The organism is Marinobacterium nitratireducens (assembly GCF_014645375.1).
GTDB classification, from domain to species: domain Bacteria; phylum Pseudomonadota; class Gammaproteobacteria; order Pseudomonadales; family Balneatricaceae; genus Marinobacterium_A; species Marinobacterium_A nitratireducens.
Genome location: NZ_BMLT01000005.1, coordinates 1 through 115,343, shown reverse-complemented (window position 1 = coordinate 115,343; position 115,343 = coordinate 1). Strand labels below are relative to the sequence as shown.

Annotated in this window: 90 protein-coding genes (1 of these 90 running past the window's edge); 49 read left to right on the top strand and 41 right to left on the bottom strand. The window is 60.9% G+C overall.

The window, feature by feature from the left end; all coding sequences use genetic code 11:
- Positions 1-485, bottom strand: the 5' portion of a protein-coding gene (locus IEX85_RS10895; RefSeq protein WP_188860627.1) for a Bug family tripartite tricarboxylate transporter substrate binding protein. 634 nt of this gene lie to the left of the window's left edge; only the first 485 of its 1,119 coding nucleotides appear in the window; its start codon is at positions 483-485; its stop codon lies off the left edge, out of view.
- A gap of 123 nt (positions 486-608) precedes the next feature.
- A complete protein-coding gene (locus IEX85_RS10890) occupies positions 609-1,709 on the bottom strand; it encodes a 4-oxalomesaconate tautomerase (protein WP_188860626.1) in 1,101 nt (366 codons plus the stop codon).
- 524 nt (positions 1,710-2,233) lie between these two features.
- Between IEX85_RS10890 and gcvA the strand changes: the two genes are divergently transcribed.
- From gcvA to IEX85_RS10865, 5 genes are all read left to right on the top strand, one after another.
- Positions 2,234-3,163, top strand: coding sequence for a transcriptional regulator GcvA (gene gcvA / locus IEX85_RS10885; protein WP_188860625.1), 930 nt, complete (start codon positions 2,234-2,236; stop codon positions 3,161-3,163).
- Positions 3,138-3,809, top strand: coding sequence for a response regulator transcription factor (locus IEX85_RS10880; protein ID WP_188860624.1), 672 nt, complete (start codon positions 3,138-3,140; stop codon positions 3,807-3,809). Before gcvA ends, IEX85_RS10880 begins: the two co-directional genes overlap by 26 nt.
- Positions 3,784-5,205 carry a sensor histidine kinase gene (locus IEX85_RS10875; protein ID WP_188860623.1) on the top strand — a complete coding sequence of 474 codons (1,422 nt, stop codon included), beginning with the start codon at positions 3,784-3,786 and terminating at the stop codon, positions 5,203-5,205. The genes IEX85_RS10880 and IEX85_RS10875 overlap by 26 nt, the downstream gene beginning before the upstream one ends.
- Positions 5,202-6,275: an ABC transporter substrate-binding protein gene (locus IEX85_RS10870; RefSeq protein ID WP_188860622.1), complete on the top strand. Its 1,074-nt coding sequence runs from the start codon at positions 5,202-5,204 to the stop codon at positions 6,273-6,275. The genes IEX85_RS10875 and IEX85_RS10870 overlap by 4 nt, the downstream gene beginning before the upstream one ends.
- 121 nt (positions 6,276-6,396) lie before the next feature.
- Positions 6,397-6,588: a hypothetical protein gene (locus tag IEX85_RS10865; protein WP_188860621.1), complete on the top strand. Its 192-nt coding sequence runs from the start codon at positions 6,397-6,399 to the stop codon at positions 6,586-6,588.
- A 53-nt stretch (positions 6,589-6,641) separates the two neighbouring features.
- On the opposite strand, the gene IEX85_RS10860 is transcribed toward IEX85_RS10865, so the two are convergent.
- From IEX85_RS10860 to IEX85_RS10845, 4 genes are all read right to left on the bottom strand, one after another.
- A complete protein-coding gene (locus IEX85_RS10860; RefSeq protein WP_268238079.1) occupies positions 6,642-7,559 on the bottom strand; it encodes a porin in 918 nt (305 codons plus the stop codon).
- 732 nt (positions 7,560-8,291) lie between these two features.
- On the bottom strand, positions 8,292-9,320 hold the full coding sequence (locus tag IEX85_RS10855; protein ID WP_188860619.1) for a TAXI family TRAP transporter solute-binding subunit: 1,029 nt from the start codon (positions 9,318-9,320) through the stop codon (positions 8,292-8,294).
- Positions 9,321-9,372: 52 nt separating this feature from the next.
- Complete coding sequence (locus IEX85_RS10850; RefSeq protein WP_188860618.1) at positions 9,373-11,265, bottom strand: TRAP transporter permease; 1,893 nt, start codon at positions 11,263-11,265, stop codon at positions 9,373-9,375.
- A 135-nt stretch (positions 11,266-11,400) separates the two neighbouring features.
- Entirely contained in the window at positions 11,401-12,195 is a 795-nt protein-coding gene (locus IEX85_RS10845) for a helix-turn-helix domain-containing protein (RefSeq protein ID WP_188860617.1), read from the bottom strand.
- Positions 12,196-12,302: 107 nt separating this feature from the next.
- On the opposite strand from IEX85_RS10845, the gene IEX85_RS10840 reads away from it, so the two are divergent.
- The gene (locus tag IEX85_RS10840) at positions 12,303-13,877 is read left to right on the top strand and encodes an alkaline phosphatase family protein (RefSeq protein ID WP_188860616.1); all 1,575 of its coding nucleotides are present in this window, start codon (positions 12,303-12,305) and stop codon (positions 13,875-13,877) included.
- 237 nt (positions 13,878-14,114) lie between these two features.
- On the opposite strand, the gene ptsP is transcribed toward IEX85_RS10840, so the two are convergent.
- Together ptsP and IEX85_RS10830 are read right to left on the bottom strand one after the other, a co-directional pair.
- Positions 14,115-16,409 (bottom strand): phosphoenolpyruvate--protein phosphotransferase, encoded by a 2,295-nt coding sequence (ptsP, locus tag IEX85_RS10835; RefSeq protein ID WP_188860615.1) that lies wholly within the window; start codon positions 16,407-16,409, stop codon positions 14,115-14,117.
- 499 nt (positions 16,410-16,908) lie between these two features.
- Entirely contained in the window at positions 16,909-17,073 is a 165-nt protein-coding gene (locus IEX85_RS10830; RefSeq protein ID WP_188860614.1) for a DUF1328 domain-containing protein, read from the bottom strand.
- 644 nt (positions 17,074-17,717) lie between these two features.
- Here IEX85_RS10830 and IEX85_RS10825 point away from each other — a divergent pair.
- From IEX85_RS10825 to IEX85_RS10785, 9 genes are all read left to right on the top strand, one after another.
- On the top strand, positions 17,718-18,506 hold the full coding sequence (locus tag IEX85_RS10825; RefSeq protein WP_188860613.1) for a transglutaminase domain-containing protein: 789 nt from the start codon (positions 17,718-17,720) through the stop codon (positions 18,504-18,506).
- Between the two features lie 52 nt (positions 18,507-18,558).
- The gene (locus IEX85_RS10820) at positions 18,559-19,404 is read left to right on the top strand and encodes a transglutaminase family protein (protein ID WP_188860612.1); all 846 of its coding nucleotides are present in this window, start codon (positions 18,559-18,561) and stop codon (positions 19,402-19,404) included.
- Between the two features lie 374 nt (positions 19,405-19,778).
- Positions 19,779-23,171: an AAA family ATPase gene (locus IEX85_RS10815; protein WP_188860611.1), complete on the top strand. Its 3,393-nt coding sequence runs from the start codon at positions 19,779-19,781 to the stop codon at positions 23,169-23,171.
- A 337-nt stretch (positions 23,172-23,508) separates the two neighbouring features.
- Positions 23,509-24,657: a glycine cleavage T C-terminal barrel domain-containing protein gene (locus IEX85_RS10810; protein ID WP_188860610.1), complete on the top strand. Its 1,149-nt coding sequence runs from the start codon at positions 23,509-23,511 to the stop codon at positions 24,655-24,657.
- A gap of 137 nt (positions 24,658-24,794) precedes the next feature.
- Entirely contained in the window at positions 24,795-25,667 is an 873-nt protein-coding gene (purU, locus tag IEX85_RS10805; protein WP_188860609.1) for a formyltetrahydrofolate deformylase, read from the top strand.
- A gap of 679 nt (positions 25,668-26,346) precedes the next feature.
- Positions 26,347-27,495: a glycine cleavage T C-terminal barrel domain-containing protein gene (locus IEX85_RS10800; RefSeq protein WP_188860608.1), complete on the top strand. Its 1,149-nt coding sequence runs from the start codon at positions 26,347-26,349 to the stop codon at positions 27,493-27,495.
- 196 nt (positions 27,496-27,691) lie between these two features.
- On the top strand, positions 27,692-28,621 hold the full coding sequence (locus IEX85_RS10795) for a methylenetetrahydrofolate reductase (protein ID WP_229721878.1): 930 nt from the start codon (positions 27,692-27,694) through the stop codon (positions 28,619-28,621).
- Positions 28,622-28,923: 302 nt separating this feature from the next.
- Entirely contained in the window at positions 28,924-29,817 is an 894-nt protein-coding gene (folD, locus tag IEX85_RS10790) for a bifunctional methylenetetrahydrofolate dehydrogenase/methenyltetrahydrofolate cyclohydrolase FolD (RefSeq protein WP_188860607.1), read from the top strand.
- A gap of 828 nt (positions 29,818-30,645) precedes the next feature.
- Entirely contained in the window at positions 30,646-31,146 is a 501-nt protein-coding gene (locus IEX85_RS10785; RefSeq protein WP_188860606.1) for an Lrp/AsnC family transcriptional regulator, read from the top strand.
- 202 nt (positions 31,147-31,348) lie between these two features.
- Here the strand turns inward: IEX85_RS10785 and IEX85_RS10780 are convergent, their stop codons facing one another.
- Together IEX85_RS10780 and IEX85_RS10775 are read right to left on the bottom strand one after the other, a co-directional pair.
- The gene (locus IEX85_RS10780) at positions 31,349-32,839 is read right to left on the bottom strand and encodes a BCCT family transporter (protein WP_229721877.1); all 1,491 of its coding nucleotides are present in this window, start codon (positions 32,837-32,839) and stop codon (positions 31,349-31,351) included.
- A gap of 560 nt (positions 32,840-33,399) precedes the next feature.
- Positions 33,400-34,776, bottom strand: coding sequence for a dihydrolipoyl dehydrogenase (locus IEX85_RS10775; RefSeq protein WP_188860604.1), 1,377 nt, complete (start codon positions 34,774-34,776; stop codon positions 33,400-33,402).
- A gap of 649 nt (positions 34,777-35,425) precedes the next feature.
- Between IEX85_RS10775 and IEX85_RS10770 the strand changes: the two genes are divergently transcribed.
- The 8 genes from IEX85_RS10770 to arsJ all read left to right on the top strand — a co-directional run bounded on the left by IEX85_RS10770 (position 35,426) and on the right by arsJ (position 44,483).
- Positions 35,426-35,875, top strand: coding sequence for an OsmC family protein (locus IEX85_RS10770; protein ID WP_188860603.1), 450 nt, complete (start codon positions 35,426-35,428; stop codon positions 35,873-35,875).
- A 25-nt stretch (positions 35,876-35,900) separates the two neighbouring features.
- Entirely contained in the window at positions 35,901-36,701 is an 801-nt protein-coding gene (locus IEX85_RS10765; protein WP_188860602.1) for an enoyl-CoA hydratase, read from the top strand.
- Between the two features lie 94 nt (positions 36,702-36,795).
- Positions 36,796-38,436: an acyl-CoA synthetase gene (locus IEX85_RS10760; protein WP_188860601.1), complete on the top strand. Its 1,641-nt coding sequence runs from the start codon at positions 36,796-36,798 to the stop codon at positions 38,434-38,436.
- Positions 38,437-38,701: 265 nt separating this feature from the next.
- Positions 38,702-39,637, top strand: coding sequence for a LysR family transcriptional regulator (locus IEX85_RS10755; RefSeq protein WP_188860600.1), 936 nt, complete (start codon positions 38,702-38,704; stop codon positions 39,635-39,637).
- 397 nt (positions 39,638-40,034) lie between these two features.
- Positions 40,035-40,784, top strand: a complete 750-nt coding sequence (locus tag IEX85_RS10750) for a metalloregulator ArsR/SmtB family transcription factor (RefSeq protein WP_188860599.1) — start codon at positions 40,035-40,037, stop codon at positions 40,782-40,784.
- A 23-nt stretch (positions 40,785-40,807) separates the two neighbouring features.
- Positions 40,808-41,824, top strand: a complete 1,017-nt coding sequence (gene arsB / locus IEX85_RS10745) for an ACR3 family arsenite efflux transporter (RefSeq protein ID WP_188860598.1) — start codon at positions 40,808-40,810, stop codon at positions 41,822-41,824.
- Between the two features lie 50 nt (positions 41,825-41,874).
- Positions 41,875-42,876 (top strand): ArsJ-associated glyceraldehyde-3-phosphate dehydrogenase, encoded by a 1,002-nt coding sequence (locus IEX85_RS10740; protein WP_188860597.1) that lies wholly within the window; start codon positions 41,875-41,877, stop codon positions 42,874-42,876.
- Positions 42,877-43,241: 365 nt separating this feature from the next.
- The gene (gene arsJ / locus IEX85_RS10735) at positions 43,242-44,483 is read left to right on the top strand and encodes an organoarsenical effux MFS transporter ArsJ (RefSeq protein ID WP_188860596.1); all 1,242 of its coding nucleotides are present in this window, start codon (positions 43,242-43,244) and stop codon (positions 44,481-44,483) included.
- Between the two features lie 1,126 nt (positions 44,484-45,609).
- Here the strand turns inward: arsJ and IEX85_RS10730 are convergent.
- Together IEX85_RS10730 and IEX85_RS10725 are read right to left on the bottom strand one after the other, a co-directional pair.
- Entirely contained in the window at positions 45,610-46,479 is an 870-nt protein-coding gene (locus tag IEX85_RS10730; protein WP_188860595.1) for an SMP-30/gluconolactonase/LRE family protein, read from the bottom strand.
- 496 nt (positions 46,480-46,975) lie between these two features.
- Positions 46,976-47,944 (bottom strand): porin, encoded by a 969-nt coding sequence (locus IEX85_RS10725; protein WP_188860594.1) that lies wholly within the window; start codon positions 47,942-47,944, stop codon positions 46,976-46,978.
- A 688-nt stretch (positions 47,945-48,632) separates the two neighbouring features.
- Here IEX85_RS10725 and IEX85_RS10720 point away from each other — a divergent pair.
- On the top strand, positions 48,633-49,406 hold the full coding sequence (locus IEX85_RS10720; RefSeq protein ID WP_188860593.1) for an IclR family transcriptional regulator: 774 nt from the start codon (positions 48,633-48,635) through the stop codon (positions 49,404-49,406).
- Between the two features lie 4 nt (positions 49,407-49,410).
- On the opposite strand, the gene IEX85_RS10715 is transcribed toward IEX85_RS10720, so the two are convergent.
- The 3 genes from IEX85_RS10715 to IEX85_RS10705 form a co-directional block, all read right to left on the bottom strand.
- On the bottom strand, positions 49,411-50,103 hold the full coding sequence (locus IEX85_RS10715; protein WP_188860592.1) for an AroM family protein: 693 nt from the start codon (positions 50,101-50,103) through the stop codon (positions 49,411-49,413).
- 121 nt (positions 50,104-50,224) lie between these two features.
- Positions 50,225-51,334 carry an S-methyl thiohydantoin desulfurase domain-containing protein gene (locus tag IEX85_RS10710; RefSeq protein WP_188860591.1) on the bottom strand — a complete coding sequence of 370 codons (1,110 nt, stop codon included), beginning with the start codon at positions 51,332-51,334 and terminating at the stop codon, positions 50,225-50,227.
- A 106-nt stretch (positions 51,335-51,440) separates the two neighbouring features.
- Positions 51,441-53,057: an OPT/YSL family transporter gene (locus tag IEX85_RS10705; protein ID WP_188860590.1), complete on the bottom strand. Its 1,617-nt coding sequence runs from the start codon at positions 53,055-53,057 to the stop codon at positions 51,441-51,443.
- A 222-nt stretch (positions 53,058-53,279) separates the two neighbouring features.
- Between IEX85_RS10705 and IEX85_RS10700 the strand changes: the two genes are divergently transcribed.
- Both IEX85_RS10700 and IEX85_RS10695 read left to right on the top strand, forming a co-directional pair.
- Complete coding sequence (locus IEX85_RS10700) at positions 53,280-54,815, top strand: leucyl aminopeptidase (protein WP_188860589.1); 1,536 nt, start codon at positions 53,280-53,282, stop codon at positions 54,813-54,815.
- Positions 54,816-54,840: 25 nt separating this feature from the next.
- Complete coding sequence (locus IEX85_RS10695) at positions 54,841-56,082, top strand: MFS transporter (RefSeq protein ID WP_188860588.1); 1,242 nt, start codon at positions 54,841-54,843, stop codon at positions 56,080-56,082.
- Positions 56,083-56,407: 325 nt separating this feature from the next.
- Here IEX85_RS10695 and IEX85_RS10690 read toward each other — a convergent pair whose 3' ends face one another.
- From IEX85_RS10690 to aldA, 4 genes are all read right to left on the bottom strand, one after another.
- The gene (locus IEX85_RS10690; RefSeq protein ID WP_188860587.1) at positions 56,408-58,024 is read right to left on the bottom strand and encodes a GMC family oxidoreductase; all 1,617 of its coding nucleotides are present in this window, start codon (positions 58,022-58,024) and stop codon (positions 56,408-56,410) included.
- A 2-nt stretch (positions 58,025-58,026) separates the two neighbouring features.
- On the bottom strand, positions 58,027-59,262 hold the full coding sequence (locus IEX85_RS10685; RefSeq protein ID WP_188860586.1) for a mandelate racemase/muconate lactonizing enzyme family protein: 1,236 nt from the start codon (positions 59,260-59,262) through the stop codon (positions 58,027-58,029).
- The gene (locus IEX85_RS10680) at positions 59,259-60,551 is read right to left on the bottom strand and encodes an MFS transporter (protein ID WP_188860585.1); all 1,293 of its coding nucleotides are present in this window, start codon (positions 60,549-60,551) and stop codon (positions 59,259-59,261) included. The genes IEX85_RS10685 and IEX85_RS10680 overlap by 4 nt, the downstream gene beginning before the upstream one ends.
- Positions 60,552-60,673: 122 nt before the next feature.
- Positions 60,674-62,098, bottom strand: a complete 1,425-nt coding sequence (aldA, locus tag IEX85_RS10675) for an aldehyde dehydrogenase (protein WP_188860584.1) — start codon at positions 62,096-62,098, stop codon at positions 60,674-60,676.
- Between the two features lie 384 nt (positions 62,099-62,482).
- Here aldA and IEX85_RS10670 point away from each other — a divergent pair, with 384 nt between their 5' ends.
- Complete coding sequence (locus IEX85_RS10670) at positions 62,483-63,244, top strand: IclR family transcriptional regulator (RefSeq protein ID WP_188860583.1); 762 nt, start codon at positions 62,483-62,485, stop codon at positions 63,242-63,244.
- Positions 63,245-63,329: 85 nt separating this feature from the next.
- Here IEX85_RS10670 and IEX85_RS10665 read toward each other — a convergent pair whose 3' ends face one another.
- On the bottom strand, positions 63,330-64,043 hold the full coding sequence (locus IEX85_RS10665) for a TraX family protein (RefSeq protein WP_268238073.1): 714 nt from the start codon (positions 64,041-64,043) through the stop codon (positions 63,330-63,332).
- Positions 64,040-64,963: a LysR family transcriptional regulator gene (locus IEX85_RS10660; protein ID WP_188860582.1), complete on the bottom strand. Its 924-nt coding sequence runs from the start codon at positions 64,961-64,963 to the stop codon at positions 64,040-64,042. Before IEX85_RS10660 ends, IEX85_RS10665 begins: the two co-directional genes overlap by 4 nt.
- Before the next feature lie 185 nt (positions 64,964-65,148).
- Between IEX85_RS10660 and IEX85_RS10655 the strand changes: the two genes are divergently transcribed.
- Together IEX85_RS10655 and IEX85_RS10650 are read left to right on the top strand one after the other, a co-directional pair.
- The gene (locus IEX85_RS10655; RefSeq protein ID WP_188860581.1) at positions 65,149-65,640 is read left to right on the top strand and encodes a DoxX family protein; all 492 of its coding nucleotides are present in this window, start codon (positions 65,149-65,151) and stop codon (positions 65,638-65,640) included.
- A 77-nt stretch (positions 65,641-65,717) separates the two neighbouring features.
- Positions 65,718-66,533: a DODA-type extradiol aromatic ring-opening family dioxygenase gene (locus tag IEX85_RS10650; protein ID WP_188860580.1), complete on the top strand. Its 816-nt coding sequence runs from the start codon at positions 65,718-65,720 to the stop codon at positions 66,531-66,533.
- Positions 66,534-66,635: 102 nt separating this feature from the next.
- Here the strand turns inward: IEX85_RS10650 and IEX85_RS10645 are convergent, their stop codons facing one another.
- The 3 genes from IEX85_RS10645 to IEX85_RS10635 all read right to left on the bottom strand — a co-directional run bounded on the left by IEX85_RS10645 (position 66,636) and on the right by IEX85_RS10635 (position 69,476).
- Positions 66,636-67,775: a tRNA-queuosine alpha-mannosyltransferase domain-containing protein gene (locus tag IEX85_RS10645; RefSeq protein ID WP_188860579.1), complete on the bottom strand. Its 1,140-nt coding sequence runs from the start codon at positions 67,773-67,775 to the stop codon at positions 66,636-66,638.
- A 37-nt stretch (positions 67,776-67,812) separates the two neighbouring features.
- Complete coding sequence (gene rlmF, locus IEX85_RS10640; protein ID WP_188860578.1) at positions 67,813-68,769, bottom strand: 23S rRNA (adenine(1618)-N(6))-methyltransferase RlmF; 957 nt, start codon at positions 68,767-68,769, stop codon at positions 67,813-67,815.
- Positions 68,770-68,849: 80 nt separating this feature from the next.
- Positions 68,850-69,476 (bottom strand): trimeric intracellular cation channel family protein, encoded by a 627-nt coding sequence (locus tag IEX85_RS10635; protein ID WP_188860577.1) that lies wholly within the window; start codon positions 69,474-69,476, stop codon positions 68,850-68,852.
- A gap of 305 nt (positions 69,477-69,781) precedes the next feature.
- Here IEX85_RS10635 and IEX85_RS10630 point away from each other — a divergent pair, with 305 nt between their 5' ends.
- The 10 genes from IEX85_RS10630 to IEX85_RS10585 all read left to right on the top strand — a co-directional run bounded on the left by IEX85_RS10630 (position 69,782) and on the right by IEX85_RS10585 (position 81,723).
- Positions 69,782-71,086: a DUF2252 domain-containing protein gene (locus tag IEX85_RS10630; RefSeq protein ID WP_188860576.1), complete on the top strand. Its 1,305-nt coding sequence runs from the start codon at positions 69,782-69,784 to the stop codon at positions 71,084-71,086.
- A 152-nt stretch (positions 71,087-71,238) separates the two neighbouring features.
- Positions 71,239-72,243 carry an ABC transporter substrate-binding protein gene (locus tag IEX85_RS10625; RefSeq protein ID WP_188860575.1) on the top strand — a complete coding sequence of 335 codons (1,005 nt, stop codon included), beginning with the start codon at positions 71,239-71,241 and terminating at the stop codon, positions 72,241-72,243.
- Positions 72,243-73,025 carry an ABC transporter permease gene (locus IEX85_RS10620; protein ID WP_188860574.1) on the top strand — a complete coding sequence of 261 codons (783 nt, stop codon included), beginning with the start codon at positions 72,243-72,245 and terminating at the stop codon, positions 73,023-73,025. Before IEX85_RS10625 ends, IEX85_RS10620 begins: the two co-directional genes overlap by 1 nt.
- Positions 73,010-73,741: an ABC transporter ATP-binding protein gene (locus IEX85_RS10615; protein ID WP_188860573.1), complete on the top strand. Its 732-nt coding sequence runs from the start codon at positions 73,010-73,012 to the stop codon at positions 73,739-73,741. Before IEX85_RS10620 ends, IEX85_RS10615 begins: the two co-directional genes overlap by 16 nt.
- A gap of 25 nt (positions 73,742-73,766) precedes the next feature.
- The gene (locus tag IEX85_RS10610) at positions 73,767-74,063 is read left to right on the top strand and encodes a DsrE family protein (protein ID WP_188860572.1); all 297 of its coding nucleotides are present in this window, start codon (positions 73,767-73,769) and stop codon (positions 74,061-74,063) included.
- Between the two features lie 119 nt (positions 74,064-74,182).
- Positions 74,183-75,046, top strand: a complete 864-nt coding sequence (locus IEX85_RS10605; protein ID WP_188860571.1) for an acyl-CoA thioesterase — start codon at positions 74,183-74,185, stop codon at positions 75,044-75,046.
- Positions 75,047-75,189: 143 nt separating this feature from the next.
- On the top strand, positions 75,190-76,413 hold the full coding sequence (locus tag IEX85_RS10600; protein ID WP_188860570.1) for an OprD family outer membrane porin: 1,224 nt from the start codon (positions 75,190-75,192) through the stop codon (positions 76,411-76,413).
- Positions 76,414-76,516: 103 nt separating this feature from the next.
- The gene (locus tag IEX85_RS10595) at positions 76,517-77,104 is read left to right on the top strand and encodes a DUF2760 domain-containing protein (RefSeq protein ID WP_188860569.1); all 588 of its coding nucleotides are present in this window, start codon (positions 76,517-76,519) and stop codon (positions 77,102-77,104) included.
- On the top strand, positions 77,101-78,927 hold the full coding sequence (locus IEX85_RS10590) for an Hsp70 family protein (protein ID WP_188860568.1): 1,827 nt from the start codon (positions 77,101-77,103) through the stop codon (positions 78,925-78,927). The genes IEX85_RS10595 and IEX85_RS10590 overlap by 4 nt, the downstream gene beginning before the upstream one ends.
- 3 nt (positions 78,928-78,930) lie before the next feature.
- Positions 78,931-81,723: an Hsp70 family protein gene (locus IEX85_RS10585; RefSeq protein WP_188860567.1), complete on the top strand. Its 2,793-nt coding sequence runs from the start codon at positions 78,931-78,933 to the stop codon at positions 81,721-81,723.
- Between the two features lie 645 nt (positions 81,724-82,368).
- Here IEX85_RS10585 and IEX85_RS10580 read toward each other — a convergent pair.
- The gene (locus IEX85_RS10580; protein ID WP_188860566.1) at positions 82,369-83,883 is read right to left on the bottom strand and encodes a M20/M25/M40 family metallo-hydrolase; all 1,515 of its coding nucleotides are present in this window, start codon (positions 83,881-83,883) and stop codon (positions 82,369-82,371) included.
- A gap of 210 nt (positions 83,884-84,093) precedes the next feature.
- On the opposite strand from IEX85_RS10580, the gene IEX85_RS10575 reads away from it, so the two are divergent.
- Both IEX85_RS10575 and hisN read left to right on the top strand, forming a co-directional pair.
- Positions 84,094-86,319 (top strand): tetratricopeptide repeat protein, encoded by a 2,226-nt coding sequence (locus IEX85_RS10575; RefSeq protein WP_188860565.1) that lies wholly within the window; start codon positions 84,094-84,096, stop codon positions 86,317-86,319.
- Between the two features lie 17 nt (positions 86,320-86,336).
- Entirely contained in the window at positions 86,337-87,137 is an 801-nt protein-coding gene (gene hisN, locus IEX85_RS10570; RefSeq protein WP_188860564.1) for a histidinol-phosphatase, read from the top strand.
- Positions 87,138-87,167: 30 nt separating this feature from the next.
- Here hisN and IEX85_RS10565 read toward each other — a convergent pair whose 3' ends face one another.
- On the bottom strand, positions 87,168-87,827 hold the full coding sequence (locus IEX85_RS10565; RefSeq protein WP_188860563.1) for a TetR/AcrR family transcriptional regulator: 660 nt from the start codon (positions 87,825-87,827) through the stop codon (positions 87,168-87,170).
- Between the two features lie 361 nt (positions 87,828-88,188).
- Between IEX85_RS10565 and IEX85_RS10560 the strand changes: the two genes are divergently transcribed.
- On the top strand, positions 88,189-88,986 hold the full coding sequence (locus IEX85_RS10560; RefSeq protein WP_188860562.1) for a bestrophin-like domain: 798 nt from the start codon (positions 88,189-88,191) through the stop codon (positions 88,984-88,986).
- Positions 88,987-89,390: 404 nt separating this feature from the next.
- On the top strand, positions 89,391-92,795 hold the full coding sequence (locus IEX85_RS10555; protein ID WP_188860561.1) for an adenylate/guanylate cyclase domain-containing protein: 3,405 nt from the start codon (positions 89,391-89,393) through the stop codon (positions 92,793-92,795).
- Between the two features lie 949 nt (positions 92,796-93,744).
- Here IEX85_RS10555 and IEX85_RS10550 read toward each other — a convergent pair.
- Together IEX85_RS10550 and IEX85_RS10545 are read right to left on the bottom strand one after the other, a co-directional pair.
- The gene (locus IEX85_RS10550; protein WP_188860560.1) at positions 93,745-96,048 is read right to left on the bottom strand and encodes an ATP-dependent DNA helicase; all 2,304 of its coding nucleotides are present in this window, start codon (positions 96,046-96,048) and stop codon (positions 93,745-93,747) included.
- Positions 96,048-97,730, bottom strand: coding sequence for a VRR-NUC domain-containing protein (locus tag IEX85_RS10545; RefSeq protein ID WP_188860559.1), 1,683 nt, complete (start codon positions 97,728-97,730; stop codon positions 96,048-96,050). The genes IEX85_RS10550 and IEX85_RS10545 overlap by 1 nt, the downstream gene beginning before the upstream one ends.
- Before the next feature lie 162 nt (positions 97,731-97,892).
- Between IEX85_RS10545 and IEX85_RS10540 the strand changes: the two genes are divergently transcribed.
- Positions 97,893-98,312 carry a nucleotidyltransferase substrate binding protein gene (locus IEX85_RS10540; RefSeq protein WP_188860558.1) on the top strand — a complete coding sequence of 140 codons (420 nt, stop codon included), beginning with the start codon at positions 97,893-97,895 and terminating at the stop codon, positions 98,310-98,312.
- Positions 98,305-98,604 carry a nucleotidyltransferase family protein gene (locus IEX85_RS10535; protein WP_188860557.1) on the top strand — a complete coding sequence of 100 codons (300 nt, stop codon included), beginning with the start codon at positions 98,305-98,307 and terminating at the stop codon, positions 98,602-98,604. The genes IEX85_RS10540 and IEX85_RS10535 overlap by 8 nt, the downstream gene beginning before the upstream one ends.
- A gap of 35 nt (positions 98,605-98,639) precedes the next feature.
- Here the strand turns inward: IEX85_RS10535 and IEX85_RS10530 are convergent, their stop codons facing one another.
- From IEX85_RS10530 to IEX85_RS10485, 10 genes are all read right to left on the bottom strand, one after another.
- Positions 98,640-98,867: a YgaP family membrane protein gene (locus IEX85_RS10530; protein ID WP_188860556.1), complete on the bottom strand. Its 228-nt coding sequence runs from the start codon at positions 98,865-98,867 to the stop codon at positions 98,640-98,642.
- Between the two features lie 85 nt (positions 98,868-98,952).
- Positions 98,953-99,792 (bottom strand): F0F1 ATP synthase subunit gamma, encoded by an 840-nt coding sequence (locus tag IEX85_RS10525; RefSeq protein ID WP_188860555.1) that lies wholly within the window; start codon positions 99,790-99,792, stop codon positions 98,953-98,955.
- Entirely contained in the window at positions 99,789-101,276 is a 1,488-nt protein-coding gene (locus IEX85_RS10520) for a F0F1 ATP synthase subunit alpha (RefSeq protein WP_188860554.1), read from the bottom strand. Before IEX85_RS10520 ends, IEX85_RS10525 begins: the two co-directional genes overlap by 4 nt.
- Positions 101,269-102,078 (bottom strand): F0F1 ATP synthase subunit delta, encoded by an 810-nt coding sequence (locus tag IEX85_RS10515; protein WP_188860553.1) that lies wholly within the window; start codon positions 102,076-102,078, stop codon positions 101,269-101,271. The genes IEX85_RS10520 and IEX85_RS10515 overlap by 8 nt, the downstream gene beginning before the upstream one ends.
- Before the next feature lie 25 nt (positions 102,079-102,103).
- A complete protein-coding gene (atpE, locus tag IEX85_RS10510; RefSeq protein WP_188860552.1) occupies positions 102,104-102,379 on the bottom strand; it encodes an ATP synthase F0 subunit C in 276 nt (91 codons plus the stop codon).
- 293 nt (positions 102,380-102,672) lie between these two features.
- Positions 102,673-103,359 carry a F0F1 ATP synthase subunit A gene (locus IEX85_RS10505; protein ID WP_188860551.1) on the bottom strand — a complete coding sequence of 229 codons (687 nt, stop codon included), beginning with the start codon at positions 103,357-103,359 and terminating at the stop codon, positions 102,673-102,675.
- A gap of 3 nt (positions 103,360-103,362) precedes the next feature.
- Positions 103,363-103,638 carry an AtpZ/AtpI family protein gene (locus tag IEX85_RS10500; protein ID WP_188860550.1) on the bottom strand — a complete coding sequence of 92 codons (276 nt, stop codon included), beginning with the start codon at positions 103,636-103,638 and terminating at the stop codon, positions 103,363-103,365.
- Positions 103,638-104,060 carry a F0F1 ATP synthase subunit delta/epsilon gene (locus tag IEX85_RS10495; protein WP_188860549.1) on the bottom strand — a complete coding sequence of 141 codons (423 nt, stop codon included), beginning with the start codon at positions 104,058-104,060 and terminating at the stop codon, positions 103,638-103,640. The genes IEX85_RS10500 and IEX85_RS10495 overlap by 1 nt, the downstream gene beginning before the upstream one ends.
- The gene (atpD, locus tag IEX85_RS10490) at positions 104,057-105,448 is read right to left on the bottom strand and encodes a F0F1 ATP synthase subunit beta (protein WP_188860902.1); all 1,392 of its coding nucleotides are present in this window, start codon (positions 105,446-105,448) and stop codon (positions 104,057-104,059) included. Before atpD ends, IEX85_RS10495 begins: the two co-directional genes overlap by 4 nt.
- A gap of 101 nt (positions 105,449-105,549) precedes the next feature.
- A complete protein-coding gene (locus IEX85_RS10485) occupies positions 105,550-106,971 on the bottom strand; it encodes an NCS1 family nucleobase:cation symporter-1 (protein WP_229721875.1) in 1,422 nt (473 codons plus the stop codon).
- 816 nt (positions 106,972-107,787) lie between these two features.
- Here IEX85_RS10485 and IEX85_RS10480 point away from each other — a divergent pair.
- From IEX85_RS10480 to IEX85_RS10470, 3 genes are all read left to right on the top strand, one after another.
- Positions 107,788-109,656: a lipase family protein gene (locus tag IEX85_RS10480; RefSeq protein ID WP_188860547.1), complete on the top strand. Its 1,869-nt coding sequence runs from the start codon at positions 107,788-107,790 to the stop codon at positions 109,654-109,656.
- Positions 109,657-110,546: 890 nt separating this feature from the next.
- Positions 110,547-110,918 carry a carboxymuconolactone decarboxylase family protein gene (locus tag IEX85_RS10475; protein ID WP_229721874.1) on the top strand — a complete coding sequence of 124 codons (372 nt, stop codon included), beginning with the start codon at positions 110,547-110,549 and terminating at the stop codon, positions 110,916-110,918.
- A gap of 389 nt (positions 110,919-111,307) precedes the next feature.
- A complete protein-coding gene (locus tag IEX85_RS10470; RefSeq protein WP_229721873.1) occupies positions 111,308-111,733 on the top strand; it encodes a hypothetical protein in 426 nt (141 codons plus the stop codon).
- A gap of 68 nt (positions 111,734-111,801) precedes the next feature.
- On the opposite strand, the gene IEX85_RS10465 is transcribed toward IEX85_RS10470, so the two are convergent.
- Complete coding sequence (locus IEX85_RS10465) at positions 111,802-112,158, bottom strand: ABC transporter permease (protein ID WP_229721872.1); 357 nt, start codon at positions 112,156-112,158, stop codon at positions 111,802-111,804.
- A 590-nt stretch (positions 112,159-112,748) separates the two neighbouring features.
- Between IEX85_RS10465 and IEX85_RS10460 the strand changes: the two genes are divergently transcribed.
- The gene (locus IEX85_RS10460; RefSeq protein ID WP_188860546.1) at positions 112,749-113,465 is read left to right on the top strand and encodes a P-loop NTPase family protein; all 717 of its coding nucleotides are present in this window, start codon (positions 112,749-112,751) and stop codon (positions 113,463-113,465) included.
- A gap of 203 nt (positions 113,466-113,668) precedes the next feature.
- On the opposite strand, the gene IEX85_RS10455 is transcribed toward IEX85_RS10460, so the two are convergent.
- Both IEX85_RS10455 and IEX85_RS10450 read right to left on the bottom strand, forming a co-directional pair.
- A complete protein-coding gene (locus tag IEX85_RS10455) occupies positions 113,669-114,448 on the bottom strand; it encodes an SDR family oxidoreductase (RefSeq protein ID WP_188860545.1) in 780 nt (259 codons plus the stop codon).
- 109 nt (positions 114,449-114,557) lie between these two features.
- On the bottom strand, positions 114,558-114,845 hold the full coding sequence (locus IEX85_RS10450) for a DUF1330 domain-containing protein (RefSeq protein ID WP_188860544.1): 288 nt from the start codon (positions 114,843-114,845) through the stop codon (positions 114,558-114,560).
- Positions 114,846-115,343: the final 498 nt, after the last annotated feature.

Sequence of the window (115,343 nt, the reverse complement as noted above, 5' to 3'; positions counted from 1 at the left end):
TTGAGCTTGGCGATATCCGCGACCGAGTCGATACCCAGGTCCGCGCTGACGTAGACGACGCCGCCGGTGGGCGATGCCAGCACCGCGGCCCAGTCCTTGTAGTCGTAGCGCACGCGGCTGTCGCCAAGGATGTACGGGAACATGGTCGATGCCGAGGAAGCCAGGACATCGCGGCCATCCGGCTTGGCGCGCAGCTGGAACTGGTTGGCGCCGCTGGTGGAGCCGCCGCCCGGAATGTTCTTGACCACCATCACCGGGCTGCCCGGCAGCTGCTCTGCAACCAGCGGAGCGTAGAAACGGCCCCAGGTGTCGGAACCGCCGCCTTCCTTGAAGGGCATGACCATTTCGATGCGATCACCGTCGAAGTCGACGGCCAGGGCGGCGGATGACAGCGTCAGGGCGCCGGCGCCGAGGGTAACGGCGGCAATTGACGTGCGGAGTGAGCGGGTGACGTTGGCAATGAAAGTCGTTTTCGAGTTATTCATCGTTCGGATCTCTTATTGTTTTGGCCGGATCAGGTATGAGGTCGAGCGTCCGGCATGGCTTTACGGTATCCCCTGAAGCTGTCATCAAGCTGTCAATCGGATACCGGGTGTGAAATTTTCGGCTCAGGAGGCTTCGCAATGGTTGCCGGCCCAGATAGAACCCGGCACATAGAGCTCGCCGCGAAACAGTCGGCGGGCCGTGCGCACGACGCCGGCGCGGCGGATCTCGATACCGTTGGCCGTCAGCGCGCTGTCGAGCACGATATCGATCTGGCCACTCGGATGTTCCAGTCGAACCTGCCCGTCGGCGGCCACCGGCGCGGCCAGCGGGGCCGAGACCGAGTCGGGCAGCAATGCCGAGGCGCTGACACAGATGGCGCCGGTCACGGCGTGGCTGGCATGGCAGTTGTCCGGGACAAAGTAACGCGACGTCAGGGTGCCGCCGTTGCGCGGCGCGCTGACCAGTGCGACCTTCGGCACCACCTTGCCGCTGGCATCGCCGAGGCCCATTTTCCAGGAGGCGGCCAGGCGGATTTTCTCGATCCGCGCCAGCAGTTCGCTGTCGCTGTCGAGCTCGGCCTTGGATTCGGCGCCGGTCTTGCCGAGCGAGTGAGCGGCGATGATTACCATCGGCACCGCGGCGTCGATGCAGGTGACCGGCACGCCCTCGATGAGGTCCCAGACGTTGCCGGTGGGTAACAGTCTGCCGGTCTTGCTGCCGGCGACGTCGAGAAAGTTCAGCAGCACCGGCGCGGCAGTGCCTTCGACGCCATCGATGCGGGTGTCGCCCTCGTATTCGACCTGACCATCGGGCGTCTTTACGCGGACCTCGATCAGCTTGTCTGTGTTGACGTTGCGCACCCGCACGACGGTTTCGTCGCCGACCGGCTTCACCAGGCCTGCATCGATGGCGAAGGGGCCGACGCCGGCGAGGATGTTGCCGCAGGACGGGGCGATATCGACGTACAGCCTGTCGATGCCGACCTGGGCGAACAGGTAGTCGACATCGGCTTGCGGATGGCTGGAGCGGGACAGGATAGCGGCCTTGCTGGTGAGCGAAGTGCCGCCGCCGATACCGTCGATCTGCTGACGGTTGGGCGAGCCCATCGCGGCGAGCAGTACCTGCTCCTGAGTGGCCCAGTCGGCCGGCAGGTCGGTGGCGAGGAAATAGGGGCCACGGGAAGTGCCGCCTCTCATCATGGTGCAGGGAATGGCTGTCTGCATGGTCTTGGTCTCGGTTGAGCGGTCCGCTGTGGTTTAAAATTTCTAGCTCTAGAGCGGTGCTGGCTTTGTCCCTAAGCCCTGCTGATAACCAAGATACGCCTGCCTCAAAAACCGGACAAACCATATATTTTTTATTTTTGGTATAGAAAAAATAAACTGACATTTCGATCCTTAGTAGATCGGTCTGAAAATCAAGAGCAAATATAAAGGCTTGAGTAGACTTGATAAGGTATTCGTAGATGCAGATCGATAGATAATTTCTTCAATAAAAACAATTATATAGTAGTTATCATTCGTCATGATTCAGCGCAGTGAAAGATGTCGGAGCGGCGCCTCGATGCGGGCTCAAGTTTTCGTCTTCGCAGGGGTGCGGTCGGGCCTGGGTAGAGGTTTGGTGCGAGTAGGACTAGAATAGCTAAATATAAAATCATCGTGCGAAGACGGACTTCGGCTTCCTGGACTTGGGTGTCACCGAAGCGCCTGGTGTTAAAGTTGTTTATATTTTCTATATTGAGGAGCGGGTGATGAGACGGATGCCGCCGCTAAAGGCGTTGCGGACCTTCGAGGCCGCCGGCCGGCTCGAGAGCCTGAAGAAGGCGGCCGACGAGCTGCATGTGACGACCGGCGCCGTGAGCCAGCAGATCAAGTTGCTGGAGGAATTCATCGGCGTCGATCTGTTCAAGCGTATGAACAAGTCCGTGCGGTTGACTGAAGCCGGACGCGAGGCTCTGCCATTCGTCGAGGAGGCGTTCGAACTGCTGAACCAGGCCGTGATCAAGGCGCAGGAGTTCGGCAACCAGAAGCTCATTACGGTGAGCGTGGCGCCGTCGTTCGGCGCCAAATGGCTGCTGCCCCGACTCGAGTTGTTCCGCCGCGGCCATCCCGACATCGACCTGCGGGTCGATGCGTCGACGCGGCTGGTGGACTTTTCCCTCGAGGACGTGGACCTGGCGATCCGCTACGGCCCCCCGAAGGAGCGCGGGCTGCATCTTGAGCTGCTGACCGACGAGGAACTCTTCCCGGTCTGCAGCCCGCGGCTGCTGGAGCGCGGCCATCGCTTCGCGCACCCGTCGGACCTGGCCGGCCAGACGCTGCTGCATTTCGAGGGGCGTGCCGATGACCGCGACTTTCCGGGCTGGAATCAGTGGCTGTCAGCGGCCGGTGTCGCGGGAGTCGAGGTGGTCAACGGGCCGCGTTTCAGCATGTCGAGCATGGTATTGCAGGCGGCGATGGACGGGCAGGGAATTGCCCTTGGCAGCAGCGTGCTGGCGGCCGACGACCTGCGAGCCGGGCGCCTGGTTCGCTTGTTCGAGATCAGCGTTCGGGCCAAACACAACTACTATCTGATATGCACACGCAATACCTTCAACCGGCCGGACATTCAGCGCTTCGTACGCTGGATCAAGGCGGAGATGGGTGGAGACCGCGATGAGAGTTCTGATCGTCGAGGATGACAGCACCCTCGGAGAAGCCATCAGCCGGCACTTGCAGAAGCAGGGGCAAGCCGTCGACTGGGTCGCCGATGGGGCCCTGGCGGACCGGGTGCTGGCGCAACAGTCGTTCGATCTGATCATACTGGATCTGAACCTGCCGGGGCTTGGCGGCGAGCGGGTGCTGGAAAAGCTGCGGCGCCGCGATGATCCCGCGCCGGTACTGATACTGACGGCGCGCGGGCAGGTCGAGGACCGCATCGCACTGTTGAACCTTGGCGCCGATGACTACCTCACCAAACCATTCGACTTCGGCGAACTCGACGCCCGTTGCCGGGCGCTGCTGCGTCGCAGTCAGGGGCAGGCGCGGGATCTGCTGACGCTGGGCAATACCGAGCTCGATCGCAGGGCCTGCGAGGTGCGGATCGATGGTCGACTCGTCGAGCTGGCGCCGCGGGAGCTGCGGCTGCTGGAAGTGTTCATGAGCCACACCGGTCGGGTGTTGAGCAAGACGGAGTTGATCGACCACCTCTACGGCTTCGACGAGACGCCCGGGGCCAACGCGATCGAGCTGTATGTCGGCCGCCTGCGCAAGAAAATGGAGCACAGTTCAGTGCAGATCTGCACCCTGCGGGGCCTTGGCTATGTGGTTAAGACTCCGTCGTCCTGAGCCGGCGCGCTGGTCGATCCGCCGCAAGCTTCTGCTGCTGACACTGATGCTGCTGGGTGTCATTTCCATTTTCGCGCTGCGGGCTGCCCAGAGCTACAGCCAGCGCGCCGCCGGGCTTTCGTATGACCGGCTGTTGACCGGTGCGGCGCTGCAGATCGCCGAACACATCGGCCTGCATGACGGCCGTGTGGTGGTGGATCTGCCGCGTGCCGCCTTCGAGACGCTGGCGCTGGCGCCCGAAGACCGTGTCTTCTATCGGGTGCTCGGACCGGGCGACGCCCATATCACCGGATATGCCGACCTGCCGTTGCCGGCGGTCGAAACCGATGTGCGTCATTCCGGCGACGCCTTCCGCCAGTATTTCTTCGATGCCGCCTATGGCGGCGAGCCGGTGCGCTTTCTGGTGCTCAGCCGGCTGCTGACCGAGACCGACTTCAGCGGCACCATTCGCATCCAGCTGGGCCAGACAACGCGAGCCCGGCAGGCTCTGGCCGGCGAGATCAGCCTGCGCGCCGTGCAGTTGGTTGCGGTGCTGTTCCTGATTGCCCTGTTGCTGGTGTCGGCCGGTATCTGGATGACGCTGCGGCCGCTCGAGCGGCTGAACCGGGCGCTGGCGCAAAGGTCCCCGGTGGATCTGAGTCCACTGGACGTGGCGGTGCCGCGGGAGATCTCGCGGCTGGTGCAGACCCTCAATCACCTGATGCTGCAGCTCGGCGGTACCTTGAACCGGTTGCAGCGCTTCACCAGCGAAGCGGCACACCAGATCCGCACGCCCTTGGCCGGGCTGCGCTCTCAGGCTCAGAATGCGCGCGCCGAGGAAGACGAGACGTTACGGTGGCGTCAGCTCGGACAGGTCATAGAGTCTGCCGACCGGCTCAGCGACACCGTCGATCAGCTGCTCAAGCAGGCGGTGCTGACGCACCGGCTGCGCAGCGAGCAGGACGAGCGGCTGGCGCTCGATGAGCTGGTGCTGGACGTGTGCCGTGATCTGGCGGTGCCGGCGCTGGAACGTGATGTCGAGCTGGCATACGACGGCACAGCGGGGATCGAGCTCAGGGGTAACCGCTTCGCCCTCAGGCAAATGCTCCAGAACCTGGTCGAGAATGCCATCCGCTACAGCGAGCCGGGCAGCGACGTACAGGTGAAGTTGCAGCGGGACGGGAGCGGGGTGCTGCTCAGCGTCACCGACCGGGGCCCGGGTATTCCTGATGCCGAGAAACCGCTGGTGTTCGAGCGCTTCTACCGCAGTCCCGGCAACAGCCGCTCCGGTTCCGGTCTCGGGCTGGCCATCGTTCAGGAAGTCGCCGGGCACCACAGGGCCAGCCTGCGCCTGAAGGACAACACGCCGCAAGGCCTCATTGTCGAGGTCCATTTTCCGTCAGGGAGGCTGTCATGAAGCTGATCGGTGCTGCACTGCTGTGCCTGTTGGCGACCTTTGTCAGCTGTTCGGTCGATGCCGAGGAGCTTCACGATCTGCCGGCGGCGGGCCGGGAAACCGCGGTGCTGGAGGTCCATGCCGGCGCCGACTTCGCTGCCATCAAGCCGGTGCTCGCGGCGTTTCAGCGCCGGTACCCGGGCATTCGCCTGCGCTATCACGAATTCGGCACCCTCGAGCTCTATCACGCCTTTCTCGAACGCTACCCGCAGACGCCCGATCTGGTGATGAGTTCGGCGATGGACCTGCAGGTGAAACTGGTCAACGACGGCTATGCCCACCCCTACCGCTCGGCCGAAACCGGCCGTCTGCCCGAGTGGGCGCGCTGGCGCGACGAGATCTTCGGCATCACCTACGAGCCCGCGGTCTTCGTGCTCAATACCGGCTTTCTCGACAACGAGTCCGTGCCTGCCAGCCGTGCCGAGCTGATCGACCTGATCCGGCGCAAGGGCGACCAGGTGCGCGGGCGCATCGGCACCTTCGATATCGAACGGGTCGGCATCGGCTACCTGGTCTGGTCTCACGACAACCAGAGAACCGCCAGCAACGGCCGGCTGCTGGAGCTGTTTGCGACGCAGGAGGCGCGGTTGTTCACCAGCAGCGCGGCGATGCTCCGGGCGCTGGTGCGGGGGGATATCGTCATCGCCTACAACGTGCTCGGCTCCTACGCCCATGCCTGGGCCAAGCGCCACCCGCTACTCACGGTGGTGCTGGCCGAGGACTACACCACCGTCATCATGCGCACCGCCTTCGTGCCGAAAATGGCCCGTAACCCGCAGGATGCGCGTCGCTTTCTCGACTTCCTGCTGTCGGACGAGGGTCAGCAGGTGCTGGCCGACGAGGCCAGTCTCTATCCGGTGCGCGGCGATATCGTCGGCGAAACCGGCGCCAGCCGGCTACGGCTCACCTTCAACAGCCCGTTGCGACCCATTCCGCTGGGAGTGCCGCTTTTGGTGCAGACTGACGAGATGAAGCGAGAGCTGATACTGGAGGAATGGCGCCGTGCCTTCGATAGCCCCGACCGGCAGTAAGAAACGCTATCTGTGAGCGTTGTCGTGTCGGTACAGGTTAAAAGCCAACCCGGCAATCCGGAATGGGTTTGGGCCTGCACGGCAGTATGATCCGGGCCCGCCAACGGGCTTCGGTGCGCTCTTGAGCTCATTGCTGCGTGTTGATGGGTTGCGCCGCGACATACAAGCAGCTGACCGGAAGCCCGATGCCAGCGCGGCCTCAGCCATCCTGCTGCTGCTTTTCGCCTGTTTCGGTCTGGGCGGCACTTCGCCGGGCGGCGCTGCGCTTGCCTCTGCGGCCTTGAAAACGTTTTTCGACAGTAAAGCTCAATGAACCCAAAAAGCCCCGCCTAAGCGGGGCAAGCATTGAATCCGGGGAGACGGCGGTTAGAATGCGATGTTCACGCCCACGGCGATATTGTCCTCGGCTTCGTCGTACTCGCCGATTTCGGCCCAAAGGCTGACGTTTTTCTCCAGCTGCTTTTTCAAGTTCAGCACCAGCAGGCTATCGTCGGTACCGGTGTCGTCGTCATCGTAGTCTTTGTCGAAGTAGCCCAGCGATGACGACCAGCCCTGACTGAAGTGGTATTTGGCTGCGACACCGAGGACTTTGGAATCGTCGCCGCCGAATCGGTCACTGTTGAGCTCGTAGACGCCACCAAGTTCCAGCTTGTCGAGGTTGTAGGCAAAACCGATGGAGTCGCGGTTGTAGTTGTGGTCGGCTCCAGGTGGGCCAACTTCCTGGTCGACGCTGACGCGGCCTATACCGACGTTCCAGTTGTCGCCCCAGTACAGTGCGCGAACCGAGATGACGTCGTGATCCTCGCCGTTGTCCTCGTTGATCTGCAGCGAGGCGCCAACGACCTGAAAGCCGTTCCAGTTCGGGCTGACGTAGGCCAGTACATTCTGTCCCTCGTCGGGCTGCTCGAAGATCTTGCCGCCGGCGGCCGGGGTGTTGGCGTGGGGTTCATTGTATTCGAACTTACGCAGGCCGCCGTAGATATTGCGGAACTGTCCGCTGACGGAACGGGGCGCGATCACGAAGCTGCCGTAGCGGGTTGGGAAGGCGACCGAAGCCTGGCGCACATGGATTTCATCCTCGCCATCGGTATCCTCGTCGGCATTGGCGGCATCAGACACGTCGACCAGAAGCTGATAAGCGGCTTTGAACCCTTCGAGCTCGTAGACGCCCTTAATGCCAAACTCGAGCTCGTAGGCTTCGGCTTCGAAGTCCTTTTCGTCATCGACGGCGCCGACGCTGATCATACCGAATACCTTGGGCTCCGTACTGGCCACGGATTCCATCGCAATTGAAAAAAGGCATGCAGAGACAATAAGCCCGGTGGCTTTGTTTATTTTCATTGTGTGACCTTCTTCTGTTTTGGTGTTCAGAATGTATGGGTTTTTAATTGCGCGGCTTCTAACCTGATTTCAGGTTTTCGCCTTTCGAATAAAATTTTGGCACTCAAGACATATGGGCTTGAGGGGATAATGGAGGCGCCTGTTTCAAGTAGATCGTAAAGGTGTTTATCGGTCTCCTTAATATTAACCAGGGAACCTGAGAGCAAGTCCCATTTGGTCTCTGCGGGTCCTGAAGCGTGCAGGCAACACCCGAACTCACGGGCACTTTGGCCCTGCTCCTTGTCAAGCACTGCAGCAACGCATAGGCATGCTTCAGGGCCCGGCCTGTGGGGCTTTCAGCGCGAGCCGGACTCATTGTTGCAGCTTCTCGACAGGCCGCCGGGGTGCCGTCGAAACGGCGTCTCGATGCCGTCTAGGCCAGAGCCTTATTGGGAATTATTCGAAGGTTCCTGGGCAATCCATAAGGCATCCCTGCCTCTTTGATTTTTATCGTTTAATAGCGGGTGGGATTATTCAATACTCCTGGAATTAAACGATATGCGCAGGTTTCTGAGTGCTCGATTACCGTCGATGCCTCCGTCAATCGGAACGATTGAGCGGCATTTTCATGTCAGCTTGATAATCGCTGGACCCTGAAAATGGGCTTCAACAGGCAAAAGAGCACTTTTTGCATTTTTACTGGATCGTCAGATTCTGCGGGATATCCAGCCCGCGCTCTCGGTAGTACTGCACTGCGCCAGGGTGAAGCGGAATGTTCAGCTGTTCAAACGCACGTTCCAACTGAATATTGCTCAACAAACGGGTCTGTTGCGCGCGTTCGTCGATATTCTCCCAGAACGCCTTGGTCATCTTGTAGATGGTCTCATCCGCTACAGACGCGTTGGTGACGATACCCACGGTGACACTGATGGTGCGGACGTCGCCCTGGGTAACCTGATTTTCGCCATATACGTTTGCCGGGATAGCGCCCAGTTGATAGCCCGGTCTCTGCAGGAGTTGCGCGAGCTTCGGGTTCTCCAGCTGCTCTTCCGGCACGCCCAGCAGTCGGATTTTATTGGTCATGACGACCTGGGTCATGATCGGGCTCGGAGGCAGAGTGGGGTTGAAGTAAACATCGATATGACCGTCCTGGAAGCTTTGCGAGGCTGCGTCCCAGCCCAGGGTGACGACATCATAGTCTTCTTCCGCCTTGTATCCGGTCATTGCTTCGATCAATAGCTGGGACGTCTGGTAGGCGACGCCACCCGGGGGGCCCAGGAAAATACGTTTGCCCTTGAAATCCTCGAAGCTCTCGATGCCGGAGTCGGCAAAAGTCGCGACGTGGTAGTAGCCCATCGGGAAGTTGAACAGGGCCCGCAGTTTTTCCGATTGCTTGGCGGCCCCTTTGACCTTGGCATAGGGACCTGCTTCGGTTTGCATCAGGTGGTGCAGGTTGGGGGAAGACATGAAGAACTGCGAGCGCCCCATGGCGGTCTCGATCGAGTGCCGGGTCGCGGCACCGGTCGCATTCACCTCGATGCTGTACTCGGGGAGTTGCTCGTTGATGATATTGGCGAAGGTATTCATGACGACATAGGGTGATGTACCGGGTCCCAGTGTCGAAAGACGCATATTCTCGGCAGCGGCGATCGGCATCGCCGTGAAGGCCGCCACCGCGGCCGCTGCGGCCAGGCCCAGGGCTTTCTTATGCAGTTGTTGGAACATACTGTTCTCCTTATTGTTGTCGGGCGGTTTTGGATTGCATTGGAGCTGTCATTCAGGCGCTGCTTTTCGGCGAGCTGGCGCAGCGTGCCGTCTTGCGGCGACTGCGGTAGACCAGCTCGGCGGCGACTATCAGCAGCAGAGACGCCACTTGAAGCGGTAGCGATGGCAGGATCAGGCAGATTGCGGCGAGAACCGCTGCCAGTGTCCAGACCACGCCACGCGGGGCGAAAATCGCGAGACACCAGATCGCCACGGCGAGTCGCAACAGGATCCAGCAGAACTCGCTGAGCGAGAAGTCGGCGATAAGCAGCAGCGACGGGTTGAAGGCGAAGGCGAAGGGAACCAGGAAGCCTATCAGGGCGAGCCGTACAGCCGTCACACTGATTCCAATCGGGTTGGCCTGGGCGATGGATGCCGCCGCGAATGCTGCCAGCGCCACCGGGGGCGTCACCGCCGACATGACCGCGAAATAGACCACGAACAGGTGCGCCGCGATAGTCGGCACGCCCAGTGCTTCCACGGCCGGACCCATGACCAGGATGATGATCAGGTAGGCCGGTACCGTCGGCATGCCCATACCGAGGACCAGGCAGGCCAGGGCCATCAGCAGCAGCGACATCAGCAGAGAGCCGTCTGACAGTGCCTGCGCGGCGGTGGCAAAACGCAGCCCCAGGCCGGTCAGGTTCATGATGCCAACGATGATGCCGACGGCGCCTACCGCGACCAGAATGGTGGCGCTGGCCGATGCAGCGCTGGACAGGGTCTGATGCAGCGCCTTGAGTGAACGGGTCTTGGGGTTGAGTGCCAGGCCCAGTACCAGCGCGGCAACGGTGGCCCAGAAACCGGCCAGAGCGGGTGACTTGCCGCCGATCAGCAGCACTATGATCAGTCCCAAAGGCACGACGAAGACCGACAGCATCAGCCAGTCACGTCCGCCAAAGCGCGGGATGGTCGCCGGGTCCGGCCGTTCGATGTCGGCGCGACGCGCCTCGGCGGAGATACAGGCGAAGAGACTGCCGTAATACAGGATTGCCGGCACCAGGGCGGCGAGGCAGATATAGAGATAGGGGATGCCGGTCAGGTCGGCCATGATGAAGGCCACGGCGCCCATGATCGGCGGCATGATCTGGCCACCGCTGGACGCCGCCGTCTCGACGGCGCCGGCGAAACGGGCGGAAAAGCCGCTGCGCTTGATCATCGGAATAGTGACGACGCCGGTACCGACGACGTTGGCGACGGCGCTGCCCGAGACCGAGCCGAACAGCGCGCTGGCCATTACGGCGGCATGGGCCGCACCGCCGCGCAACCAGCCGAGACTGCGCATGGCCAGTTTCAGCAGGACGTCGCCGGCCCCCAGCACTTCAAGCAGGGCACCGAAGATGATGAAGATGATGATGGTGCTGACCACAACCGCCAGCGGGCGGCCAAATACGCCGTCGAAACTGTACCAGAGGGTAAAGGTCATATCGGGCAGGGTGAGCCCGGAGTGGCTGAGCATGCCACCGAGCTGGTCCCCGAAGAGACCGTAGACGATGCCAACGGCGCACACCAGCACCAGCGGTAACCCCACCATGCGGCGCGCCATCTCGAGCAATACGATCAGAGCGCCGACGCCGAGTGCGACGTCGATGGGTTCGAGGAAGTAAAGGCCGGTTTCAAGCGCCTCTGCGATCATCGCGTAGCGAACCAGCGCCGCGATCAACAGGACGCAGAGCCCAAGATCCAGTATCACGCGGGCCACGCCGGCCTTGGCAGAGGGGCGGCTCAACAGGAGCAGGATGCCCAGCGCCAGGCCACCGACGCGCACCAGGGCGTCGTCATAGATGCCGAAGCGGGCAGTATAAAGGGTTCCAACTACCAGCAACGCGGCAAAGAGTAGAAAAAGACCTTGGCGTAGATGCTGTGCAACCTGTGCGATGAGCGAATTGTCGGTCTTTATTATCATTTTGACCCCAGTCTTTTGAACGGTCGGATGGAAACGAACAGCTTGTGAGCTGACTGTAGGTTTTCCCGGTCGAAATGCCCAACAGGCTTTTCACCTGGTGAATACTCCATCGCGTGCCGCTCAGGCAGGGCCCGATCAGTATAACTGGTGCTGCTCGAACAGCTGTGCCAGTTCTTCGGCGCCGGGGCGCAGTTTCGCGTAGAAAACCTGATCGATGTCGGGATCCGGATAGGCGGATTTCATCCAGACAAAGCTCAGGCAGGCCTGGACTTCTCCCTTTACCAGAATCGGCAGGGCAATGGCGCGGAACTCCTCCTCGGTATCGGACGGCAAAGATTTGATGCTGGGGTCCCGAACGCCATAACCACGCTCTCGAACCTCACTCAGCATCCGTTCGATATAAACGCTATCCTTTGCCAACCGACCCTCTTCGCCCCCCTGCTCGCTCAGTCGTCGAAGGATGGTGGTGCGCAGGCGGTCATCGCAGTAGGCGAGGTAGGCGCGTCCGATTGCAGATTTCAGCATGCTGGGGCGATAGTCGATCACCTCCCGGTTCAGGACGAAGGGGCTGCGCGAGCGCGACGTTTCGATAATGGCCATGCTGTCGCCGTCGAATACCGATATATCGCAGGGCCAGTGCAACTGTTGCTGCAGCCGCTCGAGCACCGGCGCGGCCACCTGGGCCATGGCGTCCCTGATCTGCACCTGGCCACCGAGTTCGTGAAGCTTGTAGGTGAGACGGTAGAGGCGGTCGCCCATACCGCGGTAAACCCAACCTTCCTGTCCAAGGGTGGTCAGAATCCGCAGCAGGGTGGCGCGATCGATGCCGGTGACCCGATGCAGATCAGCCAGGCTGACCGGTCCCGCCGCATTGTTGATCGCATTGACGACCGTCAATCCCCTGGCGAGTGCTTGTATCGGTTTGACCATGGTGTGCTTGCCTTTTTATTTTCACTGAGTGAAATGCTCGGTTGTGCCGCCGCCTCTGTCAATAGAAAGTGATCTGCGTCGAAGTTAATGGCTTACCAGGTTCCAACATGGCGAAGAAACCCAATATCCTCTTCATAATGGCTGATCAGTTGCGGGCCGACTATCTCGGCTGCAACGGCCATCCGACCATCCGCACGCCGAATATCGATGCCTTGGCTGCACGTGGCGTCAACTTTACGCGCGCCTACTGTCAGGCGCCTGTGTGCGGCCCCTCCAGGATGTCCTTTTACACCGGCCGCTATGCGTCCAGCCACGGAGCGAGCTACAACAATGTGCCGTTGCGTGTCGATGAAAGAACCCTGGGCGACTATCTGCGTCCCGAGGGGTATCGCGTGGCACTGGTGGGCAAGACCCATATGCGACGTGATGTCGAGGGGATGCAGCGGCTGGGTGTCGATCCCGACTCGTCGCGCGGCGTGCTGATCAGCGAATGCGGCTTTGAGCCCTACGAACGCGATGACGGTCTGCACCCCGATCAGTCCGTCAATCCCGACCTGCGCTACAACGAGTATTTGCGTAGCCAGGGCTATGAAAGCCACAACCCATGGCATGACTTTGCCAATTCCGCTGAAGGCGACGATGGCGAGGTGCTCAGCGGCTGGAGCATGCGCAACTGCCATCTGCCGGCACGCGTGCGCGAGGAGGATTCCGAGACCGCCTATACCACCCGCCGGGCGATGGATTTTATCTCCGAGTCAGAGGGCGAGCCCTGGTGCTTGCACCTGAGCTATATCAAGCCGCACTGGCCCTATATGGCGCCGGCACCCTATCACGAGCTCTATGGCGTGGACGATGTACTGCCGGCGGCCCGGTCGAAGCAGGAGCTCGAACAGCCGCACCCGGTTGTCGGCGCCTTCATGAAACATCCGGAATCGGAATCCTTCGCCCGCGATGAGGTCCGGGAACGGGTGATACCGGCCTATATGGGGCTGATCACGCAGCTCGACGATCATATCGGCCGGCTGATGGCGTTCCTCGAGGCACGTGGTGAGCTGGACAATACGCTGGTCGTATTGACCTCCGACCATGGCGATTACCTCGGCGACCACTGGCTGGGGGAAAAGGAACTGTTCCACGAAGCCAGCGTCGCTGTGCCAATGATCGTCGTCGACCCCTCGACCACGGCGGATGCCACCCGGGGACAGCGGTCGGAGCGGCTGGTCGAGGCGATCGATCTTGTACCCACCTTCGTCGACTATGCCGGGGGTGGCGAATTCGATCATATTCTCGAGGGGCGGTCCCTGAAATCGGTGATCGAGGGGGCGTCGCCGACCGAGTGGCGCCGTTATGCATTCAGCGAATGCGACTACGCCTGGCGGCCGGCGCGTCTCGAGCTGGGCCTCGCACCCGATCAGGCCAACGCCTGGATGGTGACCGACGGGCGCTGGAAATACGTCCATTACGAGCACTTTCAGCCGCAGTTGTTCGATCTGGCGCATGACCCGGACGAGCTGAATGATCTGGGGAACGACGAGGAGCACCGAACAATATGCCGGGCAATGGAAGAGGCCCTGTATCAGTGGTGCCGCGAGCGCAAATCGCGCATCACCGTCAGAAACAGCCAGGTTTCGGCGGCCACCGGCTCGGCACATAAACGCGGCTACCTGTTCGGGATCTGGTAAGGCGACAATGTTCAGAGCTGTGCGCCTCTTCCAGTGGTGAAATGGATTGGCGCCCGCTCGGTCGGCTGGGAGTGTTCGCTCGATCGCTATCTCTGAGCGGTCCCGGCCACGCCCGGTCGTTCGGACAACCGGTCAGTTGTCAGGTTCGCGTGGCAGGGCGGGCACCGTCTCTGCAAGCCGGTTCGGCACCTTGGACCCAGTAGTGGCTCTGCGCACTGTGCATGCCCCGCGCGTGCATCAGCCGCGGTTCCCCGGATGCACCAGGGCGTTGAGGCCGGCGTCGCGGAGGGCCTGGGTCAGCAGGGCGCGTATGGCGCTGGCCTGCTCGAGTTTCAGTGACTGGCGCAGCAGGTGTCTGGCCCGTTGCCGGCTGAAGGAGTGGATAGCCCACTTGATCCGCGGCAGGTCGCCGGCGCTCAGGCTGAGGCTGCTGACGCCCATGCCGATCAACAGCAGCGCCACGGCGGGATCGCCAGCCGCCTCACCGCAGACGCTGACCGGTGTGCCGCTGCGCCTGCCTGCCCGGATGATGCGAAGCAGCGCCTGAATCACGGCGGGGTGGAGGGCATCGAACCAACGGGCGACGCGCTCGTTGTTGCGGTCGACCGCGAGCAGGTACTGAATCAGATCATTGGTGCCGACCGACAGGAAGTCCACCCGCCTGGCCAGTGCCTCTACCACGTAGACGGCGGATGGCACCTCGATCATCGCGCCCACAAGCGGGCGGGTGATCGACAGGCCTTCCTGCTCCAGCTGCTGCTGCGCCCGCTGAATCAGTACCAGTGCTTCGTCCAGGTCTTCGACCCGGCTGATCATCGGCAAAAGCAGGTTCAGGTTGTTCAACCCGCGATTGGCTCTGAGCATGGCCCGGATCTGTGTCAGAAACATCTCGGGATGATCGAGCGAAATGCGGATACCGCGCCAGCCGAGGAAGGGATTCGTTTCCTTTACCGGAAAGTAGCTCAGCGGCTTGTCGCCGCCGATATCCAGTGTGCGCAGCGTCACCGGTCGGGGGTGAAAGGTTTCGAGCACCTGACGGTACAGGAGGTACTGCTCCTCTTCTGTCGGAAAGCTGTCGCGAACCATGAAGGGAAATTCGGTGCGGTAGAGGCCGATGCCTTCGGAGCCGGCGGCGAGCGATGGATTGAGATCAGACAGCAGGCCCGCGTTGGTGTATAGCGGGACCCTGAAGCCATCGGAGGTTTGCGCGGTCTGCTCGCGCAGGTGACGTAGCTTTTTCGACAGCCGGCGCTCGCGCGCGGCGAGGTTGCGGAACTCCCGCTGCAGGCTGGCGTCGGGCTCGACGTAGAGCCGGCCCCGATAGCCGTCGACGATCAGCGACTTGCCGTCGAGGCTGGCAAGGGGCAGGGTGTCGGCCAGCCCCATGATCGCCGGAATACCCATGGAGCGGGCCAGAATTGCCAGGTGGGAAAGCCTCGATCCGTGCCCCGAGATCACCGCCACCAGGCGCCCGCCCTTGACGGCGGCCAGGTCCAGGGCACTGAGGTCCTCTCCAACGAGGATGGTACGTGCGGGATACCGCTCCTCGACCGGGTCCCGCGCCTTCAGCGCGTTGAGCAGGGCGCGACCGATATCGCGAATGTCATCGGCCCGTTCCCGTAAATAGGGGTCGTTCATGGCTTCGAAGTAGCGGGCGTGTTCCCGAATACTGTCGCGCAGAGCCCCGGCTGCCCAGTTGCCGTTGCGGATGCCGGCCAGTGTGCTCGTTTTCAGTTCGTCGCTGCGGGCTATCATGGCGTAGGCCCGAAACAGTGTCCGGTCTTCGGGCATCAGTCCCGCGCCCTGTTCCTCGGCTATCCGGTCAAGTTCCTGAGCCACCTGTCCGACGGCTGCCTGAAAGTCTGCGATCTCGGCCTCGATATCGGTGACCGGGCGGTCCGGAACCTGTTCGAGTTTTTCCCTGCTGTAGACGACATGCCCGGTGCCGTTGGCAATACCCGGTGCACCGATAACGCCCTCGAAAAAAGGGGCTGCGGCCTGGTCGCCGGCAGCGCTGGCGCTGATGCTGCTGCGGGCTTCAGCCAGTTTTATGCCGCCCGCGATCTGCGCGGCCAGGGTGGCCAGCGATGCCAGCTCCGATTCGCTGAAGCGGTATTTCGCCTTTTTCTGCACGACCAGTACGCCGAGCAGGGCGCTCTGATGCATCACGGGAACGCCGAGGTAGCCCTGACAGTTGCCGCTCCTGTGAGCGGGCAGGGCCTGGCTATCGCAGAGGTTGACCGGTTCCGAGCGCTCCGCCACCAGGTTGGCCAGCGCGTCGGCGAAGGCGTGTGGCAGCGGAGGGCCGGCATGGGCGTCGAGTCCGTCGCTGGCCATCAGCCGTTGCAGACCCTGCTGCGCGGGGTCCGAGAGATAGAGCAGGCAAATATCGACCCGAAAGACATTGCGCACGTCTTTGGCGATACCGTACAGGGCGCTGTCGAGATTCGGGGCATCCCCGAGACTCTGGACGATGGCATCAAAGCGGGTCGTCGGTAGCACGGACGAACGTGATGCCGGTTCTCGAATCATGTTCCCCTCCAGGGGCGGCGTGCTCGAAACCTGCTCGAACAGCGATGGGCAGCTCAAAGGTGCGGTCGGCGCGGCAAGAAGACGAGGTTCCCATCGACACGCGGGAGAAGTGGGAGGGTCGTTAAGTCAGGCTGTAATGCTGTTTCACGATGACTCGCTTTCAGTCTATACCAGCGCACCGGGGCTGTCATCCGGCGGCCGTGAGCCGGTCGGCGCCCGTATCGCGGCCGTGTGAGGGCAATTCCGATGATGCCATCATGGCCGACCAAAGCGATTTTGGCCGAAGTGCCATCGATCGAGCCGGTTGCCTGTCAAAGGCCTGGCTCCGGATTTTTTCGGTTTTGGCGGGACTTTGATCTGGGGCTGTCGAACAGGTCCCAACGACCTCTGCAGCCGGAGCCTCGTCGGGAGTCATGCGCGGGCGGGTCAGGATGCTGAAATGGCGGCAATCCTTTGGCGTGGGTGGCTCATCCCTGCCGGTAGTTGCGCGGGGCGGACGTCATCTGCGGTGTTTCAGCCCCTTGATCAGCGAGACGAAAAACAGTACGACAAAGACGACGAACAGGATTCTGATGATCTCGACGGCGCCCGCCGCGACACCGGTGAAGCCCAGTAGCCCTGCGACCACGGCGACGATAAAAAATAGAACAGCGAAATACAGCATCTGCCTTTCTCTCCCGTTGTGCGATTCGTGAGGCAGCACCTGGATCAATGACCTTGCATGGTTGTGGCTTGATTCGCCGCCATTGCGCACCGCTTTCACGCTTTGGACACTTCGGGCCGTCTGCAGTGCCCCCTTGATATCGATTCCGAGACAGATTCGTTCGTTGTCCGGCCGCTGGCAGGCACAGCGGCCGGGCAGTGGCCCTGTCTGTGGCCGGGCTTTCACAGTCGATTGATTCGCAGCAGCCCCCGATCAACAGCGAAAGAGCTGTCCGTTGGCGGGGGGTGTGGCCAGAGCGTGCTATAGTGAGACAAGCAGGTTCGGGGCGTTTTGCTGGGAGTCCCGAGCAGCACATCAGGATCGGCGGACCCAGGCCAGAGCACAACAGCTGCTGGGCGCCTTGCCAGCGAATACATGGGCGTCGCTGATCCCGGTCCCTGATTGATCCCCTATTGCGGGGTAAGCCTGGACGAATCCGGCGATACCCTGCGCCCTGTGTATTTTCTCATCGACCCGATCACGGTGATGGCACCCGGTGCGCTCTGCTCAGTTCAGGCCAGGCATCGCAGAGTATCGGCCCGTTGGTGTTCGAGTCCTACTACCAGCGAGACCGCGGGCGTTGGTGCGCGATATGGAGAGATGATATGTGGTTACGTGCCAGTTGTGACTTGACGTTCGATATCACGGTAGCGACCCCGTTTATTCTTATGTTGCGGCCGCGCAGCGGGGCGAACCAATGGGTTTCGCGTGAAGAGTACAAGATCGAACCCGTCGTGCCGGTTTTCGAGTTCACCGATGGCTACGGCAACCTGTGTCAGCGGCTGGTCGCTCCGCCGGGAAGGTTTTCGGTACACACCCAGGCGGACATGATGGTTGCTGATGGCGTCGACAGAGCGCCCGGTGCCCCCTTCGTTGAGGTGCAAAATCTGCCGGATAGCGTGCTCTGTTACCTCTTGCCGAGCCGTTACTGCGAGTCCGACCACTTCAACGAGATGGCCACCGAGATCACCTCGGGGCAGCTGTTGGGATACGATCAGGTGTCGGCGATCGAGGCCTGGTTGCGCGGCGCGTTCAGTTATGTACCGGGCAGCACCAGCGCCACTCTTTCCGCGGTGGAAGTGAACGCCAGGCAAGTGGGCATATGCCGTGACCTGGCGCATCTTGGCATCGCCCTGTGCCGCAGTCTCAGCATTCCGGCGCGTATGGTGGTGGGTTATCTGCATCAGCTGGACCCCATGGATCTGCATGCCTGGTTCGAAGCCTATGTCGGCGGCCGTTGGTATACCTTCGATGCCACGCAGCCTGCGCTAAGAGGCGGGTATGTGGCGCTTGGCTACGGGCGCGACGCCGCCGACGTCGCCGTGTTCAATCAGTTCGGCCCCCCCTCTTTTGCCACGGCGCAGGCGGTGCGGGTCGAACGTCTCCACGACTGACCCTGAGCCCTGATCAGGAGGCCTTCAGTCACTGCCGACGAGGATCGCCTGCGTGCTGTTCACTATTCGACATCGTACCCGCTACGACTATTCTCAACCCGTTCGGCTGAGCCCTCAGCAGCTGCGCTTTTACCCGCGCTGCGACGGCTCGCAGCGCGTCGTCGCTCATCAGCTCAACATCAGTCCTGCACCTCAGGGGCAGAATGAACACCTCGACCTGGAAGGCAATCGCGTCACCCAGGTCTGGTTCGAGGGTGAAACCCGACATTTTCAGATCGAGGTCGACATGCAGGTCGAAACTCTGCGGCACAACGCCTTCGATTTCATGCTGGCGCCGCAATCCATGCTGTTGCCGATTAACCACGAGCAAGACTCAATCTGTGCCAGGGCTTATCTGGAGCGCAGTTGCGCGGACGACGCGGTAACCGTATTTGCGGCGGAACTTAGCCTTGGCGTCAATCGCGATACTCTGCGCTTTCTCGATCGCCTCAACCGGCAACTGCACGCTGATTTTTCCCAGGTCCATCGTCACTCGGGCCCACCACAGGCGCCGGCTTTTACCTTGCAGACGCGCCACGGTGCCTGTCGCGATCTTGCGGTCCTGTTTGTCGACTGCTGTCGGGCCGAGGGCATAGCGGCGCGCTTTGCCAGTGGCTATCAGAAAGGCAACCTGCAGAGCGATCGTCGGGATCTGCATGCCTGGCCGGAGGTGTACCTGCCGGGGGCCGGCTGGCGCGGATTCGACCCGACCCACGGTTACCCGGTCGCCGATACACATGTGACTATCGCCGCGGCGGCGCATGCACGGGATACGCTGCCCGTCAGTGGTGTTTTCATCGGTGGTGGCGCGCACAGCAGGCTCGACTTCGAGGTGCAGATCCAGGTTTCGGGCCCATAAACCAGGATTCGGCCAGGTTCATCAAAGCCGCAACCCGTGACCCTGAACGTTCGAGCCGCAATTTTCTCAACCTACGGGGATCCCAATGACACCCGGGTACAGGTGTCGGTGAACGACATCGTCATGATTTTCGCCTTTGCGCCCCAGTCGGGCGTTCTGTCTGAGTCCGCAGGGCGGGCGGTAGCGTACTCCTGCAGGATGTTTTCGAACCGGCAGGTTCCTTAGCCGCACAACGGCGGCAGCGCGGTTATCGCTATACTGTATAACAACCTTCACCGACACAGGCGTTGTCCCCGAGTTCTGGTCGTATCTGCCGTCCGGTTGGACGATCGAACCTATCGGAGGGCGTGCCGGCTACCCGACATTGAGATGATATGCCCTGCCACCGATGTGGGACCGAGATCCCCGCAAGCCTGAAAGCCTGTCCAGCCTGTGGTGCCGAGAAGATTCGGCGCTGTCGAAACTGCGGTCATGAATGCGCGGCGGATGCAAAGTTCTGCAGTGAATGTGGTACGCCACTGGCAGCCGATGGCGCGACGAAGGTGGTGGCGCCGGTTCAATATACGCCCGAGTATCTGGCCGAACGGATAAGAGCTGAAAAAAACGCCATGCAGGGGCGAAGCGGCGGCGGCGGCGAGCGCAAGACCATCACGATGCTGTTCGCGGACCTGGCCAACTCGACCGAGCTTATTCAGCATCTGGATGCCGAGGAAGCGCAGCAGTTGATCGACCCGGTGCTTCAGCTGATGATGGAGGCGGTTCACCACTACGAAGGTTACGTCGCCAAATCCCTCGGCGACGGTATTCTGGCGCTGTTCGGCGCCCCCATTGCCCATGAAGACCACGCCCGGCGGGCGCTCTATGCGGCACTGCGAATGCAGCACAGAATGGAGGCGCTGGCCGGCGATATCGAGCGGAGAAAGGGCCTTCAGCTGTTGCTGCGGGTCGGTATCCACAGTGGTGAGGTGGTGGTGCGGTCGATCCATACCGAGGATCTGCATACCGATTACGATCCTGTCGGCCGCTCCATTCACATCGCGTCCCGGATGGAATCCGTGGCCCCGCCGGGCGGAACCGTCGTCAGCGAAAGCAGTTACCGGTTGACCCGGGGTTTTTTCGAATTCCGTGCCCTGGGACCGACCCGGGTCAAGGGGGTGGCCGAACCCATCCAGATCTACGAGCTGCTGGCGGCAGGACCCTTGCGTACACGGCTGGAGGTCTCGGCCCATCGCGGCCTGGTTCCCTTTGTCGGCCGTAAGCCGGAGCTCGAGCGCCTGCGCGCGCTGCTGGCGCGGGCCCGGGCAGGCCGCGGCCAGCTGGTTGCGGCGAGGGGCGAGCCGGGCGTCGGCAAGTCACGGCTCTTTCTCGAATTCAAGCGCAGCGTAAAGGACGACTGTCTGGTGCTTGAAACCTTCTCGGTGTGCCATACCCGGGCCTTTGCCTATTGGCCCCTCATCGGTCTGCTGAAACAGTATTTCGATCTTGGCCCGGAAGACGATGCATGCAGTCGGCGCGACAAGATAAGCGCCAGGGTGGCGGCACTCGACGTCTCTCGGGAGACGTGCTTGCCGTACCTGCTGTACCTGCTGGGGGGAGTGGAGGAACACTCGCCGCTTTTTCATCTGGATCCACAGACGCGGCGTGAAAGGACGTTCGGGGCGATCGAGCAACTATTGCTGGCGCAAAGCAGACAGGAACCACTGCTGCTGATCTTCGAAGACCTGCAATGGCTCGACAGCGAAACCCAGGCGTTTCTCGAACGCCTCGCCGATGCGCTGGAAGGTCACCGGCTGATGCTGCTGATGAACTACCGGCCGGAATACCGGGATCATTGGCTGGAAGAAAGGGGGGGCACCCGGTTGCAGCTCGATCCCCTTGCGCTGTCGGATGCCGGTGGCCTGCTGCGGTCACTGCTGGGTGAGGCGCCGGAACTGAAACCGGTCGCGCGCCGTATCCTCGACAAGACCGAGGGGAATCCGTTTTTCATCGAGGAGGTGGTTCAGGCGCTGGTCGAAGAGCAGGTGCTGCTGGGCGAGAGGGGTCAGTACCGACTCGGCGGTCCCGCGGATGACCTGCAGCTGCCGATGACGGTGCAGGGGGTACTGGCGGCACGCATCGACCGCCTAGCCTCTGAAAGCAAGGCGCTGTTGCAGCTACTGGCGGTGATTGGCAAGGCACTGCCCTTCGGTCTGGTGCGTCAGGTGAGCGGCACAAACCCCGATGATCTGATGCTGTTGCTGGCCCGGCTTCAGGGCGCCGACTTCATCTATTCGGTTCCGGCCTATCCGGAACAGGAGTTCGCGTTCAAGCATGCGCTGACGATGGAAGTGGCCTACCGTTCCCTGCTCAGCGAGCGGCGCAGCGAATTGCATGAGCGCACCGCCCGGGCCATAGAAAGCCTGTACCGGGAGCGCCTGGATGAGCACTATGGCGAACTCGCTCACCACTACAGTCGCAGCGGCGATACCGCCAAGGCCATCGAATATCTGCAGCTGGCCGGTCGGCAGGCCGTCCAGCGATATGCCAACAGCGAAGCGATCACGCAGTTGTCCAAAGCCATCGAGTTGATTGGATCGCTGCCGGAGTCGTCCGAGCGCGACCGCCTCGAACTGGCGGCCAGGCTCACGTTGGGCCCTGCCCTGATGGCGTCCCGGGGGTATGCGGCCCCCGAAGTCGAAAGCACCTACAGCGGGGCTCTGCAGCTGTGCCGCCAGGTGGGGGCGAACCTTCAGCTGTTTCCGGCGCTGCTGGGTCTGCGGACCTTCTACCATGTACGGGGCCAGCTGCCGGTTGCACGAGAACTGAGTGAGCAGCTGGTGCGCCTGGCCAGCGAAGCGGACGACAGCGAACGTCAGCTCGAGGCACATCGGGCGCTGGGTACGGTATTGTTCAGCCTGGGTGAGCTGGATCGGGCCCGTCGCGAGCTGGCTCAGGCATTGGCGTTTTACGACTGCCAGCACTCGCAGCGCCATGTGTTCTACTACGGTGTCGATTCCGGCGTTTTCAGCCTGTTCTACATGGCCTGGGTGCTCTGGTATCAGGGCTATCCTGAGCAGGCGCTGGCCAAAAGCGGCGAAGGGCTGGCGCTGGCCGAGACGCTCGATTACCCCTTTATAAGGGTGGTGGCGCTGGTATTCGATGCCGAAACCCATCTGCTGCGCCGGGACCTGCGTCAGACCCAGGAACGGGCCGAGGAAGCAATCGCCCAGGCGCAGGAACACGGCTTCCCAATCTGGAGCCTCTGGGGGCGGGTGCTGCGGGGATGGGCATTGGCACAGCAGGGCGAACAGGACGCCGGCATTGCGGAGATCCGCCAGGGACTGGCAGCCGACAGGGCGGCCGGTGCTGAACTCTGGCGTCCCTATTTTCTTTCGCTGCTGCTCGAGGTGCTGTGCCTCGCCGGCAGGCTGGATGAAGCCCGGGACTGCCTCAGCGAGGCACATGCCTCCCTGGATGCGACGGAAGGCCACCTTTACGAGTCCGAGCTGTATCGGCTGGAGGGGATGCTGCTACTGAGGCAGGGGGAGGACGCGGCAGCGGCGCAGGCATGCTTCGAAAAGGCCATCGCCATTGCCCGCGGTCAGGGGGCCCGGTCGCTCGAGCTGAGAGCGGCCACCTGCCTGGCCGACCTGCTGCGGGAGCAGGGAAAATCCTCCGACGCCAGGCAGTTGCTGGAGCCGGTGTTGCGAGACTTCGGCGAAGGGCTGGAAACCGCTGATCTTAGAAGAGCGTCAACCTTACTGTCCGGACTGCCGGAGTCCGGCTGAAGCGCGCCTGCGGTGAGGCGACGGCGTGAGTTGCGGCGGCAGGCGCAGGGCGTATGGGCACCTGTTCTTCCATCCAGTCACCGGTGTTGCGTGACGCCGGAGTGGGTAAGGAGGAGGGCATCTGTGACTGCTTTTGAAAGGTCCATCCGGTCCCATATCCGGCCGTAGTCTAAACGGTCCAAAAGGGGCCAGAAAAATAGTCCTGTTTCCCGCTTTTACCGCCATCCTTTAGCCCCCGCCGTTGGCTCGTTCCCCATATCATTCCCTTGTTCAAGCGATTCCAGTCGAGTGAAGACTTACGACCGGGGACGTGACCGCACAATAAGAGGAATAATAGATGAGCAAGCAAGAACAAAAAGAATTCGGCTTCGGGACTCAGATCCGCAAGTCTCCGTATTTCGACGCTACCGTGCGCTGGGGCGCCACCGGCTTTTCCGTCTACAACCACATGTATATCCCCCGCGATTTCGGTAGCCCGGAGCAGAATTTCTGGAACCTGGTCAATGACGCGATTCTCTGCGATGTCGCGGTCGAGCGCCAGGTCGAGATTACCGGCCCTGACGCCGCAAAATTTGTTCAGATGCTTACGCCCCGGGACCTGTCAAAATGTGCGGTCGGTCAGTGTAAATATGTACTGATCACCAATGCCGAAGGCGGCATCCTGAACGATCCGATCCTGCTTCGTCTCGAAGAGAACCGCTTCTGGATCTCCCTGGCGGATAGCGATATTTTGCTGTGGGCGCAGGGTGTCGCTGTCCACTCCGGACTGGACGTGCAGATTCGCGAACCGGACGTCTCTCCGCTTCAGCTGCAGGGACCGAAGTCCGGCGACATCATGAAGGCACTGTTCGGTGACAGCATCACCGATCTGCGCTACTACTGGCTGCGCGAGTACGACCTGGACGGTATTCCGCTGATCATCTCCCGTACCGGCTGGTCCAGCGAGCTGGGCTACGAGCTCTATCTGCAGGATGCTTCCAAGGGTGACGAGCTGTGGGAAAAGATCATGGCTGCAGGTGCTCCCTATGGTCTTAAGCCCGGTCATACGTCGTCAATCCGCCGTATCGAAGGCGGAATGCTGTCCTACCACGCCGATATGGATATCAACACCAACCCCTATGAGCTGGGCCTTGACCGGCTGGTGGAGCTGGATATGGAGGCGGACTTCATTGGCAAGGCTGCACTCAAGCGTATCCGCGAAGAAGGCGTGTCCCGCAAGCAGATCGGTATTGTGATCGACGGCCCTGCGCTGACGGGCCCCAACACCAAATTCTGGGTGCTGGAAAAGGACGGTGAGTGCGTGGGTAAGGTCACCTCTGCCATTTACTCTCCGCGGCTGGAGAAAAATATCGCGCTGGCCATGGTCAAGGCGGATTTTGCAGGCCTTGGGATGAACCTGGAAGTTGATATGCCGAATGGTAAAAGAGCAGCGACTGTTGTCGAAAGGCCGTTCTTCGATCCTAACAAGAAACTCGCGGCAGCTTAGTCTTAGTATTTAAGAACGCGATTATCAGAAAGCTTTCAGTCTAAGACCTATCAGAAGATATTTGAGCTTGGTGGTTTTTATTGCCGATATCTTCTGAGGTTTAAGCTGGCGAATATATTAGTTAAAGGACCGGTCTTATGAACGCAATTGAAAAAACCTATATTCTTAGCGGAAGCTCGGCTAGCAAGCTGGGCGTGCTCGACCTGATCATCGGGTGCCTGTACAAGCACGAGTGCTATGCGTATGAGATACACACTTTTGACGATAACGACGTCGAACGCTTTTTCTTCCGTGTGGAGTTCCGCTACGTAGGTGGTGGCGAATTCGCGGAAGAAAGTCTGCGGAGCCAGTTTGGTGACCGGGCTGAAGCCTTTGACGCGGTATGGGACCTGCGGGATTCATCGACTCCGGACAAAGTGGTGATTCTGGTATCGAAGTATGATCACTGCCTTCAGGATATTCTGCACCGCCACAGTATCGGTGCGCTCAATATCGATATCCCGGCTATCATATCGAACCATCCGGACCTTGAAAGGCTGGCTCAGTGGTATAATATTCCGTATTTCCATCTGCCCATTACTGCGGACACCAAACCGCAGCAGGAAGCTGAGATCTGGAGTATCATCCAGAAAGTCGATGCAGATTTGGTTGTTTTGGCGCGCTATATGCAGGTGCTTTCGGACGATATGTGCAAAAAGTTGCACGGACGTGCCATCAATATCCACCACTCGCTTCTGCCGGGCTTCAAAGGCGCAAAGCCTTATCATCAGGCCTATGAAAAAGGAGTCAAGCTGGTAGGAGCTACTGCGCATTACGTCAGTAAAGATCTGGACGAAGGTCCGATCATCACCCAGGGTGTGGAGCCTGTGGATCATACCTATACGCCGGACCGCCTGGTGGCAAAGGGACGTGATACCGAGCGCCTCGCACTTGCAAAGGCGATTAAGATGCATGTTGAGCGACGTTGTTTCCTCAACGGCAATAAAACGATTGTCTTCCCGGGGCACTAGTACCGTATTGTTCTGAATCTGAAAGCGGATCGCTCCGGTAACCGGAGCGATCCGCTTTTTTTTGTTCTTCGCAGACGGATACGCCGTACCGAGGCGTCGCTCCACCCATCCTACGATTTACGTTTTTCCCGCTAAAGCGCGATGAGCCTTTTTTGTTTTCGCAAAACAGCGGGAAACCGCTGTCGTCGCAGGTTGCGTGCGGTAACGGCTGCAGAAGCCCGCTCCGCGGGCGAATGCTGCCACCGGCTCGCCCGCAGACCGGTCTCCTGCGAAATCTCCGTACTCCATCCCGATGGCTGATGCATTTGTCGGCCGGGCCAACAGCCCTCCTCCAGGCGTAGCCTGCGCATGTCCCGTTGCGGTTCCAGGATCCTCCTCCTGAACGCCATACGGTGGCGAATCCGCACAATTCCGGGGGCGTCAGGTGTCATAACGCAGTGGCTCAACCTCTGAGAACAATAGTGATTCACTAGCAAAATCAAAGGGTTGCGGATCGGGTGAAGGTGGATAGTCTAAATGGTCCAAAGGGCTGTAAAAAATAGTCCTGTTTTCCATCTTTGTCGCCTTCCTTTAGCCCCCGCCGTTGGCTCGTTCCTCATATCATTCTCTTGTTCAGGCGCTTCCAGTCGAGTGAAGACTTACGACCGGGGGCGCGACCGCACAATAAGAGGATGAATGAATGAGCAAGCAAGAACAAAAAGAATTCGGCTTCGGGACTCAGATCCGCAAGTCTCCGTATTTCGACGCTACCGTGCGCTGGGGCGCCACCGGCTTTTCCGTCTACAACCACATGTATATCCCCCGCGATTTCGGTAGCCCGGAGCAGAATTTCTGGAACCTGGTCAATGACGCGATTCTCTGCGATGTCGCGGTCGAGCGCCAGGTCGAGATTACCGGCCCTGATGCCGCAAAATTTGTTCAGATGCTTACGCCCCGGGACCTGTCAAAATGTGCGGTCGGTCAGTGTAAATATGTACTGATCACCAATGCCGAAGGCGGTATCCTGAACGATCCGATCCTGCTTCGTCTCGAAGAGAACCGCTTCTGGATCTCCCTGGCGGATAGCGATATTTTGCTGTGGGCGCAGGGTGTCGCTGTCCACTCCGGACTGGACGTGCAGATTCGCGAACCGGACGTCTCTCCGCTTCAGCTGCAGGGACCGAAGTCCGGCGACATCATGAAGGCACTGTTCGGTGACAGCATCACCGATCTGCGCTACTACTGGCTGCGCGAGTACGACCTGGACGGTATTCCGCTGATCGTCTCCCGGACCGGCTGGTCCAGCGAGCTGGGCTACGAGCTCTATCTGCAGGATGCTTCCAAGGGTGACGAGCTGTGGGAAAAGATCATGGCAGCAGGTGCTCCCTATGGTCTTAAGCCCGGTCATACGTCGTCAATCCGCCGTATCGAAGGCGGAATGCTGTCCTACCACGCCGATATGGATATCAACACCAACCCCTATGAGCTGGGCCTCGACCGGCTGGTGGAGCTGGATATGGAGGCGGACTTCATTGGCAAGGCTGCACTCAAGCGTATCCGCGAAGAAGGCGTGTCCCGCAAGCAGATCGGTATTGTGATCGACGGCCCTGCGCTGACGGGCCCCAACACCAGATTCTGGGCGCTGGAAAAAGACGGTGAGTGCGTGGGCAGGGTCACTTCTGCAGTGTTCTCTCCGCGTCTGGAAAAGAACATTGCGCTGGCGATGGTAAGCGCGGAATTTGCGGACCTTGGAACGACTTTCGAAGTTGAAATGCCGGATGGTAAAAGAGCGGCGACTGTTGTCGAAAGGCCGTTCTTTGATCCTAACAAGAAACTCGCGGCGGCTTGACCGTCGTTTGTAAAAGGCACGGTGATAGCCCGCTATCACCGCAGGCTCCAGCAGGCTTCGGTCAGAGCCGTCAATAAGGTGAAACACGGGGTGGCACCCTGTCTAACGACAAGAGAGCACCCCGTTGAGCCAACGGATGCCGATAGAAATTATAAAAACAGAGCTTGGCCGACTGCCAGCTGACAGGAGAGATTTTATGGGGTTGTTCTCTTTTCTTACTAAATCCACGGACGCCAGCAAAGAGGGGGATGCCCCCCGTCTACTGGAGAACATCCTTCGCGGCTATTCGATCGAAGTCATGCCGCGGACTGCCGAGAAGGTGGAGAGCTTTCGCGACATCCTGCCTGCCGGTACCCGCGTCTATATAGCGCATATCGACGGAACACCGATCGAGGATATGGTTCGAACCGCTCGTCGCCTGGCCGATGAGGGATTTCCGGTGATGCCGCATTTTCCTGCCCGGGTCATCAAGAACCGTGCTGAACTGGCCAACTGGATCGCACAATACCAGGGTGAGGCGGGAGTCAAACAGGGACTGCTACTGGGCGGCGGCCTCAACACTCCGGCTGGTGAATTCGATAGCTCCATCCAGCTCATCGAGACTGGACTTTTCAATGACTTCGAACGTCTGCACGTCGCTGGCCATCCCGAGGGAAACCGCGACATCGATCCGGATGGTTCTGACCGTTTGGTAATGCAGGCCTTGAGGTGGAAGCGTGCTTTTTCCCAGCGGACCGATGCGAAGCTGGCGATTACGACTCAGTTCTGTTTCGAAGCCGCACCGGTGATCTCCTGGGCCAACCGGCTGGCGGAGGAGGGGATTGATCTGCCAATCCATATGGGCCTGGCAGGACCGGCCAAGCTCCAGACTCTGATGAAATATGCCATGTCTTGCGGCGTGGGGCCCAGTATGCGGGTGTTACAACGCCGGGCCAAGGATGTATCCAAGTTGATCATGCCCTACGAGCCTACCGATATACTGCTAGAACTCGCTAATTACAAAGAGCGAAACCCAGGCTTCGGCGTTGAGCAGGTGCATTTCTTCCCGCTCGGCGGTATTAAAGCCAATGCAGACTGGATTAGTGAAAACGGTGGAGTTTCAGGCCGGCCTGCACTGGCTAATTAAAAAAGGGAAGAAGTAAAAGTTCGAACGGATATCAGATCTTTGCTGTGGCCGGGCAATCGGATATTTGCGGCGCCGTCCTGCTTGGCTAACTAGATTCTCTTTTCAAACTCAGTTCAAAAGCGGGTGCAAGTGCACTGACATGCTGGAACTTGTGGCGTTCTAATTGGCCTGCGATCAATAATGAAGCATCCTTGCTTCATGTGTGGATCCGCCGTGTTAATACAACAACAACGAATATAAACGCGTCGACCTTACGGTTGTTTGTCTATTCAGACCGCGTGCGAATTGAGAAGGAGACAGGCATGACTGCTCGGATCATCGATGGTAAGGCATTCGCAGCTATACTACGTGAAAGTGTGGCTGAGCATGTTTCACACCTCAAAAAGACACACGGAATAACGCCTGGCCTGGCGGTTGTGCTGGTCGGAGATGATCCGGCATCCCAGGTCTATGTCCGGTCGAAGGGAAAGCAGACCGTCGAGGTCGGCATGCACTCCTACGAGCACAAGTTGCCCGCAGATACCTCTGAAGGCGAGCTTTTGGCGCTGGTTGAGCAGCTCAATATGGATCCATCGGTGCATGGCATCCTCGTGCAACTGCCCTTGCCGGAACATCTCGACGAAGCGATGGTGATCAATGCGATTGATCCGGCCAAGGATGTGGATGGGTTTCATATATCCAATGCGGGCCTGCTGGCCACCGGGCAGAAGGCTATGGTGCCCTGCACTCCTTTGGGATGCCTCATGATGCTTCGCGAGTATAGTGGCAACCTTTCAGGATTGAATGCGGTTGTGATCGGGCGCTCGAACATCGTCGGTAAACCCATGGCACAGCTGTTGCTGAGAGAGAGTTGCACAGTAACCGTGGCCCATTCGCGTACGCGGAACCTGCCGGATATTCTGGCGAAGGCAGATATCGTCGTGGCCGCTGTTGGTCAGCCGCTATTCGTGCAGGGAGAATGGCTCAAACCGGGTGCAACAGTGATTGACGTGGGCATCAACCGCATTGACCAGGAGGATGGCTCCACACGGCTGGTCGGCGATGTCGATTACGATACCGCCAAAGAGGTCGCAGGCGCGATCACGCCGGTGCCCGGCGGTGTAGGCCCGATGACGATTGCTTGTCTACTGGCTAATACAGTGACCGCATGTTGTCGTGCGAATGCCATCCCTGAACCGAAAGGCCTGACCGCCTAAGAACCAATCCCATCGTCCGGCAGGTCTGCCGAACCCAGAGGTCAGGCACCGGAAGCGGGCGATCGACTCAGGTCGATCGTCCGCTTTCAGCGTTTTTTCGATAACTCTGAAGCACGCGGCCGGCCGGATTGCGATCGCTCGAAACCCTGCTTCAGACGTCTGTTTCTCTCCTCCCGTTCTTGGGGGTGCCCGGTGTCCCGGGTCTTCCATTTCACTGTCCTTCGATTTCCGGTTTTAATCAGTCGTATCCGAATTACCATGCTTCCGGAAGACCTGTCCCGGGCAGGCCCGGCCTGTCTTGGCGGCTTGATATTCTGCACGGTTCAGGAGTCGGTGAAAGCTGTCGTCCGCTTCGCTCTTTTCCCTTCATTATCATGGCTCCGTGCCGCAGAACTGCAGCGTTCGCTGGTTCGATCTTACTGGCCATGCCGGTGATCATCCTCCTGTTCGGCGGTCTCCTCTGGCGCTATACTCGGCTTCGCTCATCCTCTGCCATGACGGGTGCGATGCCGGAAAGTGGGTGTAGTAACCTGTCATTCCTGATTCCTTGGGAACCTATGAATAAGTCCCAATGTGGCTCTGGCTTTCAGCGCGGGCCGGAATCGCGGCGCAGTTTCGAAGGCATGCCGGGGCCTGGTTGCAGGTTCACCTTGCCTGGCGATACCCCGGAGCGGTGGTGGAAGAATCGAAAAAGGATGCGAGATTGGCTCGTTAATAACCTCGCTGTGGTTGCAGCTCACCTGTTTTCCGTAGTTGCGTAAAGATTGAAGATCTTTACACGGGTGACTAAACTCGTTTCTACAGGGTGCTATTTGTAGCGTTAATAATATGAAGAAATTCGCACTAGATGCTGTTGATATCCGGATTTTGAGTGCCGTCCAGCAGTATGGGCAAATAAGTAAAAACCGGCTTGCCGAATTGGTCAATCTTTCGGCAACCCCTTGCTGGCTTCGTCTCACAAAGCTAAAAAATTCTGGTCTTATTACCGGTTATCGGGGTATGGTCGCGCTCGATAAAATTATCGACCTAACCAAGGTTTTTGTGACGGTTTCTCTGAAAGCGCATAAAAAGTCAGATTTTGATCGGTTTGAAAAGCGTATTCAGGGAATCGATGAGGTTGTGGAGTGTTGCGCAACAGGTGGTGGCTGTGACTATGTGCTCAAAGTCATAACGGTCAGTCTGTATGAATTTCAGACCTTAATAGAGCAGCTGCTTGACGAGGAAATCGGAATAGATCGCTATTATATTTATGTAGTAACCAAGGAGGTGAAATCAACGTCAATAAGCTTGTCGAAGCTCATGGAAATTAAGAGTCGTGAAAACCTGTAGGGTATTGCCTGCGCACTGCGTCGGAGTGCCGCACCATTGCAGCTGCACGCTTCAGGACCCGCAGAGACCAAATGGGACTTGTTCATAGGTTCCCTGGATGCCGGATTGGGCGTTGACGCTATCCCCGTTAAAAACAAAAATGCCAGTCAGCTGGCGTAACTGACTGGCATTGGGCGCAAGGCCGGTTTTTTCTAGAGTCGTTTTACCTTGCTTCTGATCTGAGACCTTTATAGAGGCTCACGCACATTAGCATCAGCACCAGGGTGAATGGCAGTCCGGTCGTTATCGCACCGGCCTGCAGCGCCGTCAGGGCTTCGGAACCGCCACCGATCAGCAGTACGCCGGCGATGATACCCACCAGAGTGGCCCAGAACAGACGCTGCAGCATGGGCGCGTCGGTCTTGCCGCCGGAGGTGATGCTGTCGATCACCAGGGAACCGGAGTCGGCCGAGGTGATGAAGAACACCAGAACCAGCATGACGGCGACGAAGGACATCAGCATGGTCAGCGGCAGGTTCTCGAACATCTGGAACATTGCCAGCGATACATCGGAGATGCCGCCCGCCAGAGCGCCAACGCCAGCCTGGGCCTGCTCCAGCGCAGTACCACCGAACACGCCCATCCAGATCACGGTTACCAGGGTCGGTACCAGCAACACGGCGGTCATGAACTCGCGGACGGTGCGGCCTTTGGAAACACGGGCGATAAACATGCCGACGAACGGCGACCAGGACACCCACCAGGCCCAGTAGAATACGGTCCAGCCGTGGTACCAGGTACCGTCTTCACGACCGACCCAGTTGCTCAGCGGCACGATGTTTTCGGCATAGCTGCCCAGGATAGTCCCCATGGAGCGAAAGATCTCCAGCGTCGGGCCGAGAACAATGACCAAAGCGACCAGGCCGGCGGCGATGATCATATTGATGTTGCTGAGCAGCTTGACGCCACCATCGAGACCGCGCGCCACGGAAAGCAGAGCCACGCAGGTCACGCCGACGATCACGGCGATCTGGGTGCTGATATTGTTTTCAATGCCAAACAGGTAGTTCAGGCCGCCGGCGGCCTGTTGTGCGCCTAGGCCGAGAGAAGTCGCCAGACCGAAGATGGTGGCCAGTACCGCCAGGATGTCGATGACGTGACCGATCGGTCCCCAGCAGCGTTCACCCAGTAGCGGATAGAAGGCCGAACGAATGGTCATCGGCAGGCCCTTGTTGTAGCAGAAGAAGGCCAGTGCCAGTGCAACGACACCGTAGATCGCCCAGGGATGCAGACCCCAGTGGAACATCGTGGCACCCAACGCCATAGACGCCCCTTCCGGTGTCTTGGCGGCGGCGTTCAGCGGCGTGCCGTACCAGTCGGTGTAATAGGCAACGGGTTCTGCCACACTCCAGAACATCAGGCCTATGCCCATGCCAGCGGCAAACAGCATGGAAAACCAGGAAACAGTGGAGAATTCCGGTCGGGCGTCAATGCCGCCGAGACGGATCCGGCCAACCGGTAGGACGATCATGGCGAGGCAGAAAATAACGAAGGCATTACAGCCAATCATGAAAAGCCAGTCGAAGTTTTCGATCGACCAGCTGCGGGCGCCTGTCAGGGCAACCTTGGCGTCGGCGGGAAATAACAGGGTTCCGATAATGAAAAGCAGAATCAGGCCGGCACTGATGCCAAAAACAGGATTATGGATGTCCATGCCCATAATCTGTACGTTATCCTGCCCTAGTTTATAGTCTGTATCATATTCGTTTGAGAGGGTGGGGCTTTGAACTATTGTGCTTTGAACTGGTTGGTTCATTTAGAAATTCCTGTCTATTGTTTTTTATTATCACGGTGCCGGAATAACTTCGAGTTGCTATCCTAAGGGGAGCCGGTCGTGCTGTAAATTGACGTTTTCTAAGTGGGTTGATTAGTTCTGCTATCGCTTGATTATCATCTTCCGAATATTTCCCTGGTCCGCATGAGGGCCCCCAGACGTAGTCTGCTGCGAGGCCCTGAATACACTGGATGTATCGAAAAGCATTGCAATGCGCGACCGTAGGACCGGTCAATCGCAGCCGCAATAAAAAACAGGGAGCACTGTTGACTTGAGCCAGGTTTTCAACAGTCTGCCAGAGGCGCGTCTCCCTGGTATAAACCTGTCAATGGAACAGGCATCCCTGCCTGTTTCTCTGCTCGACCTTGAACGTCGGCCGGGGCGTTGTGAAATCCCTTTTTCTAACGCCAAGGGTCGCGAAGGGCCGAGGAGGCGCAGCTCTATCTATTGCGCTCGGCGTTTAGCAGCACGTCCCGCAGGAGCTCTTCGGCACTCGGATGGTAAATGGGCATCTCGAGCACCTGCGCGGCCGTCATCCCGTGCGTGATGGCCAGTGCCAGTATGTGGGCCAGGTGTTCGGCCTGGTAGCCAAGTAGCTCTGCGCCCAGAATTTTGCCGCTGATGGCGTCCAGGTACACTTGAATTCGGCCATCAACCTTGTTCCAAACGATGTGCCGTGGGCTATCGAATGGCAGTTCACCAACGATAATTTCCTGGTTCTGCAGTTCCTGGTAGGTTTGACCAACGATCGCCATTTGCGGGTCGGTAAAATAGATCATAAGCGGCGTTCGACGTTTGGCGTCCACTGCATGCGGGTAGTTGAGTGCGTTGTCCGCTGCGATACGACCCTCGTCGAAGGCTTCGTGCCAGACCGGTAGTACGTCGGTTGCGTCGCCGGCGATGAAAATCGGGTGGCCGGGGTACGACAATGTTTTCGGGTCGAAGGAAAAACCGTCGTACGGATCCGGGTCGACGCCCGCGGCCCCGAGGTCCAGACGATCGACGTTTGACACCCTGCCTGTTGCAACCAGGACCTTGTCAAAAACCTTGGTGACCCGCTCGCCGTTTGATTGCTGGTATTGGATCCACGCGCCCTCGTTTTCCCAGGTTTTCTCCACGGTCCCGCTGGGATAGATCTCCAGTTCCTTGCTGAGGATCTTGAGCGTTTCCTGCTGCATGTCCGGGTGGGTAAGGCCGCCTATGCGTCCGGAGCGACCGTACAGCGTCGTGTCGACACCCAGGCGATGCAGTGCCTGCCCCAGTTCCAGAGCGATGACCCCCAGGCCGATTACCGCAACGGAGCGGGGCAGATCTGTTATCTCGAATACCGTATCGCTGGTGAGGACGCGGGACAAAACAGGCTCGAATACTTCGCCGACTTCGGGGCGCGAGCCACAGGCAAGAATGATTTTCTTTGCCTTGACTTCGACGTCTTCGCCAACACGCAGGTGCCCTGGTGCGATAAAGCGGGCGCGGCCTTCGATTTTCTGGTGCTCGGGTATCTTCTCCACATACTCCAGATTGCGTGCTACAAACCGATGGTCCCGTTCCCTGCGCAAACGTTCAAGCACTTTGCCGCCATCCACTGAGCCCTGACTGTTGACACCAAAAAACTCACTGGTTTCAATATGATGCGCATGCTCAGCGGCAGTAATCAGCAGCTTGCTGGGCATGCAACCGACCCGCGCGCAGGTGGTGCCGTAGGGGCCGTCCTGAATCATAACCAGGCTATCCGTATTGCGACTTATTCTGGAGTAAGCGCCCAACCCGGCTGTTCCCGCTCCGATAATTGCATACTCGACGTCGATGGTTTTCATTTTTGGGCTTGCTCCGTTGGCTCGAGTTATCACCCTAAGGGTGAAATGCTGGCATTAAGTCGCTTCGTGTTCGACGTCTAACAGCCTTCGCTTACATAGTCGGTGTCAATGCTATCAATTTAGGTCACCCATGCCTGGGGATATTCATGCTATTGACGTAGGCTCAGATTACCGGGGTGGGCGCTGTCCGTAAAACGATGCTTCCTAATTGCAATCGTTAGAAATCGTAATGCTACGGCGGTTGTCGCCGGTGTTTTTAAGTCCGATCTGTCTTCAGTGGGCCCCGCAGCCCGTGGCGGCCAGTGATGTGGCACTCGATACCCTGAGGATGCGTCTCCCGCGCCGCGACACGGCAGATACACGCATCCAGTCCCCAGGAGACTGGAAGCCGCAAGCCCGGCCCCGCAGATCCGCTGAGCCATCTAGACTATGACATGACTCTCGGTCATCACTGTCGAAGCCAGAGACTCGGGGCGGGGACAGGCCCCTGGGCCTGGGTCGCAGGTGCGGGCGTGGGAGAAAAGGTTGACGATTTTTTCTTGGATTAGCTTTCGTTAACTATGTGCTTAGGAAGCATCAGTTTACAGTAAAGAATTGGCTTTGTTAGGATTGCTGGCAATCGGAAAGGTATAAAAGAGGTCTAATAAAAATGTCTGTTCATGAAGCCGAAATTAACTGGTGCCGGCAACCGCACACCTCAGATTCCAGAACATACTCGCGCAACCACGTGGTTACTTTAAGTGGTAATCAGAAGGTTGATGTTTCTGCGTCTGTAGACTTCAAGGGTGATTCCCATTGCGCTGATCCGGAGCAGATGCTCGTGAGCGCCGTCTCCAGTTGCCATATGTTGTTTTTTTTGGCGATTGCGGAATTTCAGGGTTTTTGCGTAGAGTCCTATCAGGACAACCCGCAGGGGTTTCTGGAGAAAAGCTCGAAGGGTGGCATGGAAGTTACACGTGTCATTCTAACACCGAAAATCGTATTCGGCGGTGATAAGATTCCTGACCAGGCCGCAATTTCAAAAATTCACGACAGTGCACACAAAAACTGTTTTATCAGAAACTCAATAACGGCTACTGTCGAAATTAATCATTCATAAATTTGAAATTTCGAGGAGAGAAAGTATGACTATTGATTCACCAAAAGACGATATTCTTCTTAGAATCGACACTAATGGTGCGGTCTTTATTTCTCTTAATCGGCCGGATAAATTAAACACGCTGTCTGAAGCGATGCTGGCTGCTCTGCAAGACCAGCTGGACGATATCGCGCAGGATCCCAGTGTTCGTTGTGTGGTTATCAGCGCTGAAGGTCGCGGCTTCTGCGCAGGCCATGATCTTCAGGAAATGCGTTCGAATCCTGAGCGGGAGTATTATCAGGCACTGTTCAAGCGTTGCGGCAAAATGATGCAGAGTATCGTAGAGCTGCCCGTTCCTGTTATCGCAAAAGTTGGCGGTATAGCGGCTGCCGCCGGCTGTCAGTTGGTCGCCAGCTGTGATCTGGTTATCGCGGCCAGGTCCGCTCGCTTCGCCGTACCGGGAATCAACGTTGGCTTGTTCTGTTCAACGCCTGCTGTTGCTCTTTCAAGAAGTATCTCGGCCAAACGGGCCTTTGATATGCTGGTGACCGGTGATGTTATTGATGCAGAAACGGCGCTGGATTGGGGGTTGATCAGCAGTGTAGTGGACGACGTTGAACTGAACGATGCAGTTGCTGCCAAAGTGGAGAAGATTCTGAGCAAAAGTCCTTCCGCCATTCGATATGGTAAATCCATGTTTAACCCGCAAAGACAGATGTCGCTGTCTGACGCCTATGACTTTGCAGGCAATGTGATGGCGGAGAACATGATGAGCCACGATGCGGGAGAAGGCATTGATGCTTTCCTGGAGAAGCGGAAGCCGACCTGGGAGCAACCGACGCGTTAACGAGCAGGAGAGTTTGTCCGTAGTTGGGAAAAAAGGCGTAGCCTGAAATAATTTTTATCTGTTTTCATCATTACAATATAAGAGTAAAAATACTATGAACGGGTTATGCGATTTTAATCAGGTGCTCGAAAAAACGCCAGCCAACTATGTGGCGCTGTCTCCACTTAGCTTTATAAAGCGGGCTGCGTCAGTTTACTCTGACAAGGCAGCGTTAGTCTATGGAGACACAGTCTACACCTGGAGCCAAACCTATCGGCGTTGCCGCCAGTTGGCCTCTGTTTTAAAAGGGTATGGTATTTCCCGGGGAGATACTGTCTCGGTTATGCTGCCAAATGTACCCGCAATGTACGAGGCGCATTTCGGCGTGCCCATGACCGGGGCGGTGCTCAATTCGATTAATACTCGGCTGGATGCCGAAGCCGTAGCCTTTATTCTCGGTCACAGTCGTACCCGGCTTTTGCTGGTGGATACGGAGTATGCCGATGTCGTCGATAAGGCGCTGTCGATGCTGGATTGTGCGGCTCCTATCGTAATCAACGTTTCCGATCCGAGTTACGGCGAAGGCTCATCTATTGGCGATCTCGAATATGAAGGGTTGCTTGCCGCGCAGCTGGAATTGGCTGATTGGCAATTACCGATCGATGAATGGGATGCAATTGCATTAGGGTACACCTCGGGGACAACAGGTAATCCCAAGGGAGTCGTCACACACCATCGTGGCGCCTATCTGAATTCGGTAAGCAACGTACTGTCGTGGGGACTGGCGTCTAATGTCATCTATCTGTGGACCCTGCCAATGTTCCATTGCAATGGCTGGTGCTTCCCCTGGACGATGGCGGCGATTGGCGGAACGAACATCTGTTTGCGTAAGGTTGATCCGGTACTGATTCTGCAATTGATCAAACAGCATGGTGTTACTCACTATTGCGGCGCCCCGATTGTACATTCGATGATCGCCGAGGCAGCGTCGGTCCAGTCTTCGCCGATTGAGCACAAGGTATCCGGGCTGATTGCCGGAGCGGCACCACCTGCGGCGGTGCTGGAGAAAATGGAGCGAATAGGTGTCGAGCTCACCCATGTCTATGGTCTGACTGAGACCTATGGCCCTGCTACCGTATGTGTCAAGCAGGATGACTGGGCGGGTCGTACCCTGGAAGAAAGGGTACAGCTCAACGGACGGCAGGGGGTGACCTATCCGCTTCAGGAAGAGGTCGTGGTGCTGGATCCGAAAACGCTGGAACCGGTTCCCGCCGATGGCAAGACGGTCGGTGAGATTATGTTCCGGGGCAACATCGTTATGAAGGGATACCTGCGTAACGAGTCGGCAACCGAAGAGGCATTTGACGGAGGCTGGTTCCATACCGGAGACCTGGCGGTCGTTCACCCGGATGGGTATATCAAGATTTCCGACCGCTCGAAAGATGTCATCATTTCGGGCGGAGAGAATATCTCGTCTCTGGAGGTCGAGGATGTCATCCAGCGGCACCCGGATGTAGAGCTCGCCGCGGTCGTCCCTCTGGCAGATGAAAAGTGGGGAGAGGTCCCTGCAGCATTCGTGCAGCTGCGTAACGGTAGCGAACTGACGGAGCTGGCGCTGATCGAGTTCTGTCGGGAAAACATGAGCCGCTTCAAGGCGCCGAAGAAAATTATCTTCGAGCGTATACCGACGACCTCGACAGGAAAAGTACAGAAGTTCGTACTGCGACAGCAACTTGCTTCAGCGGTAGCCGGCTAAATCCGCCCGGCAGGGGAGTACATGAAGCAGGGATGTTTCATCATGGGTCGCGGCCATGGCCCCCTGCATACCCGGCATGACCGCCAGGTAAAATGGAAATACCCTTTGTTCAGGAGCAACAGAGGTCACCGTAAAAGGTGCAAATAGGCAGGGGAACCTATTTGCACCTCAGCAGGAGCAAGCAGCCGGTATGCTATAGTGGCAAGTCGTATGGTATCGACGGTGCGCATTCGCATACGTGCAGTCACTCTTGAGAGTACTTGGTATGTCACGACTCCCCCCTCTGATCGCACTCTCGTATTTCGAGGTTGCCGCCCGAACCAAAAGCTTCGCCAAGGCAGCGAAGGAACTGAACGTCACCCCGGCCGCAATCAGTCACCAGGTCAAAGCGCTTGAGGAGTATCTGGGGGTTGAGCTGTTCGTTCGTCATCATCGTCGCGTCAGCCTTACGCCAGCTGCGCGCGCATCTTTGCCAGAGTTGCATGAAGGCTTCCAAATCTTGACTGATGCCGTCGACAAGATCCGTCTGTACGGCGAAGAGCGGAAAGTCATCACGGTCTGTGCGGAACCCCTGTTCGCCACCAAATGGATCGTCCCGCGCCTGCATCGTTTTTATGCCCGATATCCGGAAGCCGAAGTGCGGCTCCAGGCAAGCCTGCATTCAGTCGATCAGGCTCGTGGAAGTGCATTCGGTGTGTCGCAGCTGAAACGGGCAGGAATCGATGTTTCGGTGCGATTGGGTTATGGCGACTATGAGGATCTGGAGCTACATCGATTGATGGACCTCGATCTTGTTCCCATGTGTAAGCCGGGCCTGGTTTCAGTTTCGGATTCCAAGGAATTATTGAGTACGAAATCGCTATTATTCGATCGTACCCTGGCTCGCTTTGACGATCTTTGTGGGTGGCGAGAGTGGTTTCGACAGCAGGGCTGTGAAGATTTGAAGTCCATTAAGGCGCTGCAGTTTGGTAATGGCCTGCTGGCGCTGGAAGCCGCCGTTTCCGGGCAGGGGGTCATATTGGGTTCCAAAGAGCTGCTGCTCACGGAGCTGGATACGGACAAGTTGGAAGTGGTGGTGGATCGTCCGCTTAAATGCGATCAGGCGTATTATGTGGTCAGTGCCGGTTTGAACATAGAACGCCCGATCGCCAGAGAGTTTCGTGAGTGGTTGCTGGAGGAAAACACGGCACCTGATGTATAGATGTTATGTTCATCGGCTTTCGTGTCAGGCTGAGAATACTGGTTCAACCTCTCCATCTTGGCTCAGGTTCACTCAGTTTACATTGAGCCGGAGCTTATATTTTTCAGGTGAAATTTTCAGGGTTGAATGTTTTTAAAATATTCACCTGGCCGCTCTGTGCCGGGATCCTATAAATACTGTTAACTTCCCTTCATTGCATTTTATCTTCAGGGCCAAACGGGTTCATTTAACGCGGTCTCGTCTGTTTTGGTCCGGTTGGCGCTCCGCAGGGCGACGTTCCCTTCTTTTCAACAGCCTGTGAACGCCCCCCAAGGGTGATGATATTGTGGATATGCGAAATATTGAATATGTAATATTTCGCATGTATTATCGCCGGCATGCATTCTGGGGGTACTGTATGAAAAGAGTCCTGTTCCTCTGTACGGCAAACTCGGCGCGCTCCCAGATGGCGGAGGCGCTGCTGCGTCACCATGCCGGCGATCGGTTCGAGGTGTTCAGTGCGGGCACCGAGCCGGCTGCGCCGGATCCCCGTGCGCTGGCCGTGCTGCAGGCGGTCGGTATCGATACCGCGGGTCTGTATTCGAAGTCGGTCGATGAGTTTGCGGACCAGTCTTTCGATTTTGTCATCACGCTGTGCAGCAAGGCGCATCGGGAATGCAGCCGCTGGCCCGCGGGCGGCGTGGTGCTGGCCTGGGATTTTGCTGATCCGGCAAGCAGCGACGAGCCGGAGGCCTTTGGTAAAACGCTGCAGGCGATTGGCCGGCGGATCCAGCTGTTTATCGAAGTGAACAGTAAAGCCACGGATTCCCTTTACAGCAGCCTGTCACCGGTCGACTTTTACAAGGCGCTGGCGGATGAGATTCGGCTGAAATGCCTGTTGCTGCTGCTGGACCGGGAGCTCTGCGTCTGCGAGCTGGTCGAGGCGTTGCAGCAGCCGCAGCCCAAGATATCCCGTAATCTTGCGCAGCTGCGCAAGTCGGGGCTGCTGCTGGACCGGCGGCAGGGGCAGTGGGTCTACTACCGCCTGCATCCGTTGATGAGCGACTGGATGCGTGAGGTGATCGCCACGACGCGCGATCACAACAGGGATTTTCTCAGCGACGCCTGCGCGCGTCTGGATACCGATGGCGTTATCTGCAACGGCTGAGCAGCGAGGGACGGAAAAGGAACATGGGAATATTCGAACGTTACCTGACCCTCTGGGTCGCGCTCTGCATACTGGCCGGCGTGATGCTGGGGAACCTGGCGCCGGGCCTGTTCGGCGCTGTGGCCGAGCTGGAGTTCGCTCACGTCAACCTGGTGGTGGCGCTGTTCATCTGGGTGATGATCTACCCGATGATGGTGCAGATCGACTTCAGCGCCGTCCGTGATGTGGGCAACAAGCCCAAAGGGCTGGTGCTGACGCTGGTGATCAACTGGCTGATCAAGCCCTTTACCATGGCGGCGCTGGGCTGGCTGTTCTTCCGCGTGCTGTTCGCCGACTGGGTCGATCCGCAAAGCGCGGGCGAGTACATCGCCGGCATGATCCTGCTTGGCGTGGCGCCCTGCACGGCGATGGTGTTCGTCTGGAGCCAGCTCACCAAGGGGGATCCGAATTACACCCTGGTGCAGGTGTCGGTCAACGACATCATCATGATCTTCGCCTTTGCGCCGATCGCGGCCTTCCTGCTGGGTGTCAGCGATATCCATGTGCCCTGGGAAACCCTGTTGCTGTCGGTGGTGCTTTACGTGGTGCTGCCGCTCGGCGCCGGTGTCTGGACCCGTCACCGGCTGGAGCGCAACGGCGGCGGCCGGCGGCTGGAGACCTTTCTGCATACGCTCAAGCCCTGGTCGATCCTGGGCCTGCTGGCGACAGTGGTGCTGCTGTTCGGCTTCCAGGCGCAAACCATTCTCGCCCAGCCGCAGACCATTGCGCTGATCGCGCTGCCGCTGCTGATCCAGACCTACGGCATTTTCATCCTGGCCTATGGCCTGGCGTACCGGTTAGGCCTGCCGCACCGGGTGGCGGCGCCGGCCTGTATGATCGGAACCTCCAACTTTTTCGAGCTGGCAGTGGCGGTGGCCATTTCACTGTTCGGCCTGCATTCGGGGGCGGCGCTGGCCACGGTGGTGGGCGTGCTGGTGGAGGTCCCGGTGATGCTGTCGCTGGTGGCGTTCGCCAACCGTACCCGGCACTGGTTCCCTTAACCGGGATTCCTGCCAATCTTTTTCGATCATCGTTTACGAGGCGCACTTTTATGTCTATCAAGCTGGGTATCAACGGATTTGGTCGCATGGGTCGGCTGACGATGCGCGCGATTTTTGATCAGGCGGATGTCGAGATCGTTCAGATCAACGACCCGGCCGGTGATGCGGCGACGCTGGCGCACCTGCTCAATTTCGACTCGGTGCACGGGCGCTGGCTGCACGAAGCCGCCGCTGAAGGCGATGTCATGGTCATCGACGGGCAGCGTATCGCAGTCAGCTACAACAGGACGATCGGCGAGACCGACTGGTCCGGCTGCGACCTGGTGATCGAGGCCTCCGGCAAGATGAAAACCAAAGCGCTGCTGCAGGCCTACCTGGACCAGGGCGTGAAGCGGGTGGTGGTGACCGCGCCGGTGAAGGAGGAGGGCGTGCTCAATGTCGTCATGGGCGTGAACGACGATCTCTACGATCCGGCCCTGCACCCGATCGTCACGGCGGCGTCCTGCACCACCAACTGCCTGGCGCCGGTGGTGAAGGTGCTGCACGAGCAACTGGGCATCCGGCACGGCTCCATGACCACCATTCACGATATCACCAACACCCAGACCATCCTGGATGCGCCGCACAAGGACCTGCGCCGCGCCCGCGCCTGCGGCATGAGCCTGATTCCGACCACTACAGGGTCCGCCACCGCCATCACCCATATCTTTCCGGAGCTGAAGGGCAAGCTGAACGGTCACGCCATCCGCGTGCCGCTGGCCAACGCCTCGATCACCGACTGCGTGTTCGAAGTAGCGCGTGAAACCAGCGCCGAGGAAGTGAACGCGATGCTGAAGGCGGCGGCCGAGGGGGCGCTCGCGGGCATTCTCGGGTACGAGGAGCGGCCGCTGGTGTCCATCGACTACCGGACCGACCCGCGCTCCAGCATCATCGATGCGCTCTCGACCCTGGTGGTCAACGGTACCCAGGTCAAGATCTACGCCTGGTACGACAACGAGTGGGGCTATGCCAACCGCACCGCGGAACTGGCGCTGAAAGTGGGGCGCTGGTAACCACCGTCATTCCCGCTAATGCGGGAGTCCATAAACATCGGGTGCTCTGGTTTCCCGCTTACGCGGGAGTGACGGACCATAAATAGGTTCATCGCGCTTCAGCGGGAAAAACGTAATTTCGTAGGATGGGGGAGCGACGCTTTGGTACTGCGTATTTGTTACTGATGCGGTCAGGTCGTCGTGCAACCCATCTTGGGTGTCGGTTCGGCACTATGCTGATGGGTTACGCCGCGTCAACCTCGCTGAAAGCGTTAAACAGGATGCCGGTGCGGCTCCACCCATCCTACTTTTGGCCCCTGCTTTCACGCTAATCTGCGATGAACCAGAAAATAGGCACCCCAGCCTGTCGAGGATGAACATACGCTATGTTGAGCCAGCTCTCGCCCGCCATCCGCCAGTATCTGGTGGTCACCGGCAACTACTGGGCCTTTACGCTCACCGACGGCGCCCTGCGCATGCTGGTGGTGCTGCACTTTCACAGTCTTGGTTATTCGCCGCTGGAGATCGCGCTTCTGTTCCTGTTCTACGAGATCTTCGGCGTGATCACCAACCTGGTGGGTGGCTGGCTCGGCGCGCACTTAGGTCTCAACCGCACCATGCATATCGGGCTGTTGCTGCAGGTCGTCGCCCTGTCGATGCTGCTGGTGCCGGCGGTCTGGCTCACGGTGCCCTGGGTGATGGCCGCCCAGGCGTTGTCGGGCATCGCCAAGGACCTCAACAAGATGAGCGCCAAGAGCTCGATCAAGCTGCTGGTGCCCGGCGATGCCGAGGGGACCCTGTACAAGTGGGTGGCGATCCTCACCGGCTCCAAGAACGCGCTCAAGGGGGCCGGCTTCTTCCTTGGCGGGGCTCTGCTGATGTGGCTGGGCTTTAGCGGCGCCGTCGCGGCCATGGCCGTCGCACTGACGCTGGTCTGGCTGCTGAGCCTTAAGCTGCTGAAGCAGGATCTTGGCAGGGCGAAGAACAAGCCGAAGTTTCGTGACATCTTCTCCAAGAGCCGGGCGATCAATATTCTGTCGGCGGCGCGGATGTTCCTGTTCGGCGCGCGCGATGTCTGGTTCGTGGTAGCGCTGCCGGTCTTCCTGTCGCAGACGCTGGGCTGGAACCACAGCCAGACCGGCGGCTTTCTGGCGCTCTGGATCATCGGTTACGGCATGGTGCAGGCGCTGGCGCCGAGGATCACCAGGGTGTCCGGCAGGGTGCCGGACGGTCGCGCCGCCACCGGTTGGGCCGCGTTGCTGGCGCTGCTGCCGGGGCTGATCGCGCTGGCACTGATGGCCGGTGCCGCGTCGTCGACGGTGCTGGTAACCGGCCTGCTGCTGTTCGGGGCAGTGTTCGCAATCAACTCCTCGCTGCACAGTTACCTGATCGTCAGCTATGCCGGCCATGACGGCGTGTCGCTGGATGTCGGCTTCTACTACATGGCCAACGCCATGGGCCGCCTGGCCGGTACCCTGCTATCCGGCTGGGTTTTCCAGCTTGCGGGCATGGGCAGCGCCGGGCTCCAAGCCTGTCTCTGGATCTCCACGGTTATGCTGGTGTTGACCGTACTGATCTCCCTCGGGCTGCCGCGACTGCGCGACGCCGCGGCCGGTGCAGCGGGGTGACCGCCGGCATTGACCGCTTCTCGTAGAAGAAGCGTACCCAATCGTACGGGCACTTCCTCGCCGCGAAGTTTTCTGTACTTTGTAGGAGCCCACTCCGTGGGCGATATGGCACGGTGCACAAAGCATTCGCCCGGAGACCGGGCTCCTACGGGGAACGCGGAATCACCGTAGCGTAGGAGCAGCGCCCCGCCGCGAAATGGGTTTGGCATGGCGCCGGGAGGCATCGCCCGGAGACCGGGCTCCTACGGAGAGCGCTGAATCACCGTAGCGTAGGAGCGGCGCCCCGCCGCGAAATGGGTTTGGCATGGCGCCGGGAGGCTTCGCCCGGAGACCGGGCTCCTACGCGGACCGCGGAGCCACCGTAGCGTAGGAGCGGCGCCCCGCCGCGAAATGGGTTTGGCATGGTGCCGGGAGGCTTCGCCCGGAGACCGGGGGAACGCCGCATTGTAGGAGAAGCGGCGTGCCCGATCGTACGTGCACTTCCTCGCCGCGAAATTTTCTGTACTTTGTAGGAGCCCACTCCGTGGGCGATACGGCACGGTGCACAAAGCATTCGCCCGGAGACCGCGGAGCCACCGTAGCGTAGGAGCGGCGCCCCGCCGCGAAATGGGTTCGGCATGGCGCCGGGAGGCTTCGCCCGGAGACCGGGCTCCTACGGGGATCGCGGAATCACCGTAGCGTAGGAGCGGCGCCCCGCCGCGAAATGGGTTTGGCATGGTGCCGGGCGGCTTCGCCCGGAGACCGGGGAAACGCCGCATTGTAGGAGAAGCGGCGTGCCCGATCGTACGTGCACTTCCTCGCCGCGAAATTTTCTGTACGTTGTAGGAGCCCACTCCGTGGGCGATACGGCACGGTGCACCAAGCATTCGCCCGGAGACCGGGCTCCTACGGGGACCGCGGAGCCACCGTAGCGTAGGAGCGGCGCCTCGCCGCGAAATGGGTTTGGTATGGCGCCGGGCGGCTTCGCCCGGAGACCGGGCTCCTACGGGGATCGCGGAATCACCGTAGCGTAGGAGCGGCGCCCCGCCGCGAAATGGGTTTGGCATGGCGCCGGGCGGCTTCGCCCGGAGACCGGGGTCCTACGGGGGATCGCGGAGTCACCGTATCGCAGCGGCGGCTTTGGTCTTCAGCGTGCCGCGCCGACGGCGATGCGCACAGCTTCGACACGGCCTGTGCGGCGGCTGGAGGCGATCCGGTGGTCGTTGTTCTCGGCGGTCAACATGAACAGCTCGCGACCGTCGTCGCCTCCCAAGGCGCAGGCAAAGCACTTTTGCGTCGTGGTGATGGATTCGAGAATCTCTCCGCCGGGGGCGACCAGCAGGCATTCTGCAGCAAGGGGGTTGGCGACCCAGGCATTGCCATCGGCGTTCAGGCAGATGCCGTCCGGTGCAACGCGATTGGCGAGGTCCGCCCAGACGCGGCGGTTGCTCAGCGTGCCGTCCGTCTCGATATCGAATGCGGTCAGACGCATGGCCAGGGTTTCGGCGACGATCAGCGTGCGTCCGTCCGGCGTGACCACCGCCCCGTTGGGGAAGTGCATGTCGGTGGCTGCGACCTCTGCCTTGCCGTTCGGGTCAATCCGCACCAGGTTGGCGGTCGGATGATCGGCCAGGACCTTTTCGGGACCATAGGCTTCGACACTGGCGTCCAGATCGAAACCGAAATTGCCGACCCAGGCGCGTCCGCTGGCGTCGACACACATATCGTTGCAGCGGTGAACGCTGTGGGCGGCGACATCGGCGTGGGTTACGAAGCCGCGGCCTTCCTGCCGCAGGACACTGAGCTTGCTCATGGAGACCACCAACAGGCGCCCATCCGGCAACCAGCCAAGACCCGAGGGCTCGTCATCGATAAGGTGTTCGACCCGAACGTCTCCGTCGGCGTCCATGGACTTGATGGCGTGGTCGTAGTAGTCGCTGAACCATAGCCGGCCATCGTGCCAGCGTGGGCCTTCGCCGAAATAAATGCCTTCGGCCTTGATTACCGTGTCCGTCATCGGGCTGATCCTGTTTCATTTGTAAGAAGCGAAGTAGCCCGTGCTGTTGCCGTGGCGATGCGCAGTGCCCGCGGCAACAGGGCTGTTCCGATCAGCATACGGAGCAGAGCCGGCTGCTTGAATATGCAATCCAGACAATTACTTATCAAATGTGGCCAGGTTTGACATAGCACGCACAACTGCGGTGCTGACGTGCTGCTCCAGCGCCTGAAGGGACGCTGCCAAAAAGTCCCATCTGGACTCTGCGGATGCTGGAAAAGAACAGCGACGGCGGCTTTCCGCCGTCGCTGTGAAGGGAAGGGGCTATTGCTTGCAGCACCCTTTCCAATAAATGAAAGGGCTGTTTTTCAAGCGCAAAAGGGCCCTGGGTTGAGATATATTCTCTCAACTTTAAAAGAGGCAGTGCTTCATAAAGAAGATCGCTGTCTTTAGTTTTTATACCGCCGGGGAATATCGGATTTTTTGCACTGGCCGGGAGTGGATGTTCGGATAAAAATCAGAATGCGACGCCATAGCTCAGCGTAATGTAGTCAGTCTTATCCATAATGGAGCTGTCCGGATCCTTTACGGAGTACTCGGCTTTGACCGCAGCCTTTTTGCCAAGGGCGTGCGAGAGCTGGAAAACGTAGGTGTCGAAATCGTTGTTGCCACCGCCTGCGACGTAGTTCTTGCTGTAGCCGGCCTTGATTGCGGAGTTTCCGATGGCGTAGGTTCCCGTCATAAAGAGCGTTTCATCTTCGCTGCTGCCCTGTTCCCGGTGTTCGTACGAACCGGCAAGCGTGAGGTCGGCAATGGCGTAGGCGACGCCGAGGCCCCAGAGTTCGATGTCCTCGCCAGCCGAGTGGTCGACAGCGCCGTTGGTGTAGTTGCCGTCCACTTCGGTGTAGGCGACGGACAGGTCCAGTGCAGACAGGCGGTAGTTGAAGCCCAGCTGCCAGGCATCGATATCGCTTTCCCTGTCACTCCCCGCGGCATCGACCACGAGACCCGCGTATCCCTCGAAGCCACTCATTTTGGGCGTTACGTAGTAGGCCGCATTGCCGAAGCGGTCGTTGGTGTAGCTTTTTGCCTTGGATGACATGAAGATATCGGCCTTCTTGATGGCCGCACCAAGGTTGTTCTGCCGGCCCAAGGCGAGTATGCCGAAGTCGCCTTCCAGGCTGACGTTGGCCTTGCGCAATTGCACGTCGCCCACGGCCGAATTTTGAAAAGCGGCATCCGCATCGGTCCCATTGCCGTCGAACCTCCACTCGATCTGGAAGCGGGCCTCGACGCCGTCCAGGTTTTCCAGCGCATCCGCGCCCTTGACTCCCATTTCGGCCTTGTCGACGTAGAGGTTCGCATCCTGGTCGTCTGCAAACTGGAGCCGGGTTTCCACCTGGCCGTAAAGAGTGGCATCGGCCTGTGCGGGAATGGATGCCGCCATTGCGCCTGTGACTGCGAGAGTGATGAGTGCCTTTTTCATTGGGAGTTCCCTTGTATATTTAGTTTTATAGTGAGTGAATTGAAGCTTTTTATAGCGCCGGTGAGCACATGAGATAAAAAGCTCTAGCAGCAGCGCCTTTGAGGAATAGACAAAGCCCTGACGAATATTAATCGGGAATACTTCCCGTATTCGTTTTGGCTGTATCCATATCAAAGGTGCTGAATATTCAAAGCATAAAAGGCCTGATAATGGGCCTTGATTATGTTTTCAAAGATTGTGGATATTTTCGTTAACGCATGCCCTCGGGCATCCACCCGTCGATACCTAGACCGCCACGACCGCGTTGACTCCGGAGTAGTAGTGCCTTGTGCATGGTGGATCCTGTTTGCTGTTATCATTAAGTGGAACCGTGTTGCACAATATGCAACATGTATTGCGCAGGCGTCAAGCGTTACGACGTGCTTTCGGTGCATATCGGTGAAGGATGAGCGGACGGGCATTCCGGTGAGGGACGCTATGACCGGGCCTGGCGGCCCGAACTTTTGCCCCTGTAGGTCGAGAAGCTCGGAAGCCAGTGGCGTCGTTGCGCCGCAGGTGCCTGTTTTTATGGTTAAATACTGGATCGCTGTCCTATGAGACGGAACATTCGGCTACCGGGTTGGCGTCTGCCGCCTGTCGGCTGGCGATTGAGCTTCGGGATTCAAGAGAACAGGATGCAACAAGAACGATGAGTACACTCGAAAACGCCATGGATGTCCTGAAGCTGGTGGCGCGCCTGCAGCGCGACATCACCGTTACCGACGTCGTTACCGAGCTTGAATGGCCCAAAAGTTCGGTCTCGCGGACCCTCAGCAAGATGGCGGAATTCGGTTTTCTGGAGCGTGACCCGGTTACCCGCGCCTATCGGCCCGGCGAGGTAATCATGGATGCATCCTATTATCTGCGGGCATCGCGCAGTGCTGCGTCACTGCTGGAGGACGAGCTGGAGGCGCTGGTGACGGAAACCGGTTATGCCAGCTATATCAACGTCCTCGACGGGGCGGAGTCCATGGTCGTGCAGATGCGCATAGGAACCGGGCGCGTGTTGCAGGCTTATTCGCCTGTCGGTACAAGGGCGCCGGCCTACGCAAGTTCAATGGGACGTGCAATTCTGGCCCGTCTGACCGACCGGGAGGTGATGCAGATCGTCGACGCCAGGTTCGATGCTGATTACGGCAACGCGCCGCGCTCGCGGGAGGACCTGCTGGCGCGCCTCGCAACGATCAGAGCGCAGGGCTGGGCACAGTCACGCGGCGAGTTCGTGCCCCAGGTCGCCGGCATTTCAGCGGCGGTCGTCGATAGCGGTAATCGCCAGATCTACGGTATCGGGATCGCCCTGCCGTTACAGGACCTGACCGACGAGCTGGCCACCCAGTTCGGGCACCGGGTCCGTGCCTCGGCCCTCAAGGTTGGCAGGCGCATCGGTGATGCGTATTGGCTGGATTTTGCCGACGCGCCTTAGCAGGCTAAAGGAAGGCGTTCAGGGCGCCGGCCACGACGCTTGAGGCCACCAGCACGGGTAACGGGCAGCCAGCGTCCTTGAGTATCTGCTTGTGCCTTGGGCTGTAGCCCATGCAGTCGAGCACCAGTGCCTGCGCGCCCTGGCGCTGCAGGCTGGCAGCGGCGTCGAGCAGTTCGTCCGGTTCCTCTGAATAGGGGGAAGCGGTTGCAAAATGAGGCGGTGTTTCAAGTCGCTGCCACTTTGCCCGCGCCTCTGCCACCTGCTGCGGTAACGGCACGATTATCCCGGCCTGAGTCCCGTTCAGCAGACCTGCGACCGAGCTGCAGACGACGGCATCGGGCTCGACCAGCCAGGCACGCTTCGTCCGCAGGGCGGGAAACTCACCGGTGCACAGCAGCACGATGACATCTGTTCCTGCGTGATCGATGGCGTCGATGCACTGCTGCAACTGCCGTTCGATGGCTTCGGCATCGAGCGTGACGGTCTCGCCGTCTGCCAACTGGCTGATCAGCCAGGGGCGTCCTTCGGATGAGGCAAATCGCCGGCTGATGGCGGCACGGTCCAGGCCGTCCAGCACGCCTGCATGCTGTATTACCAGATCAGGCGGCAGTTCGCGTTCTATCGCTTGCGACATGTCGTGGCGCGGCGCCTGGCCGATGGTCAGAAACACCAGGTGTCTCGAGTCGATGTTCGGCATTGCGGGGCTCGTATAGCAAAAGGATTCGTTGCGGGGCGGGCTGTGGAAAGTCACTGTCGCCGCAGGCGAGGTTGAACACCGGCCGGTGTTCAACCGCATGGCCTGGGCAGCTTGAGTCCGGTTACCGGCCGATGGCGCTCGCAACAGCCCGGTGCGTTGCACTTGGGGGCGACGTAAAGGGCTGTTCCGGGGCGAACTGTCGCCCGATGGCCTGCTCCAGCGGCTGGTACAGGTCCGGCATGAACATGGTGCGGGACAACTGCAGGGCGGATCCCTGCGCGTGCAGCACGCTGATCCTGTCACCCTCGCGGACATGCGCCGACACCAGCGGACGCTCGTTCTCGTCGAAGGTCATGATCAGGTCGGGGAAGCGGTTGACCTGCTTACCCTGCTGTTCGGTCACCATGTATTCGTTGACGAAGTGCAGGACGGTGCCGGCGGCGTCATCGAGTTCGACCAGGCCGACATCGAGGCCGTCGCGCTGCTCGCAGCGATAGCGACGTACTGTGCCGGTCGCAATGATCTCGCCGTTCAGCTGGCGCGCCGCGGCGTGCATACCGCCCTCCAGATAGCGCTGCCCCAACTCGATGGCGAAACTGATAGCGCCCGGCGCGCCGTGATTCTGCGCGTACTCCACGGTCACCGGGTTGCGCGCCACCGCCACCAGGCCGCCGGCGTCGATCGAGGCACGGCGCACCACGCCCGAAGTGGCCGCGAGACGGCCGCTGGTCACGCCTTCGACATAGCGTTCGGATGCTCCACCGGCATACCCCTGCAGGGAGCGATAGTCGGGTTCCGTATGCAAACCAAGGGCACCCATCAGGCTGGACGGGTGGGCGCGCCCGTTGCAGGCGAGATCGATCACCGGGAGTCCGCTCAGCGCCGAATGGAACCAGCCATTGATCGTTGTCTGGGCGCCGTTCTCATTGGTGTTGATCGCGGCAAGCCGCTGGCCCTGCGGCAGTTCGCGCTGCAACAGCTCCAGCGTGCGGAGGTGGTGTCGCGGCTGCAGGAAGGGGAAGGGGGCAGCCGGAGCGCCGACCAGCGCGACGGTCACCGAGAGATCCTGTGGATCGAACTCGTCGACGCTCCAGAGCTGCGGCGTGCCCACCTGCAGGGCCAGCTGCGCTTCACGCATGCCCGCGTCGATAAAGCCGCCGCCTCCGCCGCCGAGTATTGCCCCACCCAGAACTGCAGCTTCCAGATCATTGGCCGTTAATTCGCGTTTCATCAGTACTGTCTCCAAAAATAATGGGCGGCTCGGTGGAACCTGCGAGCAGGTTCCATTTGGCCTGCGTGGCAGACCAGAGCCGCAATCGGAAATATTCGCAGGTTGTCTATTTGCTCAGGGATCTGAAGCCGCTCGAGAAGAAGGAGTAGAGCGCGTCGCCGGCGATCACGCCGCCGGCAAAGACCTCCAGGCGGTCGCGTGTATCCGTGCCTGTCACCCGCAGGAAAACCAGACGGCAGATGACGCCCAGCGCGACCATCCAGCCGGCCGGTGGGAAATTGATCAGCAGACCGGTCGCGAACAGTATGCCGAGCTGCCGGCCCGAGCCGCCGATTAACTGCAGCAGCGCACCGGGAATGGCCCAGAGCGCCAGGTTGATCGCGGTGTCCATCGACATGCCGGCGTTGATGGCTGCGACGTAGGCGGCGTTGATCGGCGCCGTCTGCCCTCTGTCGAAGAAAGTCTGGTAGGACAGCAGGACGACCGCGATGGCGCAGACGAAACCGATCATGCCGGCGATCAGCTGTTGACGGCGGCCTTCCAGCTCGAAGGCGGGATCCGCGCCTTCACCGCGCAGCATGTAGCCGGTCTTGAGGTCATAACCCATATCGGCGAAAGCGGGGCCGGTGGCTGCCGAGAAGCCCGCGATGACCACCAGTGCCTCGGGCGGAAAGCCGATAATGATGCCGAGGATCAGGGTAATCAGCGCTACCGCAAAGGCGGGGAACCAGCCGGAGTGCATGGCGGCGATGCCGACGATCAGTTCGTGCACGAAGGCGGCGGCAGTCGCGAACAGCACGAACGCCAGCAGCATACCAATGGACATCTCGGTATAGATACCCGTGCCCACGGCCAGGAACAGCGAGATCACCAGGTAGCCGATACCGCCGGCGCCGAGCGCGCGACCGAGCCGTCTGGCGCCGGCCGCTTCTGTCGGTGTGTCCGCGGCTCTGGCTTCGCGCTGGCGTTTCAGAATCACGCGGCCGACCTGCGCCAGGGCCACCAGGCCCGCGCCGATCATCATGCCATGCGGGATATACATGGCGGCAATATCCAGATCCAGCAGCGGCAGCGAATAACCGCGGATCATCAGGCCGGTGGCAAAGGCAATCATCGAACTGAGCCCGGCCAGCAGGGCCACGCCAAAGGCGGACATCGGCAGCTTGAACACCGCCCCTGCCACGCCGACCGCGAGCCCGCCCAGCAGGATCCTGGCCTGCCTGCCGCCGGTGTCACCCGCCCTGATCGCCATGGCCGACGCCACGCCCGGAGGCCAGGGGTTTTTGGCCGGGAAGGCCGGTGTGTCGAACATGCGGTAGAGCAGCCAGGCGTCCAGCAGCAGCGCCATCGCCACGCCAACCAGCATGGGCTGAACCATCTCGGGCATACCGAACAGGTAGGGAATGCCTATTGGCAGGAACAGCGTATTGGCCGCGCCGAAGGTGGCGGACGAGATACTGGTCTGCGCCAGGTTCTGCGCGTGTATCGAGCGATAGCCACGGAAGATGCTCAGCGGAATGCGTGCCAGCGCCATTGCGGCGAGCGCACCGATCAGCGAGGTGCTGGGGGTGATCCCCAGGCTTGCCAGCAGCTGAATGCCGATGATGGCGCCGGCAATGCTGAGCATCACGGTCAGCACAAGGTTGTTGAGGGCGAGCGCGCGAGGATGACTGCCATTCTGCGCGGTGCCCTCGGGCGCCGCCAGTGTGTCGTCGTAGCTCATGCAGTTGGATCCTCCCGGCGAGCGTATCCATGATCGATACGTTTTAAGCATAGTGGACTCCGTTTATTGTTGTTAAATATCGGAACAAGGTTCTAAAATATGCAACAATATTGCCGCCAACGTCAAGTCTTTCGCATCCACTTTGCTCTGTGAGGTGCGGCTGACCGGGCCGAGGCAATGCAGCAATCCTGAAAACACAACGAGTCTTTGTCTGGAGCGACCATGGATTTTGAAATACTCAGCGGCGCCATCGAGGGGCTGGAAACGGAACTGCTTGTCGTCGGTATCGAAGCCGGCGGAGTTCTGACCCCCGCGGCCCGGAATCTCGACACGGCCAGCGGCGGCTATCTCTCGGACATCGTCGGGAGCGGCGATATACGCGGCGCGGTCGCCGAAAGCCTGCTTTTACACCACGTACCCGGCGTCAGGGCCCGGCGCGTGCTGCTGCTCGGTCTCGGCCAGGACTGCGAGCGCAACGACCGCAACTATCGCAAGCAGGTCAGGGCTGCCTTCGACGCCATCAGGAAAATCCGCGCCCGCGACGTGCTGTTCGCGCTCGACGTTCCCTGCATCGCGGCTACGGATATGTACCGTCAGTCCCGTCTGCTGATCGAGTGGGGTTGTGCCGAGCTGTATCGATACGATCAGACCAAGAGCGGCAAGGCCGAGCCGCAGGCCCTGGCACAGGTTCGGATTCTGTTGCCGGAGAATGCTGCCGAAGCGGGCAGGCAGGCGCTGGCCGACGGTGCCGCCATCGCCAATGGCGTCGCGCTGGCGCGCGACCTCGGCAACCTGCCGGGCAACGTCTGCACGCCGAGCTATCTGGCAGAGCAGGCAGTTCGGCTGGCGCAGGAGTGCGACCGTGTCAGCACCAGTGTCCTCGACGAGCGCGATATGGCGGCACTCGGCATGGGCTCACTGCTGGCGGTGGGTAACGGTTCCGACCAGCCGTCGAAACTCATAGTCATTCAGTACAACGGCAGCGACGATCCGGATGCGCAACCGCACGTGCTGGTCGGCAAGGGCATCACCTTCGACACCGGCGGCATCAGCCTGAAGCCGGGCGCCGCGATGGACGAAATGAAGTTCGACATGTGTGGCGCCGCCAGCGTACTGGGTACCCTCAACGCCGTGGCCGAAATGGCGCTGCCGATCAATGTCGTCGGCATCGTGGCCGCCGCGGAGAACATGCCGGGCAGTCGCGCGCTCAAGCCCGGCGACGTCGTCACCACCCTGTCCGGGCAGACCGTCGAAGTCCTCAACACCGACGCCGAGGGCCGCCTGGTCCTGTGCGACGCCCTGACTTATGCCGGGCGTTTCAAGCCCAAGACGGTGGTCGATATCGCCACTCTGACCGGCGCCTGCTCCATCGCCCTCGGCAGTCATGCCTGCGGGCTGCTGGCCAATGACGACGCTCTCGCCGGCGATCTGCTGAGTGCCGGTAGCTTCGCTGCCGACCGTGCCTGGCGTCTGCCGCTGTGGGACGAGTACCAGGAGCAGCTGGATTCCAACTTCGCCGATATCGCCAACCTGGGCGGCCCGGCGGCCGGCACCATCACCGCCGCCTGCTTCCTGTCCCGCTTTGCCGGAGCCTTTCGCTGGGCGCACCTGGATATCGCGGGCGTCGCCCGCAACAGCGGCAAGGAGAAGGGGGCGACCGGACGCTGCGTACCGCTGCTCAGCCAGTACCTGCTGGAGCAGGCGGCGACGAGGTTCGACGGGGCGCCCCGGGATGATGCGTCCGCCGTGACGATCTGAACCGCAGGTAAAGGACCCGGCCACCATGTCATCCAGTATCCTGTTTCGCGTTCGCCCCATCCTGTTTTCGGTCTTGATGTTGGGCGCAGGTCATAACCTGTTTTTCGTTCTCCTGCCGGTGCGGCTGAAGCAGTCCGGCGTGGATGAGTCGATGATCGGCTTTGCCATGAGCCTGTTCGCCGTCGGCAATATCCTGGCCGGTCTGTGGGCATCCAGGATCGTGATCAGGGTCGGTCATGTACGGGCCTTCGTCACCACGTCGGCGACCCTGTCCAGCATCGCGATCGCGCACAGTTACCTGGATGACGTCTGGGTGACCGCCTTGCTGCGGTTGCTTGCCGGCTTCTGTTTATACGCGAGCCTGATCATCCTGGAGAGCTGGTTGAGCGTGCTGTGCGACCGGCGTACCCGCGGACGGATCTTTGGCCTCAGCCAGATCTGCTTTTCGCTGGGGTTCGGTACGGCGCCACTGTTCCTGAACGTCGCCGGCGGCTACGACGTGCGCATCTTCGGCATTGTCTCGGTGCTGCTGAGTTTTGCGCTCGTGGCCATGTCGATGACCCGGTTGCCGGCGCCTGAAATCCCGGCAAGCGCCTGCGTTATGTCCCTGCGCAGGCTCTGGGCCTGTTCGCCTGAGGGGATGATTACCGGATTCTGCGCAGGGCTGGTCGGCGCCGCGAGTATTTCGCTGGTGTCGCTCTATGCCTTCGAGAAAGGGCTGGTCGGCATCTGGCTGGCGATCGTGCTGGGGTCCTACCAACTGGGGGTTCTGGTGACCCAGCTTCCGTCGGGCTGGCTTGCCGACCGCTTCGATAAGGGGGCGGTGGCCATCGGGCTGATGCTGCTGGGCATGCTAGGCAATGCGCTGATCGTTTTAGACGCCTATTACAGTCTGCCGCAGATCGCACTGGTGGCGCTGTTCATACTGTCCGGCGGTGCCGGGGCGGCGCTGTTTCCGCTCGCCGTGACCCAGGTGTTCGACCGGATCGGTGCAGGGGAGGCTTTGCCCGCGACCGCTACCCTCAAGGTGCTGCTGGGTGTCGGCGGCATACTGGGGCCGCTGATAGCCGGCTTCCTGATGCACCGCTACGGTGTCGTCGCGCTTTATTGTTTTATCGTTGCGGTCCATGCGGCTGCCTTGTTGCTTCTGCTGGTTCGCAGCTACAGGAGCATTCGCCGGGAGACCGGGCTGCAGCCGCAGCTGCGTGATCGCCGTCACGGGGGCGGCCCCTCGCTCTCGGGGCTCCAGTCCGGCGCCGATTCCTGACGGCAGGATAGATAGATTCGCCCACAGAGTGGGCTCCTACGGGCCTGCGAACCGTCGGGCTGTTGTAGGAGCTCGCTCCGCGGGCGAATCCTTCGGGAATGGTTATGGAGGCTTCGCCCGGCGGCCAAACCCCTGCAGCCTAGTTGCTAAACCTCCGGAAAACACGTCTGCAGCAGCGTTATAAAGCGTCGGTGAGCGCCCGCCGGGGGCCTATCGAGGCGCCAGCTGCGGATATCGCTGCAATTCAGGGGCAAGAGCTAAGGGGACGACAGTTTAATCGGCAAGGCGATTAAACTGTCGGCGAACTGCGATGGGGGCGGGTCAATCAGCCTTGATTGTCCTGTAAAACCATTTCGGCGCCCTTTTCCGCCACCATCATGGTCGGCGCATTGAGATTGCCGGAGGTGATGTTGGGGAAGACCGAAGCGTCGATCACTCGCAATCCGTTGATGCCGTGAACCCGCAGGCGACTGTCCACCACTGCGGTTTCGGCGCTGGGTCCCATCGCGCAGGAGCCGCACAGGTGATAGATCGAGCCGCCGTTCTCGCGGAAGTACTGCAACATCGTCTCTTCGTCGTGCACGGTGTTGCCGGGAAGCACTTCTTCCACGGTGATGGCCTGCAGGGCCGGAGCACTCATGATTTTACGTATCAGTTTGCTGCCCTGAAGCACTTCGCGCACATCTTTCTCGGTGGAAAGGTAATTCGGCCGGATCTGTGCGGCATCCTGCGGATTGTTCGACGCAATTTCGATACGGCCCTTACTGCTGGGGCGGCACGAGTTGAATGCCACCAGGAATCCTGAATAGGGCTCTGGCATCATTTTGGCGTTCGGGTCCTTCGGAATCTGGTACGACATCGGGTTGAAGTACAGCTGAATGTTTGGCAGCTGTTCGTCCTCATCGCCCCTGAAGAACCCCCCGGCCTGATTGACGCTCATGCTCAGTGGTCCGGTACGATTGATCAAATACTGAAGCCCTGCCTTCGCCTGTCCCCAGTACGAAAGAAACTCGTCATTGAGGGTTTTCATGTTGGCACGATAGTAATAACTGACGCAGAGATGATCCTGCAGATTTTGACCCACGGCGGGCAAGTGCTTGCGCAATGGAATCCGGTGCTTGTCCAGCAGGGCCTTGTCGCCGATGCCGGATAACTGCAGCAGCTTCGGCGAGTCCACCGCGCCTGCCGCCAGAATGACTTCCCGCCTGGCCGTTATCGTCTCGACAGTGTCGCCACTGCGTACCTGTACGCCAATGGCGCGGTCGTTGTCATCCAGCAGGATTTTTTCCGCCATGGTTACCCGCCGGATATGCAGGTTGGGGCGCTTCAACGCGGGCTTCAGGTAAGCGGTGTTGCTGGAGTCCCGCTGGCCGTTGCGAATGTTGGCCTCGTAGATGCCGGCACCCTCTATGGTTTCGCCATTGAAGTCCTCATTTACGTGGTAGCCCAGCTGCTCTGCGCCTTTCAGGTAGTGTTGGCAGATCGGGTGTGCGCCGTCCTTCATCGGCGTTATCCCGATCAGCCCCTTGCCGGAGTGGTATTCCGTGTCGCCGGCCGGGTGCTGTTCCAGCTTCTTGAAATAGGGCAGGACATCCTGGTAGGACCATCCCTCGTTGCCAGCGGCCGCCCAGTCATCGAAGTCCGCTTTCTGACCTCGAACGTAGATCATGGCATTGATCGAACCGGAACCGCCCTGCACCTTGCCCCGGGGGGCGTAGAGCTTGCGTCCGGCCATGCCATTTTCTTCCTCGCTGTAGTACATGTAGTTGTACTGCGGGTTGTAGTAGGTCTTGGCGAAGCCGACCGGCAGCTTGATCCAGGGCGAGCTGTCTTTTCCGCCCGCCTCCAGCAGCAGTACCTTGTACTGCCCCGTTTCAGTGAGGCGGTGTGCCAGTATGCAGCCGGCAGAGCCGGCGCCCACGACAATGAAATCATATTGCATAGTTAGCGCTCCGGCTGGGCTTTCCAGAGAGTGGAGGACTGTTCTTTATAGTCGTAAGGTCTGGGGTCCATGCTCAGGTGCAGAGCCTTGCCGGTGTACGGCGAGTTTGCTTTCACCACTTCCATGTTCAGCTCAATGCCCAGTCCGGGCTTGTCGGACGGAATGATATAGCCGTCCTGCCACTCGATCTTTTCCTGCAGGACCTCGGCGTGGAAACCGTCCCAGGTACCAATGCTCTCCTGAATCAGGAAGTTGGGCGTGGCTGCGGCCAACTGGATGCTGGCGGCTGCACCGACCGGGCCGTTATACAGATGCGGCGCGATCTGAGCGTAGTAGGCCTCGGCAATGGCCGCGATTTTCTTGCCTTCCAGAATGCCGCCAACCCGGCCCAGATTCATCTGCAGAATGGAAGCCGCTCCGTTCTTCAGCAGATCATGGAACTCGTACTTGGTGGTCAGGCGCTCGCCAGTGGCCACCGGGATGCGGGTATTCTGTGCCACGCGGGACATTGCTTCGCTCTGGCCCGGCGGCACCGGCTCCTCGAACCACATCGGGTCGAAAGGTTCCAGCCGTTGTGCGAGACGGAGAGCGGAGGCCGGCGTCATCTGACCATGGGTACCGAACAGCAGGTCGCAGCTGTTGCCGACCGCTTCGCGGATGCGTCGGCAAAACGTCGCGCTCTTGTCCATCGCTTCCAGTGACAGCATATGACCGGAGTAGGCGCTGTACGGACCGGCCGGGTCGAATTTCAGTGCCGTGAAGCCGCGTTCCTTGTTCTCCAGCGCACATTCAACTGCCAGTTCGACGTTGTCGTAGTCGTAGTCGCCGTTCCTGTCCTTCGGGTATAGGTAGGTGTAGGAGCGCAGTCGGCTGTTGACCTTACCGCCAATCAGTTCGTAAACGGGCTTGCCGGCGGCTTTGCCGATGATATCCCAGCAGGCCATTTCAAGACCGCTGACGATCCCCATCATGGTCAGGTCCGGCCGCTGGGTGAAGCCGCTGGAGTAGGCCTCACGGAAGAAGCGTTCGACGTGGTGAGGATCCTTGCCCTGCAGACAGCGCTCAAAGACGTCATCGATGGCGGGCACCATCACCTTGGGATGAAAGGTCGCCGCGTATACTTCACCAATGCCTTCTATTCCGCAGTCCGTTTTCAGGCTGACGAAGATCCAGTACATGCCTCCGACGTGAGGCGGTGGTGTTGCGACAATATAGGTTTCACAAGATACAACTTTCATCGTAATGCCCTTTTCTTGGAGGTCATTGTCTTGAGTTTCAGGGCAGCCAGGGTGCCGATTGCGCCCATTGCTGCTATGTAGCCAAAGTAAAGGTTGTAGACGGTGATGCCCTCATAACGGGCAGCGATGTAGCCGTTGATCTGCGGCAGGAAGATATCCGGCGTGTAAGCGATGAGGGAAATCACGCCTATCGCCAGGCCGGTAACCTGCATGGGAATATCACAGTCGTCCAGAATCGCCCAATAGAGTCCGCGGATGGCGTAGGTCAGCACGCCAATCAGCAATACAACCGCTAGCAACAGGTATACGGTGTTCACTTTGGGGAACAGAATCAGTGAAACCAGTCCCAGCGTGGCTCCCAGAAGGGAGATAGCCAGAATGTTCTCTTTGCCGTACTTGTCGCCGAGAATACCGGCACCAATGCCGCCTATCGGTCGCATCCACAGCTTGGCAACGGTAATGAAGCCCGCCGTGACGGCAGTCATCTGGTAGCCTTCCTGCATGAATGCAGAGAAAGAGTAAGTCGCCCAGAATAGTTGATAGCCACAGAAGATAATGACGGCAACCATCCAGAGTTCAGGAATGGACGCAAGGAACCTTAGATCGCGAATCAGGTTGCCCGAGCCGTTTTTGCTGGAGTTCTCTTCTGCGGCATTGCCGCCGCGGAAAAACAGGAAGGTCAGGACACCGATCGCGATACAGGTGAAGGAGTACATATAGATCACCTGTTTCAGTGCGAGCGCATTGCTAAGACCTGCCGTGTCAACGGCGTAGGCGAAGATCGCTATTGCAATTGTTGCCAGAACCGCCTCGACAAGGCCGCGACCGCCGTCAAGGATGCCGAAAAAACGCCCCTGCTCATCTTTGTGGGCCAGCATTTTGACCCCTTTGAGCATCGATGCCCAGAACGTCAGGCCAGCAGCAAAGCCCCAGCCCAAGAAGATGTAAACCAGTACGTCCTTCGATGGAACCGAAGCAAACCACAGCCCCAGGACCCCCGTCGCAACCATTGAGAAAGTGACCAGCAGCCGGGGTGATAGCCGATCCGCCAGCCAGCCGCTAGGCACATAGCAGACGAAATACATCACACCCAGCATGGAGTAGTAATTACCCAAGTCACCGGCTGTAATCTGGAAGGTTTCCAGAATCGAGGTTTCAAAGTTTTGACGCAGGTACATCAGGGGGAAAATCGCCCCCGCCGCCAGCAACAACAGACTGAATTGAAAGTAGCGCTTCAGGTCGATTTTACTTCCGACGGAAGCAGGTGGCTTGGCAATGGTATTGTCCATCTGATTTTTATTCCTGTTGCACAGTTTTTAGGTATTTATTATGTCCATGCTTCTATACCCGCACCCGAAGATGAATGCGGGCATTGGCAGGGCCAACACAACTGGTATTTTTTCGCAGGTTTTTAGTAGTTCAGAACTACCAGCCGGGTTTGGGTAAACTCCAGCATGCCGTGCTTACCGTCGTCGCCACCGAGGCCGGAACGTTTCCAGCCAGCGTGGTAACCCTGGTACGGATCGGAAGGGGTGCGATTGATATAAATCTCACCGGCTTCGATGTTGTTGGCCACCTTCATCGCCGTACGATAGTTCTCGGTGTAGATCACCGAGGCCAGGCCAAACTGATGATCGTTGGCCAGCGCCAGGGCTTCATCGGCATCGCTGTACTTGAGTACCGGCAGTACCGGGCCGAAGATCTCTTCCTGCACGATCTCCATATCCTGCCGACAGCTGGTCAACAGGGTGGGCGGATAGAAGTGCCCCGGTCCTTCGGGGATGTAACCGCCCACTTCCAGTGTGGCACCGTCGTCGATTGCACGTTCCACCATCTGGTGAATGTTGAGACGGGCGTTTTCGTTGATCAGCGGGCCCATGAAACTCGGATTGGCCGCCCGGTCGCCATACTGGCGTTCGGCAAGATTGGAGCGCAGCAACCCGACAAACTGCTCGTAAACCGCCTCATGCACGTAGACGCGTTCGATGGCCGTGCAAAGCTGGCCGCAATTGGTCGTTTTGGACGCAACGATGTCGCGTGCGGCTTTTTCCAGGTCGGCATCGGCTTCCACGATAGCGGGGGATTTGCCACCGAGCTCCAATGATGATTTGGCGATATTGACCTGGGAGTACTCCAGAACCTTGCGCCCGGCACCCACGCTGCCTGTCAGGGTAATCATGCCGACTTTCGGGTGGGTGCACACACTTTCCGCTGTGGCATGATCCATGGTCAGGATGTTCACAACGCCGGCGGGAAGTCCTGCATCCTGAACGGCTTTGGCAATTTCGAACGCAGAGCACGGGGTATTGTTGCTCGGGCGCACCACCACCGTATTACCGGTAATCAGCGCCGGGGCGATTTTGCGAAGCAGAGTGTAAACCGGGTAGTTGAACGGAATCAGGCAGGCGACCACGCCGATCGGTTCGCGCTGCAGCAGCAGGCTTTCCGAGGGGGTGTCGCTGGGGATGATCTCGCCTTCGATACGGCGGGCCCATTCTGCGTGGTAGCGAGTGATGTCGGCCGCGTAGACCGCTTCGTTGGTGGCGTCTTCCAGGCTTTTTCCGGACTCTTCGGCCAGGGCCTGGCCGATCGCGTCTTTACGGGCCAGCAGGGCGTCCGCAAGTTTGTGCATGTAACCGGCACGCTCGATGCTGGTCAATTGACGCCAACCCTTCTGTGCTTCGGCGGCAATCGCCACCGCTTCGAGAGCCTCTTCTGCAGTTGCGGCCTGAACCTGTCCGATGACCGCTTCAGTTGCCGGGTTGTATACAGAAATCATGGTCCCCTTGGTGGAGCTTACAAATTCGTTGTTCACAAAGTTCTTGTCGATACGCATGACAGATTCCTTGAAGTTGATGAGCGCATCCTAGAAGCCTGCCATTAGGCTGTCAATAAAATTCCATAGAAGAAATTTCAATTTCATATATGGAAAATAGTCTGTGTTTTGTACGCTGGTTGCCGCAGAGACGGGGTCAGACGACTCTTGTCCCCCGGCATCGTCGTCGAGGTATTTGAATCGGGACGGGTTTTTCATGTAGTGTTCACGGAATCAGATACAGCCGATACAAGCGTTAACGGGCTGTAACGGCCTGCTCGTGGCCTGTTCCCGGCACTTTGAAGTGCTGGAGTGCCTCAGCAACGGCGGATGTCTGGCTGTTAAGGGCTGAAAAATGGCGATATGTAAATAATATTTCCGTATATAAAATATTGGGCGTAAGTCGTGGAAGTTAAAGAGAAATCCAAGGCGCCGGCGGTGGACAGCAGCGTATTGATTCTGGACCTGCTTGCTGCTTCAGCTTACCCGCTGACGCTTTCCGAAATTTGCGAACAGACCGGTATCGCCGCAGCCAGCGGCCATCGCATTATCAATGCGCTGCTTGATCATCAGTTGGTGGCGCTGGACCCGAGCCGTAAGAAGTCCTATTGCATTGGCTCCAGGATTTTTCAAATTGCCTCCACCATCTACAACAAGCAGAGCATCATTCCGTTCTTCTACCCGATCGCGGAGATACTGAAGAACGAGATCCACAAAACGATCTTTCTCAGTGTGCCGGTGGGCAATAAGGTTGTTGTGGTTTCGAAAGTGGAGTCCTCCATGGGCAGCGCTTTCAACATTCATATCGGTCAGACCATGGCGATGCACCAATCCGCTTCGGGCAAGGCAATCCTGTCGATGCGATCCGACGATTTTCAGCGCAGCTATTTCAAGGGGGAGGAGAAGTCCAGTCCCGCAATCGGCGGCAGTCTGGAGGAGATCGCCGAGGACCTGTCCCGTGCCAAGCGCCTCGGCTACGCGGTCACCCACGGAGAGATCGATAGCCAGGTCAGCTGCATTGCTGCGCCGATTCTGAATTTGCGCAACGAGCCGGTGGCGGCCATCAGCGCGGCCATCAATGGCGAGTTTCTGAACGCGCAGGATGCCCGGACCTACTCGAAAAATCTGGTCCAGGCCGCGCGCCAGCTATCGTCCAGGATAGTCTGAAGCACTCTTGAGCTTCGGAATCCATTCGTCCCATTACCCCGTCCGCAGATGCGCCTGCGTCGAGCGATAACAGCGACGCAACGAATCAGAAAAGTGGGCTCATTCGGATCAGCCAGATCGCAGCCAGATGCAACGGATAGTAGGCGTAGAACATCCACCGCAGGCGGGGGAAGGACAACCGTACGCGGGTGGCGCATAGAATCAGCGGCACGGCCGCCAGGGCCCAGCCGTTGCCGTTGATGAATCCGAGGCCGGCGCATGCCAGCAGTGCTGCCACGGCTGCCGGGATCGAGGGCTGCCGGCAATAACGCCAGGTCGCCACGCCGAGTGCGAGGCCGAACCACCAGTACTCGACCAGGTTGCCGCCAACCAGCAGGACGACGCCCGCGGCGGCCAGCTCGCCGCGCTCGATCAGGTACAGCGTGGCGGTCAGCACCAGCAGGGTGAACAGCACGTTCAGCGGCAGCCAGCCGGAGCCGAGGGCCGTGTTCAGCGCGACAAAGGGCACCGATGCGATGGTTCCCGTCAGGCCCAGGCGTTTGAGCGTGCGCGGGTAAACGCCGCGCCGGAGCGTACCCGGCCGGGACAGGTTGACCGCAAGGACGACGACGAAAATCGGTAATGCCAGCCGACCCAGCTCGAACAGCAGCGGCAGGGTGGCATCGAACAGGTAGCGGTTGACGTGATCGCCGGTCATCAGCAGCAGTGCAAGCCATTTCAGGGCTTCCAGGGTGCCATCGGCGATGGTGAGGGGCGCAGGTTTCGGCCTGCTGGTACCCATCAGGTGGCCAGCGGTCATGTATCGGTGCCAGCGTCTAAGGCATCCCAGTACGGCGGGTCGCCGAAATACCCATCCAGAAAGTCGATGAAAGTGCGCACCTTGCCCGGCAGCAGCTGTCGGTGGGCATAGACGGCGTACAGGCCCATCGGTTCGGGTTCGTATTCCTGCATAATCACCCTGAGTTGTCCGTTGGCAATGGCCGTACCCGAGATAAAGGTTGGCTGAATGGCGATGCCGGCGCCTTCGATCGCCGCCCGAACCAGCAGGTCGCCGTTGTTGCTGACCAGGTCAGCCGCCGTGTCCCGTTCCCCATCCTGCAGCCAGCGGTGCATCGCCAGGCTGCCGTCGTTTTCGACAAAGCTGTAACGCAGATAGCGGTGCTGCTTCAGCTGCTCGGGGCGGACCGGCGTGCCGTGGCGGGCCAGGTAATCGGGCGACGCACACATCACCAGCCGCACCGGGGCGATGCGTTTGGCCACCAGCGAGGAGCTTTTGAGGTGCCCGATGCGCAGGGCGATATCGAAGCCTTCCTCGACGATATCGACCTTGCGGTCGTTCAGCTGCAGGTCGATGTCCACCGCCGGGTGGTCTCGCTGGAACGCGCAGATCGGGGCCGCCAGGTGATGCATGGCAAAGGAAACCGGGGCGCTGATGCGCAGCTGGCCCTGTACCTGGGCATGCAGATCACCGAGCTGGCTTTCCAGGTCGTCGATTTCATCCAGCAACGTCTGCGCGCGCTGATAGTAGCGGGTGCCTGCTTCGGTCAGGCGCACTTTACGGGTCGTGCGATTGAGCAGGCGGACGTCCAGGTGTTGCTCCAGCGCCGAGACATACTTGCTGATCAGCTGCGGCGATTTCTCGAGGCGCTCGGCCGCCCGGGTAAATGAGCCTTCGGTCACCACCGTGACGAAAGCGCGCATGGCATCAAAACGGTCCAACGTAATCACCTTTGCCGCGACAGGTCGCTTATGCCGGGAGCATAGCTTCATGATTATCAATGGCATGTTGATAATATTGCAATAGACTCCGTCTTAGTCTTTCGAATCGTGGATAGTAAAGTGGCCTCATCACCTGACGCAGAGACGTCGGGGAACCCAAAGGCCCAACGAGCGAGGAAAGACCTATGAATAACCGTTTCGCACACGCACTGTTCCGTTCCACTGCCGGCTACGCAGCCCTGGCCCTGCGTATACCGATCGGGGTGATTCTGACGGCCCATGGCGCCCAGAAGCTGTTTGGCTGGTTTGGCGGTTACGGCCTCGAGGGTACCGGGCAGTGGATGGCGAGCATCGGTCTGGAGCCCGGCTACCTGATGGCGCTGCTCGCGGGCAGTGCAGAGTTTTTCGGCGGTATCGCACTGCTGCTGGGACTGCTGACCCGACCTGCAGCGATCGTTTCAGCCTTTACTATGCTGGTAGCGATCTTCAGCGTGCACTTCAGCAATGGTCTGTTCATGGCCAATAACGGCTACGAGTTCGCGCTGAGTCTGTTTGCCATTACGCTGGTGCTGGCGATTCAGGGTCCGGGGCGCTTCGCGCTCGACAACCTGCTGCTGGCGCGCTTCACCGACGCCGATGAGGCACAGCGTTCGGGCGTTCGCAGCGCGACCGTCTGATGGCAAGGTTCCCTAAGCCCGGTCGCAGACCGGGCGCACGCTGGTTATCAGGTCATCAGATACGTGGACAGGCATCTATGAACCGCAAAAGCGCCGATATTCTCTTTCTCTCGCACGGTGGTGGCCCCATGCCGCTGCTGGGTGACCCGGGCCACCGGGAAATGGTGGACAGCCTCGAGATGTTTGCGCGCAGGCTGCGCAAACCTTCGGCGATCCTGCTGATCAGCGCGCACTGGGAAGCGCCGGTGCCGACCATTACCGCGGGCGCGAATCCCGGACTGATTTACGACTACTACGGTTTCCCGCCCGAATCCTACGAGATTCAATACCCCTGTCCGGGTGATCCGGCGCTGGCGCAGCAGGTATTCCGGGTACTGAGCGAAGCCGGGATTTCCGCGCAGCTGGATGAGCGGCGCGGGTTCGACCACGGCATGTTCGTGCCGCTCAAGCTGATGTACCCGGATGCCGATATCCCCTGCGTGCAGCTGTCACTGATGAGCGACCTGAACGCAGAGGCGCATCTGGCGGTCGGTCGCGCACTGCGGGGGCTGGACTGCGACAACCTGCTGGTGATCGGCTCCGGCTTTTCGTTTCACAACATGCAGGCCTTCTTTGCGCCGGATACACCGCAGATCCGCGCCAGAAACCAGGCGTTCGAGGACTGGCTGCTGGATACCTGCGCCAATCCGGCGCTGGATGAAGCGGAACGCAGCCGCCGTCTTATCCACTGGCAGGATGCGCCCCATGCCCGTTTCTGCCATCCCCGGGAGGAACATTTGCTACCGCTGCATCTGTGTTACGGAATGGCGGGAAGGGCCTGTGACGAGCACCAGAGTGCAACGATCCTGAACAAGAAATCCGGGATGTTCTACTGGTCGCATCAACTTCCCTAGCAGGCTGTTGAAAAGCGTTTTCGAGGCAGCCGAGGCAAGCGTTACGCCGCCCGGCGGAGTGCGGTTTCACCCATCCTGCGACCTGTGCGATGGCGTAACCCGTCATAGCAGGTGACCGGCGCCGGTCAGCTGCTCGATCAGGCGTCCATACTCCTTCCCCAGGGTTGCCCAGCTGAAGCGTTCGACGGATGGGACGCAGGCGCCGCTGTCTCGCAGTTTTTGCGCCTGGCTGATCAGAGCATCCGCGGCGCAGCGGGCTTCCTGTTCGATATCCGCGCCGCAGTCCCGGTACAGGTATTGTGCACCGAACAGTTCCGGGTACGCCTGCCGGTCGGGCAATACCGGGATACAGCCGGCGGCCACCGCCTCGAGTACCGACAGTCCCTGAAACTCGTGGATCGCGGTGGACAGCACCAGGTCGGCGCCCTGCAGCCAGCCACGGTATTCCTCGGGGCTGGCGGCATAGCCGAACTGATCCAGCCGGTGGGCGAATTCGGTGCCGATGGTATCGAATTGCTCCGGCGTATGCCGGAAGCGCTCGCCGAGCAGTGCCAGGCGGTAATCCAGTCCGCGTCGCTCCAGTTCCCGCAGAATCGCCAGCAGACGGTCCGGTCCCTTGTCGAATTCCCAGCGCGACGCCCAGACGATACGGATGGGCCCGTGCGCGTTGCCGGCACGCCAGGGATGTCGCGGGTCGAACCCCGCGGGCGCCAGGAAGTGTTCGTCCGCCAGCGGCACCGGCAACACCTCGGCGCGCCCGGCCAGGTGCTCCGGCAGACCGGGCGGAACCCGGTCGGGCAGCCTTTTCAGCAGACGCCGTGCGCCTTCGATCAGGCTGTCGCGGTTGTAGGCGCTGTTGAACAGGATCCGGTCGGCGCACAGTGCGGTGTAGAGGTTGAGTACCTGCGGCTCCACCGTGTTGGTTTCCCGTCCGGAGCGCGGATAGGCGAACTGATTCTCATGGAAATACACCAGTGTCGGGATACCGGCGAGATTGGGCACCAGGCCGCGTAACGCGGACAGGTCGGTCATCGAGGTGGCGATCACCAGGTCGTACGGGCGCGACAGGGTCTCCCGCTCACCAAAGGCCCAGCTCAGGCTGTTGCCGCGCAAGCGCCAGGCGAAGTAACGGGCCGGCAGGGTCAGCACCGTCCAGTCGTACCGGGGAAAGCGGGCCTTCAGGCCCAGGTGCCAGGAGCGGTGGCTGGCGGCGTCGTAGGCGGAAAGTAACAGAATGCGCATGGGGATGGTCGGTCGCTACATTGCGGAGTGGGTGCGGTCACGCCGCCCGCCACCCGGCCTGCTGTTCGGCTGTCAGGAAGCTCCAGGCGACGAAGCGGCTGATCTTCTGACCCTGCGCCATTTTGATGGTGCGTACCTGCACGGCACCGGCCTTTTTCAGCTCGTCATGAATAGCCTTGAGACTTGCCTGTTTCGCCACCAGAGAGGTGAACCAGCAGCAGCGCTCGCCGAAGGTGCGGCTCTCGCGCACCATGCGGCAAACGAATTCCTCTTCGCCGCCATCGCACCAGAGCTCATTGGCCTGACCGCCGAAGTTGAGCCGGGGGCTCGCCGCAGTCCTGCGTTTCTTCAGGCCCTGCCACTTGCGGTTCGCCTCGGCGGCCATGGCCTCTTCGGAAGCATGGAAGGGCGGGTTGCACAGGGTGATATCGAAGCGCTCGTGGGCGCGCCAGATTCCCTCGAAGATATGCTGCGGCTGTTTCTGCAGTCGGGCTTCGATATTGCCCGAGAGGCAGGTGTTGGCAGCGATGATCGTCTGCGCCGTGGCGATCGCCACCGGGTTGATATCGGAACCGACGAAGCGCCAGCCGTACTCCCGGGTGCCGACGATGGGGTAGATGCAGTTGGCGCCGATGCCGATATCCAGCGCCCTGACCGAGCGGCCGCGGGGGATGATGCCACCGTTCGACTCGGCCAGCAGGTCCGCCAGGTAGTGAACGTAATCCGCCCGGCCCGGAATCGGCGGGCAGAGAAATCCCGGCGGCAGATCCCAGAACGCGACCCCGTAGAAATATTTCAGCAGGGCGGCGTTGAGCGCTTTCAGCGCCTCGGGATCGCTAAAGTCGATGGAGTCGTTGCCAAAGCGGTTGGGCCTGACGAACGGCTTCAGTTCGGGGCTGGATCCGGTCAGCGCGACAAAGTCGTAGCGTGCCTGATGGCGGTTGCGGGGATGGAGTTCGGACTTGGCATTGCGCAGGGCGTCGGTTTTACTCATGGGGAACGGTCGCTTCGAAGGTGCGCGCCATTATAGCCGATGGTCCGGCGCCGGGCCCGTTCGCCTGGCCAGCGTTCGGGCTACTTCGCTTTATACGGATTGGGCAGCTTGATGCGGAACTTGATCGCCAGGGCTCTCAGAATGAAGCCCACGAGGAAGCCGCCGATCAGATCGTAGTTGGTGGGCAGGTTCAGAGCGCCGAGGCAGAGGTAGGCGATCGCGCCGGCCAGCGCGGTGGTGATGTAGAGTTCCTCGTTCATCAGGGTCAGGTTGCTGCCGCAAAGCACATCGCGGGCGATGCCGCCGAAGGTGGCGGTCATGACCCCCATGCAGACGGCAATCAGGGGCGAGACGCCCAGAGTGATCGCGATCTCGGTGCCGGTCACGGCGAACAGTGCCAGGCCCACCGCGTCCATCCAGACCAGTGCGCGGCTCCGGGAACTGAGTCTGGGCGCGATGAAATAGGTCGCGAACGAAGCTAACAGGCACACCGAAACCCATATCGGCTCGCGAATCCAGAACACCGGGAGCTGGCCCAGCAGCAGGTCGCGTACGGTGCCGCCGCCGATCCCCGTTACCGTGCCGATCAGCATGAAGCCCAGCAGGTCCATCTTGTGCCGCGCCGCATCGAGGGCACCCGAGATTGCGAACACCGCCACCGCGCTAAGACCCATGATGTTCACCGCGGTGCTGAAATCGAATGGCATTGTCCGTTTCTTCCTTTGTTGTTCTGCGTATCCGGGACTCCGGCTGCGGTCGTCATCCGGGATGCCCGGGCGTGACTGGCGGTGACAGTATTCCATACTGGCTTCAGTATTGGGCGAGGATGAATAACACGCGAATATTATTGCCTGCATTGCACTGGTATCGGGCACCTTTGGGCTGAATCGCCGTCGGCGATGTATGGAACACCGTTTCGGCAGCCAGCTGAGGGTCATGCTGGCATGCCCCGGACGGTGGAAATCCGACGCCGTTCGTCTGACACTGCAATATTCAAAAGGGATGTCTTGATATGACCACCACCGCGCATAACCGCAGCGAGAGCATGCTGGCGGAGCTCGACACCACCAACGCCGGGCTGACGCCGGAGCTGCGGGCTCAGAAATACCATCGCATGGCGGTATCGCCCTTCACCTTCTACCGCGGCAGCAATCATCTTTACTGGTCGGATCTGTATCGGGACTGGCACTTTTCGCTGTTCGGCGGTTTGAGCGAGACCCAGACCTGGCTGCAGGGCGATGCCCATCTGCACAACTTCGGCGCCTATGGCAGCCACGACAACCAGGTGCGTTTCGGGCTCGACGACTTCGACGATGCTCTGATCGGCGACTATCAGTACGACCTGTGGCGGCTGGCGGTCAGTCTGGTGCTGGCGATGCGGGAAATGCCCGATTGCGGCGACAAGGCCATCCGCAAGGCGCTGAGGGAGCTGGCGCGCAGTTATCTCGAGGGCCTGGCGAACTGGCGGACGCTCATCGACTGGGTGGCGATGCCCGACAGCAGCGATGGCCGGTTACAGAAGTTCCTCGTCAGGACGGCAGCAAGGAAGAGCCGGCAGGCGATGCTCGACAAGTGGACCTGCGGCAACGACGACGAGCGTCGCTTCCAGGCCGGTCATGCCAAGCTCGGCGAGTTGCCGCAGGTCCAGCGCGGCTCCCTGATCGATGCGCTGGAAGCTTATCAGGACAGCCTCGACGACGAGGTGCCGGGGCACAGTCAACAGCACTTTCGGGTCAAGGATGTGGCACGCCGGCTGGCGGCGGGCACCGGCTCGCTCGGCAGCGATCGCTTCTATGCGCTGATCGAGGGCCAGGCGGAGGGAGATCACGACGATGTGATCCTCGATATCAAGGCGCAGCAACCGCCGGCCGCCTGGCAGGTGATGAACCGCCGCGAACGCGAGGAGTACAGCCGGCTGTTCGGGCATGAGGGCGAGCGGCACGCGCGGGCTTTCCAGGCACTGGCGCGTCACCCCGATCCCTACGTCGGCTGGCTGGAGCTGGACGGGCAGTGGTTTTCGGTGCGGGAACGCTCGCCGTTCAAGGCCGACTACCCGACCCACAAGCTGACCAAAGGCAAGGCATGGCGCGAACTGGCGCAGAACTGGGGCGCTATACTGGCGGCGTCGCATCTGCGCGGTGCCCGGGCCCTTGGCTCCGGGCGCGAGGCAATTTTCGCCGATGCCGTAAGCGCACCGGCGCTTGGCCGCTTCGATGCTTTCATCGATTTGCTCGGCAGCATGGCCTTCGCCTATGCCGACTGTGTGGTCGGCGATCACCGGCAGTTCTGCATTGCGCACCGCCTGGTCGACGGCTGAACCGGAGCACCGGTGCAGGACATGCCGGTTCGGCGGGTTAATCGGTAAATTCGAAACTAATCATATAGCTAAAAGTGCTTAGTGCCAGCTGTAAAATGCAGATTCATTTATATAGCATGACGCCACTCTAACCGCATTCAAGGAGGCCGATCATGCGTGGAGTTCTGGCGCTGCTGTTGACATGTCTGGTGACCTTAACCAGCACTTCTCGGGCGGCTGAGCCGCTCGAAATCGGCTACATGCCGATCATTCCGGTTTCGCAGGCGTTCGTCGTACTGGAAAACGGTGCCCTGGGTCAGGCGGGGGTATCCGATCCGAAACTGGTTCAGTTCCAGAACGGCCCGGCGATCGTGCAGGCGCTGCTGGCCGGTCAGCTCGATGTGGCTTATCTCGGCATCGGGCCGGCGATGGTCGCCCGCGCCAAGGGCGCCGATATCAAGGTGGTGGCGTCGAACATTGTCGAGCAGATCAGTATGCTGGCGCTGGGCGAGCTGGCGCCGTACTTCGACGGCGATGCCAAAACCGCCTTCGAGCGGTTTGCTGCCGACAAGGGCCGCAAGCCCGTGATCGCCACCTTCCCGGTCGGCTCGGTGCCCGAAACCGTGCTGCAGTACTGGATGCGCCGTCAGCTCGGCATCGATCCGGCCAGCGTGGACATCGTTTATCAGGGGGCGGCCCAGGTGCAGCAGTCGCTGATGACCGGTGCGGTCGATGGCGCCGCGATTCTGGAGCCGGTGGTCAGCATCGTGACCCAGCGTCGTGAGGATGCCCGAGTCGTTGCCCGTGGCTCCGAGATGTTCCCGCATCAGCCCGGCGCCGTTCTGGCGGTTCGCGAAGCGCTGATCAACGAGCAGCCCGAGCTGGTGCAGGCGCTGGTAAGGGCCCATGTCGAAGCGACCGAGCAGCTGAAATCGGATCCGGCCAGCACAGTGGCGGCGGTCGGCAAGTACGTCGGTGGCGGCCGTCTGTCGGCGGATGTGGTGGAGCTGGCGCTGCGCAACTCCGCCGATAACTTCGAGGCCGACCCCAACGCCATCGTCGACGGTACCCGCGAAATGCGCGACTTCCAGGCCGAGCTCGGCACCCTCAAGGCCGATGTCATGCTGGATGAACTGTTCGACACCCGCTTTTACGATCAACTGGCGCCGGCGAACTGATGTCACACCCCGGCAACTCCTTCACCCGCTCCGCGACGGGGCGGGCGCTGCTGGGTTTGGGTGGCGTGGTGCTGTTCGTCGCTGTCTGGAAGTTCGCCCAGGTCACGGGCTGGGCGCCGCCCGGAACCATCCCGGACCCTTTCCGGCTGCCGGCAGCGCTGGCCGACGAGTGGTCTTCGGGCCGCTTGCTGCCATCGATTCTGTCGAGCCTGGTGCACTACGTCTGGGGGCTGGGGATGGGCACGCTGCTCGGTTTCCTGGTCGGCGCAACGGCGGCTTCGTCGCACTCGGTCGACGCCCTGCACGCCTGGCTGGCGCGAATTCTGCGCCCGATTCCGCCGCTGGCCTGGGTAGTGTTCGCCATTGCCTGGTTCAAGGTCAGCCACGCCGGCGCCGCTTTCGTCATCGCCATCGGCGTGTTCTGGGTCAATTATTTCGCCACTTACTCGGCGGTGCGCAACATCGACCCCAAGTACTATGAACTGGCGCGCGCCTTCGGCCAGCACGGGCACCTCAACCAGGCATTCAACGTTACGCTGCCGGCCGCGGCGCCCGGGATCTTTTCCGGCATGCGCACCGGCATCGGCCAGGCCTGGATGACGCTGATTGCCGCCGAGCTGCTCGGCGTGCCCGGCATGGGACAGGAGATGAACGCCGCCGCCGGTGTCGGCGCCTACGAGGCGGTGGTGGTTTACATGCTGATCATCTCGCTGGTTTACACCCTCAGCGACACACTTTTTGCCCAGATCGAGAAACGAGCACTGCAATGGCGTCCATCCTGACCATCGACCGTCTGACCTACCACTACCGAAACGCCGATCATCCGGTGTTCGAGGGGCTTGACCTTCACATCGGTGCCGGCGAGTTCGTCGCGGTGGTCGGCGGCTCCGGCGTCGGCAAGTCGACGCTGCTGCGCTGCGTCGCCGGGCTGGCGAGCCCGAGCGCAGGTGAGATCGTGCTGGACGTGCCGGGCAAGCCGGGCAGCCGCAGTCGCGGTACCGTGTTCCAGGACGGCCGCCTGCTGCCCTGGCGTCGGCTGCGCAGCAATATCGCCTACGGCCTGCAGGGGCTGGCGCTCAGTGCCGAGGAGAAGGCGGCGCGTATCGACGAGGTATTGGGGCTTACGCTCCTGTCGCACCTGGCGGACCGCTGGCCGCATCAGCTTTCCGGCGGTCAGGTACAGCGCGCCGGTATCGCCCGTGCGCTGGCGGTACACCCGGACCTGCTGCTGATGGACGAGCCGTTCAGCGCGGTCGATGCCATCACCCGGCAGCACCTGCAGGACGAGCTGCTCGGGATCTGGCAGAAGACCGGCGCGGCGGTGATGTTCATCACCCACGATATCGAAGAGGCGGTTTACCTCGCGGATCGTGTTATCGTGCTGGCCGGAAGTCCGGGTCAGGTCAGTGTCGACCGCCGCATCGACCTGCCGCGTCCCCGGGGCCGCAACGCCGAAGACCTGCAATCAATCGCCCATGAAATAGCCGCGGCGCTCTAAGGCTGCGGGACAAGGAGTTCCGATCATGATTCAACTGATGATACACGCGCCGACCGAGGCTGCGCTTGCACGCGCCCAGTCCAATGCCCGCAACCTGCTCAAACTCGAGCCGGACGCCCAGGTCGAGATCGTCGTCAATGGCCCGGCGGCGGCCGCGGCGGTGAAGATCGACGACGAAGCCGTGCTGCCGTTGCTGGTGCTCTGTCGCAACAGTCTCGTCAACCAGAATCTCGCGGCGCCCGCGAGCGTGCGCACCGTTCCGGCGGCGGTACTCCACATCGCGCAACAACAGGGGGCAGGCTGGGCCTACCTGCGCGCCTGAACGGGGCCGCGGTGAGGGGATGAAGCATCGGGCAAGCCATCGCTGGTGCTGGGCCCAAACTTGCATAAAATAGGCAGGTGCGCCGGATCCCTCCGGTGTTCGAGTTTCGGAGATACCCCATGTTTGATATCGATGAGCTGCTGGACAACCTCCAGGTCGAGCAGCTTGACCGTTTCCTGTTCCGGGGCGACTCGCTGCCGCTGCCGTTTCCGAAGATCTTTGGCGGACAGGTGCTGGCGCAGGCGCTGAACGCGGCCGAACGCACGGTGGCCGAGGATCGCCATGCCCACTCGATGCACGCCTATTTCCTGCGCCCGGGCAACGCCGAACGGCCGGTGATCTTCGATGTCGACCCGATCCGGGACGGTGGCAGCTTCGCCACGCGGCGGGTGGTGGCCAAGCAGGATGGCAAGGCGATCTTCAACTGCGCGATTTCCTTTCATCGCGCGGAGGAAGGGCCCGAGCATCAGGTCGAAATGCCGGCCGGTATCCGCATGCCGGAAACGCTGGAGCGCAATATCGAGCGCATCGAGCAGCTGCTGCAGGTCAATCGCAGTCATCCGCTGCTGTTCGAGTTTCCGCTGGAAGCGGTGGACATTCGCGCCGAGGACCAGGCCGACCCCTTCGATCCCGGACAGCAGGAGCCGGTGAACGGCTTCTGGTTCCGCTTTATCGGGCGGCTGCCGGATGAGCCGGCCCTGCATCGCATGCTGCTGACCTATATATCGGACAAGGAGCTGATGCTGACCGGCCTGCGCCCGCACGGGCTGAACATGCTGACCCCCGGCATTCAGCTGGCGAGCCTTGATCATGCGCTCTGGTTCCACGCCGACTTCCGGGTCGACGAGTGGCTCTATTACCACATGGAAAGCCCGCGCTCGGCCCATGGCCGCTATTTCGGGCGCGGCAGCTTCTACAGTCGCGACGGGGTGCTGGTGGCAAGCAGCGCGCAGGAAGGGCTGGCACGGTTGTCCGGACGCTGAGCGCGTCTTTTTTCCGCAATCCCAAATCGTTACCCTTGTCGCCGGCGAACCCGACGAACCCGGCTCACAAGGCAGGCGCCTTAACCTATTGGTTCGGCACCAGCGGTGCCGTATCGAGAACAGCAAACGGAGATTGAAACTCTATGGATAACCGAGTCTCGGCCCTGGCGGGCGTTGCCCTGGCCATTGCAGCAGTCCAGAGTCCCGCGGCGGTGGCCGACGATGCCCACCGGCTGACGGCAAAATTCCGTACCTTCTACTTCAACCGCGACAAGGATCAGGGACTCAACGACTCCGAGGCCCTGTCCCAGGCGCTGCGTCTGGACTACGTCTCAGGCTACGCCGGCGGCCTGCTCGGCTTCGACGCCTCGCTGTTCACCGTGGGCAAGCTCGCCGGTGACCGCGGCGAGGGCGGTACCGGCATCCTGCAGGACGAGGGCGACGGCTCCCAGGGCGGCTACACCAAATTCGGCCAGGCGTACGCCAAGCTCAGGCTCGGACAGGCGGCAGAGCTGCGCGGCGGGCGCATGGTGCTGGACACTCCGCTGTTCAACGATTCCGACTCCCGTTCCACGCCGAGCGCGACCCAGGCGGCGATGCTGGCCGGCAGCTGGGATGCGCTCGAGCTCTATGGCATCTGGTCCGACAAGGCCAGTGCCAAGACCGAGGACGACTTCGAGTCCTACACCGACAACCGGGGCAACGACTACGAAGTCGGCGTGATCGGTGGCGGCTACCGCTTCGGCAACGGCCTGAGCCTGGCCGCGGCGTACGGCGAAGCGGACAACGTGCTGCGCCAGACCTACTTCAACGCCAGTTATCCGCTGGCGCTGGGGCAGGGCCGCGAACTGCTGCTCGACCTGCATCACTATATCGGTGATGCCGACGGCAACGGCGCGCTGGATTCAGTCGGCCGGGATTATGACAGCAACCTGACCAATATCGCCGCGCAGCTGCGCATGGGGGCGGCGAAGGTCACTCTGTCCTACCAGACTGTCGACGGCGACGAGTACGAGGAGTCCTGGGACGGCTTCAACCACGACGACAACGGCCTGGTCACCTGGAACTCGGTTCAGCGTCTGGACTTCGACCGCGCCGATGAGGACTCCTGGCAGGCACGCTTCGACTACGCCTTCGCATCGATGCCGGGTCTGACCTTCATGACCCGCTACACCAGCGGTGACGGCATTCGCAGCGGCGGCGGCCACGACGGCAAGGAGTGGGAGCGTAACGTCGAGCTGCAGTACCAGTTCCCCGCCGTCGAGGGGCTGTCACTGCGCTGGCGCAATTCCTCGGTCCGCTCCACCGAAACCTACAATTCGGATGAGAACCGTCTGATCCTCAATTACAGCCACGCGCTGCTGTAATCACGGCTGGCTTGCCCCGGCATTCGCATCACGATTTGGGTACAATGGGCGCTTTTTTGGGGCCAGGTCCTCGTTGCCCTCGTTAATAGTCAGGAGTAAACGCATGAATTTCGATTTTACGGCGCTGCCGACCACCCTCGATGCAGGACATCTGGGGCTGGCGGTACTGGCCATGCTGTTTCTGGTGATGTATCTGTCCAAGGGATCTTCCGCGCAGCAGGCGCCTGCGCCGCAGGTGAAGCCCGAACCTGTGCCTGAGCCCAAGCCGGAGCCTAAACCGGAACCCAAGCCGGTGCCGAAGCTGAAGGAGGCGACCCCGGATGCGGCGCTGCAGCTGCTGTCGCTGTTACAGCAGGAGGCGCGCTTCGTCGATTTCGTGCGCGAAGACCTGGCCGGTTTCTCCGACGCCGACATCGGCGCCGCGGCGCGCGTGGTCCACGAAGGCAGCCGCAAGGCGCTGGACGAGTATTTCCGCTTCGAGCCGGTGCGCAGCGAGGACGAGGAAAGCCGCGTCACCCTGCAGGAAGGCTTCGACGCCCATGAAGTGCGCCTGACCGGCAATGTGGTCGGCAAGGCGCCGTTCACCGGTACCCTGGTGCACCGGGGCTGGAAGGTGACCGAGGTGAAGCTGCCGAAGCTGGCAGAAGGTCATAACACCCGCGTGATCGCGCCGGCGGAGGTGGAGCTGTGAGCGACGAACAGAACTCCGCACGTTACGCCGTCGGTATCGACCTGGGCACCACCCACTGCGTGCTGTCCTACGTCGATCTCGAGGCCGGCGACGACGCGGTGCTCGAAGTCATGCCGGTGCCGCAGCTGACCGCCCCCGGCAGCGTCGAGGAAAAGTGGCAGCTGCCGTCCTTCGTGTACCAGCCCCACGAGTCCGAACTCTCGGACGGCGATCTGGGCCTGCCCTGGGAACAGGCGCCGGCGGTGGTCGGGACCCTGGCGCGCGAGCTTGGCAGCAAGACGCCGATCCGTCTGGTGGCCAGCGCCAAGAGCTGGCTTTGCCACGGCGGCGTCGACCGCCACTCGGCGTTCCTGCCGCTCAACAGCCCGGAAGAAGTGCCGAAACTGTCGCCGCTCGATGCCACCGGCCAGTACCTCGAGCACCTGCGCCGCGCCTGGGACTACTGGCACCCGGACGCGCCGCTGCTGGACCAGGACGTCACCATCACGGTGCCGGCCTCGTTCGACCCGGCCGCGCGCGAGCTGACCGCCGATGTGGCCCGCGACATCGGATTCCGCCACCTGACGCTGCTGGAGGAGCCCCAGGCGGCGGTCTACAGCTGGATCGAGGCGAGCCAGGACGCCTGGCGCGACGAAGTCGGCGTCGGCGACATCATTCTGGTGGTCGATATCGGCGGCGGCACCTCCGACTTCTCGCTGGTGGCGGTGACCGAGGACGACGGCAACCTGCAACTGAACCGCGTCGCGGTCGGCGACCATATCCTGCTTGGCGGCGACAACATGGATCTGGCGCTGGCATACCGGCTCAAGGCCAAGCTGGCGCAGCAGGGCACCAATTTGCAGCCCTGGCAGGTCATGGGTATCGTCCACGCCTGCCGCGACGCCAAGGAAAAGCTGCTGGCCGACCCAGAGGTCGAATCGGTGCCGATCGTGGTGCCGAGCCGCGGCTCCAAGCTGCTCGGTGGCACCCTGCGTACCGAGCTGACCCGCGACGAAGTGCGCGAGGCGCTGGTCGAGGGCTTCTTCCCGCAGGTCGGCATCGACGAGCATCCGGCGGTGCAGGCGCGCGGTGCCCTGACCCAGATGGGCCTACCCTACGCCCAGGATGCGGCGATTTCCCGTCACCTGGCCGCCTTCCTGAGCCGCCAGCACGGCGCCGCGGACGAGCTGCTGGGCGAGTCCGGCGGCGATTTCATCAAGCCGACCCGGGTGCTGTTCAACGGCGGCGTGCTCAAGGCACCGGCGCTGTCCGAGCGGACCCTGGGCATCATCAACGGCTGGCTCGACGCCGCCGGCGCGCCCGAGGCGACACTGCTGTCCGGACTCGATCTGGACCTGGCGGTGGCGCGGGGTTCGGCTTACTACGGCGCGGTGCGTCAGGGGCAGGGCGTGCGTATTCGCGGCGGCATCGCCAGCGCTTACTACGTCGGTATCGAGAGCGCCATGCCGGCGATCCCGGGCATGGAGCCGCCGGTGGAGGCGCTGTGCGTGGCGCCGTTCGGTATGGAAGAGGGCTCCGAGACGCAAGTGCCGGGGCGCGAATTCGGCCTGGTGGTCGGCGAGCCCGTGCGTTTCCGCTTCTTCGGTTCGACTATCCGCCGCGAAGACGAGGCCGGCACCCTGCTCGATTTCTGGGAGCCGGATGAGATCGAGGAACTGCCGGAGATTCAGGCGACGCTGCCCGTCGAGGGGCGTACCCCGGGCGAAGTGGTGCCGGTACGACTGGCGTCCCGGGTCACCGAGGTCGGCACGCTGCGTCTGGAAGCCATTCCCCGCGACGGCGCGCAGCGCTGGCAGGTCGAACTGGATGTAAGGGAACAATAAGCGATGCCCAGAGCCCGCTACATCGTCGGTATCGACCTCGGTACCACCCATACCGCGGTCGCCTACGCCGATATCGGCGACGGGGCGCCGGGGCAGCCGCAGCTGTTCGAGATCGAGCAGCTGATCGCCCCCGGCGAGGTGGCGAAAAAACCGTTGCTGCCGTCGTTCCGCTACCATCCCACCGAAGGCGAGCTGGTCCCCGAGGACCTGCAGCTGCCCTGGCCGAATCCGGATCTGCCCGACGAGCTGGAGCAGCGGGTGGTGGGCGAGTGGGCACGGGAGCTCGGTTCCCGTTCCGAAGGGCGCCAGGTCGCCAGTGCCAAGAGCTGGCTGTCGCACACCCAGGTCGATCAGACCGCGGCGATCCTGCCCTGGGCCGCGGCCGAGGATGTCGCCAGGGTGTCGCCGGTGCTGGCCAGCGCCAGCTACCTCAGCCATGTGCGCTCGGCCTGGAACCTGGAGCACCCCGAAGCACCGCTCGAAGCCCAGCAGGTGATCGTCACGGTACCGGCCTCGTTCGATGAGGCGGCGCGCTCGCTGACGGTCGAAGCCGCCGCGATGGCGGGCCTGCCGGACATCCTGCTGGTCGAAGAGCCCCAGGCCGCCTGCTATGACTGGTATGCCCGCAACCGCGACAGTGCCGCCGAGCAGCTGGCGGACGTGCGCCTGCTGCTGGTCTGTGATGTCGGTGGCGGCACCACTGACCTCAGCCTGATCCGGGTGGCAACGGATGAGAACGGCCTGTCGCTGAGCCGTGTCGGTGTCGGTGATCACCTGATGCTCGGCGGCGACAATATCGACCTGGCGCTGGCGCATCGCGCCGAACAGCGTTTACTGTCCGGCGACGGCAAACTGCGGGCCGCGAGCCTGGCGCAGCTGATTCAGCAGACACGCAAGGCCAAGGAACAGCTGCTGGCCGAAGACGCGCCGGAGACGGCCAGGGTTACGCTGCTCGGGGCCGGGCGTTCGCTGATTGGCGGCGCCAGGAGCTGCGAGCTGTCCCGTGACGAGGTCAAGGCGCTGGCGCTCGATGGCTTCTTTCCCGAGGTCAGCCTCGACACGCGCCCGCAGCGGCGCCGCGGTGCGGTGGTCGAGTTCGGTTTGCCGTACGCGGCGGATCCGGCCATCAGCAAGCACCTGGCGGAGTTTCTCGGGCGCCACCGCAATGCCTGCCGCGAAGCGCTGCAGCTCGATGAGGACGCGACAGAGCCTGCGGTACCCGACGCGGTGCTGTTCAACGGTGGCGTCTTCAACAGCGCCACGGTCAGTGCCCGCCTGCTCGATATTCTGGGCCAGTGGCGCGGCGCACCGGTCAGGGCGCTGGAGAATCGCCACCCTGACCTGGCGGTGGCCTACGGCGCCGTGGCTTACGGCCTGGCGCGCCGCGGCGCGGCGCTGAAAATCGGCGGCGGCTCGGCGCGCAGCTTCTTCCTGCAGATCGACGCTGGTGGCGAAGAGGGCCGGCAGGGGGTCTGCCTGTTGCCGCGCGGCAGCGAAGAGGGCGACGAGGTGCGTCTGTCGGATCGGCGCTTCGCGCTGCGCCTCGGGCAGCCGGTGGGTTTCCACCTGCTCTCGACCAGTGCCGATACCCGCTACGCGCCGGGCGAGCTGGTCGCGATCGACCCCGAGAACTTCGTCGATCTGCCGCCGCTGTTTGCCGCGCTCGAAGGCGACGATGGCGATTCGGCCGAAGTCGAGGTCGAGCTGGTCACCACCCTGACCGAAGTCGGCACCCTGAAGATCGAGTGCGTCAGTCTCGCGGACAGCGCCAAACGCTGGGCGGTCGAATTCCAGGTACGCCGCGATCTGGCCCGACATCGTCAGGGTCAGTCCCGCACCGCGGCATTGCCGCCGCGCTTCGACGAGGCGCAGGCGCTGATCGACGATGTCTTCGGCCAGAGCAAAAAGGAGTTCGATCCCAAGGCGGTCAAGCGGTTGCGCAACGACCTCGAGAAGATACTCGGCAAACGCGAGAGCTGGGAAACCCCGCTGCTGCGCGCGCTGTTCGACGAGTTCCTCGAAGGCAGGCACAAGCGTCGCCGATCAGAGCACCACGAGCGCGTCTGGTTCAACCTGGCCGGTTACTGCCTGCGGCCGGGCTTTGGCTATCCCCTCGATGACTGGCGTCTGCAACAGATCTGGCCGCTGTACCGCCAGGGGCTGCAGTTCGACAAGGGCAACCCCGCCTGGAGCAACTGGTGGGTGTTCTGGCGCCGCGCCGCGGGCGGTCTCGATGCCGGCCAGCAGCAGGAGCTGTTCAAGGCGGTCGGCAAATACCTCGACCCGGTAGCGCTGCGCAACCGCAAGCTGATGGCGGATCTGCAGGATAAGGCCTACGACGATATGGTGCAGCTGGTGGCGGGCCTCGAACGTCTGCCGGTGGAGACCAAGGTCAAGGTCGGTGACTGGCTGCTCAAGCGGCTGGAGAAAAAAAGCGAGACCCAGACCTCCTGGTGGGCGGTTGGCCGTATCGGCGCCCGGGTGCTGTTCCATCGCAGCGCCCACAACGTGGTGCCGGTGGAAGTGGCGACCCGGTGGCTGCAGAAGCTGCTGGCGCAGGACTGGAAGAAGAACCAGCAGATCGCGTTCGCCGCGGTGATGCTGGCGCGCATGAGTGGCGACCGCAGCCTCGACCTCGAGGCCGCCGACCGCAACAAGGTTATCGCCAAGCTGGAGGATGCCCGGCTGCCGCCGCTCTGGGTCGAGCTGGTATCGGAAGCGCGGGAACTCAGCGACGACGAGAACCAGCTGCTGTTCGGCGAAAAGCTGCCGACCGGGCTCAAGCTGATCGATTGACCCGGGCACCTGCCCAACCTCTGTTCGCTCGCGGAGCGAGCTCCTACGATCCGTGGTGGTCGCGCCGCTGGTAGGAGCCCGGTCCCCGGGCGAATGCGGATGGCTATAGCGTACCGGACCGGCCGGGCACCTGCCGAACCTCTGTTCGCTCGCGGAGCGAGCTCCTACGATCCGTGGTGGCCGCACCGTTGGTAGGAGCCCGGTCCCCGGGCGAATGCGGATGGCTATAGCGTACCGGACCGGCCGGTCGCCTGCCGAACCTCTGTTCGCTCGCGGAGCGAGCTCCTACGATCCGTGGTGGTCGCGCCGCTGGTAGGAGCCCGGTCCCCGGGCGAATGCGGATGGCTATAGCGTACCGGACCGGCCGGTCGCCTGCCGAACCTCTGTTCGCTCGCGGAGCGAGCTCCTACGATCCGTGGTGGTCGCACCGTTGGTAGGAGCCCGGTCCCCGGGCGAACCCATGCTGCGAGATCCGCCGTCGTGCCGGCGAAAAGGACCCGGAAATCGGCAATCCGTCGTAGCCGCGTACCCAAACATACGGGCACTTCCCCGCGGCGAAGCGGTTGGCGTTGCGCCGGGGTTGTGCGCGGCGAGGCGCCTCTCCTGCGGCTTCCAGGGTTCGGGGTCTCGTAGTAGCCGCTCAGGTCAACGGCGCAGTTTGTTGCCCTGGTACTCCATTTCTTCCGCCGCCTTCTTCGCCTTGTCCGAGGCTTTGTCGGTGCCATTTACCGCCGAGGTGGTCATGGCAAAGGTGTAAAGGGCATGGGCCGCGGCCCCTGACATTTCGCTCAGACCCGCGTCGCTGTTGTTGTCATAGGTGTCGCAGGCAAGGTGGTAGCAGGGATCGTACTGATCGCCGGCGGTGCCGCCATACACCAGGGCTTCCTCTTCGGACTTGATGCCCTCGGCACCGGTAAAGAGCCCACCGGCCGGAATGCCGAGCGCGATGAAGGGGCCGTAATCGGAGCGGCCGTCAAAAGCGGTGGGTTCGACCGGCATTCCCGCACTGGCGAAGTAGTCCTCGAACACCTTCTCGATATTGGCCGAACCGTTGGGGCCGGCGATGCCGGTGGCCGAGCCGTCGCCGTCGTAGACGAAGCGGACGTAGTTCGGCGAGCCGATCATGTCGAAGTTCAGGTTCAGGGCAATGTTCTTGATATCCCGTTTGCTGAGGTTGTCGACGTAGAACTGCGCGCCGACAAGCCCCGCTTCCTCGGCGCCCCACCAAGCGAACCGGACCTTGTTACGGGGCTCGACGCCCGATGCGGCCAGTTGTAGCGCCATCTCCAGGATCGCGGCGGAGCCGCTGCCGTTGTCATTGATGCCGGGGCCCTCGGCAACCGAGTCGAGATGAGCGCCGATGACGACGACCCGGTCATCGCGTCCCGCCGGGGTCTCGGCTATCAGGTTGGAGGTCGCGCGGGTTTCGGAGATGGCATCGACGAGCAGTCGCACGGTGACATCTCCGGCGCCCAGTTCCACGCCCACGTCAAAGGCTGCACCCACCACCGGGATGCTGACCTCGGGGCTCGACAGGGTGCCGAGAAAGGCATCGGTGCGCCCCTCCTGGCCTTCATTTAAGATGATCACGCCGGCCGCTCCGGCCGCTTCGGCGTTTCCGGCTTTCAGCACAAAGGAGCAGCTGCCACGCTGGATAACGGCGATATTGCCGGGCGTAAAGCTGTCGAAGTCTTCGGGCTCGCAGCCGCTGGTGGAGCTGTTGGCTGTCGCCCCCGGCGGCAGCTGAAGATCGACGGCTTGCGCGGTTGCCGTGACGTCGCCGCTACCGGAATAGTCCATGGTGGCAAAGCCGTCGTTGCTGAAGTAGCCGTATACCATCGGCGCCGGTGAAAGCTGTTCGAGCTCGGCCGCTTGCAGCTCCTCGAAATAGGGGAAATCGAACGGCTGCACCGTCACCTCGTAGCCGGCCGTTTCGACCAGTTCACTGACATACTCGAGCGACGCATCGTAACCGGCGGTTGCGGCTGCCCGGTTGCCGCCGTTGGCGTCGGCAATCTCCTGAAATGCCAGCTGGTGTATGCGTATGCCTTCGAGCGTAATGGCCGCCCGAAAGGCTTCGGTGTCCACGGGAACTGCAGCTATGCTTTGCTGGGCGGCGATAATGGCGCTGGCGATCAGCGTCGGTTTGATTGTCTTCATGCTTGCTCCGTTGACGGCTAGCCACCGAAGACAGCGCCAGGGGCACTTCAGTGAGCGATCGAATCTTCTATTTGCTCGGCTTTCGGCCGTCACGAAAGCTTAGAGCAATATGATGAAAAGACCCGGAAATCGGCATCGGCAGTGCGTATAATCGGGGTTTCGGCTGGCCATGGGCCGGCTCACCCGAAGGCATCGGACGATCGAGGATACATGGACAGACGCGCCCCCCATACCGGCCTGCCCGGCCTATTGCTGACCGCCGTGCTGCTGTGCCTGCAGTCCCTGAGCGCGAATGCGGCCTACGTCGGCAGCGAGGCCTGCATCGACTGCCACAGCAGCGAGTACAATGACTGGCTCGGCAGTCATCATCAGCAGGCCATGGCGGTGGCCAGCGACGAAACGGTGCTCGCCGACTTCAACGACACCGAATTCACCTATAACGGCATCACCTCGCGTTTCTACAAGCGCGACGGGCGTTTTTTCGTGACCACAGAAAACGCCGACGGCGAACTCGAAGAGTTCGAAATCGGCTATACCTTCGGCGTCTACCCGTTGCAGCAGTACATGATCGACTTCCCCGACGGTCGCAAGCAGGTGTTGAGCATCATCTGGGATACCCGGTCGAAGGAGGAGGGCGGTCAGCGCTGGTATCACCTCTATCCCGAGCACCAGAGCCTGGCCCACGGCGAACCGCCGCTGGACCCGGTCGACAGCGAAGACCCGCTGCACTGGACCGGCAGCTATTTCAACTGGAACAGCCGCTGCGCCAGTTGCCACTCCACCGAGCTCGAGCGCGGCTACAAGCCTGCCGACAACAGTTACGACACGACCTGGTCTGAGATCAGCGTAGGCTGCGAGGCCTGTCACGGCCCGGCGCAGCGCCATCTCGAATGGGCGCGCAACGGCGGCGATAGCGGCGCGCACTCGGGCTTTGCCATGTCGCTGGCGGATCCGGGCATCTGGGCGGCGATAGACGCGGTGGCCGGTGTCGAAAAGCGGCCGACGCTCAAGCGCAGCGGGGCCCTGGCGGATACCCAGAAGCGCGTCTGCGCCAGCTGTCACTCGCGCCGCGCCGAGCTTGGTTTCGCCGATCCGCGCAAGGATTTCTACGATACCCACCGGCTGCAGTTGCTGGAGTCGCCGCTCTATTATGCCGATGGCCAGGTACGCGACGAGGTATACGTCTGGGGCTCCTTCCTGCAGAGCAAGATGCACGGCGAGGGCGTGACCTGCAGCAACTGCCACAATCCCCACAGCCTCAAGCTGAAAGCCGAGGGCAACGGCGTCTGTACCCAGTGCCACAGCGCCGAGGTATTCGACAGCGAATCCCATCATCACCATCCGGCGGATAGCGCCGGTGCCCAGTGCGCCAACTGTCACATGCCGACGACCACCTATATGGGTGTGGACGCGCGTCGCGATCACAGCCTGCGTATCCCGCGCCCGCAGCAGGAGGCCGACGTTGGCGCGCCCGATGCCTGCACCCGCTGCCACGAGGACCGCTCGCCGGCCTGGGCGCAAAGCGCCATCGAGCAGTGGCTCGAAGGCAGCGGCAAAAGCCTGGGCCGTCATCCCTTCGCCGATGCCTTCCATGCCGCCGACCAGGGCCAGGCCGACGTCGCGCCGCAACTGCTGAAACTGGCGATGGATGGCAGTCTGCCGGCCATCGTGCGCGGCAGCGCCATTCAGCGCTTCGGCCCCTGGCACAACCCTCAGAGCGTTGCGGAGGTTCATCAACTGCTCAGGGATCCCAAGCCGCTGGTGCGCCTGGGCGCGGTCGCCTCCCTGCAGAGTCTGCCGCTGCATGTGCGCTACCAGTTGCTGGCGCCGCGGCTCGACGAAGAGGTGGCGTCGGTACGGATCGAGATGGCGCGCATGCTGGCCGGCGTGCCGCCGGACCAGGTTCCCGCCGAACAGGCGCAGCAGCTGCGGGCGCTGTTTCGCGAGTACGTCGCCGCCGGGGATTTCAACGCCGACATGCCCGAGCAGCAGAGCCAGCTGGGCCGTTTCTATGCCGACCTGGGGCAGTTCGGCGCGGCCGAAACGGCCTACCGGCAGGCGCTGAAACTGGCGCCGAAGCACCAGGGCGTGCTGCTGAACTTTGCCGACTTTTACCGCCAGACCGGCCGCGACGACAAGGCGCTGCCGCTGCTGCAGCAGGCCGTGGAAGTGGCGCCGGGATCGGCAAACGGGCACTATGCGCTGGGGCTCTACCATATTCGCCAGAAGCAGACCGATGCCGCGGTGGCGTCGTTGCAGAAGGCGGCCGAGCTTGCACCCTCGGATGCGCGCTATGCCTACACCTACGCGCTGGCGCTGGAACAGCAGGGAGAGGTGGCGCAGGCGCTGCGCTACCTCGAGCGCTGGCAGTCGGAGCACGGTGCGAACCCACAGGTGAGCCAGGTGATCGCCAAGCTCAGAAACCAGACCCAGTGAAACAGGAGGACCGCCCGATGTTGTCGCATGAGGAGATCGAAGAACGTCTGGCCTTCGCCCGAACGGTCGTCGAGGACGCGGGGGAGATTGCGCTGCGCTATTTCCGTCAGCCGATCGAAGTGGAAAACAAACTCGCCGGGGCGGAGTTCGACCCCGTGACCCGTGCCGACCGGGAAGTCGAGGCGCGCATCCGGCATCAGTTGGGCGGCGCCTATCCCGACGACAGCATCATCGGTGAGGAGGAGGGCACGTCCGCCGGCAGCAGCGGGGTGGCCTGGGTCATAGACCCGATCGACGGCACCCGCGCCTTCATCAGCGGTGTGCCCGCCTGGGGCACTCTGGTCGGCTTGATGGACGGAGCCCGCTGCGTCGGCGGGCTGATGCATCAGCCCTATATCGGCGAGACCTTCATCGGCAGTGCCGCCGGCGCCATGCTGCATCACCGTGGCGAACACGTCGCGCTGAAGGCCCGCGCCGGCGCGCAGCTGTCCGACGCCATTCTCTACTGCACGCACCCGAAACATTTCGAGACCGAGGCGGATCTCGCCGCCTTTTACCGCGTGGCCGAGGCCAGCCGGCTGTACCGGTTCGGCGGTGACTGCTACTCCTACTGTCTGCTGGCGCAGGGGCAGATCGACCTGGTCATCGAAGGCGGCCTGCAGCCCTACGACATCATCCCGCTGATTCCGCTGATCGAAGCCGCCGGCGGCGTCGTCACAGACTGGGACGGCAAGCCGGCGCTGTCCGGCGGGAATATCATCGCCGCGGCCAACCCCAGGCTCCATGTCGAAGCACTGGAGATGCTGAACAACGTCTGAGCTGCCACCGGCCAAAAGGGCGGTCGCAGCTCAGGGCATTCGCTGCCCTGGCCGGGGAGCCCCTGCCGGGGCATTGCTGCCGGCGACGGCGCGCAGGCAGAACGTCTGGATAGCCTCGATCAGGCGGGGCTGGTCGATCACCGCGTCGGAGCCGTCTAGCGGCCAGGTCAGGGGACCGACCAGCGCTTCGGCGATGACCCCGACCAGCGCTGCCGCGCTCACCGCGGCCTCCTGTGGCGGGAATTCGCCGCGGCGGATTCCGTCCTCGACCAGTTGCTGAAAAATTTGCGCGTAGGCCTGGCGGTATTTCAAGCGCTGGGTGTCGACCTGTGGATCCACCGGCTCGGCGATCAGTGCATAGGCCAGGCGCCGGCCGCGAATGGCGCGCACCGCAAAAGATTCGACCGCGTTCAGCAGGCGCTGCGAGGCGGGCCCTTCGGCCAGCGCCTTTTCCCGTACCCGCGCAAGCTCCTTCTCGGTTCCCAGGGTGAAGACCTCGGCGCAGAGCTGCGCCTTGGAGTCGAAATACTTGTACACCGTACCGGTGGCAATCCCGGCGCGCTGCGCCAGTTCGACGATCGTCAGGGCGCCGAAGCCGCCCTCGGCGACCAGTTGCAGGGCCGAGTTCAGCAGCGTTTGCCGCAGCTGGGCCTGTCGCGCTTCGACTTTCTCGGTTCTCCGGTACACCATGCTTTAGCACTTCCTCGCCAGGATAGGTCCCGGAAATTGTAACCGTTTCACGTCGTCGCAGTGGACTCAAAAAGCCAATGCAGCTCATCAAAATGCGCTTTCCGGGCGTCTGCCATCACCCGCCGGGCGCTTCGCGACCTGGTGCCTCAGTTTGACTGGCGGGATACGCGAAGATGCGCCAATATCTGAACGTCGACCGGCGTCAGCGCCGGCCCCCCATCCTGAATACCCCGTTTTCGCGAGAGGCAACCGGTCATGGAACCTCAGTAATTCGCCTGATCCTCAAGCGAGGCGGCGCCGAGCGATGCTGGTGTTTGCGACAGCATACCGGTTATGACTTTCCGGCCTTGGATGAACAATTATGGACGTGGGTTTTTGGGATTCGATACCCATAGCGCTGGTGTTTGCGGGTATCGTGCTGTTTACGGTCTTCACCTTTGAACTGGGTTACCAGATCGGCAATTACGCGCGAGCGCACTCGGAAAAGCATTCCGATACCAGCCCGGGTCCGATGGTCGCGGGCGTTCTGACGATGCTGGCCTTCATTCTCGCGCTGACCTTCAACATGGCGGCCTCGAGATTCGACAGTCGCAAGCAATTCGTTATCGAAGAAGTCAACGCAATAGGGACGACCTATCTGCGAGCCGACCTGCTTGCGGAACCTCAGAAGTCCGAGTTGAAGGACTTGCTGCGCCAGTATGTGGATATCCGTGTCGAGGTCAGCCAGAACGACAATATTGACGACGCTATCCGGCGATCGGCCGGGTTGCAGCAAAGCATCTGGACCCTGGCGGTTTCGGTAGCCAAAGAGGAGCCGGTGGTCCTGAATTCGCTGTTGTTGCAGTCGCTGAACGAAATGATCGATCTGCAGGAAAAAAGGGTCAATGCGGCGATCCGAAACCGGATTCCCGGCAGTATCTGGGTCACGCTGGCCGCGATCATCGCCTTGTCGATGGTGACGATGGGGTCGCAGACCGGGCTGGTCAGAACCCGCCGTCTGATGCAGGTGATACCGGCGGTGCTGGCATTCTCGGCGTTGCTGACCGTGGTCGTTGACCTGGACCGGCCCTCGGCGGTCGGATTCATCCATGTCAGCCAGCAGGCGATGATGGACTTGCAGCAGAGCCTGCAGCAGGCGGCGCAGAGCCTGAGCCGATAGGCCGAACCCGGCAATCCAGCCCACTTTTTGCACCGCCTGCGGCTTGCGCCGTGGGCGTGGCGTCGGTGATGGTCAGGATAGTGCCGTTGTGATGGATACTGTCGGCGGTTACGGCCGCGAGATCCAAGCCCGGGGACGGCAGCCTACAGCCCGGTATCAGCAGCTTACCTGTTAGTTTCATGAGTCCGCTTCTCCTGTCGGAGGCACGCCCGAGCCTGGCATCGCACCGCGCGATGCAGTTTTGATGAGTCTGGCGGGGATGGTGTTCCTGCTCGCAACTGAGCCGGTGATGCGACGCTCAAGTGGTCCGACCGGTACCTGAACGGCTAAGCTTTGTTGGAAGCCGCGTAAAGACCCGGTCGCGCACTGCGGGCAGGTTGGCGGTAAATAGCTCGAGGTTCCCGATGCGTTGTGCTGGCTGCGGGTTCGAAAATCCCCGGGGTGTCCGATTCTGCAAACATTGCGGTGGCGCCCTGGCGCAGACCTGTTCCCGTTGTGGTCACAATCTGCGTCCTGCGGCCAAGTTCTGCGACGAGTGCGGCGCAGCGCAGGCGCCGGAGGCTGACGCCGGCGAATCCGGCGCAGTCCTGGAACCGATTCACTACCCCCCCCGTCACCTGACCGAACGCATCCTGGCCTCTCAATCGGTGATCGGCACCCGCGGACGCAGCGCGGGCGAGCGCAAGATCGTGACCGCGCTTTTCGCCGATATGGCGGGCTCCACCGCGCTGGTCCAGAATCTGGATCCTGAAGAAGTCCGCAGCCTGATCGATCCTGTACTGACGCTGATGATGGAGGCGGTGCACCACTACGAGGGCTATGTCGCCAAGTCCCTCGGCGACGGCATCCTGGCGCTGTTCGGTGCCCCTATCGCCCATGAAGACCACCCGCAACGGGCGCTCTATGCGGCGCTTCGGATGCAGGAGGCGATGCGCCTCTATGCCGATCGCGTGCGTCTCGAGAAAGAGATACCGCTGCAGATCCGTGTCGGTATTCATACCGGTGAGGTGCTGGTGCGCTCGATCGAGACCTGCGACCTGCGGGCCGACTACGAGCCGATCGGGCAGAGCATCCACCTGGCCTCGCGAATGGAAGGGATTGCGACTCCGGGCTCCATCGTCGTCAGCGAGGCGACCTACCGACTGGCCGAAGGCTACTTCGAATTCAAGACACTGGGTGCCATACCGGTCAAGGGCGTCGCCCAGCCGCTGGAGGTCTACGAGGTGACCGGCGTCGGTCCGCTGCGAACCCGGCTGCAGGTCTCGGCCCAGCGCGGCCTCGCGCCCTTTGTCGGACGTCAGCCGGAGCTCGAGGCGCTTTCCCGGGCACTGGCCAGATCACGCCGCTCGCACGGGCAGGTGTTGGGGGTGGTCGGGGAGCCGGGCGTCGGCAAGTCGCGACTGTTCTACGAATTCCAGGCCATCGCCCGGTCGGACTGCCTGGTGCTGGAAACCTTTTCGGTTTCCCATGGCAAGGCGTTCGCATTCCTGCCGCTGATCGAGCTGCTGAAGGATTACCTGCAGATCGGACCGCAGGATGACGAGCGCGTGCGGCGTGAGAAGGTAACCGGCAAGGTACTGACGCTGGACCGCGATCTGGAAGACTGTCTGCCCTTTCTGTTTTTCCTGCTGGGGGTTTCCGAGCCCGAGACGCCGCTGGCTCAGATGGATGCCATGCTGCGGCGACAGCGGACCTTCGAGGCGATCTGCCGGCTGCTGCTGCGCGAGAGCCTGAATCAGCCGCTGGTGGTCGTGTTCGAAGACCTGCAGTGGCTGGACAGCGAAACCGGGTTGTTTCTCGAGCACCTGATCGCCAATCTCGCCAGTGCCCGGTTGCTGCTGTTGGTGAACTATCGGCCCGAATATCGGCCGCAGTGGGGCGAGCGGCGCTTTTTCACCCAGTTGCGGCTCGACCCGCTGGGACAGGACGAGGCGCAGGAGCTGCTGGATTCGCTGCTGGGCGAGGATGCGTCGCTGGCATCCCTGAAGCCCCTGGTGATGTCCCAGACCGAGGGCAACCCCTTCTTTCTCGAAGAGGTGGTGCAGGCTCTGGTCGAAGAGCAGGTACTCATCGGCGAGCCCGGACGTTACCGGCTCGAGCAGGCGCCCGAGTTGCTGCAGATTCCGACCACGGTGCAGGGCGTCCTGACCGCCCGCATCGACCGGCTGAATGCGGACGAGAAGGTGTTGCTGCAGACGCTGGCGGTCATCGGCAAGGCGTTTCCCTGGAGTCTGATGCTCCAGGTGGTGGACATGACCGAGGCCGGGCTTCGGCTCCTGTTGTCCCGCCTGCAGGCCGGCGAGTTCCTCTACGAGCGCCCCGCTTTCCCCGAGGTGGAATATACCTTCAAGCACGCCCTGACCCAGGAGGTTGCGTACGCTTCGCTGCCGATGGGGCGGCGCAGTGAACTGCACGAACGAACCGCCCGGGCGATCGAGACGTTGTTTCCGGACCAGTTGGAAGACCGCTGCAATGAACTGGCCCACCACTATGGCTGCAGCGGCAACGTACTCAAGGCGGTGGAGTACCTGCGTCGCGCCGGCGAGCAGGCGCTGCATCGCTCGGCCAACGCCGAGGCGGTGGGTCATCTGCAGCAGGCCCTCGAGCTGCTGGGGCGGTTGCCCGAAACGCCGGAACGGGCACGGCGGGACCTGGCTGTGTTGCTGACGCTGGGCCCTGCCTGGATGGCGCTGCGGGGGTACGCCGCCCGCGAAGTGGAAACCACCTACCGGTGCGCGCTGGAGCTATGCAGCCAGGTGGGGACAGTGCAGGAGCACTTTACCGCACTGATCGGGCTGGATGCCTACTACGTGGTATGTGGCGAACTCGAGGCCGGCCGGAGAATCGCGGAACAGCTGCTCGATCTGGCGCTGGAGGCCGGCGATACCGACTTCCTGCTCGAAGCCAGGGGTGCCCTGGGCGCGGTGTTGCAGCCGCTGGGCGAGCTGGAGCCCGCCCGGGAGCAGCTGGAGCAGGGCTTCGCGCTGTACGAACCCTCTCAGCACCGGGCCCATGCCTTTATTTACGGGCTGGATCCGGGCGTGCTGTGCCTGTCCTACCTCGCGCTGACGCAGGCGCTGTGCGCAGAGCCCGCAGATGAACTCAGCCGGAAATCCCTGTCCCTGGCGCAGCAGCTGGCACATCCGCTCAGCCTCGCGTTCGCCCTGCTGATGGCCGCCCAGACAGAACAGCTGTTGCAGCACGAAGACCGGGTGCGCGCCCCGGCAGAAGCGGCGATCGAATTGTCGATGGAGCAGGGGTTTCGCTCCTGCCTGGCCAACGGCCGTATCCTGCTCGGCTGGGAACTGGCGCAGGAGGGAAGTACCGACCAGGGTATCGCCATGATCCGCGAGGGGGTGACGGCCTACCGGGCGACCGGTTCGGAGATGTTCGTCACCTATTTTCTGGGACTGCTTGCCGATGCCCTCATGCGCGCCGGCCGGTTCGGGGAGGCGCTGACGGTGCTGGAAGAGGCGCTGCTGCTCGTGCAAAAGATGCAGGAGCACTTTTACGAGGCGGAGCTCCACCGCCTGCGGGGCAGCGCCCTGCAGGCGCTTCCGCCAGGCGCCCGGGCGCCCTATGCCTATACGCCGAAGGCCTGTTACCGCAAGGCGATCGAGGTCGCCAAGGGGCAGGGCGCCCACCTCCTGGAACGGCAGGCGATGTTGTCGCTGGCACACCATCAACTGCAGCTGGGCGAGCGGCACGAGGCCAGACAGCTCCTGACGCAGCTGTGCGGCCGTGCCGGCGCCAGCGACGAATCCTCCGTGCTGGCATCGGCCAGGGCGCTGCTCGCGCAGCTTGGCTGAAGGCGATCGCTGGCGCATCTTGGCAGGTTTTGCGAATCCGCTATCAATCAAGATCGGTTCGCCGCGGGGCGCAGCTCCTACGGGGCGTGCGGAACTCGGCTTTTGTAGGAGCTCGCTCCGCGAGCGATCACCCGCGGTGCCGGACCGGTTCGCCCACGGAGTGGGCTCCTACAGACTGTGCGGCGGCCCGCTTTTGTAGGAGCTCGCTCCGCGAGCGATCATCCGCGGTGCCGGACGGGTTCGCCCACCGAGTGGGCTCCTACAGGTCGTGTGGGATCCGGCTTTTGTAGGAGCTCGCTCCGCGAGCGATCACCCGCGGTGCCGGAACGGATCGCCCACGGAGTGGGCTCCTACAGGTCGTGCGGGGCCCGGCTTTTGTAGGAGCTCGCTCCGCGGGCGATCACCCGCGGTGCCGGAACGGTTCGCCCACGGAGTGGGCTCCTACAGATTGTGCGGCGGCCCGCTTTTGTAGGAGCTCGCTCCGCGGGCGATCACCCGCGGTGCCGGACCGGTTCGCCCACGGAGTGGGCTCCTACAGGTCGTGTGGGGCCCGGCTTTTGTAGGAGCTCGCTCCGCGAGCGATCACCCGCGGTGCCGGAACGGTTCGCCCACGGAGTGGGCTCCTACAAGTCGTGCGGGGCCCGACTTTTGTAGGAGCCCGCTCCGCGGGCGATCACCCGCGGTGCCGGACCGGTTCGCCCACGGAGTGGGCTCCGCCTACAAGTCGTGCGGGGCCCGGCTTTTGTAGGAGCTCGCTCTGCGAGCGATGACCCGCGGTGCCGGACCGGTTCGCCCACGGAGTGGGCTCTTACAGGTCGTGCGGGATCCGGCTTTTGTAGGAGCTCGCTCCGCGAGCGATCACCCGCGGTGCCGGACGGGTTCGCCCACGGAGTGGGCTCCTACAAGTCGTGCGGGGCCCGACTTTTGTAGGAGCTCGCTCCGCGAGCGATCACCCGCGGTGCCGGAACGGATCGCCCACGGAGTGGGCTCCTACAAGTCGTGCCGGGATCTGCCACCAGGCAGGCAGCAGGCTGCGCACCTCAGGCCGGGCGAAGCGGTCGTCGATGAGGATCACGGTGCCCCGGTCCTCGGGGGTGCGGATCACGCGCCCGGCGGCCTGAACCACCTTCTGCATGCCCGGATAGAGGTAGGCGTAGTCGTAACCGCGGCCGAAGCGGCGCTGCAGGCGCGCGCGCAGCTCCTCGTGCCAGTCGTCGAACGGCGGCAGGCCCAGCGTTGCAACGAAGGCGCCGATCAGGCGCTCGCCCGGCAGGTCGATGCCCTCGGCGAAAGCGCCGCCGAGCACGGCAAAGCCAATCCCCTGGCCGCTGTCGTCGAAACGGTCGAGGAAGTCTTGCCGCGCCTGCTGCGACATACCCGAGGACTGGCGCCAGAGCGGCAGTTCCGGCGCGTCCTGCTGCAGGCGTTCGTACACGGCGTCGAGGTAGGCGAAGCTGCTGAAATAGGCGAGGTAGTTGCCCGGTTGCGCCCGGAATTGCGCGTCGAGAATGCGTGCGATCGGTTCGATCGACGCCTGGCGATCGCGAAAGCGGGTGCTGACGGCGGTTTCGAAGCGCGCCTCGAGCTGATCCGCGGCGAAAGGACTTTCGACTTCCTGCCAGACGGTGTCGGCAGGCAGTCCAAGTAGGTCGCGGTGATAGAACGGCGGCGACAGCGTTGCCGAGAACAGGGTACTGGAGTGCGCCGCGGCGAAACGCTCGGCCAGGAAGTCCGCCGGCACCAGGTTGCGGATCGAAAGCCGTGCTTTGCCGCGACCGGCACGGCTCAGTTGTGCCAGCGAGTGGTCGCCGAAACGCTCGGCCAGGCGCAGGTATCCGACCGCCTCGAACAGCAGTTCCTGCAGCGCCGCGTCGGCCGGGTGTTCGGCGAGATAGTCGCCGATGGCGGAGACCAGACCCTGCAGCGCGCCGTTGAGTTCTTTCGGCAATTCCGCCAACTGCTTCGTCGCACCGGTTTCGTCGTTCATGCCGTGTTCGCGCAGCAGCGCGTTCCACTGTCGTGCCAGCGAATCCAGCGGCTTCTTCAGCGCCGCCGGGGCGGTTCTTTTCAGCTGCAGCAAGCGCTGCTGATCGAGTTCCGTACTGTACATGCCGCGGGCGCGGTCGATCAGGTTGTGCGCCTCGTCGATCAGCAGTGCGGCCTTCCAGTCGTTCTGCTTGGTCAGCGCGTGCAGCAGCGCCTGACGGTCGAAAAAGTGGTTCAGGTCAGCAACCACCAGGTCGGACCAGCGCGCCATTTCCTGGCCCAGAAAATAGGGGCAGATGTCGTGCTTGAGCGCCAGTTCGCGAAGGCGCCCCCGGTCCAGCGGTTCCCTGGCGCCGGCCGCTTCCTGTCGTGCCGCCGGCAAGCGGTCGAAGAAGCCCTGGGCCAGCGGGCAGGAGTCGCCGTGGCAGGCGAGGTCCGGGTGTTCGCAGGCGTGTTCGCGGGCGCTCAGCTCCAGCACCCGCAGCGGTACCGGCTCAGGCTGCGTACCGGCTAGCTGCAGGATCGCATCGAGCGCCAGCTGGCGGCCGGTATTGCGCGCGGTGAGATAGAACACCCGGTCGATCGAGCGGCGCGGCAACGCCATCAGCGTCGGGTAGAGGGTGCCAAGGGTCTTGCCGATTCCGGTCGGGGCCTGCAGCATCAGCGCCCGGCCGGTACTGGCGGCCTTGTATACGCTTTCCGACAGTTGCCGCTGGCCGTGGCGAAATTCCCGGTAGGGAAAACGCAGTTTCTGCAGCGCGGCATCGCGCGCGGCGCGATGGGCGCTTTCCGCTTCAGCCCAGTCGCGGTAGGCCAGGCAGAGCTCGTCGAGAAAACCCTGCAGCTGCGCGGCGCTTTGCTGCTCGCTGCGCTCGGTTTCGCGGTCTTTGCCGATGTCGTAGTAGATCAGCGCCAGCTCCAGCGACTCCAGGCCGTCGCGGGCGCAGAGCAGGGCACCGTAGACGCGAAGCTGCGCCCGGTGCAGTGCCTGCTGCGCTTCGGACAGCCGCGACAGGTCGCCGCGGTGGGTCTTGATCTCCTCTAGCCTGTTGCGCGCGGGGTCGTAGCCGTCGGCGCGCCCGCTCAGCAACAGGCCCCGGCATTCGCCCGATAGCGGCAGCTCGGCCTGGTAGCCGTCGCCGCGGCTCGCCTGCACCCGGGCGTGGCCCTCGATGCCTTCCTCGGCGGTTGGCGATGGCGTATAGCGGTGGTCGAGGCTGCCCGTCCGGGCGGCGAATTCACACAGGGTCCGGACGGCAATGCGCATCAGTCAGACCATTTCACGTGGCAGACGGCGACGTCCATCTGCTGTTCGCGCATAAAGCCCAGCCAGCGGCGCTGGTGGTCCTGCAGCCGGTCGCCGGGGCCCTTGACCTCGATGAGACGGTAGCGTCGCTCGTCGGGCCAGAGCTGGATCAGGTCCGGAAGGCCGGAGCGGTATTCGCGCAGGTCCGTGAGCATGCGCTCGAAAACCGCTCTCAGGTGGTGCGGCGGAATGCAGTCCAGCGCGCGCTCGATCAACTCGCGGGGCAGCAGTGGCCAGTACAGCATGGGGTTGCTGATGCCCGCTTTGCGCGTCCAGGTGTCGAGTATCTGCTGCCGGTACTCGCCTGAGTCCAGCAGCTTGAGGCTATCGTCGAACAGCGCGCGGCGCCGCTCGAGGAAGTCGCCGCGGTAGAGATCCGCCGGCCCGCCCTGAAACGGGTGGAAGAAGGCGCCGGGCAGTGGCGTATAGAACGCCGGCCAGCAGAGCAGCGCCAGCAGACCGTTGAACAGCCAGTTCTCGACGTAGTAGAGCTCGCAGCTGTCGTCGCTGAAGTGTTCGGCGACCGCAAGCTCCACCGAGCCGTGGCCGGGCTGAGGCAAGGCGATCTCGATGGTCTCGATGGCGCGCGCACGGGGTGACGGCGGAACGGGATGCCCAAGGCGCTTGCCGAGGCGCTTGCGCAGCCGCTCCAGCCCTTGCTGCTCGGCGGCATTGCGCGGCTCCGGTAGCGCGGCCTGCAGCAGGGGCCAGGCGTTTGCATCTTCACCGCGCCGCTCCATCAGGCGCAGCTGTTTCAGCCGCGCTTCGGGGTGGCAGCTTGCGCCCCAGGCTTCGAGCGCCAGCAGCGGTTCACCGGCGCGCTCGGCCATGCGTCCCAGCGCGTACAGCAGCCGGCCGCGGCGGGATTCTAGCCAGGGGTTGGCGTTGGCTTCGCGCGGGATATCCGTCCAGACCGCGGATGGGGGCTCGTCGCCGTCCAGGCGCTCGCGACACTGATGCAGATGCAGGTAGGCGTCGACGTCGGTACGCTGCTGAAATGCCCGCGAGTCGCTCGAGAGCGGCACCTGCTCGTAGCGCTGATGCCCCAGCTGCTCGAGCACGAATTCGGACCAGCCCTGGCGCAGGTTGCCGAAAAACATCAGCCGGAGACGCTCGAACAGCGCCATATCGTTCAGTGCCAGCACCCGGTCGCCGCTGTCGGGCCACCACTGCGACAGCGGCGCGGGCTCGGGCGCGTCGTGCGACAGCGCTTCGTACAGTGCCTGCTTGGTCAGGGATTTTTTCAGGCCGGCGTCGGCGATCCGCTCGCCAAGCGCGAGTCCGAGTTCCGGTCGCGTCAGCAGCGCGAACAGCTCGTCCAGCGACAGCTGCGGATCGGGGTCTATCCAGTCGCCTTCGACGAGAGCTTGCAGGGCGGCTTCGCTGGAACCGATTTCGGCATACACGAGCTTGCCGAGGCGAAAACGCTCGCCCTTGCGCATCACCATCCGTACCAGCAGTGCCTGGGAGGGCTCGGGCAGGTGCCAGAAGGCGTCGAGTCGTTGCCGTTCGCACTCGAGCAGCAGATCGGCATGGCGTGCCCCGACCCAGAGCAGTACCGTGCGAAAGTTCTCCAGGTAGTACAGCGGGTTGTCGAGCGTGGCGGCTTCGGGGCGGTCGGGCAGGGCGGTCAAGGAGAGCATCCGGTACTGATTCAATGCCGATAGCTTACCCTTTCAGGCGGCGCTGGCAACCGCTGCCCTGCGGCGCGATTCACTGCGCTCATGGCGTCCTACGGAGACAGGGCGTGTCGCGGCGGTGTGTGCGCGCTATCATGCACTGAACTAAAGTTTAGAGAGTTGAACATGCTGGATCTTTCCGGGCTGGAACGGGCTTTGTCGTCGCTGGATGCGGTGATCGCCGAGACCCAGAAAAAGCCGTTTATGGATGCACTGACCGAAGTGCAGCGCAATGCCTTCATCGCCGGCGCCATTCAGAATTTCGAGTTCACCTATGAATTGTGCTGGAAGTTCATGAAGCGCTGGCTGGATCATAACCTGGGCAGCAGTTACGTCGAAGGGGTGTCCCGCCGTGAGCTGTTCCGCCTGGCGCATCAGAGCCGTCTGATCGATTCGGTCGACGAGTGGATGCTGTATCACCGTGCCCGTAATCAGACGTCGCATATCTACGATCCGAAAGTGGCCACGGAAGTGTACGAGATTGCTGTGGAGTTTCTACCTGCGGCCCGTGCGCTGCTGAGTGCGATAAGTGCCAAAAATGATTGATCTTTCAACCTCCGATCGTCAAACGCTAAGTGCCATTCTCAAGGAGTTCCTGGCGAATGGTGAAAAGGTTTGGGCTTTCGGATCCCGGGTCAAAGGTACCGCCCGTCCCTGGTCCGATATCGACCTGGTGATCGAGGGTGAAAACGCGATGCCTACGGCAGATTACTATCGTTTGCAGGACGCGCTGGAAGAGTCCGAATTGTCGATACGAGTGGATGTGCTGGACTGGTATCGTCTGTCCGATGAATTTCGTGCGCAGATCGATCAGTCAAAAGTCCCGTTCGATTATTGAAGCCGGTATTGATTTCGGACCCCTTGGCTTGGCCCTCAATGCGCCTTGCCGGGAAAGGCGGAACCGGCGCCGATGCCCATCCTCGCCAGGATTTTGGCCAGCGGACAGAAGCCGGTGAAGGAGGCCTGTACCATATTGGCGCCGACGAAGGCGGTCACCCAGAGCCACTGAATCGAGTGCAGCTGCGACAGCAGCAATGACAGCAGGATAAAGAGCCCGGCAAAACGGAATACCAGAGTGTCGATATTGGTGGACGCAGCCATCCTGTTTCTCCCCGACCAGAACGAAGGTTCATATTGCTCTATTTGTATTAGGTTTGTCTAAAATAGCAAGCGAATTCTTCGCAGGTCACCGCGACATCGACGAATCGTCGTTATTGTCGGCATTGAGCAGGATGACCTCGATCTCCTCGGTAATTTCCTCCTGACGGATTTCGCGGCCTTTTTGCGCCAGCGCCTCGAGGCGATCGTCGAGGTAGCGCACGGCGCCGTCGAGGTGTTGCATGCGTTGCTGGTTTTCCGCCATCAGCGAGAGATAGGCGATGGCATGGAGTTCGGCGAACAGGTAGTGCTCGACCAGCCCGGCATAGCACTGCGACGGCGGCAGGTTGAGGTCGGGTTCCGGGTGCCTGGGGCCGGTTTGCGGCAACGACTGGAACGGCGGCAGCAGCGGACGGCGCACGACCTCCTGGGCATCCGGGTCATGGTACAGCACCCAGAGGTTGAACCGGCTGTTGCCGCTTGCCAGTTCGCCCACCAGGTCGCTCAGCCGGTTCAGGGTATCGCCGACTTCGTCGAGTACCGAGGCGCCGTCGAGCGCATGACAGAGCCTGGGATCCCCCTCCAGTCGGCTGCACAGCTTGCGACCGGTGGCGATGAGCGAAGCGGGCGCGTTGATGTCCGCCGGCAGCGCCTGCAGCAGGCGCTCGTTGAAGGCGCCGCAGAATCCGCGTTCCGAGCCATACAGCAGCGTGACGGGCGGGTCGTCGCTTTGCGGCGGCCGAAACCCGGAATAGGCTGCCAGAAACTCTGAAGCGGCGCTCTCGATGCCCTCGAGCATGGTTCGCTGCACTTCTATGCGCTGGCTCAGGCGCCGGGTTTCCATGAAGGCGAGCGACTTCATCGCGTTCATGATCTCGCGGGCTTCGCTCAGTTTGCGCAGATGGTGTTCGAGTTGCTGGCGACTCATGCCGGACCCGCTTCGTTGTCGCGCCAGTGTTTCAGCATCTGCGACCAGCGCTCGTGCGGCTCGTCCAGTGTCAGGCCCGAGCTTCGGGTGTACTGCGCCAGGTCCTCGAGGGTGGCGTTGACGTCCGCCGGCGCCAGGTCGTCCAAAAGACCGTCGTTGAAAGCGACCATCCAGGCCATCTCGAATTCGATCGACACCGGCGACAGCCGGTCCTGTTTCAGAATCTCCCGCAGTACCCGGCCGCGCCTGATGCTCTTTTCCATCTCCGCTTCGAGTCGGGCACCGAAGCGGGTAAAGAGCTCAAGCTCCAGGAACTGCAGGTAGTCGAGCTTCATGCGCCCGGCTTCCTGCTTGATATGGGCGTGCTGGGCCCGGCCGCCGATGCGGGAGACGGACTTGCCGATGTCGATCGCCGGCCGGAAGCCGGCGCTGAACAGCTCGGCATCGAGATAAATCTGGCCATCGGTGATCGAGATCAGGTTGGTCGGGATATAGGCGGCAATTTCGCCCAGGCGGGTTTCGACGATCGGCAGTGCGGTCAGGCTGCCGCCGCCAAGCCCGGCTTCGAGGCAGGTGGCACGCTCCAGCAGTCCTGCGTGTACCGAGAAAATATCCCCGGGATAGGCTTCGCGGCCGGGCGGGCGGCGCAGCAGCAATGACAGCTCGCGATAGGTCTTGGCATGGGTCGAAAGGTCGTCGTACACCACCAGGGCGTGACGGCCAGCGCGCATCCAGCATTCGGCCAGGGCGCAGCCGGCGAATGGCGCCAGGTGCTGAAGACCCGGCAGCGCGCTGGCTTCGGCAACGACCACGGTGCTGAACTCCAGGGCGCCTTTGTCGCGCAGCAGCGAGATGGTATCGACCACGGTGGACCTTTTCTGGCCGATCAGCACATAAACGCAGAGGATGTCCTGACCACGCTGATTGATGACGGTATCCAGCGCCAGCGAGCTGCGCCCGAGCCCCTCGTCGCCGACCAGCAACTGCCGCTGGCCGCGTCCGATCGGGATGAGGGTGTCGATGACCTTGACGCCGGTATAGAGCGGCTGGTGCACGAAGTCGCGTTCGACGATGAGGGGCGAGGCGCCCTGGAGACGGCGGCGTCGGTTGCTGTCAGGTGCCGGGCCGCCGTCGAGCGGGTTGCCGAGCGGGTCGATCACCCGGCCCAGCAGGTCGTCACCGACGGGAAGACTGAGCGGGTTGGGACTGAGTGTCACCGTGGTGCCGGCGGTCAGCTGCCCGGTGGCATGCAGCAGGATGGCGCCGATCAATTCGACGTTGAGGTCGAACACCAAGCCCTGGCTGCCATCTGCGAAGTCCAGTACATCGTCGATGGCGGCGGTTGGCAGCCCTGCGACCCAGGCGATGCCGTCGCCGACCGAGACCACGCGCCCCTGCTCGCCGATCCGGACTTCGGGTCGGTAGTCGTGGAGCCATTCGGCCTGCCGCGTCAACGGCCCGTCCGGCAGCTTGTACTCATCCATGATCCTGCTCCGTCTGCGCGGGCTGCAGCGCCTGTGCGCAGGGCAGACGGGTATTGCCATTGCTCTGCACCAGGTCGGCAAACCCCTTGAGTTCATCGCGCACGCTGGCGCGAAATACCCAGGGCCCTATCGACAGGCGCAGGCCGGCCAGCAGCTCCGGGTCCTTCAGGTAGCGGTATTCTGCCTTGGTGGCGAGCAGCCCATCGATTCGTTGCTGCAGGCGGCTGCGGTCTCCGGGCGGCAGTTCGAAGGCGCTGGTGATCTCGATGGCTTCGGGGTGCTCGGCCGCGTGTTCGCGCAGCGACTGCAACTGCTCCGTCGGCAGTCCCGGCAGGGCATTCAGCAGCATCTCCAGCAGCCGCGTCTCGAGCTCGGGGCCGGCGCACAGTTCCAGCAGTCGGGTGGCGAAGCGGCTGCCCTGCTCCAGTGCCAGGCGTTCGAGGTGCTGCTGCCGTTCCAGTAGCTGGTGCTGCTGGCTGACCTCGGCTTTCCTGCGTTCTTTGTCGAGCTCCGCGCGCAGGCCTTCGTGCTGCCGTGTCCGTTCGCGCTCGATCTCCTGCTGCAGGGCTTCACGGGCGCGCTGGCGTTCGGCTTCCCAGTGACTCAGCCGGTTTTCGTACTGCGATTGCAGCTCCTGCGCCTGGGCCCGCATGTCCGTGGCGTCGGCCAGCTGCTGATCGATACCGGCGCGGCGGCGGGCGATGACGGCCTGCAGCGGCTTGTAGAAGAACCGCTGCAGCAGCCAGATCAGCACCAGGAAGTTGATGATCTCCAGTACGAATGTCGAACCGCTCAGTTCCATGCATAAGCCTCCGGATACCCGTTGCTCATGACACCGCCTGCAGCACGTACTCGAGCAGCGGGTTGCGGAACAGCACGATCAGCACGATGACCAGCACGTAAATCGCCAGCGATTCGATCATCGCCAGGCCAATGAACAGGGTGCGCATAATCGATTTTTCCGCCTCGGGCTGACGTGCGATCGCTTCGAGGGCGCTGCTGATGGCTCGTCCCATCGCCAGTGCCGGCCCCAGCACGCCGATGCCGATGGCCAGCACTGTGGCGGCGGTCGTGGCCAGGGTGATCCATGAAATATCGGTCATCTCGTCTCTCCTGACAGGATATTGAAACCTAACTGCGTTGCCGAATACTGGGCCCAGAGTCCGGAGGGGCTCTTATCCAAACCGTAGGATGGGTGAAACGACGCTATCTGCGGGGAATCCATTGCTGACCAGATAAGGGTGTCGTGCAACCCATCGCATGCGTTCAGTTCCTCACATCACCGGGACGACAACTCGATGGGTTGCGCCGCATCGAATTCGGGAAGCTCCGATACGGAACGTGCCACTGCGGCTCCACCCATCCTACTGCTCTCTGCATGCTTGCGTTTTCGAGGTTATTCATGGCGGCTTCCAATTGACTGTTGCGACTGCAGTGCGCTGGCGACGTAAATCAGCGCCAGCATGCCGAAAATATAGGCCTGCACCAGCGCCTCGATAATGTGCAGCATCAGAATCGGGATCGGCGCCAGGAAGCCGGCAACCAGCAGAATCAGCAGCGCTGCAGTCTCCAGGCTCATGATGTTGCCGAACAGTCGCACCGCCAGGGCGATGGTGCGAGTGATTTCGCTGAGAATATGGAACGGCAGCATCACCGGAGTCGGCGCCAGGTAGTGACGAAGGTAGGCTTTGATACCCTGGCTTCGGATGCCGTAAATATGCACCGACAGGAACACCAGTATGGCCAGCGCCGAGGTCGCCGAGAGATCGCGCGTGGGCGAGTGCATGCCCGGAATCAGCCCCACCAGGTTGGCGACCACGAGAAAAATCCACAGGGTGGCGATCAGCGGCAGCAACTGCCGCACATGATCCGGCGCCACCGCCCGTATCGCATCCTCGATCGCCGTCACTATGCCTTCGGCCAGCAGCTGCAAGGGGCCCGGATCCGGTTTGAGGCGTCGGGACAGCACCAGGGCCGAGAACCCCAGGACGACCGTGATGGCGACCGATGTGACCAGCGACCCGCTGATAGCGACCGGGCCGATGCTGAAAAGGGTACTGGGGAACATGTCGAGACCGGCCATGGCCTACTCCTTTATCAGCGCGTAGACGTTGAAGGCGCCGACCATGACCCCGAGCAAGATCAGGCTCAGGGTCCAGCGTGTCGAATAGCCATCCGCGAGACTGTCGAGCCAGTGCCCGATGTAGGCGCCGGCGACGACCGGCAGTACCATCACCAGCCCCAGAGTGCCGAGGTAGATGGTCTGCGCCAGCAGCGTCGAGCGTTCGCGCTCGGCCTGCTTCAGGCGCCTCGCCTGGCGTTCGAGGCGCTGCTGCAGACGCCGGTTGCGGTTGGGTTCCATCAGCCGCCCCCGTACAGGCGCGAGGCCTGGTCCTGGCCAAGTTCCGTGAGCCGGCGTATGACCTCGTTTTCCATCCGCTGCAGGCTCTGCTTCATCGACTGCAGCTTGTCTTCCTCCGACAGCAACTGACGCTGAAGCTGCTCCGATATGCGTTCGTAATCCTGATCCAGCAGGTAGCGGCGGGTATAGATATGCAGTTCGTTGTCAGCGAAGTGGAGCAGGCCGCCGGGCAGCGCCAGATACTGCCAGGGCGCATCGCCACGGCGAAACCATGCCAGGCCGAACAGCAGCGGGGTAATCAGCCGTGCACGCCCGGCCAGAACGCCGAAGCTGCCGGAGGCATCCTCGCCGACGAAACTGGTCACACCATCCACGCGCGCCTGCCTGTCGCTGGCGCACAGGTGCAGCGTAAATCCGCTCATACCCGGACCCCCTGCATGCTGCCGCGCATGTAGCAGTGGTCTTCCGGGGTCTCGTCGTAGTCACCGCGCAGGAACGCCTCGCAGTCGGTCAGCGTGGTCGAGAGCGGCACCGAGACGCCGGCAATGCCGGTATGGGAGGCGGTAGCGCGGAACGGCTGGGTGAGGTACTTCTGCAGCTTGCGGGCCCGCATCACGATCTGCCGGTCCTGCTGCGACAGTTCCTCGACACCGAGCATGGCGATGACGTCCTCGAGTTCCTGGTAGCGGGCCAGGTGTTCGCGCACGCCTTCGGCGACGCTGTAGTGCCGGTCTCCCAGGGTATGCCGATCCATCATGCGGCTGCCGGACTGCAGCGGCTCCACCGCCGGATAGATGCCCTTGCCGGCCTGGGCGCGGGACAGCACGACCTTGGAGTCCAGATGGCTGAGAATGGCGCTGACCGCGGGGTCCGTCATGTCGTCCGCCGGCACGTAGACCGCCTGTACCGAGGTGATGGCGCCTTCGCGCGTCGACAGGATCCTGTCCTGCAGCTCGGCGACCTCGCTGATCAGCGTCGGCTGGTAGCCGACCGTTGCCGGCATGCGCCCGAGCAGGCTGGAGATCTCGCTGCCGGCCTGAACGAAACGGAAGATGTTGTCCATGACGAACAGCACCTCCTTGTGCAGACTGTCACGCAGATACTCGGCATAGCTGAGCGCGGCGAGCCCGATACGGAATCGCACCCCGGGCGACTCGTCCATCTGGCCATACATCAGCAGCGTCTGGGGCAGCACGCCGGCTTCGCTTATCTCGTGCCAGAGTTCGTGCGCCTCGCGAATGCGCTCACCGACCCCGGCAAACACCGACACGCCGCTGTGCAGCGACGCCACCGCCTGCATGAACTCCATCACCAGCACCGTCTTGCCGACCCCGGCGCCGCCGAACAGTCCGGTCTTGCCGCCGCGGATAAAGGGGCAGAGCAGGTCGATCACCTTGATGCCGGTCTCGAGAATGGCGCCGGTGCCGACCGCATCCCAGAGCGGTACCGGATCGCCGTGGATATTGCGGAATTCGTCGGTCTCGAGTGGCTCGCCGCCGTCCAGCGGCTCGCCGAAGATGTTCAGCAGGCGGCCCAGACAGTCCGGCGTGACCGGCACGTGCAGCGGCGCGCCGGTATCGTGCACCTGCATGCCGCGGTACAGGCCGCCGGTGCCATGCAGCGTAATGGCACGGATATGACGCTGATCCAGATGCTGGTGGACCTCGAACAGACAGGAATCGTGGTCGAAATACCCGCGCAGCGCCTGGTGCAGCGGCGGCAGGCGGTCGCAGCGAATGACCACGACCGGGCCGTGCACTTCGGTGATGGTGCCGATAAGAGTCGATTGCTCGGTTGCGGTGTTGTGCATGGACGACTGCCGGTTGCGCGATACCTGAACCAGCATAGAACATGGATCGAAACGGCCGATTGATGCAGCGCAAAAAAACTGTCGCCGTTGCTCTGATTCTTTTACAGCGGATGCGATTTATTGCATCGGACGTAGTAGATCACCCCACCCAGGATAGCGCCGATGATCCAGGCATAACCGGTGAGCTGCCCCAGAAACGGGACCCAGACCGTGGCGACCGAAAACGCCCCTGCAATGGCGAAAGCGAGTAGCGCATTGTCGTTCCAACCGTTGCCAAAGTGATAGGTACCACCTTTCAGGTCATAGAGGTCGTCGCGCTTGAGCACCTGCTTCCGCAGGATGTAATAATCGACGATCATGATGCCGTAGAGCGGAGCCAGCGTTGCGCCGAGCGTGTTGACGAATCCGCTGATGCCGAACTGGCTGATGAAGCTCGTCCACAATCCGCCGATCAGAAGCGCGAACAACGACGTGATCATGCCGGCCTTGCGGAAGCTGATCCTGTGCGGCGCCAGGTTGGCGATACCGTTGACTGCCGGAACGAAGTTCGCGACCAGATTGATCCCCACCGTCGCGGCAAAGAACGTAATGGCGGCGATCACGCCGAGGATCACGCTATCGGTGCGGCCGACGATCTCGGTCGGATTGATGATCTTCTCGCCATAGACAACAGCGGCGCCGGCTGTCGTGAGCAACGCCAGCGCCGAAAACAGAATCATGTTGAAGGGCAGTCCGGCAAGGTTCCCCCTGATCATGGCATTCTTGTCCCGGGCGTAGCGCGAGAAGTCGCTGAAATTGATCATCACAGCAGCGAAGTAGGCCACCATGGTGCCTACGATCGCGATAAAGCCCCTGAACTCCGAGCTCCAGGTTCCGTCGGGATTGGCAAAAATCGTTTGCGCCTGGGACAGCAGCTGACCTTCCGACTTGTTCCACAGTACGATCACCAGACCGATCATCACTGCGTACACGAACGGGCCCGCGATATTCAGAAAAGTCTCAACCCAGTCCATGCCGCGCCAGAAGATGAAAATATGGAACGCCCAGACGATGACGAAGGATAGCCAGTCGATGCTGTCGAGGCCGAGCATTTCCGCCCCTTCTGCGACGCCGCTCACAGAGCGTATCAATAGCGCCAGCGCCGTCGAGGCGAAGTACACCTGAACGCCGTACCAGAAGACCGCGACCGTCGCGCGCAGAACCGCAGGTAGCCTGGCCCCGGCCGTGCCCATGCTGGCCCGGGCGAGAACCGGGTAGGGAATGCCGTAGCGCTCCCCGGCAGCGCCGGAAAGATTGACCAGTACCATGACCATCAGGCCGGCGCTGATGAGCGCGGCAAACGCCGTCCAGCCGCTTACTCCGTAGGAGATGAAAAGCGACGCCACCAGCGAATAGCCGAACAGCGACTGGATATCGTTGGCCCAGATGTTGAAGATGGCGAACCATCCCCAGGATTTTTCCTCCCTGGTGACCGGACGCAACGGGTCTTCGGTACCATGCGCTGTTTCGCCATTCGTCGACATCGTCATATCCCTTTTCGATTGCAAATCTGAGTCCTGGTGTTGCCCAAAGGCCCGTCCGGATTTCTGATCTTGCTGATATCTTTCAATATTAGAACCCCAACACCCAGGATGCGCAGTGATCGCGAGATTGTGGAGCCTGGGTATACGTCATCCGACGACCGATGTCGCCCGGTGGGAGGCGACACGCCGTAACCCGTAGCGCCCGGGACAGGTGATAGAAGGGGATAAATCAGAAAAATATTAAGAAACCTTATAAAGTTCGGAAAAAACAGTAATTGGAAAGATTCAAATTAGATGGCTGAAAACGACCCAAAGCGGACCTAAATTTAAGTAATGTCAGAATATTCGAAAAATACAGCAAGGCAGAATTTCAATAATTAAAGGTAAGAAGAGCGCAAGCAAACCAAAGCAGGCGTCTGCCCATATCTAGTCTTGCCGTGAATAACTCACCACCAAAAACTCTTTATATACAGTGCGTTATAAAATTCCATCGCCCGCTTCTGCAAATCTTTACAAAAAAGTGCTCATTTAATACTGGCAAGATGAACTATAGTGCGCCAATATCATTCAGGCACTATGGGTTAATTGCTATCGATGTTGCACAAAGGCTCGCAGAAAAGCCAGCATGGCGTTTTCAACGGAGGATAAATGGCTGTGGCACTTCGATTATCCTTTCTGTTCAGTAACTTAGCCTTTTTACAGTATGTTGAGCTGAGCGGAAGCAAGCATGTGTAGCTTTAAAATACTAGAAGCAAAAAAGTTTGAGGAGTTATTTCTGTCGTCCTTGTGGTGATTATGAAATTTTTGGAGGTTGGTATGTCTGACCAAGAATCTTACGAAGTTCGGGGTATATGGGGTGATCTCTTCATGGCGCGTTGCGCTATTGCCGCATACGAGGATGAAGTAGAGAAGATCAAAGAATTTCTGGACGTAAGGTCTGGGCCTCTAGGGTCTTGGAAGACCATAGATATAAAAGCTGTGAATGAGGAGAACCAGTTTTGCTTTATTGCATGGTCAAATCAATCAGGCACGCTTGAGATCGTTGTCGCGTTTAGGGGGACTGACGATTTTAGCTACGATTGGTATAAGAATAATCTTCAGCTATCCAAGGTTAAGCCTAAATGGGGTGGTGGCAATGCCTTGAAGGGCAAAGTACATGATGGCTTTTCATCCGCTTGGCTGGCGCTCGAAATACCAGTAAAGAGTGTTATCAATTCTATTATCAAAGAGAACCCAAACTATGAGTATGTGCTGTTCTTTACCGGGCATAGCCTGGGAGGCGCGCTTTCCCAGCTTGCGGTAACTGATAGCTTCGTCGGTGTGAAAGGGAAGTATGTAACAACTTTTTCATCACCCTTAGTTGGGGATGAGGAGTGGCAGTCTAACTATGCGCATCAAGGGATTACAGGTGGAGTATATGAAGCACGGGACGAAATACTTGGAATAGTTTCGTTGGATCGAATTTTTGCACTTAATAGTGTTCTAAAGAGATTATTTGACTATGAGTTCTCACCATTATCCTACACTATCAACAAATTTCATGGTGCAATATCTTTACATCATGCAATGGCGACATACGTCGATTATTTTACCAACTTGCTTTTATGCTCGGTGGAGATACCTGTATCGCCAGATAACACAGTTCCTGCTCCCCCTCCGCCACCGCCAATTATGGTCACTGACAATCCAAAGGAGGACTTGAGGCGCTCTAGGCGCATCGTTCCACTTTTGCCATCTAGTGATGGTATAGGCATCGTCTTGCGCCCGGAGGATGCTCTTGAGAATTTGCGTTTTACAGCTTTCTTCGCTGAGGTATCCACTTCTGCAACAATATACATAGAAGGTATATGGGCTGGTCGCGAGAATCCGGAATGCTTGGCTCAGTTCTCAATCTCTGCGGGGGTCCAATCAATCAATGAAAGCTGGAAAAAGGAGGATTTACCTGCTTCGATAAAGGTTGGTCTTTTGAGGTATGTTCGAATCCGTGCGGATTTCGAGGTCGGGGCGGGAAGTATCACGCTAGGAAGTCTTCTCCTATATGTAAATGGCGTTCCAGTAACAATATTGAATGAAGCTGCTTCTGAATTTGGGTTGACTGTATTTCAGCCTGAAATTGGGCTGGTCTTGAATTTACCGCAATACCAAATAGCAGATCTAACAACAAATTCTGAAGGATTAGATAAGGTGCAGGTCTTCCGTGACATAGGTACTTATCGCGATGGTCGTGATCAACCTACAAGTTATTACGCGCAGGTAAATATTGTGCGGTATCCTGCAGATGACGATGTATATGGGGCAATGGTTTTCGGGGAAGCGGAATCAACTGGGGTCGGCGAGCGAGAGAAGGCGGCGTACTCATGGAGCTACACCGACGGGGATTACTGGAGTAAAAGGGGGAATTGGAAGATTGAAGGTCGCGTCTATGCTAATGGGTTTGGCGACAAACCCACCGGTCGACTTTATGGAGTGAAAGTGCCGTCACGAGAGGCCTTCTTTTCCAGAAAGGTGATAGTCGGAATCAAGTTCGAAATAAGAAATACCGACAGTAGTAAAGTATTGAGCGAGAATAATTATGGTGTGGTCGATGCTAATGGCTTGACAAAGACCGTCGTTGCAGGTTTCTACAACCAGTCGAAGTCTCAATATCAGAGTTTTATCATTTATTCACTAGAGAGCCCATATTAAGGAGGTGTTCTGGTTCGGGAGACCTTCTAGAGCGTCCGTAAAAAATAGGGGATACCAGTGGACACCCGTAAACGCGAATTCCACATCACAAGCGTTAGATGTGATACATGTATCGCCATCACACCTATTATTAAGGCCAGCGATACTTTTTATATAGAGGTTTATCATAAATACTAAAATTCACCATGAGGCTGAAGAAGCTACCAATAACATTAATCAGCCTAGAGTCAAGGAAATAATTAAGGAACTCTCTCAGTGTGGACTAGGCGTTTCCGTTCCGCACGCCCATGATGAAAATGGAAATTTTATTCCTTTAGATAAAGGAATGGTTTCCTTATAAGATAATTCAAAAGTTACTTTTCACTCATCCAAAGATGTATCTGATGGGAATTATTTAACCGTTGAATGGAGATGGAATAGTGAATCTGGCGCTCCAGAACCTATATGAAAGTGTGAAAAATACGGTTAGTGCGATTGACAGAAGGTGCTACATCTAACAAGCAAAGGCAGCGGATGCTTCGCACCGCTGCTTTGAGCACTAATGTCCGCTTGGTGCCGAAAGCGGCCAAGATCTGCGGCCCTTCCCCACCAATATTGGCAATTGCCTCACATTTGTACGAGACTCAAATTGGTAGAAAAGCATATGCAACTTTTATTTGCTATAACTTTTTATCCGGTTAAGTTTTAAAAGTTATAGCTTATATAAGCTGTAAATGTTTAAGGTTGTATTTTATCCTTACAGATCAGGAGCTTAAATATAAATTAGATAGTTCAAAAAGGCGCTCCGTTGGCATGTCTGACGAACAGATGCGGTCTTTTATCAATGCTTTTGAAGAAGTCCTGAACCCGTCGACATGATCCAACTCAGATGCACAAAGAGGACAAAAAACATGAGCGACACAATCCCACACACCACAGTCTATCCGGACAGGCTGCGGAACTTCGAGAAGACTTCTCGCGACCTATCTTCCGCTCAGCCTGCTGTAATGAAGGCTTTTTGGGGGCTTCACACAACGGCTGTGGCTGATGGTGCTCTCGACACGAAAACGAAGGAGCTGATTGCCCTGGCAATCAGTGTTGTTACACGCTGCGACGACTGCATTGCGCACCATACTTATGATGCGCTTGAAGCTGGCGCTACCCAGGAAGAATTTGCGGATGCATTGGGTGTCGCCATCCTTATGGGTGGGGGGACCAGCGTGGTCTACGCAACGCATGCTATTGAAGCGCTTGAGCAGTTTTCTGCACTTGCCAGCGAGTAACAGAGTTTCGGGGGGCAGTATACCTATTTCCCAGCTTGCCAATGTCCGCTGCATTGTGCCGTTATCCGACACGAGTTAGAACGGTGTCGTTCGCTTCGCTCTACTGTAAACCGCTCCTGCGTTTACAGTATTTCCACGGGGTGACCTGCCACCGTCCATGGCGGTCCGTGTACCACTACGTTAAGTGGGGTATTTTTAGCGGTCTGCAGGTCTCACTGATTATCGCAATCAGTGATGCCCGGGCGACGGTGCGCTTCGCTCGCTCAGTGGCACCCTACGACTTCACCTGTTTCAGGTGGTGAATTTCGGAGACAGCATGTCTACTTTGATAAACCTGTTACTGCAGCGGTGCGGCAAACAGATAGCTCGGGATAGCAGGGGGATTCGAGATGCAGCATCAGGCATCGGCTGAAGACGAGGCTTTCAGGCGTGCATTCGAGGCCTTCGCGGTGCTGCCCGATGACTTCAGCCACGAAGCCCACCTGCGCCTTGCCTACGTTTATCTGTGCCGGGATGACCGGGATCTGGCAGCCTGGCGGATGAAAAGTGCTTTGCTCGCCTTCCTCGATCACCTCGGGGGCGGGCGGGCGAAATACAATGAAACGATGACCGGCGCCTGGATCGATGCAGTCGCCCACTTCATGGACAGGACGCCGGCCTGCGCCTGCTTTGCGGACTTTATCGCGAAGAATCCGGTGTTGCGGGATTCGAATATCCTGCTGACGCACTATTCGGCAGAGCGGCTGTTTTCCGACAGGGCGCGGGCGGAATATCTGGAGCCGGATATCCAGCCCATACCTGGACGCAAACAGTGACCGTAGCAGGGAGGAAGCCGTGCCGCTCCTCCTGCCCGTAGCTCGGCTGCCGGGCCGCCGGCGGTAAACTATCGGCCCGGGCGACCACGGCTGTACTTTGCCGTTTCCTCCGCGACATCGCCCTCGGCGATAGCTCCGCCTTCACAGCGCTCCAGCGCCGCCAGGGCGCTGGCCTCGGTAACATGCTGGGCGTTGATTTCCGGTTTAACGCCGCGTCGGATCATGCTCATGATAAAGACGGGGAGTGTGGTCGCGTCGACGCCGCTGATGAAATAGGTAATCACCAGATCGTCCATCGAGATGATAAAGCTCAACAGCGCGCCGCCAACGACACCGGGCAGGATAAGCGGCAGGGTGACGCGTCGGAAGGTCTGCCATCCGTTCGCCCCAAGGTCCGATGACGCCGACTCTATCAGTGGATTCATGCCGGCCAGGCGCGCTGACCGCCAGGAAAACGCAGCAAGGACTGGCTGGAGCTGGCCCAGTACCTGAATCTGTTTTGAGCGCCTTCCCGTAACCGGTTCCGACCTTCGAGCGGACGGGGCGCTTCGTTGTTGTGCCGAAGTGGGTGTTATCGGCGCGTGGGTGCGCGTTTTTGGCGCAGGGCGTTTTTGAATGGCGGCGGGTTGTGCTGGCGCGAAGCAGGGAAAATCCGCGACCGGGTGTGGTTTTTCGTTTTTGGCATGGGGTTTGCCTTTCCAGTGGAGCGATTGGTCGTGCATGTTGTCAGCCGGAGCTGACAGGCGCTGATCCCGCGTCGGCTGCGAGCCGTGACCGGTCAATCAACCCGTTGGCAATGGCGTCTGTGGCGGCCGGTTTTCGGTGGTCACAGACGTTTTTTTTTGTTCCCGGATGGGGCTGGAGTAAGCTGTTCTTTGCATGGTGTTGCTGAATTGTCACATGTTCTGCATACCCTGCCGGGCAGTACTTGAGGTCTGCCTCGGGGAGCTCCTGCCTTGCGGTGCTCAACCCTCAGATAATCAAAACGATTTTCATGCTTACGGAATCCTGATTGATGAACGTTATTCATTTTGTTGGCGGTGAAAAAGGCGGTGTCGGTAAATCCGTCGTATCCAGACTGCTTTCCCAGTACTTCCTCGATCAATCACTGCCCTATGTCGGGCTCGATGCCGATCAGTCTCACACGACGCTGACGCGCTACTACCAGGATTTTACCCGCCCGATAAACCTGGATTCTTTTGAAAGCACCGATGCGATCATGGAGCTGGCGCTCGAAGGCGATCAGCAGGTACTGGTCGATCTGCCGGCGCAAAGCGAGCGTTTTCTCGACCGCTGGATAGACGAAAACGACGTTCTGGGGCTCTGCGACGAGATGCAGGTTGCTGTCGTCTACTGGTATGTCGTCGATGACGGGCGCGATTCCGCTCAGCTGCTGGAGGCGTTTCTGAAGAAATACGACGGTACTCTGAACACCGTGGTGGTCAAGAACCTGGGACGGGGCAGTGATTTTTCCGAGGTCGATGCCATTGCGGCTACTGGCGAGGAGCGCGACGGGAGCAAGCGGCGGCAGGTGACATTGCCGGCCCTGCATGCGGAGACGATGCGCAAGATCGACAAGCTGAATTTCAGTTTCTGGGCGGCTGCGAACAACAGCCAGAGCAACATGCCCCATCTGGGCATCATGGAGCGTCAGCGGGCCAGGGTCTGGATGAAAAAGGCCTCGTCGATGATCGATAGTGCGCTCACCCAGACCCTGTCGAGCCAATCGTAATTCAGATCCGAACGGCCCTTCGTATGCCGTGCAGGTTGAAGTTTCTGATGGGTTACGCCGCCGTTGAAGGGTATTCCAGACTTCAGCTTTGTGCCCTTGGCGGTTAGACCCATCCTACGGCTCTACGGCTGGGTACAAAAAACGCGGCCCCCTGAATCCGGGGGCCGCGTTTTTTTGTTTCCGAACAGCTGGCGTGCCGGGCGCTAGAAAGTGCCCGGGTAGGCGCCGCCATCCAGCAGCACGTTCTGGCCGGTCATAAAGCCGGCCTGGCTGCTGCAGAGGAAGGCGCACATGGCGCCGAATTCGGCCGGGTCGCCGAAGCGTTTGGCCGGGCTTGCCTGCATCTGCTGTTCGCGAACCTGATCCGCGCTGACGCCCAGCTTCTTCGCGTAGGACTCGACGGTGGACTTCAGGCGATCGGTTTCGAACGAGCCCGGCAGCAGGTTGTTGATGGTGACGTTCTTCGCCACGGTCTCGCGTGCCAGCCCGGCGACGAAACCGGTCAGGCCGCTGCGGGCGCCGTTGGACAGGCCGAGGATCGAGATCGGCGCTTTCACGGCCGAGGAGGTGATGTTGACGATACGGCCAAAGCCGCGCTCGAGCATGCCGTCCACCACTGCCTTGATCAGAAAGATCGGCGTCAGCATGTTGGCGTCCACGGCGGCATACCATGCCTCCTGATCCCAGTTACGGAAATCCCCCGGAGGCGGACCGCCGGCGTTGGTGACCAGGATATCGGGATCGGGGCAGGCGGCCAGTACCTGGTCACGCCCCGCTTCGGTGGTGATATCGGCGGCGACTGCCTGCACCTTGACGCCGGTCTGGGCGCGTATCGCAGCGGCGGCTTCTTCCAGCGCCTCGGCGTTACGGGCGTTGATGACCAGGTCCACGCCTTCTTCGGCAAGCGCCATTGCGCTGGCGAAGCCAAGCCCTTTGGAGGCGCCGCAGACGATGGCCTTGCGGCCGTTCAAATTCAGATTCATAGGAAGTTTATCTTTGTGCTGTTGGATGGGTGGGCATAGCGCCTGAGGGCGCTTGCGGCAAGGGCGCGCTCAACGCGCGCCCGAAACCGGTGCGGGCTCTGAAGAGTCGTCAAATCCCTTCAACGGCAACAACGCGGCCAGAGCTGCACTCGTCCCGAATCGACTTCAGCCCCTGGTATACGTCGCTGTAGTAAAACTGGTCAGCCGCCTCCATCGACGGGAATTCGAACAGCACGATCCGCCGCGGTTCCCAGTCACCCTCGATTACTTTGTGCTCCCCGCCTCGAGCGAGGTACTTGCCGCCGGCCGCTTCCAGTACCGGTTTTACCTGGATCATAAAGTCCTGGTAGCGCTTGGGGTCATAGATTTCGACATCGAAGATAACGTAAGCAGCCATCTGGTTTTCCTTTTAGTTGTGGCGAAACTCTGCCCGACAACGCTTCGCATCGGCAGATCGAACGGCGTGCGGCGCTGACTGACAATCCTCACAGTACGAAATTCGGGGCGGCCGTGTTTGACCCCATATGAATTTGATTTGATAGTTTGCGACACCTTCGGGCGACGGGGGCTGGTGCAGGCCAAGCGTCTGATGACGCGCGGGGGAATAAAAAGGGTGCTTCGCAGATTAGCGTGAATCCAGGGGCCAAAAAGTAGGATGGGTGGAGCCGCATTGGCACACTGTTTAACGCTTTCAGGAGATTGACGCGGCGTAACCCATCAATGAGTTGGCGACATGCATTTCCCGTTGAAGCGCGAAGAACCACAAAAAAGGGGCGGTACCTGCGTACCGCCCCGATGGGAAGCTGATCTAAAGTGTGATCAGGCGTAAAGCATTAACCGAACTGGTTCATAGTGTCTTAAAAATCGGCCGAAATCCGCGTAATTGCTGGATATT

Coding starts and splice junctions, on each gene's coding strand:
- IEX85_RS10890 (WP_188860626.1), bottom strand. CDS start 1,709: ATGCAGACAGCCATTCCCTGCACCATGATGAGAGGCGGCACTTCCCGT.
- gcvA (WP_188860625.1), top strand. CDS start 2,234: ATGAGACGGATGCCGCCGCTAAAGGCGTTGCGGACCTTCGAGGCCGCC.
- IEX85_RS10880 (WP_188860624.1), top strand. CDS start 3,138: ATGAGAGTTCTGATCGTCGAGGATGACAGCACCCTCGGAGAAGCCATC.
- IEX85_RS10875 (WP_188860623.1), top strand. CDS start 3,784: ATGTGGTTAAGACTCCGTCGTCCTGAGCCGGCGCGCTGGTCGATCCGC.
- IEX85_RS10870 (WP_188860622.1), top strand. CDS start 5,202: ATGAAGCTGATCGGTGCTGCACTGCTGTGCCTGTTGGCGACCTTTGTC.
- IEX85_RS10860 (WP_268238079.1), bottom strand. CDS start 7,559: ATGGAATCCGTGGCCAGTACGGAGCCCAAGGTATTCGGTATGATCAGC.
- IEX85_RS10855 (WP_188860619.1), bottom strand. CDS start 9,320: ATGTTCCAACAACTGCATAAGAAAGCCCTGGGCCTGGCCGCAGCGGCC.
- IEX85_RS10850 (WP_188860618.1), bottom strand. CDS start 11,265: ATGATAATAAAGACCGACAATTCGCTCATCGCACAGGTTGCACAGCAT.
- IEX85_RS10845 (WP_188860617.1), bottom strand. CDS start 12,195: ATGGTCAAACCGATACAAGCACTCGCCAGGGGATTGACGGTCGTCAAT.
- IEX85_RS10840 (WP_188860616.1), top strand. CDS start 12,303: ATGGCGAAGAAACCCAATATCCTCTTCATAATGGCTGATCAGTTGCGG.
- ptsP (WP_188860615.1), bottom strand. CDS start 16,409: ATGATTCGAGAACCGGCATCACGTTCGTCCGTGCTACCGACGACCCGC.
- IEX85_RS10830 (WP_188860614.1), bottom strand. CDS start 17,073: ATGCTGTATTTCGCTGTTCTATTTTTTATCGTCGCCGTGGTCGCAGGG.
- IEX85_RS10825 (WP_188860613.1), top strand. CDS start 17,718: ATGTGGTTACGTGCCAGTTGTGACTTGACGTTCGATATCACGGTAGCG.
- IEX85_RS10815 (WP_188860611.1), top strand. CDS start 19,779: ATGCCCTGCCACCGATGTGGGACCGAGATCCCCGCAAGCCTGAAAGCC.
- IEX85_RS10810 (WP_188860610.1), top strand. CDS start 23,509: ATGAGCAAGCAAGAACAAAAAGAATTCGGCTTCGGGACTCAGATCCGC.
- purU (WP_188860609.1), top strand. CDS start 24,795: ATGAACGCAATTGAAAAAACCTATATTCTTAGCGGAAGCTCGGCTAGC.
- IEX85_RS10800 (WP_188860608.1), top strand. CDS start 26,347: ATGAGCAAGCAAGAACAAAAAGAATTCGGCTTCGGGACTCAGATCCGC.
- IEX85_RS10795 (WP_229721878.1), top strand. CDS start 27,692: ATGGGGTTGTTCTCTTTTCTTACTAAATCCACGGACGCCAGCAAAGAG.
- folD (WP_188860607.1), top strand. CDS start 28,924: ATGACTGCTCGGATCATCGATGGTAAGGCATTCGCAGCTATACTACGT.
- IEX85_RS10785 (WP_188860606.1), top strand. CDS start 30,646: ATGAAGAAATTCGCACTAGATGCTGTTGATATCCGGATTTTGAGTGCC.
- IEX85_RS10780 (WP_229721877.1), bottom strand. CDS start 32,839: ATGGACATCCATAATCCTGTTTTTGGCATCAGTGCCGGCCTGATTCTG.
- IEX85_RS10775 (WP_188860604.1), bottom strand. CDS start 34,776: ATGAAAACCATCGACGTCGAGTATGCAATTATCGGAGCGGGAACAGCC.
- IEX85_RS10770 (WP_188860603.1), top strand. CDS start 35,426: ATGTCTGTTCATGAAGCCGAAATTAACTGGTGCCGGCAACCGCACACC.
- IEX85_RS10765 (WP_188860602.1), top strand. CDS start 35,901: ATGACTATTGATTCACCAAAAGACGATATTCTTCTTAGAATCGACACT.
- IEX85_RS10760 (WP_188860601.1), top strand. CDS start 36,796: ATGAACGGGTTATGCGATTTTAATCAGGTGCTCGAAAAAACGCCAGCC.
- IEX85_RS10755 (WP_188860600.1), top strand. CDS start 38,702: ATGTCACGACTCCCCCCTCTGATCGCACTCTCGTATTTCGAGGTTGCC.
- IEX85_RS10750 (WP_188860599.1), top strand. CDS start 40,035: ATGAAAAGAGTCCTGTTCCTCTGTACGGCAAACTCGGCGCGCTCCCAG.
- arsB (WP_188860598.1), top strand. CDS start 40,808: ATGGGAATATTCGAACGTTACCTGACCCTCTGGGTCGCGCTCTGCATA.
- IEX85_RS10740 (WP_188860597.1), top strand. CDS start 41,875: ATGTCTATCAAGCTGGGTATCAACGGATTTGGTCGCATGGGTCGGCTG.
- arsJ (WP_188860596.1), top strand. CDS start 43,242: ATGTTGAGCCAGCTCTCGCCCGCCATCCGCCAGTATCTGGTGGTCACC.
- IEX85_RS10730 (WP_188860595.1), bottom strand. CDS start 46,479: ATGACGGACACGGTAATCAAGGCCGAAGGCATTTATTTCGGCGAAGGC.
- IEX85_RS10725 (WP_188860594.1), bottom strand. CDS start 47,944: ATGAAAAAGGCACTCATCACTCTCGCAGTCACAGGCGCAATGGCGGCA.
- IEX85_RS10720 (WP_188860593.1), top strand. CDS start 48,633: ATGAGTACACTCGAAAACGCCATGGATGTCCTGAAGCTGGTGGCGCGC.
- IEX85_RS10715 (WP_188860592.1), bottom strand. CDS start 50,103: ATGCCGAACATCGACTCGAGACACCTGGTGTTTCTGACCATCGGCCAG.
- IEX85_RS10710 (WP_188860591.1), bottom strand. CDS start 51,334: ATGAAACGCGAATTAACGGCCAATGATCTGGAAGCTGCAGTTCTGGGT.
- IEX85_RS10705 (WP_188860590.1), bottom strand. CDS start 53,057: ATGAGCTACGACGACACACTGGCGGCGCCCGAGGGCACCGCGCAGAAT.
- IEX85_RS10700 (WP_188860589.1), top strand. CDS start 53,280: ATGGATTTTGAAATACTCAGCGGCGCCATCGAGGGGCTGGAAACGGAA.
- IEX85_RS10695 (WP_188860588.1), top strand. CDS start 54,841: ATGTCATCCAGTATCCTGTTTCGCGTTCGCCCCATCCTGTTTTCGGTC.
- IEX85_RS10690 (WP_188860587.1), bottom strand. CDS start 58,024: ATGCAATATGATTTCATTGTCGTGGGCGCCGGCTCTGCCGGCTGCATA.
- IEX85_RS10685 (WP_188860586.1), bottom strand. CDS start 59,262: ATGAAAGTTGTATCTTGTGAAACCTATATTGTCGCAACACCACCGCCT.
- IEX85_RS10680 (WP_188860585.1), bottom strand. CDS start 60,551: ATGGACAATACCATTGCCAAGCCACCTGCTTCCGTCGGAAGTAAAATC.
- aldA (WP_188860584.1), bottom strand. CDS start 62,098: ATGCGTATCGACAAGAACTTTGTGAACAACGAATTTGTAAGCTCCACC.
- IEX85_RS10665 (WP_268238073.1), bottom strand. CDS start 64,043: ATGACCGCTGGCCACCTGATGGGTACCAGCAGGCCGAAACCTGCGCCC.
- IEX85_RS10655 (WP_188860581.1), top strand. CDS start 65,149: ATGAATAACCGTTTCGCACACGCACTGTTCCGTTCCACTGCCGGCTAC.
- IEX85_RS10650 (WP_188860580.1), top strand. CDS start 65,718: ATGAACCGCAAAAGCGCCGATATTCTCTTTCTCTCGCACGGTGGTGGC.
- IEX85_RS10645 (WP_188860579.1), bottom strand. CDS start 67,775: ATGCGCATTCTGTTACTTTCCGCCTACGACGCCGCCAGCCACCGCTCC.
- rlmF (WP_188860578.1), bottom strand. CDS start 68,769: ATGAGTAAAACCGACGCCCTGCGCAATGCCAAGTCCGAACTCCATCCC.
- IEX85_RS10635 (WP_188860577.1), bottom strand. CDS start 69,476: ATGCCATTCGATTTCAGCACCGCGGTGAACATCATGGGTCTTAGCGCG.
- IEX85_RS10630 (WP_188860576.1), top strand. CDS start 69,782: ATGACCACCACCGCGCATAACCGCAGCGAGAGCATGCTGGCGGAGCTC.
- IEX85_RS10625 (WP_188860575.1), top strand. CDS start 71,239: ATGCGTGGAGTTCTGGCGCTGCTGTTGACATGTCTGGTGACCTTAACC.
- IEX85_RS10620 (WP_188860574.1), top strand. CDS start 72,243: ATGTCACACCCCGGCAACTCCTTCACCCGCTCCGCGACGGGGCGGGCG.
- IEX85_RS10615 (WP_188860573.1), top strand. CDS start 73,010: ATGGCGTCCATCCTGACCATCGACCGTCTGACCTACCACTACCGAAAC.
- IEX85_RS10610 (WP_188860572.1), top strand. CDS start 73,767: ATGATTCAACTGATGATACACGCGCCGACCGAGGCTGCGCTTGCACGC.
- IEX85_RS10605 (WP_188860571.1), top strand. CDS start 74,183: ATGTTTGATATCGATGAGCTGCTGGACAACCTCCAGGTCGAGCAGCTT.
- IEX85_RS10600 (WP_188860570.1), top strand. CDS start 75,190: ATGGATAACCGAGTCTCGGCCCTGGCGGGCGTTGCCCTGGCCATTGCA.
- IEX85_RS10595 (WP_188860569.1), top strand. CDS start 76,517: ATGAATTTCGATTTTACGGCGCTGCCGACCACCCTCGATGCAGGACAT.
- IEX85_RS10585 (WP_188860567.1), top strand. CDS start 78,931: ATGCCCAGAGCCCGCTACATCGTCGGTATCGACCTCGGTACCACCCAT.
- IEX85_RS10580 (WP_188860566.1), bottom strand. CDS start 83,883: ATGAAGACAATCAAACCGACGCTGATCGCCAGCGCCATTATCGCCGCC.
- IEX85_RS10575 (WP_188860565.1), top strand. CDS start 84,094: ATGGACAGACGCGCCCCCCATACCGGCCTGCCCGGCCTATTGCTGACC.
- hisN (WP_188860564.1), top strand. CDS start 86,337: ATGTTGTCGCATGAGGAGATCGAAGAACGTCTGGCCTTCGCCCGAACG.
- IEX85_RS10565 (WP_188860563.1), bottom strand. CDS start 87,827: ATGGTGTACCGGAGAACCGAGAAAGTCGAAGCGCGACAGGCCCAGCTG.
- IEX85_RS10560 (WP_188860562.1), top strand. CDS start 88,189: ATGGACGTGGGTTTTTGGGATTCGATACCCATAGCGCTGGTGTTTGCG.
- IEX85_RS10555 (WP_188860561.1), top strand. CDS start 89,391: ATGCGTTGTGCTGGCTGCGGGTTCGAAAATCCCCGGGGTGTCCGATTC.
- IEX85_RS10550 (WP_188860560.1), bottom strand. CDS start 96,048: ATGCGCATTGCCGTCCGGACCCTGTGTGAATTCGCCGCCCGGACGGGC.
- IEX85_RS10545 (WP_188860559.1), bottom strand. CDS start 97,730: ATGCTCTCCTTGACCGCCCTGCCCGACCGCCCCGAAGCCGCCACGCTC.
- IEX85_RS10540 (WP_188860558.1), top strand. CDS start 97,893: ATGCTGGATCTTTCCGGGCTGGAACGGGCTTTGTCGTCGCTGGATGCG.
- IEX85_RS10535 (WP_188860557.1), top strand. CDS start 98,305: ATGATTGATCTTTCAACCTCCGATCGTCAAACGCTAAGTGCCATTCTC.
- IEX85_RS10530 (WP_188860556.1), bottom strand. CDS start 98,867: ATGGCTGCGTCCACCAATATCGACACTCTGGTATTCCGTTTTGCCGGG.
- IEX85_RS10525 (WP_188860555.1), bottom strand. CDS start 99,792: ATGAGTCGCCAGCAACTCGAACACCATCTGCGCAAACTGAGCGAAGCC.
- IEX85_RS10520 (WP_188860554.1), bottom strand. CDS start 101,276: ATGGATGAGTACAAGCTGCCGGACGGGCCGTTGACGCGGCAGGCCGAA.
- IEX85_RS10515 (WP_188860553.1), bottom strand. CDS start 102,078: ATGGAACTGAGCGGTTCGACATTCGTACTGGAGATCATCAACTTCCTG.
- atpE (WP_188860552.1), bottom strand. CDS start 102,379: ATGACCGATATTTCATGGATCACCCTGGCCACGACCGCCGCCACAGTG.
- IEX85_RS10505 (WP_188860551.1), bottom strand. CDS start 103,359: ATGGCCGGTCTCGACATGTTCCCCAGTACCCTTTTCAGCATCGGCCCG.
- IEX85_RS10500 (WP_188860550.1), bottom strand. CDS start 103,638: ATGGAACCCAACCGCAACCGGCGTCTGCAGCAGCGCCTCGAACGCCAG.
- IEX85_RS10495 (WP_188860549.1), bottom strand. CDS start 104,060: ATGAGCGGATTTACGCTGCACCTGTGCGCCAGCGACAGGCAGGCGCGC.
- atpD (WP_188860902.1), bottom strand. CDS start 105,448: ATGCACAACACCGCAACCGAGCAATCGACTCTTATCGGCACCATCACC.
- IEX85_RS10485 (WP_229721875.1), bottom strand. CDS start 106,971: ATGTCGACGAATGGCGAAACAGCGCATGGTACCGAAGACCCGTTGCGT.
- IEX85_RS10480 (WP_188860547.1), top strand. CDS start 107,788: ATGTCTGACCAAGAATCTTACGAAGTTCGGGGTATATGGGGTGATCTC.
- IEX85_RS10475 (WP_229721874.1), top strand. CDS start 110,547: ATGAGCGACACAATCCCACACACCACAGTCTATCCGGACAGGCTGCGG.
- IEX85_RS10470 (WP_229721873.1), top strand. CDS start 111,308: ATGCAGCATCAGGCATCGGCTGAAGACGAGGCTTTCAGGCGTGCATTC.
- IEX85_RS10465 (WP_229721872.1), bottom strand. CDS start 112,158: ATGAATCCACTGATAGAGTCGGCGTCATCGGACCTTGGGGCGAACGGA.
- IEX85_RS10460 (WP_188860546.1), top strand. CDS start 112,749: ATGAACGTTATTCATTTTGTTGGCGGTGAAAAAGGCGGTGTCGGTAAA.
- IEX85_RS10455 (WP_188860545.1), bottom strand. CDS start 114,448: ATGAATCTGAATTTGAACGGCCGCAAGGCCATCGTCTGCGGCGCCTCC.
- IEX85_RS10450 (WP_188860544.1), bottom strand. CDS start 114,845: ATGGCTGCTTACGTTATCTTCGATGTCGAAATCTATGACCCCAAGCGC.